Annotated in this window: 98 protein-coding genes, 9 tRNA genes, 3 rRNA genes and 1 pseudogene (1 of these 111 running past the window's edge); 87 read left to right on the forward strand and 24 right to left on the reverse strand. The window is 47.5% G+C overall.

Translation table 11 applies throughout. The annotated features are described in order from the left end of the window. From dnaA to gyrA, 6 genes are all read left to right on the forward strand, one after another. On the forward strand, positions 1–1,389 hold the full coding sequence (gene dnaA / locus LAJLEIBI_RS00005; RefSeq protein WP_006443781.1) for a chromosomal replication initiator protein DnaA: 1,389 nt from the start codon (positions 1–3) through the stop codon (positions 1,387–1,389). 247 nt (positions 1,390–1,636) lie between these two features. After that, entirely contained in the window at positions 1,637–2,743 is a 1,107-nt protein-coding gene (dnaN, locus tag LAJLEIBI_RS00010) for a DNA polymerase III subunit beta (protein WP_040435161.1), read from the forward strand. Positions 2,744–2,778: 35 nt separating this feature from the next. Then, a complete protein-coding gene (locus LAJLEIBI_RS00015) occupies positions 2,779–2,988 on the forward strand; it encodes an RNA-binding S4 domain-containing protein (protein ID WP_006443783.1) in 210 nt (69 codons plus the stop codon). Continuing rightward, positions 2,978–4,063, forward strand: a complete 1,086-nt coding sequence (gene recF, locus LAJLEIBI_RS00020) for a DNA replication/repair protein RecF (RefSeq protein ID WP_006443784.1) — start codon at positions 2,978–2,980, stop codon at positions 4,061–4,063. The genes LAJLEIBI_RS00015 and recF overlap by 11 nt, the downstream gene beginning before the upstream one ends. Positions 4,064–4,073: 10 nt before the next feature. Then, a complete protein-coding gene (gyrB, locus tag LAJLEIBI_RS00025; RefSeq protein ID WP_006443785.1) occupies positions 4,074–6,008 on the forward strand; it encodes a DNA topoisomerase (ATP-hydrolyzing) subunit B in 1,935 nt (644 codons plus the stop codon). A 10-nt stretch (positions 6,009–6,018) separates the two neighbouring features. Next, entirely contained in the window at positions 6,019–8,520 is a 2,502-nt protein-coding gene (gene gyrA, locus LAJLEIBI_RS00030; protein ID WP_006443786.1) for a DNA gyrase subunit A, read from the forward strand. Between the two features lie 98 nt (positions 8,521–8,618). On the opposite strand, the gene LAJLEIBI_RS00035 is transcribed toward gyrA, so the two are convergent. Genes LAJLEIBI_RS00035 through LAJLEIBI_RS00045 form a run of 3 tightly spaced genes read right to left on the reverse strand, consistent with a single transcriptional unit; the run spans position 8,619 to position 10,582 of the window. After that, complete coding sequence (locus tag LAJLEIBI_RS00035) at positions 8,619–9,356, reverse strand: hypothetical protein (protein WP_006443787.1); 738 nt, start codon at positions 9,354–9,356, stop codon at positions 8,619–8,621. A gap of 12 nt (positions 9,357–9,368) precedes the next feature. Continuing rightward, positions 9,369–10,217, reverse strand: coding sequence for an ATP-binding cassette domain-containing protein (locus LAJLEIBI_RS00040; RefSeq protein WP_006443788.1), 849 nt, complete (start codon positions 10,215–10,217; stop codon positions 9,369–9,371). Further along, a complete protein-coding gene (locus tag LAJLEIBI_RS00045; RefSeq protein ID WP_006443789.1) occupies positions 10,214–10,582 on the reverse strand; it encodes a GntR family transcriptional regulator in 369 nt (122 codons plus the stop codon). The genes LAJLEIBI_RS00040 and LAJLEIBI_RS00045 overlap by 4 nt, the downstream gene beginning before the upstream one ends. 221 nt (positions 10,583–10,803) lie before the next feature. Here LAJLEIBI_RS00045 and LAJLEIBI_RS00050 point away from each other — a divergent pair, with 221 nt between their 5' ends. From LAJLEIBI_RS00050 to LAJLEIBI_RS00115, 14 genes are all read left to right on the forward strand, one after another. Next, complete coding sequence (locus LAJLEIBI_RS00050; protein WP_006443790.1) at positions 10,804–12,387, forward strand: response regulator; 1,584 nt, start codon at positions 10,804–10,806, stop codon at positions 12,385–12,387. A 27-nt stretch (positions 12,388–12,414) separates the two neighbouring features. Continuing rightward, positions 12,415–13,365, forward strand: a complete 951-nt coding sequence (locus LAJLEIBI_RS00055; protein WP_006443791.1) for a sensor histidine kinase — start codon at positions 12,415–12,417, stop codon at positions 13,363–13,365. Positions 13,366–13,378: 13 nt separating this feature from the next. Beyond that, complete coding sequence (locus LAJLEIBI_RS00060) at positions 13,379–14,722, forward strand: sugar ABC transporter ATP-binding protein (protein WP_006443792.1); 1,344 nt, start codon at positions 13,379–13,381, stop codon at positions 14,720–14,722. A gap of 223 nt (positions 14,723–14,945) precedes the next feature. Then, positions 14,946–15,920 (forward strand): sugar ABC transporter substrate-binding protein, encoded by a 975-nt coding sequence (locus tag LAJLEIBI_RS00065; RefSeq protein WP_006443793.1) that lies wholly within the window; start codon positions 14,946–14,948, stop codon positions 15,918–15,920. Positions 15,921–15,980: 60 nt separating this feature from the next. After that, positions 15,981–17,468, forward strand: a complete 1,488-nt coding sequence (locus LAJLEIBI_RS00070; protein WP_040435662.1) for a sugar ABC transporter ATP-binding protein — start codon at positions 15,981–15,983, stop codon at positions 17,466–17,468. An 11-nt stretch (positions 17,469–17,479) separates the two neighbouring features. Beyond that, positions 17,480–18,430: an ABC transporter permease gene (locus LAJLEIBI_RS00075; protein ID WP_006443795.1), complete on the forward strand. Its 951-nt coding sequence runs from the start codon at positions 17,480–17,482 to the stop codon at positions 18,428–18,430. A gap of 55 nt (positions 18,431–18,485) precedes the next feature. After that, complete coding sequence (locus LAJLEIBI_RS00080; protein ID WP_006443796.1) at positions 18,486–19,163, forward strand: cyclase family protein; 678 nt, start codon at positions 18,486–18,488, stop codon at positions 19,161–19,163. Positions 19,164–19,189: 26 nt separating this feature from the next. Further along, entirely contained in the window at positions 19,190–20,473 is a 1,284-nt protein-coding gene (gene otnK, locus LAJLEIBI_RS00085; RefSeq protein ID WP_006443797.1) for a 3-oxo-tetronate kinase, read from the forward strand. Between the two features lie 40 nt (positions 20,474–20,513). Beyond that, positions 20,514–21,107, forward strand: coding sequence for a class II aldolase/adducin family protein (locus tag LAJLEIBI_RS00090; protein ID WP_040435664.1), 594 nt, complete (start codon positions 20,514–20,516; stop codon positions 21,105–21,107). A gap of 4 nt (positions 21,108–21,111) precedes the next feature. After that, positions 21,112–22,092, forward strand: a complete 981-nt coding sequence (locus tag LAJLEIBI_RS00095) for a 2-hydroxyacid dehydrogenase family protein (RefSeq protein ID WP_006443799.1) — start codon at positions 21,112–21,114, stop codon at positions 22,090–22,092. 71 nt (positions 22,093–22,163) lie between these two features. Next, a complete protein-coding gene (locus LAJLEIBI_RS00100; RefSeq protein WP_050765520.1) occupies positions 22,164–22,988 on the forward strand; it encodes a sugar phosphate isomerase/epimerase family protein in 825 nt (274 codons plus the stop codon). Positions 22,989–23,027: 39 nt separating this feature from the next. Then, a complete protein-coding gene (locus LAJLEIBI_RS00105) occupies positions 23,028–23,777 on the forward strand; it encodes an RraA family protein (protein ID WP_040435162.1) in 750 nt (249 codons plus the stop codon). 34 nt (positions 23,778–23,811) lie between these two features. After that, positions 23,812–24,819, forward strand: coding sequence for a dihydroxyacetone kinase subunit DhaK (locus tag LAJLEIBI_RS00110; protein ID WP_040435163.1), 1,008 nt, complete (start codon positions 23,812–23,814; stop codon positions 24,817–24,819). Between the two features lie 15 nt (positions 24,820–24,834). Further along, entirely contained in the window at positions 24,835–25,464 is a 630-nt protein-coding gene (locus tag LAJLEIBI_RS00115) for a dihydroxyacetone kinase subunit L (RefSeq protein WP_006443803.1), read from the forward strand. 72 nt (positions 25,465–25,536) lie between these two features. On the opposite strand, the gene LAJLEIBI_RS00120 is transcribed toward LAJLEIBI_RS00115, so the two are convergent. From LAJLEIBI_RS00120 to LAJLEIBI_RS00130, 3 genes are all read right to left on the reverse strand, one after another. After that, complete coding sequence (locus tag LAJLEIBI_RS00120) at positions 25,537–27,801, reverse strand: leucine-rich repeat domain-containing protein (protein ID WP_167534359.1); 2,265 nt, start codon at positions 27,799–27,801, stop codon at positions 25,537–25,539. A 224-nt stretch (positions 27,802–28,025) separates the two neighbouring features. Next, positions 28,026–29,198: a GGDEF domain-containing protein gene (locus LAJLEIBI_RS00125; protein WP_006443805.1), complete on the reverse strand. Its 1,173-nt coding sequence runs from the start codon at positions 29,196–29,198 to the stop codon at positions 28,026–28,028. A gap of 37 nt (positions 29,199–29,235) precedes the next feature. Further along, positions 29,236–29,676 carry a C-GCAxxG-C-C family protein gene (locus LAJLEIBI_RS00130; RefSeq protein ID WP_006443806.1) on the reverse strand — a complete coding sequence of 147 codons (441 nt, stop codon included), beginning with the start codon at positions 29,674–29,676 and terminating at the stop codon, positions 29,236–29,238. A 234-nt stretch (positions 29,677–29,910) separates the two neighbouring features. On the opposite strand from LAJLEIBI_RS00130, the gene LAJLEIBI_RS00135 reads away from it, so the two are divergent. Genes LAJLEIBI_RS00135 through LAJLEIBI_RS00145 form a run of 3 tightly spaced genes read left to right on the forward strand, consistent with a single transcriptional unit; the run spans position 29,911 to position 32,053 of the window. Further along, positions 29,911–30,753, forward strand: coding sequence for a fumarate hydratase (locus tag LAJLEIBI_RS00135; RefSeq protein WP_006443807.1), 843 nt, complete (start codon positions 29,911–29,913; stop codon positions 30,751–30,753). Next, the gene (locus LAJLEIBI_RS00140; RefSeq protein WP_083790620.1) at positions 30,714–31,337 is read left to right on the forward strand and encodes a Fe-S-containing hydro-lyase; all 624 of its coding nucleotides are present in this window, start codon (positions 30,714–30,716) and stop codon (positions 31,335–31,337) included. The genes LAJLEIBI_RS00135 and LAJLEIBI_RS00140 overlap by 40 nt, the downstream gene beginning before the upstream one ends. After that, on the forward strand, positions 31,337–32,053 hold the full coding sequence (locus LAJLEIBI_RS00145) for a lysophospholipid acyltransferase family protein (RefSeq protein ID WP_006443809.1): 717 nt from the start codon (positions 31,337–31,339) through the stop codon (positions 32,051–32,053). The genes LAJLEIBI_RS00140 and LAJLEIBI_RS00145 overlap by 1 nt, the downstream gene beginning before the upstream one ends. On the opposite strand, the gene LAJLEIBI_RS00150 is transcribed toward LAJLEIBI_RS00145, so the two are convergent. Next, the gene (locus tag LAJLEIBI_RS00150) at positions 32,045–33,091 is read right to left on the reverse strand and encodes an aldose epimerase family protein (RefSeq protein ID WP_167534360.1); all 1,047 of its coding nucleotides are present in this window, start codon (positions 33,089–33,091) and stop codon (positions 32,045–32,047) included. The two genes, LAJLEIBI_RS00145 and LAJLEIBI_RS00150, sit on opposite strands and share 9 nt — an antisense overlap. 322 nt (positions 33,092–33,413) lie before the next feature. Here LAJLEIBI_RS00150 and LAJLEIBI_RS00155 point away from each other — a divergent pair, with 322 nt between their 5' ends. From LAJLEIBI_RS00155 to LAJLEIBI_RS00185, 7 genes are read left to right on the forward strand one after another with little or no spacing between them, the layout of a single operon-like run. Continuing rightward, positions 33,414–34,472, forward strand: coding sequence for a LacI family DNA-binding transcriptional regulator (locus tag LAJLEIBI_RS00155; protein WP_040435166.1), 1,059 nt, complete (start codon positions 33,414–33,416; stop codon positions 34,470–34,472). Between the two features lie 49 nt (positions 34,473–34,521). Then, positions 34,522–35,925 (forward strand): M24 family metallopeptidase, encoded by a 1,404-nt coding sequence (locus tag LAJLEIBI_RS00160; protein WP_006443812.1) that lies wholly within the window; start codon positions 34,522–34,524, stop codon positions 35,923–35,925. Between the two features lie 32 nt (positions 35,926–35,957). Further along, the gene (locus LAJLEIBI_RS00165; RefSeq protein ID WP_006443813.1) at positions 35,958–37,439 is read left to right on the forward strand and encodes a sugar ABC transporter ATP-binding protein; all 1,482 of its coding nucleotides are present in this window, start codon (positions 35,958–35,960) and stop codon (positions 37,437–37,439) included. 20 nt (positions 37,440–37,459) lie between these two features. Then, positions 37,460–38,452 (forward strand): ABC transporter permease, encoded by a 993-nt coding sequence (locus tag LAJLEIBI_RS00170; protein ID WP_006443814.1) that lies wholly within the window; start codon positions 37,460–37,462, stop codon positions 38,450–38,452. 11 nt (positions 38,453–38,463) lie between these two features. After that, the gene (locus tag LAJLEIBI_RS00175; protein WP_006443815.1) at positions 38,464–39,435 is read left to right on the forward strand and encodes an ABC transporter permease; all 972 of its coding nucleotides are present in this window, start codon (positions 38,464–38,466) and stop codon (positions 39,433–39,435) included. Positions 39,436–39,463: 28 nt separating this feature from the next. Further along, entirely contained in the window at positions 39,464–40,507 is a 1,044-nt protein-coding gene (locus LAJLEIBI_RS00180; protein WP_006443816.1) for an autoinducer 2 ABC transporter substrate-binding protein, read from the forward strand. A gap of 35 nt (positions 40,508–40,542) precedes the next feature. After that, a complete protein-coding gene (locus tag LAJLEIBI_RS00185; protein ID WP_006443817.1) occupies positions 40,543–41,445 on the forward strand; it encodes an amidohydrolase family protein in 903 nt (300 codons plus the stop codon). 654 nt (positions 41,446–42,099) lie between these two features. Here LAJLEIBI_RS00185 and LAJLEIBI_RS00190 read toward each other — a convergent pair. From LAJLEIBI_RS00190 to LAJLEIBI_RS00205, 4 genes are read right to left on the reverse strand one after another with little or no spacing between them, the layout of a single operon-like run. Continuing rightward, positions 42,100–43,086 (reverse strand): transketolase family protein, encoded by a 987-nt coding sequence (locus LAJLEIBI_RS00190; RefSeq protein ID WP_006443819.1) that lies wholly within the window; start codon positions 43,084–43,086, stop codon positions 42,100–42,102. Continuing rightward, positions 43,086–43,925, reverse strand: coding sequence for a transketolase (locus LAJLEIBI_RS00195; RefSeq protein WP_006443820.1), 840 nt, complete (start codon positions 43,923–43,925; stop codon positions 43,086–43,088). Before LAJLEIBI_RS00195 ends, LAJLEIBI_RS00190 begins: the two co-directional genes overlap by 1 nt. 13 nt (positions 43,926–43,938) lie before the next feature. After that, entirely contained in the window at positions 43,939–44,610 is a 672-nt protein-coding gene (gene deoC / locus LAJLEIBI_RS00200) for a deoxyribose-phosphate aldolase (protein WP_006443821.1), read from the reverse strand. Positions 44,611–44,635: 25 nt separating this feature from the next. Further along, entirely contained in the window at positions 44,636–45,670 is a 1,035-nt protein-coding gene (locus tag LAJLEIBI_RS00205; protein ID WP_083790621.1) for a zinc-dependent alcohol dehydrogenase, read from the reverse strand. Between the two features lie 245 nt (positions 45,671–45,915). Between LAJLEIBI_RS00205 and LAJLEIBI_RS00210 the strand changes: the two genes are divergently transcribed. The 8 genes from LAJLEIBI_RS00210 to LAJLEIBI_RS00245 all read left to right on the forward strand — a co-directional run bounded on the left by LAJLEIBI_RS00210 (position 45,916) and on the right by LAJLEIBI_RS00245 (position 54,735). Beyond that, positions 45,916–47,034: a sugar ABC transporter substrate-binding protein gene (locus tag LAJLEIBI_RS00210; protein WP_006443823.1), complete on the forward strand. Its 1,119-nt coding sequence runs from the start codon at positions 45,916–45,918 to the stop codon at positions 47,032–47,034. A gap of 94 nt (positions 47,035–47,128) precedes the next feature. Next, complete coding sequence (locus LAJLEIBI_RS00215; RefSeq protein WP_006443824.1) at positions 47,129–48,649, forward strand: sugar ABC transporter ATP-binding protein; 1,521 nt, start codon at positions 47,129–47,131, stop codon at positions 48,647–48,649. Next, positions 48,639–49,604: an ABC transporter permease gene (locus LAJLEIBI_RS00220; protein WP_006443825.1), complete on the forward strand. Its 966-nt coding sequence runs from the start codon at positions 48,639–48,641 to the stop codon at positions 49,602–49,604. Before LAJLEIBI_RS00215 ends, LAJLEIBI_RS00220 begins: the two co-directional genes overlap by 11 nt. A gap of 15 nt (positions 49,605–49,619) precedes the next feature. Continuing rightward, on the forward strand, positions 49,620–50,498 hold the full coding sequence (locus tag LAJLEIBI_RS00225; protein ID WP_006443826.1) for a D-psicose 3-epimerase: 879 nt from the start codon (positions 49,620–49,622) through the stop codon (positions 50,496–50,498). Between the two features lie 17 nt (positions 50,499–50,515). Then, the gene (gene xylB, locus LAJLEIBI_RS00230) at positions 50,516–51,997 is read left to right on the forward strand and encodes a xylulokinase (RefSeq protein ID WP_006443827.1); all 1,482 of its coding nucleotides are present in this window, start codon (positions 50,516–50,518) and stop codon (positions 51,995–51,997) included. Positions 51,998–52,013: 16 nt separating this feature from the next. Then, complete coding sequence (locus tag LAJLEIBI_RS00235; protein ID WP_040435168.1) at positions 52,014–53,093, forward strand: Gfo/Idh/MocA family protein; 1,080 nt, start codon at positions 52,014–52,016, stop codon at positions 53,091–53,093. Then, positions 53,093–53,920 (forward strand): sugar phosphate isomerase/epimerase family protein, encoded by an 828-nt coding sequence (locus tag LAJLEIBI_RS00240; RefSeq protein WP_006443829.1) that lies wholly within the window; start codon positions 53,093–53,095, stop codon positions 53,918–53,920. Before LAJLEIBI_RS00235 ends, LAJLEIBI_RS00240 begins: the two co-directional genes overlap by 1 nt. Positions 53,921–53,931: 11 nt before the next feature. Beyond that, complete coding sequence (locus LAJLEIBI_RS00245; RefSeq protein ID WP_006443830.1) at positions 53,932–54,735, forward strand: alpha/beta fold hydrolase; 804 nt, start codon at positions 53,932–53,934, stop codon at positions 54,733–54,735. A 54-nt stretch (positions 54,736–54,789) separates the two neighbouring features. Here LAJLEIBI_RS00245 and LAJLEIBI_RS00250 read toward each other — a convergent pair whose 3' ends face one another. Beyond that, on the reverse strand, positions 54,790–55,563 hold the full coding sequence (locus tag LAJLEIBI_RS00250; RefSeq protein WP_083790623.1) for a DeoR/GlpR family DNA-binding transcription regulator: 774 nt from the start codon (positions 55,561–55,563) through the stop codon (positions 54,790–54,792). Between the two features lie 344 nt (positions 55,564–55,907). On the opposite strand from LAJLEIBI_RS00250, the gene LAJLEIBI_RS00255 reads away from it, so the two are divergent. From LAJLEIBI_RS00255 to lpdD, 10 genes are all read left to right on the forward strand, one after another. Next, positions 55,908–56,525 (forward strand): recombinase family protein, encoded by a 618-nt coding sequence (locus tag LAJLEIBI_RS00255; RefSeq protein WP_006443833.1) that lies wholly within the window; start codon positions 55,908–55,910, stop codon positions 56,523–56,525. 171 nt (positions 56,526–56,696) lie between these two features. Next, positions 56,697–56,960, forward strand: coding sequence for a hypothetical protein (locus LAJLEIBI_RS00260; protein WP_006443834.1), 264 nt, complete (start codon positions 56,697–56,699; stop codon positions 56,958–56,960). Positions 56,961–56,995: 35 nt separating this feature from the next. Then, positions 56,996–57,083 (forward strand) — tRNA-Ser (locus LAJLEIBI_RS00265). 401 nt (positions 57,084–57,484) lie between these two features. After that, a 16S ribosomal RNA gene (locus LAJLEIBI_RS00270) occupies positions 57,485–59,027 on the forward strand. A gap of 241 nt (positions 59,028–59,268) precedes the next feature. Next, positions 59,269–59,386: ribosomal RNA gene (rrf, locus tag LAJLEIBI_RS00275) — 5S ribosomal RNA — on the forward strand. A 404-nt stretch (positions 59,387–59,790) separates the two neighbouring features. Further along, positions 59,791–62,681: ribosomal RNA gene (locus tag LAJLEIBI_RS00280) — 23S ribosomal RNA — on the forward strand. Together the 16S, 23S and 5S rRNA genes with 2 tRNA genes alongside form the textbook arrangement of a ribosomal RNA operon. A 267-nt stretch (positions 62,682–62,948) precedes the next feature. Then, positions 62,949–63,020: transfer RNA gene (locus LAJLEIBI_RS00285), tRNA-Asn, on the forward strand. A gap of 272 nt (positions 63,021–63,292) precedes the next feature. Further along, a complete protein-coding gene (locus tag LAJLEIBI_RS00290) occupies positions 63,293–64,762 on the forward strand; it encodes a UbiD family decarboxylase (protein WP_006444571.1) in 1,470 nt (489 codons plus the stop codon). Between the two features lie 19 nt (positions 64,763–64,781). Then, the gene (locus tag LAJLEIBI_RS00295; RefSeq protein ID WP_040435843.1) at positions 64,782–65,357 is read left to right on the forward strand and encodes a UbiX family flavin prenyltransferase; all 576 of its coding nucleotides are present in this window, start codon (positions 64,782–64,784) and stop codon (positions 65,355–65,357) included. Continuing rightward, positions 65,351–65,716 carry a prenylated flavin chaperone LpdD gene (gene lpdD, locus LAJLEIBI_RS00300; protein ID WP_006444569.1) on the forward strand — a complete coding sequence of 122 codons (366 nt, stop codon included), beginning with the start codon at positions 65,351–65,353 and terminating at the stop codon, positions 65,714–65,716. The genes LAJLEIBI_RS00295 and lpdD overlap by 7 nt, the downstream gene beginning before the upstream one ends. A 53-nt stretch (positions 65,717–65,769) precedes the next feature. Here lpdD and LAJLEIBI_RS00305 read toward each other — a convergent pair whose 3' ends face one another. Continuing rightward, the gene (locus LAJLEIBI_RS00305; RefSeq protein WP_006444568.1) at positions 65,770–66,576 is read right to left on the reverse strand and encodes a creatininase family protein; all 807 of its coding nucleotides are present in this window, start codon (positions 66,574–66,576) and stop codon (positions 65,770–65,772) included. Positions 66,577–66,698: 122 nt separating this feature from the next. Here LAJLEIBI_RS00305 and LAJLEIBI_RS00310 point away from each other — a divergent pair, with 122 nt between their 5' ends. Continuing rightward, positions 66,699–67,451 (forward strand): helix-turn-helix domain containing protein, encoded by a 753-nt coding sequence (locus tag LAJLEIBI_RS00310; protein ID WP_147570545.1) that lies wholly within the window; start codon positions 66,699–66,701, stop codon positions 67,449–67,451. Here LAJLEIBI_RS00310 and LAJLEIBI_RS00315 read toward each other — a convergent pair. Continuing rightward, positions 67,444–68,325: a LysR family transcriptional regulator gene (locus LAJLEIBI_RS00315; protein ID WP_006444565.1), complete on the reverse strand. Its 882-nt coding sequence runs from the start codon at positions 68,323–68,325 to the stop codon at positions 67,444–67,446. The two genes, LAJLEIBI_RS00310 and LAJLEIBI_RS00315, sit on opposite strands and share 8 nt — an antisense overlap. A 149-nt stretch (positions 68,326–68,474) precedes the next feature. Here LAJLEIBI_RS00315 and LAJLEIBI_RS00320 point away from each other — a divergent pair, with 149 nt between their 5' ends. The 11 genes from LAJLEIBI_RS00320 (at position 68,475) to LAJLEIBI_RS00370 (ending at position 71,701) form a co-directional block, all read left to right on the forward strand. Further along, a complete protein-coding gene (locus tag LAJLEIBI_RS00320) occupies positions 68,475–69,014 on the forward strand; it encodes a prolyl-tRNA synthetase associated domain-containing protein (protein WP_006444564.1) in 540 nt (179 codons plus the stop codon). Between the two features lie 18 nt (positions 69,015–69,032). Continuing rightward, a complete protein-coding gene (locus LAJLEIBI_RS00325) occupies positions 69,033–69,605 on the forward strand; it encodes an NAD(P)H-dependent oxidoreductase (protein WP_006444563.1) in 573 nt (190 codons plus the stop codon). Between the two features lie 145 nt (positions 69,606–69,750). Continuing rightward, positions 69,751–70,257, forward strand: a complete 507-nt coding sequence (locus LAJLEIBI_RS00330) for a GNAT family N-acetyltransferase (protein WP_040435840.1) — start codon at positions 69,751–69,753, stop codon at positions 70,255–70,257. A 125-nt stretch (positions 70,258–70,382) separates the two neighbouring features. After that, positions 70,383–70,754 (forward strand): hypothetical protein, encoded by a 372-nt coding sequence (locus LAJLEIBI_RS00335; protein WP_006444561.1) that lies wholly within the window; start codon positions 70,383–70,385, stop codon positions 70,752–70,754. Continuing rightward, the gene (locus LAJLEIBI_RS00340) at positions 70,754–70,945 is read left to right on the forward strand and encodes a helix-turn-helix transcriptional regulator (protein WP_006444560.1); all 192 of its coding nucleotides are present in this window, start codon (positions 70,754–70,756) and stop codon (positions 70,943–70,945) included. Before LAJLEIBI_RS00335 ends, LAJLEIBI_RS00340 begins: the two co-directional genes overlap by 1 nt. A gap of 159 nt (positions 70,946–71,104) precedes the next feature. Continuing rightward, positions 71,105–71,176 (forward strand) — tRNA-Glu (locus tag LAJLEIBI_RS00345). Between the two features lie 10 nt (positions 71,177–71,186). Beyond that, positions 71,187–71,259: transfer RNA gene (locus tag LAJLEIBI_RS00350), tRNA-Thr, on the forward strand. A 29-nt stretch (positions 71,260–71,288) separates the two neighbouring features. Next, positions 71,289–71,362 (forward strand) — tRNA-Ile (locus LAJLEIBI_RS00355). A 96-nt stretch (positions 71,363–71,458) separates the two neighbouring features. Next, a tRNA-Asp gene (locus LAJLEIBI_RS00360) sits at positions 71,459–71,532 on the forward strand. 6 nt (positions 71,533–71,538) lie between these two features. Further along, a tRNA-Val gene (locus LAJLEIBI_RS00365) sits at positions 71,539–71,611 on the forward strand. A gap of 3 nt (positions 71,612–71,614) precedes the next feature. Further along, a tRNA-Leu gene (locus tag LAJLEIBI_RS00370) sits at positions 71,615–71,701 on the forward strand. Between the two features lie 824 nt (positions 71,702–72,525). Here the strand turns inward: LAJLEIBI_RS00370 and LAJLEIBI_RS00375 are convergent. After that, complete coding sequence (locus LAJLEIBI_RS00375) at positions 72,526–73,314, reverse strand: hypothetical protein (protein ID WP_006444558.1); 789 nt, start codon at positions 73,312–73,314, stop codon at positions 72,526–72,528. Positions 73,315–73,608: 294 nt separating this feature from the next. Here LAJLEIBI_RS00375 and LAJLEIBI_RS00380 point away from each other — a divergent pair, with 294 nt between their 5' ends. Further along, complete coding sequence (locus tag LAJLEIBI_RS00380) at positions 73,609–73,821, forward strand: helix-turn-helix domain-containing protein (protein ID WP_006444557.1); 213 nt, start codon at positions 73,609–73,611, stop codon at positions 73,819–73,821. Between the two features lie 53 nt (positions 73,822–73,874). On the opposite strand, the gene LAJLEIBI_RS19740 is transcribed toward LAJLEIBI_RS00380, so the two are convergent. After that, entirely contained in the window at positions 73,875–74,210 is a 336-nt protein-coding gene (locus tag LAJLEIBI_RS19740; RefSeq protein ID WP_006444556.1) for a transposase, read from the reverse strand. A 244-nt stretch (positions 74,211–74,454) separates the two neighbouring features. Between LAJLEIBI_RS19740 and LAJLEIBI_RS18265 the strand changes: the two genes are divergently transcribed. From LAJLEIBI_RS18265 to LAJLEIBI_RS00420, 7 genes and pseudogenes are all read left to right on the forward strand, one after another. Continuing rightward, positions 74,455–74,634, forward strand: a complete 180-nt coding sequence (locus tag LAJLEIBI_RS18265; protein ID WP_006444554.1) for a hypothetical protein — start codon at positions 74,455–74,457, stop codon at positions 74,632–74,634. A 41-nt stretch (positions 74,635–74,675) separates the two neighbouring features. Continuing rightward, positions 74,676–74,902 (forward strand): annotated as a pseudogene (locus LAJLEIBI_RS19435) (phage holin family protein). Positions 74,903–75,023: 121 nt separating this feature from the next. Continuing rightward, positions 75,024–75,854 (forward strand): collagen-like domain-containing protein, encoded by an 831-nt coding sequence (locus tag LAJLEIBI_RS18275; RefSeq protein ID WP_050765556.1) that lies wholly within the window; start codon positions 75,024–75,026, stop codon positions 75,852–75,854. Positions 75,855–75,910: 56 nt separating this feature from the next. Beyond that, positions 75,911–76,699 carry a peptidoglycan recognition protein family protein gene (locus LAJLEIBI_RS00405; RefSeq protein ID WP_006444552.1) on the forward strand — a complete coding sequence of 263 codons (789 nt, stop codon included), beginning with the start codon at positions 75,911–75,913 and terminating at the stop codon, positions 76,697–76,699. A 198-nt stretch (positions 76,700–76,897) separates the two neighbouring features. Continuing rightward, entirely contained in the window at positions 76,898–77,359 is a 462-nt protein-coding gene (locus LAJLEIBI_RS00410; protein ID WP_040435837.1) for a helix-turn-helix domain-containing protein, read from the forward strand. Between the two features lie 322 nt (positions 77,360–77,681). Next, on the forward strand, positions 77,682–78,524 hold the full coding sequence (locus LAJLEIBI_RS18640; RefSeq protein WP_006444550.1) for a collagen-like domain-containing protein: 843 nt from the start codon (positions 77,682–77,684) through the stop codon (positions 78,522–78,524). A 687-nt stretch (positions 78,525–79,211) separates the two neighbouring features. Continuing rightward, on the forward strand, positions 79,212–83,051 hold the full coding sequence (locus LAJLEIBI_RS00420; protein WP_205689578.1) for a bifunctional diguanylate cyclase/phosphodiesterase: 3,840 nt from the start codon (positions 79,212–79,214) through the stop codon (positions 83,049–83,051). Between the two features lie 9 nt (positions 83,052–83,060). Here the strand turns inward: LAJLEIBI_RS00420 and LAJLEIBI_RS00425 are convergent, their stop codons facing one another. From LAJLEIBI_RS00425 to LAJLEIBI_RS00440, 4 genes are all read right to left on the reverse strand, one after another. Then, positions 83,061–84,560, reverse strand: a complete 1,500-nt coding sequence (locus LAJLEIBI_RS00425) for a V-type ATP synthase subunit E family protein (protein ID WP_040435836.1) — start codon at positions 84,558–84,560, stop codon at positions 83,061–83,063. A 132-nt stretch (positions 84,561–84,692) separates the two neighbouring features. Beyond that, on the reverse strand, positions 84,693–85,343 hold the full coding sequence (locus LAJLEIBI_RS00430; protein WP_006444544.1) for a VanZ family protein: 651 nt from the start codon (positions 85,341–85,343) through the stop codon (positions 84,693–84,695). 124 nt (positions 85,344–85,467) lie between these two features. Next, positions 85,468–86,064, reverse strand: a complete 597-nt coding sequence (locus LAJLEIBI_RS00435) for a TIGR04100 family radical SAM protein (RefSeq protein WP_006444543.1) — start codon at positions 86,062–86,064, stop codon at positions 85,468–85,470. A 29-nt stretch (positions 86,065–86,093) separates the two neighbouring features. After that, positions 86,094–86,630 carry a TIGR04002 family protein gene (locus LAJLEIBI_RS00440; protein ID WP_083790658.1) on the reverse strand — a complete coding sequence of 179 codons (537 nt, stop codon included), beginning with the start codon at positions 86,628–86,630 and terminating at the stop codon, positions 86,094–86,096. Between the two features lie 272 nt (positions 86,631–86,902). On the opposite strand from LAJLEIBI_RS00440, the gene LAJLEIBI_RS00445 reads away from it, so the two are divergent. Next, on the forward strand, positions 86,903–87,112 hold the full coding sequence (locus LAJLEIBI_RS00445; protein WP_040435834.1) for a cold-shock protein: 210 nt from the start codon (positions 86,903–86,905) through the stop codon (positions 87,110–87,112). Positions 87,113–87,274: 162 nt separating this feature from the next. On the opposite strand, the gene LAJLEIBI_RS00450 is transcribed toward LAJLEIBI_RS00445, so the two are convergent. Next, positions 87,275–88,132 (reverse strand): pyridoxamine kinase, encoded by an 858-nt coding sequence (locus tag LAJLEIBI_RS00450; RefSeq protein ID WP_006444540.1) that lies wholly within the window; start codon positions 88,130–88,132, stop codon positions 87,275–87,277. Positions 88,133–88,248: 116 nt separating this feature from the next. Continuing rightward, positions 88,249–89,760, reverse strand: a complete 1,512-nt coding sequence (locus LAJLEIBI_RS00455) for a hypothetical protein (protein ID WP_006444539.1) — start codon at positions 89,758–89,760, stop codon at positions 88,249–88,251. 258 nt (positions 89,761–90,018) lie between these two features. Here LAJLEIBI_RS00455 and LAJLEIBI_RS00460 point away from each other — a divergent pair, with 258 nt between their 5' ends. The 10 genes from LAJLEIBI_RS00460 (at position 90,019) to LAJLEIBI_RS00505 (ending at position 105,574) form a co-directional block, all read left to right on the forward strand. Further along, the gene (locus tag LAJLEIBI_RS00460; protein WP_006444538.1) at positions 90,019–90,756 is read left to right on the forward strand and encodes an isochorismatase family protein; all 738 of its coding nucleotides are present in this window, start codon (positions 90,019–90,021) and stop codon (positions 90,754–90,756) included. A gap of 59 nt (positions 90,757–90,815) precedes the next feature. Continuing rightward, on the forward strand, positions 90,816–92,207 hold the full coding sequence (hydA, locus tag LAJLEIBI_RS00465) for a dihydropyrimidinase (protein WP_040435832.1): 1,392 nt from the start codon (positions 90,816–90,818) through the stop codon (positions 92,205–92,207). A gap of 145 nt (positions 92,208–92,352) precedes the next feature. Next, positions 92,353–93,639: a sarcosine reductase complex component B subunit alpha gene (gene grdG, locus LAJLEIBI_RS00470; protein WP_006444536.1), complete on the forward strand. Its 1,287-nt coding sequence runs from the start codon at positions 92,353–92,355 to the stop codon at positions 93,637–93,639. A gap of 17 nt (positions 93,640–93,656) precedes the next feature. Further along, on the forward strand, positions 93,657–94,967 hold the full coding sequence (gene grdF, locus LAJLEIBI_RS00475) for a sarcosine reductase complex component B subunit beta (RefSeq protein ID WP_083790652.1): 1,311 nt from the start codon (positions 93,657–93,659) through the stop codon (positions 94,965–94,967). A 94-nt stretch (positions 94,968–95,061) separates the two neighbouring features. Beyond that, positions 95,062–95,135, forward strand: a tRNA-Arg gene (locus LAJLEIBI_RS00480). Positions 95,136–95,266: 131 nt separating this feature from the next. Next, positions 95,267–96,820, forward strand: coding sequence for a sensor domain-containing diguanylate cyclase (locus tag LAJLEIBI_RS00485; protein ID WP_006444533.1), 1,554 nt, complete (start codon positions 95,267–95,269; stop codon positions 96,818–96,820). An 8-nt stretch (positions 96,821–96,828) separates the two neighbouring features. Beyond that, a complete protein-coding gene (locus LAJLEIBI_RS00490) occupies positions 96,829–99,543 on the forward strand; it encodes a bifunctional diguanylate cyclase/phosphodiesterase (RefSeq protein ID WP_006444532.1) in 2,715 nt (904 codons plus the stop codon). 62 nt (positions 99,544–99,605) lie between these two features. Beyond that, positions 99,606–100,859, forward strand: a complete 1,254-nt coding sequence (locus tag LAJLEIBI_RS00495; protein WP_040435830.1) for an HD-GYP domain-containing protein — start codon at positions 99,606–99,608, stop codon at positions 100,857–100,859. Positions 100,860–100,943: 84 nt separating this feature from the next. Beyond that, positions 100,944–102,221, forward strand: a complete 1,278-nt coding sequence (locus tag LAJLEIBI_RS00500; protein ID WP_006444530.1) for an ABC transporter substrate-binding protein — start codon at positions 100,944–100,946, stop codon at positions 102,219–102,221. Further along, a complete protein-coding gene (locus LAJLEIBI_RS00505) occupies positions 102,221–105,574 on the forward strand; it encodes a response regulator (RefSeq protein ID WP_006444528.1) in 3,354 nt (1,117 codons plus the stop codon). Before LAJLEIBI_RS00500 ends, LAJLEIBI_RS00505 begins: the two co-directional genes overlap by 1 nt. Before the next feature lie 23 nt (positions 105,575–105,597). Here LAJLEIBI_RS00505 and LAJLEIBI_RS00510 read toward each other — a convergent pair whose 3' ends face one another. Then, complete coding sequence (locus tag LAJLEIBI_RS00510) at positions 105,598–107,364, reverse strand: ABC transporter ATP-binding protein (protein WP_416390454.1); 1,767 nt, start codon at positions 107,362–107,364, stop codon at positions 105,598–105,600. Further along, entirely contained in the window at positions 107,357–109,135 is a 1,779-nt protein-coding gene (locus LAJLEIBI_RS00515; RefSeq protein ID WP_006444524.1) for an ABC transporter ATP-binding protein, read from the reverse strand. Before LAJLEIBI_RS00515 ends, LAJLEIBI_RS00510 begins: the two co-directional genes overlap by 8 nt. A 167-nt stretch (positions 109,136–109,302) precedes the next feature. On the opposite strand from LAJLEIBI_RS00515, the gene LAJLEIBI_RS00520 reads away from it, so the two are divergent. The 8 genes from LAJLEIBI_RS00520 to LAJLEIBI_RS00555 form a co-directional block, all read left to right on the forward strand. Further along, positions 109,303–109,563, forward strand: coding sequence for a DUF3795 domain-containing protein (locus LAJLEIBI_RS00520; protein ID WP_006444523.1), 261 nt, complete (start codon positions 109,303–109,305; stop codon positions 109,561–109,563). Positions 109,564–109,674: 111 nt separating this feature from the next. Continuing rightward, the gene (locus LAJLEIBI_RS00525) at positions 109,675–110,031 is read left to right on the forward strand and encodes a YccF domain-containing protein (RefSeq protein WP_040435828.1); all 357 of its coding nucleotides are present in this window, start codon (positions 109,675–109,677) and stop codon (positions 110,029–110,031) included. A 68-nt stretch (positions 110,032–110,099) separates the two neighbouring features. Next, positions 110,100–110,804, forward strand: a complete 705-nt coding sequence (locus LAJLEIBI_RS00530; RefSeq protein ID WP_040435827.1) for an ATP-binding cassette domain-containing protein — start codon at positions 110,100–110,102, stop codon at positions 110,802–110,804. Next, positions 110,797–112,377, forward strand: a complete 1,581-nt coding sequence (locus LAJLEIBI_RS00535) for a hypothetical protein (protein WP_006444520.1) — start codon at positions 110,797–110,799, stop codon at positions 112,375–112,377. The genes LAJLEIBI_RS00530 and LAJLEIBI_RS00535 overlap by 8 nt, the downstream gene beginning before the upstream one ends. A gap of 61 nt (positions 112,378–112,438) precedes the next feature. Beyond that, positions 112,439–113,287 (forward strand): RNA polymerase sigma factor, encoded by an 849-nt coding sequence (locus LAJLEIBI_RS00540; RefSeq protein WP_006444519.1) that lies wholly within the window; start codon positions 112,439–112,441, stop codon positions 113,285–113,287. Positions 113,288–113,299: 12 nt separating this feature from the next. Further along, complete coding sequence (locus LAJLEIBI_RS00545; protein ID WP_006444518.1) at positions 113,300–113,983, forward strand: DUF2461 domain-containing protein; 684 nt, start codon at positions 113,300–113,302, stop codon at positions 113,981–113,983. A gap of 179 nt (positions 113,984–114,162) precedes the next feature. Continuing rightward, the gene (locus tag LAJLEIBI_RS00550) at positions 114,163–114,840 is read left to right on the forward strand and encodes an HD domain-containing protein (RefSeq protein ID WP_040435914.1); all 678 of its coding nucleotides are present in this window, start codon (positions 114,163–114,165) and stop codon (positions 114,838–114,840) included. An 86-nt stretch (positions 114,841–114,926) separates the two neighbouring features. Beyond that, on the forward strand, positions 114,927–115,343 hold the 5' portion of the coding sequence (locus tag LAJLEIBI_RS00555) for a helix-turn-helix domain-containing protein (RefSeq protein ID WP_040435826.1). 954 nt of this gene lie beyond the right edge of the window; the window shows 417 of its 1,371 coding nt (coding positions 1–417); its start codon is at positions 114,927–114,929; its stop codon lies off the right edge, out of view.

Raw genomic sequence — 115,343 nt, forward strand, 5'->3', positions numbered from 1 at the left:
ATGAACATTGTTAAGGAAAAATGGCAGGAGATTATTGAGCATCTGAGAATTGAGCATGAGTTATCCAATGTATCTTTCTCTACATGGATCCAGCCTTTAAAGGTATATGACGTCATTGACAGCACTGTATTTATACTTGTCAATATGAATGCAAGCGTCGAATATATTGAGAAAAAGTATCTTCTTCCGCTCAAGGTCTGTATCGCAGAGATCACGGGCACGGAATATGAGATTGTGTTTTTATCGGAAGATGATGACAGGATCGACGAAATACAGAATATGGCGATCGAGGCGAGCCAGAAGAAGAAAACGAAATCCGCTGCCGAAAAAGCCGGTCTTAATCCAAAGTATACGTTTGATACGTTCGTTGTAGGAGGAAATAATAACTTTGCTCATGCAGCGTCGCTGGCGGTGGCCGAATCTCCGGGTGAAGTGTATAATCCGTTGTTTCTTTACGGAGGTGTCGGACTTGGCAAGACCCACCTTATGCATTCTATTGCGCATTTTATATTGGAGAAAAGTCCGAAGAAAAAAGTCTTATACGTAACGAGTGAAACTTTTACAAATGAATTGATCGATGCATTGAAGAACGGTAAAACGGCCGGAAATGAATCTGCCATGTCCAAATTCCGGGACAAGTATAGAAATAATGATGTTCTGCTTATCGACGACATACAATTTATAATAGGAAAAGAAAGTACACAGGAAGAATTCTTCCATACATTCAATCATCTCCATACATCCGGAAAGCAGATCATCATATCAAGTGATAAACCGCCCAAGGATATTGAAACATTGGAGGCGCGGCTGCGCACACGGTTTGAATGGGGGCTCATCGCGGATATATCAGCTCCGAATTATGAGACAAGAATGGCGATCCTCCAGAAAAAGATCGAACTGGACAAACTGGAAAAATATAATATTCCCCAGGATGTGATCGAATATATCGCTACAAATATCAAGACTAACATCCGGGAACTTGAAGGTTCACTCAACAAGCTGATCGCTCTGTACAAGCTGAACAACAACGCCACACAGATCGATATCACACTTGCTTCTGAAGCGCTGAAAGATATCATATCTTCCAAGAATAACAGAGAAGTGACACCTGAGCTTATACTGGATATCGTTTCTGAACATTTCGGCGTATCGATCGCTGATCTGAAAAGCAATAAGAGAAATGCAGATATTTCCAATCCGAGACAGATCGCAATGTATCTCATCCGTTCCATGACAGATACACCGCTTAAATCAATCGGCATCTTTCTCGGCGGGAAAGACCATTCTACAGTAAAGCACGGAGTTGACAAGATAACAAAAGAAGTCACAACAGATGAAACATTATCCAACACAGTAAGTATCATAAAGAAGAAAATTAATCCGGCATAATGTTAATAAAATTGTGGACAACCTATGGATATCTCCTATTACAGAAATAAAATAGTGAATTACGAAAAAGTTATCCAAACCACATCCACATATAAACCTGTCACATTCCACACAGTTTTAAAATGCCGGAACATTGACAGCCAGAGGGCTTAAAGGGGTTTTCCTCTTTTCCACAGCCCCTAATAAGAAGAAGACGGAAATCTTTTATATATTTATATATTTGCGCCGCAGGAAAGGAGTTATACACATGAAGATCATATGCAGTAAATCAAATCTTGTAAAAGGAGTCAGCATCGTTTCAAAAGCTGTCCCTTCTAAAACAACAATGCCCATACTGGAATGTATTCTTATTGATGCCACTGCCGATATTATAAAGCTGACAGCGAACGATATGGAACTTGGCATACAGACAGAGATAGAGGGAGAGATCACAGAACGGGGAATGATAGCCATTGACGCAAGAATCTTTTCTGAGATCGTAAGAAAGCTTCCTGACAGTGACATTGTGATCGAAACAGATGCAAATCTTCAGACAGTGATCACGTGTGAAAAAGCAAAGTTCGATCTGTCAGGAAAGCCTGGCGAAGAATTTTCATATCTGCCGATCATAGAGAAAGAAGAGTCCATAGAAATATCACAGTTTACTTTGAAAGAAGTTATCAGACAGACTATCTTTTCTATTGCTGATACGGAAAGCAATAAATTAATGACAGGTGAACTCTTTGAGATCAAAGACAACATACTGAGAGTCGTTTCACTTGACGGACACAGAATATCAATACGTAAGATCGAACTGAAAAATGAAGTTGCCGACAAGAAGCTGGTCGTTCCCGGAAAGACACTCACAGAAGTGAGTAAGATACTGTCCGGCGAGGCGGAGAGCATGGTAAATATCTCCTATACGAACAATCACATTGTATTTGAATTTGACAATACGATCGTCGTATCAAGACTCATAGAAGGCGAGTATTTCAAAATAGACCAGATGTTGTCAAGTGATTACGAGACCAAGGTTAGAATCAACAAAAAAGAGCTGCTCAACTGTATAGACAGAGCGACTCTTCTCGTAAAAGAAGGAGACAAAAAGCCTATCATCATCAACATAGGTGATGAAATAATGGAACTTAAGATAAAATCACAGATTGGTTCCATGAATGAAGAGATCATGATCGAAAAAGAGGGAAAGGATCTTCTGATCGGCTTTAACCCGAAGTTTCTCATAGACGCGCTCCGTGTCATTGACGACGAAGAGGCGACACTTTACCTGATGAATGCAAAGGCTCCATGCTTCATAAAAGATGACGCGGAGAGTTATATCTATCTCATTCTTCCGGTAAACTTTAATGCAGCATAATAAAAATACACATATGAGCAAGTAAGGAAAATAAAATGCAGAATATAAAATTAAGAGAAGAATTCATCAAGCTCGGCCAGGCGCTGAAGGCCGCCGGTTTGGTGGATTCCGGCGTAGAGGCCAAAGAAGTCATTCAGGACGGCCTCGTCAAGGTGAATGGAGAGACAGATACCCGCCGCGGAAGAAAGCTTCATGCAGGAGATGTGGTATCTTTTGGTGGGGAAGAAATAAAAATTGAAGATTAAATCTTTGAAATTAAAGAGTTTTAGAAATTATGATTTTTTAAAACTGGAGTTTGATAACGCCACAAATATCTTTTATGGGGATAACGCACAGGGAAAAACAAATATCCTGGAATCTGTATATCTTTCCGGCACAACAAAATCCCACAGGGGAACAAAGGACAGAGATCTCGTTCAGTTTGGGAAAGAAGAGTCACATATAGAGACTGTTGTGGAAAAAAACGGCATCACTTATCAGATAGACATGCATCTTAAGAAAAACAGTCCGAAGGGGATAGCCATAAACAAGATACCCATACGCAAAGCAAGTGAACTGTTTGGAATAATCAATATTGTATTTTTTTCTCCTGAAGATCTGAATATCATAAAAAACGGACCGTCGGAGAGAAGAAGATTTATAGATCTTGAATTATCACAGCTAGATAAGGTATATCTTAATAATTTATCTAATTATAATCGTATCGTAAATCAGAGAAATCATTTATTAAAAGATATCACCCAGCAGAGAAATCTAATGGAGACACTGGATGTATGGGAAATCCAATTGATCCAGTACGGTAATAAAATTATTGAGAGAAGAAAACAGTTTGTGAAAGAGATAAACAAAATAATTTCTAATATACACAAAAAATTAACTGGTGAAAAAGAAGAAATTAATTTGATCTATGAACCAAGCGTCGGAAATCTTACGTTTGAGCAGGCTCTGGCCAAAAACAGAGAACGGGATATGAGAATCAAAAGCACTTCAGTGGGTCCCCACAGAGACGATATATGCTTTATGGTCGGGGACCTTGATATACGCAGATTCGGATCCCAGGGACAGCAGAGGACTGCCGCGCTGTCTCTCAAACTTTCAGAGATAGAACTGGTCAAGCAGTCAATTCACGATACACCGGTCCTGTTACTTGACGATGTATTGTCTGAACTTGACAAACACAGGCAAAACTATTTATTAGATAGTATTCATGATATACAGACCTTGATCACCTGTACAGGCGTGGATGAGTTTGTGAATCATCGTTTTTCTATAAACAAAGTATTTCATGTCCAGGACGGACAAGTAGCGAAAGAGAACTAGGAGGATTAGAATGAGTACAGAAAAGGTGCAGCACGAATATGGCGCGGACGAGATTCAGATATTAGAAGGTCTGGAAGCTGTCAGAAAACGGCCGGGTATGTATATCGGAAGTACATCGGCACGCGGTCTTCACCATCTCGTTTACGAGATCGTGGACAATGCGGTCGATGAAGCTCTGGCAGGATTCTGCGACACTATATACGTGACGATAAATCAAGATAATTCTGTAACGGTTGTGGATAACGGCCGCGGTATCCCTGTGGGAATTAACAGTAAGGCCGGACTCCCCGCTGTTGAAGTAGTTTTTACGATACTGCACGCAGGCGGTAAATTTGGCGGCGGAGGATACAAAGTATCCGGCGGTCTCCACGGCGTAGGCGCTTCAGTCGTAAATGCTCTGTCTAACTGGCTGGAAGTTGAGATCTACAGTGAAGGAAAAGTTTATATGCAGCGTTATGAACGCGGCAAAGTGGCAAAAAAGCTGGCGGTGATCGGGGAATGCGGCTCAGACAAGACCGGTACGAAGGTAACATTTCTTCCAGACGACACGATCTTTGAGGAGACTGTCTTTGAGTATGACGTGCTGAAGCAGCGTTTCAGGGAAATGGCCTTCCTCACAAAAGGCCTTAAAATTGTCCTGCGGGACGACAGGCCGGAAGACGAGCCGGTAGAGAAGACATTTCATTACGAAGGCGGTATCAAACAGTTTGTAGAATATCTGAACCGCAGCAAAACGCCTCTTTATGAGAGCATTATCTACTGTGAAGGGCTCGTAAATAACGTGGCTGTTGAAGTGGCGATGCAGCACAATGATTCCTACAGCGACAACACATATGGCTTTGTCAATAATATCACGACTCCGGAAGGCGGCACGCATATCGTCGGTTTCCGTAATGCGCTGACAAAGACATTTAACGACTATGCCAGAAAGAATAAACTGCTCAAAGACAGTGAACCGAATCTATCCGGCGAGGATATAAGAGAAGGGCTCACTGCCATCATCAGTGTAAAAATAGAAGATCCTCAGTTTGAGGGGCAGACGAAACAGAAGCTTGGAAACAGCGAAGCGCGCGGGGCTGTAGACAGCGTAGTGAGCAGCCAGCTGGAGATATTCCTGGAGCAGAATCCGTCTGTGGCAAAGATGACGGTTGAAAAATCAGTCATGGCGCAGCGGGCAAGGGAAGCCGCGAGAAAAGCAAGAGACCTTACAAGAAGAAAATCCGCCCTGGACAGCATGTCACTACCAGGAAAGCTTGCAGACTGTTCTGATAAAGACCCGAAAAACTGCGAGATCTATATCGTAGAGGGTGATTCAGCCGGCGGTTCTGCCAAGACTGCCCGTGACAGAGGCACACAGGCCATACTTCCTCTGCGCGGCAAGATACTGAACGTAGAGAAGGCAAGGCTTGATAAGATTTATGCAAACGCAGAGATCAAAGCGATGATCACGGCGTTTGGGACAGGTATACACGATGATTTTGATATATCAAAATTACGTTATCATAAAATCATCATTATGACAGATGCCGACGTCGACGGCGCGCATATCAGTACGTTATTGTTAACATTCCTGTACCGTTTTATGCCTGACCTGATCAAAGAAGGCTATGTTTATCTTGCACAGCCGCCGCTCTACAAGCTGGAGAAGAATAAAAAAGTCTGGTATGCTTACAGCGATGAAGAGCTGGATACGATACTGCGGGAAGTAGGCCGTGACGGAAGCAACAAGATACAGCGCTATAAAGGTCTTGGAGAGATGGATGCCGGGCAGCTCTGGGAGACGACCATGGATCCGGAACACCGCATACTGCTTCGTGTGACGATGGATGACGAGACTACGTCCGAACTCGACCTTACATTTACGACACTTATGGGTGACAAGGTAGAACCGAGACGTGAGTTCATAGAAGAAAATGCAAAATACGTACAGAATCTGGATGTGTAGGAGGTAAACAATGGAAGATAATATTTTTGACAAGGTCCATGAAGTGGATCTGAAAAAGACAATGGAGACCTCCTATATCGACTATGCCATGAGCGTTATCGCTTCACGCGCGCTGCCCGATGTAAGAGACGGACTGAAGCCGGTACAGAGAAGAATACTGTATTCCATGATCGAATTGAATAACGGACCGGACAAACCACACAGAAAATGCGCCCGTATCGTCGGTGATACGATGGGTAAATATCATCCGCACGGCGACAGTTCCATCTACGGAGCGCTTGTCAATATGGCACAGGAATGGTCTACACGATATCCGCTCGTGGACGGACACGGCAACTTCGGTTCCGTGGACGGCGACGGCGCGGCCGCCATGCGTTACACAGAGGCACGGCTCAGCAAGATATCTATGGAACTGACGGCGGACATCAACAAAGATACGGTTGATTTCATACCGAACTTTGACGAGACAGAAAAAGAACCAGTCGTACTGCCGGCAAGATTTCCGAATCTGCTCGTAAACGGTACATCCGGCATCGCGGTCGGAATGGCGACAAATATACCGCCCCACAACCTGGCTGAAGTCATCAACGCGGTCGTAAAGATCATCGATGACCAGATCGAAGAAAATGAAGAGACGACGATCGAAGATATACTGAAGATCATAAAAGGGCCTGACTTCCCTACCGGCGGAATGATACTCGGCACAAGAGGCATTGAGGAAGCATACCGCACCGGCCGGGGAAAAGTCCGCGTCCGCGCGGTGACAGACATAGAGACGATGCCGAACGGGAAGAGCCGCATCATCGTGTCAGAGCTTCCGTACATGGTCAATAAAGCCCGTCTGATCGAAAAGATAGCAGAGCTTGTGCGTGACAAGAAGATCGACGGCATCACAGATCTGAGCGATCAGTCAAACAGAGAAGGAATGCGTGTCTGTATAGAACTCAGGCGGGATGCCAACGCCAACGTAATATTAAATCAGCTGTATAAGCATACACAGCTGCAGGATACGTTCGGCGTCATCATGCTCTCTCTCATCAACAATGAGCCAAGAGTCATGAATCTTCTCGATATGCTGAACTATTACCTGGAACACCAGGAAGAAGTCGTGACGCGGCGCACGAAGTATGAGCTTAACAAGGCAGAAGAGCGGGCCCACATTTTAGAGGGGTTACTCATAGCGCTCGACAATATCGACGAGGTGATCCGCATCATCAGAGGTTCGGATAATGTGCAGGCCGCAAAGGCTGAATTGATGGAGCGCTTCGGCTTGTCGGACGTACAGTCGCAGGCTATCGTAGACATGCGTCTGCGCGCGCTTACCGGACTGGAGCGGGAGAAGCTTGAAAATGAATATAAAGAGCTCATGGAAAAGATCGGAGAATTGAAGGCGATCCTAGCCGACAGAAAACTGCTTCTCGGCGTGATAAAAGAAGAGATCATCATTATCAGAGATAAATACGGTGATGAGAGAAGGACGTCCATCGGATTTGATGAGTTTGACATCTCAATGGAAGATTTGATCCCGAGACAGGATGTAGTTATTACAATGACAAAGCTCGGTTATATCAAGCGCATGTCAAACGATACGTTCAAAGCACAGCACCGGGGCGGCAAAGGCATCAAAGGAATGCAGACGCTGGAAGAGGACTATGTAGAAGAACTCTTTATGACAAACACTCATCACTACATTATGTTCTTTACAAATACAGGCCGCGTATACCGCCTGAAAGCATATGAGATCCCAGAGGCAAGCAGGACGTCGAGAGGGACCGCCATCATCAATCTGCTGCAGCTGATGCCTGAAGAGAAGATAACGGCAGTCATTCCGATCGAAGAGTATAAAGAAGGCGAATATCTCTTTATGTCCACAAAGAAGGGACTTGTGAAGAAGACTCCGATCACGGACTACGCCAATGTGCGAAAGACCGGTCTTGCGGCGATCACACTCCGGGAAGAGGATGAACTGATAGAAGTCAAGTATACGAACAATGAACGGGACATTATCCTTATCACCAAATACGGCCAGTGTATCCGGTTTAATGAAAGAGACGTACGTTCCACAGGAAGGACATCCATGGGAGTGCGCGGGATGAACCTGGCAGACCGTGATGAAGTCATCGGCATGCAGCTCGATTCTCAGGGAACACATCTGCTCATCGTGTCGGAAAAAGGTATGGGGAAACGTACCGGGATGGATGAGTTCACAAGCCAGAACAGAGGCGGCAAAGGTGTAAAATGTTATAAGATCACAGAAAAGACAGGAAATGTCGTCGGAGTAAAGGCCGTTGATCTCGATGATGAGATCATGATCATCAATACAGGCGGCATTATCATCCGTATGAAATGTGATAATATATCTTCTCTTGGCCGTGTGACGTCCGGCGTTAAGCTGATCAATCTTCCGGACGGAGAGACAGTTGCCAGTATCGCAAAAGTGAGAAAAGGCGACGATGAGGATGAAGAAGAAGATACAGAAGAAGTACAGGCAGAAAATACTTCAGAAGAATAAAGACAAACATTGAACAGTAAAAAGGTGAGACCCGTACAGTGGATCTCACCTTTTTTTATTTCAATATTATTTGAATACTTTTGAATGAATTTATGGAGTTAATTTACCTCAGCCCGTTTTACAGTAATATAACTTGCAGCCGATAAAAGTCCGAATAAGACTGCAAAAAACAGAAAAATAAGCAGCATGTTCTGAGAACTTATTCCCATCACAGTTAAGAGAAACCGTACAAATGTGTTCCCTATGGATGGAAATATGCTGATGAGAACAGGAAGTATAACAAAGAGGAAGACCGGCAGACAGATCGCAAAAGGTGTCTTAAGCTGTTTTGGAAGCCGGTAGAATATACCTGCCAGCAGATAACCGACCATAAACAGGCATGCTGTCATAACTGCCGTGAGCATAATATTTAAGATGAATCCCATTCCTCCGTCCAGCTTTTCATGAAGGGAAGGAAAAATCATCTTTATCGAAGTCTTCACAATAATATTTCTGTGCGATAAAAACGTAAGTTCAATAAGCTTTGACATTAATCCTTCTGCTATTGCAAAGACGATACTTAAGATACTTATCGTACACAGACTGCTCTTAAAATAGATCTTTCTGGTGAAGCCGTTCTGAATAAGCATCCAGAAATGTTCCTGAAACATGACCATTCCTGTTATAAGGCAGACAAAAGCGCCGCTCAGCCCTATAGATACAGATCCGCTGCTGAAATTAACTTTTACGGTATTAAGTCCTATGGAACCTATGGCATAAAGGAAGACCAGGATGGCAAAATAGACGATAAATACAATTCTTAGATCTGATAACTGATATTTCAATGCTTTTTTCATTTTGATTTCCTCCTATTCTCCAGTAAGCTGAATAAATAATTTCTGCAGATCCATAGCCGAAAGTTCCAGCCCGTCCGGAAGCATATCATCCGGCTTTCCGAGAAGATAAGCAGTTTTAAGGCCGCCGATAACATCTTCCCCTATTATTTCCCGGCCTGATACATAAGAATCTACCAGAGATGCACGGCCTGAGATACAGTATCCGTTGTTAAGAATAGCATCTCTTGATTCATTTCTGATAATTTTTCCATTCTTGATAATGATGACCTGCTCCACAATATTGGTGACTTCTTCAATAAGATGTGTGGAGATAACGGCAGTAAAAGGATGTTCTGCATATTTTTCGATCAGAAGTCTGTAAAACAAATCTCTGTGATAAGCGTCCAGTCCAAGTACAGGCTCATCTAAAAATACATAAGGCACATTGACAGAAAGAGCCATGACATTTTTAAAGATCGACTGATATCCTGTGGATAAGTTTTTTATTTTCTTCTTTAAAGAAAGTTCAAATACAGCGCACAGTTTCCGGGCATAATCCATATCAAAGTCCGGATAAAATTTCTGGGCCCAGAAGAAAGCTTCTTTTACTTTCATTCCTTCCGGATAGAGATTATTTTCATTTACAAGAAAGAATTGAGAGAGTATCTCCTCGTTTTCCTCCATACGGTCTCCATTCAGTACAACAGTACCTTTGTCCGCAAATATCCGGTTATTGATAATATTGAGCAGCGTGGACTTTCCCGCGCCGTTTCTGCCGAGAAGACCGTAGATCTTCCCTTCTTCCAGACAGAGATCCACATCTGTCAAAGCTTTTGTATCCTTGAAACTTTTGGAAATATCTTTTATCTCGATCCCGTTCATTTTACATATCCCCTTTCTATCATGGCAATAATGTCGTCACTTGTGATGCCAAGTCTCCTGGCTTCCTCTATCATCTTACAGATATAGCTGTCATAAAACTGACTCTGCCTTTTGTCTTTTAATTTCTGTACGGCTCCTTTTGATACAAACATTCCTACACCCCGCTTTTTAAATAAGATCGATTCGTCTACTAATAAGTTGATTCCCTTCAGCGCCGTCGCCGGATTAATTTTATAATTAACGGAAAATTCTGTTATAGAAGGAATCTGCTCTTCTTCCCGAAAAGCGCCTGTCAGTATACCATCTTCAATAGTTTCCGAGATCTGGATAAAAATAGGCTTTTCCTGGTCCAGTTCTTGTTTCATAGTGTACCTCCTAACTTATTTAGTTAGTTACTTGACTAATTAACTATATATGTATTAAATCATAGATCAAATATATTGTCAATTATTATTTTCTTTATTGAAATATCTTTTTGAAGAATTGTGTTTAAAGAGTAATATAATAATGATATAATTTATCATATCAATAATTACGTAAGATAAAAAATATAAGAAAATTATGATAAGAAAAGGATGCATATAAAATGTATAAAGTCATAATTGCGGATGATGAAGAAAAAATCTGTGTTTTATTAAACAGCAGTATTCTGTGGGAGGAGCTTGAACTGGAACTTTGCTGTATCTGCCACGATGGTCTTGAATTAAAAGAGGCAGTGGAACGAAAGAAGCCGGATATACTTATAACAGATATCTGTATGCCCGGAATGAATGCCATTGAACTCATAAAAGATATGAGGGAAAAAGACAACGATGCTAAGATTCTCATAGTAAGCGGATACCGGCAGTTTGAGTACGCGAGAGAAGCATTAAAATATGGTGTGGACAATTATCTGCTGAAGCCGATAGATGAAGAAGAACTTAATGACGCGCTGAAAAAGATCTGTCTGGAGATCAGTGTAGAAAAAAATGAAATATTGTCAGATGATGCCGAAAAAATTAAAGATACTCTTCAGAGCTTTTTTCTTCAGGATATAAGAAATAACAGTGAGATCGGCAGACATATGAATCTTTCCGATATCAACCAGAAGTATTACGCAGACTTTAAAGAAGGATATTTCCGCGTCATATACGTGAAGATCGATGTAGACGGGAAAGCAGATGAAAAATTCAATCTTCAGATCATACAGAAAAAAATACGTGAAAAATGTATGAGCTCTATCAGCAGAATACACAATGACACGATCGTTTCTTTTGTGCAGGGAGGATGCATATTTACAGTAAATTATGATCCGGAAGCGGATGCATCCATCCGTCAGCTTGCCAAAAACATACTGGAGGATGCCAGACAGGCAGTCTCCCTGTTCAGCGGATTAAATGCGACCGTCGGTGTGGGAAACGCCTGCGGCAGCGTACAAAACGTGCGGCAGTCCTGTGAATCAGCTGTTGACGCGGTGATATACAGAATAATCTCCGGTACAAATAAGGTGTATTTTTCGGAAGATATGGAGCTTCAATACAGAGACAGCTATCTCGGAGAAGATGACAAGAGAAGTCTGATCCGTATCTTTGAACTGTCCAACAGGGAACTGTTCAGACAGAAGCTTGAGGATATTGTGAGAGCTGAGAGAAAAAATGTACTGGTTCTTTACAAGATTCTTGAGGAATGTGTACAGCTTTTTTATGATACGCTGAATAGAAACAGGCAGGAAGGCTCCGACAATATTATTGTCGGCAAAGAGATCTTATATGAGATGGATAATACGCTGACTGTGATGGATCTCGTCTCTGTTGTGGAAGAAAATATCTGCGGCCTGATGAAGCGGATGCTGGATGAAAGAAAGCAGAAAGGATATAAGCCGATCCGTGAGGCCAAAGAATATGTAAAGAAAAATTACGCCTCAAAGATAAAACTGGAAGATGTAGCCGGCGAGGTATCTCTGAGTCCTGCTTACTTTTCTTCTGTGTTCAGCAAGGAGGAAGGGATGACTTTCGTAGACTGGGTCAACGAATACCGGATCGAAATGGCAAAAGAACTTCTGAGAAAAGGAGATCACACAGTCGCGGAGACTTGTGAAATGGTCGGCATCAGTAACCAGAGATACTTCAGTAAACTCTTTAAAAGCAAGGTCGGCGTTAAACCGATGGAATACAGAAAACTTTACAATTAGGGAGACGTTATTTCCGGGAGCAGAGATTTGAAGATAATTAAAGAGATGAACAATTTAAAAATTCTCCACATTGCAGGTATATTGAGCGCCGGCATACTGTTTCTGGAAGCTGCGTTCAAAGAAAATGCGGATAAATGGCTCTGTATCATACTCGTCTGCGTGATCATGGCGGTTCTGGTACTGACCGTTTTTCAGTCAAAAAAGGTCAGGGGCACGCTTATTAAGCTGTATGATGAAAAGGGAGCCGGACAAGATATAAAAGAAGAGGTGCTCAATAACTATGAAATGGAGCTGCTGCAGAACCAGACAACTGTCATAATGCTCCAGTCTCAGATCAATCCGCATTTTCTTTATAATACGCTCGACTGTATAAGAGGGGAGGCGGTACAGATAGGCGCTGCTGAGCTGGCAAGCATGACAAAAGCGCTGTCCAATTTTTTCAGCTACAGCATAAGCAGGAGCGGGCTTCTCGTTACGATAAGTGAAGAACTGGAAAGTGTACACAATTATTTTCTGATCCAGCAGTTCAGATTTAACAGACGGTTTCATCTTACGGTCAACTGTGATAAAGAGGATACGGCTATTATGGAAAATGTCATACCAAGGCTTGCGCTGCAGCCGATAATAGAAAATTCCATATCGCACGGATTCAAAAGTGCAGTCTCGGACTGTGAGCTGAGCATTACAATATTCCGCACAGAGGACGCTGTGCTTATCAAGTGTTCGGATAATGGATGCGGAATGTCTGAACAGGAACTGGAAGACATAACGGTCAATCTGGAAAACTGTGTGGATTATATCAACGATAAGATCAAAGAAAAGAGTACACACGGGCTTGGGATCGTAAATATCAACCGGAGAATAAAGCTGCTTTTCGGCAGTGAATATGGACTGTATATATCAAGCATGGAAAATGCAGGAACTGACGTACATATCCGCCTTCCTCTTCAGAATACAGGAATGGAAAAGGGAGTGTGACAAGAGGTATCATATGGAAAAGAAGGAAATGCTGCGCTTCAGCGGGAAAAGCGCGGACTACCAGGGATTCTGTGCTGTAAAGCATCTATATATGGAGTTGTATGAAAGTGAGACGGCCGGCATTCTCCAGCGCAGCGATATAGAAAAAAATGCGGTCATCGGGCTGATCTTAAATGAGACAAAGGCTTATTATATCGGAGAGCAGCCTTCCCTTATAAAAGAAATGACAGTGGCAGATAATCTGTACACAGTCAGAAAAGGAAGAGGGGCAAAAATCTACCATAAAAACGCCGTATATAAAGAGGCGGACAGGATTCTGCGGGAATTTAACATTGACGTGGATGCTGGCAGTCTGGTGGAAGAGCTTCCAAAGACAGATATAAGAAAGATAGAACTTATCAAGGCATATGTACAGGGATATCCTCTTATTGTCATCCGTGATCTGCTCATGGACTACAGCAAAGAAGACCAGAAAGAGTTTCTCAGAATACTCACACTGCTCAAGGAAAGAAAACAGACCTTTGTCATTACAGATTATAACATCGGCGTGCTGATGAATGTCTGTGACCGCATCATGATCTTTGAAAACGGCCGTATCGGGAAAACGTATCTGAAAGAAGAATTTCCGCTGTGCCGCCTGCATTTTAAAACTTCAGAGACGGTATCCGCCGCGCCGCCGCAGAAAAGTACCGGGGAAGAAAGGAAAGAAATCTTTTCAGTGAGAGGACTTACCGGACAGTTTCTGAGGAATTTGTCATTTTGTATATACGAAGGCGAGATCGTCAGCTTATCTGACCTGAATAAAAATGAAAGGACGGAATTGGTCTATTATCTCATTGGGCGGAAAAAAATAAAAAACGGCGCCGTACGGTATAAAGGCAGCATATACCGTCCCAAATCTATTTTACATATGAAAAAGCAGGGAATTAATGTACTCAGGATGCAGATTCTGGCGGACAGTTATGTGTTTCATAATCTTACGGTTCTGGAAAATGTTTATATTGGTTCCATAAAAAAGATGAGCAGAGCAGGGGTGATAAGCAAAAATTTCTGCAACTTTGTAAAGTGTGAATTTAAGTCAGGATTTTTCAGCAGAAAAGAAAACTGGGATAAAACAGGCGGAGAACTGGATGAGACAACAAAGTGGCACGTATATCTGAAACGGCTGGAGATGCAGAATCCTGCATTTCTCATCTGTGAAGAGATATTTGCCATTAACGATGAATTGGTCGATAAAGCTATCATTGAATTTCTGGAGCATATGAAGAAGAATGGGACTTCTGTGCTTATATTGTCGTCAAATAACAGAAATCTAAGTAAAGTAAGCGACAGAGAACTGTCCCGCTTCGGACAGTAAGCTGATGTGAGTGAACAAAACGGGAAGGGAGACCTTCCCGTTTTGTTATGTGCACAGAAATAAAGAAATTGTTGAATATGTATATTATCTTTTGCTGAAATTCGTAAAATAGTGCACATATTACAAAGATTGCCGCATTAAAACAAAAAAAGATAGTTGTTATACTGTATTTAACAAAAAAAGACGGGCCTGTCTGAAAATTAAAATGTGATGGAGGAAAAAGATGAAGAAGAAATTATCATTATTAATGGCTGCGGCATTAGCAGCATGTTTGGTTATGAGCGGATGTTCAAAAGGAGGAGGAGAAAGCGAAACAAAGAAAAAAGGTTCTGATGAAGAGATATCCATCGGTGTGACTGTAATGACACTGGCCAATACGATATGGGCGGAGACGTGCACGGCGATAGAAGATAACTGCAAGGAAAACGGCTGGAAATGTACGGTCGTAGACTGCAGTTCCACCGCGCAGACACAGATCACACAGGTAGAGAACTTCATACAGAAAGGTGTGGACGCTATCGTCATCAATCCGACGGACCAGGCGGCTCTTGAGACGGTCATGAAGGAAGCAATGGATGCAGGGATCAAAGTGATCTCCTGGGATATAGACTCTGACGCCGCAGACTGCTGCCTGCTCGTTGACAATTACAATGTAGGGTATGAGATCGGTAAACAGGCGGCGGACTGGATCGAAGATAATCTGGATGGAAAAGCAGAAGTCTGTATTCTGGACTATCCGGAAGCCGGAGCAGAGGTTATCAAAAGAGCCGACGGCATCAACGATGCCATTACAGAACTGTCACCAAACTCAAAGGTCGTAGCACAGGTCTCTCATCAAGGTTCCACGGACGGAGGGATGCAGGCAATGGAGAACGTGCTCCAGTCCAATCCGGACTGCCGTGTTGTCTGTTCTGTAGGTGACGGAGGAGCTATGGGAGCCAACGAAGCTTTAAAGGCCGCGGGGATCAAAGGTGAGGAAGCAGGTATATTCAGCGCTGACGGAACGACTGAATTTTTATCCAAAATAGCCGCGGGCGAACCGTGTAAGATGTCCATTCTCCTGGACGATCCGCTCTCCAAGGCGGCATCCATAACAGATACTCTGGATAAACTTCTGAAAGATGAAAAAGTAGAAAAAGACCTCTATACAAATGTACAGGTGATCGATGAGAGTAATCTGAGTGAATATTACAAATAAGAACATATGCGGCCGGGAAGCGCTCTCCTGCTCTTCCCGGCCGCGGGAACAGGTGATTATATGGCTGATAAGATATTGGAATTTAGAAATATAGAGAAAGCCTTCGGTGGTATCAAAGCCTTGTCAGATGTCTCTATAGACATTGTAAGAGGAGAAGTACATGCAATCGTAGGGGAGAACGGAGCCGGAAAATCAACGCTGATCAAGACATGCGCGGGCGCATATGTACCGGATGCCGGAAAGATCGTCATCAATGGAGAGGAATTTGAAAGGCTGTCGCCCTCATTATCACAGGAAAAAGGAATCGGGGTCATTTATCAGGAATTTAATCTCGTAAATGAGATGACGGTAGCTGAGAATGTTTTTCTCGGGCACGCCGTGCGCAGGGGGATCATTATTGACAGGCAGGAAATGAACAAAAGGGCTGCGGAAATATTTGAACAGCTCAATATAGATATTGATCCGGAAGAGCTTGTAAAAAACTTAAGCGTCGGATATCAGCAGATCACAGAGATCGCAAAGGCAATTTCCATGAACGCAAAGCTGCTTATTATGGACGAGCCCTCGGCTCCTCTTACAAATGCAGAGGTAGAAAGAATGTTCCAGCTCGTTGAGACACTGAGAGACCAGGGTGTGACGATCATATATATATCACACAGACTGGAGGAGATATTCAGGCTGTCGGACAGAGTGACGGTCCTGCGGGACGGACAGAAAGTAGAGACACGGTGGACAAAAGAGACAGATACAGAGCAGCTGATCCGGCTGATGGTCGGAAGAGAGCTGAAAAATACATTTCCGGAACGAAAACCAATGTTCACGGAAGAAAAGATACTGGAACTTCAGGACGTGACAGGGAACGGGCTTAAAGATGTGTCCTTTTCTGTCAGAAAGGGTGAGATACTTGGTCTTGCCGGCCTTGTAGGAGCAGGCAGGACAGAACTGTCCCACCTCATCTTTGGGCTCGTGCCGCTCAAAGAAGGAAAGATGTATCTGGACGGGAAAGAGTACAGTCCCGGGAATGCAAGAGAAGCAATCAGCAAAGGGATCGCCCTCGTTCCCGAAGACCGGAAGCAGCACGGCGTACACGTACATCTGTCCATACGTGAAAATATATCAATGGCTAATCTGAGAGCGCTCTCGAAAGCATCTGTCCTTGAAAAAGCAAAGGAAAACAAGATCGTAAAAGAGTACGGGAAGACACTGAACATAAAATGTGCTTCGTACGAACAGCAGGTCAGACTGCTGAGCGGCGGGAATCAGCAGAAAGTCGTTCTGGCCAAGTGGCTGGCCACAGAACCGGAGCTGATCATACTGGATGAACCGACAAGAGGGATCGACGTGGGCGCAAAATATGAAATATATAAGATCATGTGCAGACTCATAGAGATGGGAAAGACGATCATCATGATCTCGTCGGAAATGGAAGAACTGCTCGGTATGGCGGACAGAATCATCGTGCTGGCAGAAAAGAGGATCGCCGGTGAAGTAGAAAGAAGAGATTTTACTCAGGAAAAAATTATGAAATATGCTTCCAAGGAAGTCTAGGAGTGAGAGATATGAAAGTAGCTAAATTTCAAAAATACATAAGGTTATATGCAATGTTCATCGTTCTTCTTATATTGGTGATCGTATTCTCGGTAATGACGCCGGCATTTCTTAAAAGCTCCAATATAAGTTCAGTTCTGCGTCAGATATCGATGCTCGGAATCACAGCGGTCGGCATGATGCTTCCGATTCTGCTTGGAGGTATCGACTTATCGGTCGGCGCCATCATCACATTCGTAAATATAATCTGTGCGTATATGATGGTGAACAAGGGATGGAACGCAGTGGCGGCGGTTGCTGTGACATTAATAATTTCTATTCTCATCGGTATGATAGACGGCATTATCATTGCAAAAGTAAATATTCCCCCATTGATCATGACATTTGCCATGCAGATGATACTGGAAGGCGCATCATATGTCCTGTCGGACGGTCTTCCAATCTACGGATTTCCGGAAAAGTTTGCAGTCATCGGACAAGGTTACATAGCATTTGCGCCGATTCCTGTCATCATTATGATCCTCTGTTTCGCGTTTGGAGCCTTTGTACTGAACAAGACATACTTCGGCAGGTTTTTCTATGCGGTCGGAGGAAATGAAGAGGCGTCAAAGCTGTCGGGCATCAATGTATTCAGCGTAAAGACACTCGCCTATACTCTGTCCGGCCTGTTTGCCGGCATCGCCGGCATCGTCATGCTCTCCAGGACAAATTCAGGGACACCAAACGCGGGCAAGGGGTTTGAGATGGATGTGCTGACTGCGATCGTGCTTGGAGGCGTCAGCATCAACGGCGGGCGAGGCAGGATCCATAATGTCATCGCGGGCGTGCTCATTATCGGTGTCCTCCAGAACGGGCTTATACTGATGAACGTCGGCACATACGTGCAGTACATCGTCAAGGGTATCGTACTTGCGGCGGCAGTAGGATACGACTGTCTGCAGAATTTAAAGAAGGCAAATTAAAAAAGCAAATCAGGAAAGTCACAAAAAGATGATCAGATAAAAGGCGGTGGATAATATGAGTTATAAATTTTTATCTTATAAAATAACAAAAACGTCAGCAGTATGTCCCGGGGCTGTCCGGCCCGTATTTGAACAGACGCGGCATGTCACGGAAGGATGGGCGCAGAACGAGTGGAGTATAACCGTGCCAAACCATCTCGGAACACATATGGATGCGCCAAATCATCATTACGATGGGGGGATCAAGATCGCAGATCTGCCCATGGACCGGTATGTATATGAGAAACCTTATATCATAGATATACCGAAAGGATTCAATGAGCTTATAACAGCGGAAGAATTAAAACCATATGCAGAGCAGATAAAGCAGTGTGATCTGCTCATGCTGCGGACCGGCCACTCAAGATATCACGATACAGATGAAGAGATATACGGGGCAAAGGGACCGGGAGTAGGTTCTGACGCGGCAGAATACCTGAATAAAAACTTCCCGAATATGAGAGGGATCATAATGGATTTTATTTCTTTAGCAACTTATACAGATCCTGACGATGGAAACAAGGCGCATAAATGGCTTCTCGGAGAGTGGAGCGGCCACTACAGTACGATCATAGAAGACGCTACATTGGAAGGACTTGACAATGATACACTTGTCAGAGTATTTTCGCTTCCCATCCGTTATGGGGAAGTGGACAGCTGCCAGGTAAGCGTGCTTGCGGAGATCAGAGACTGACGTGAACTTTAAAATGAGGTGGTAGTATGGAAACAAATAAATTGCTTTTAGGCTGCATAGCAGATGATTTTACCGGCGCTGGCGACATCGCTTCCTTTCTGACCAGGGGAGGACTGCGTACGATACTGATCAGCGGCATACCCGCAGCCGGCGATATACCTAAGGATGCAGATGCAGTCGTCATTTCTCTAAAAAGCAGGACGGCCCCGGTCCGTGAAGCGGTCCGCGATACACTGGAAAGTATCAGATCTCTGGAGACATTAGGATGTGAGAGGTTTTATATAAAATATTGTTCTACCTTTGATTCCACGCCTCACGGTAATATCGGTCCGGTGCTGGATGCAGTGCTGGAATACTTGAATGAAACCTGTACCGTACTCTGTCCGTCGCTCCCTGTAAACGGGAGAACGGTGAAAGACGGCATCTTATATGTAGATAAGATACCATTGTCCAAAAGCAGTATGAAGGATCACCCGCTGACACCGATGTGGGATTCCAGGATCGCGGTACTGATGAGCGGACAGAGCAGGTATCCATGTCTGGAGCTGGGCAGAAAGTATTACAGCTGTACGAGTGAAGAAGCATACGACTATATAAAGAGCGCGGCAAAAGGACATTCCCACTATTATATAATTCCCGATTATGAAAATGAGGAGGATGCCGCACATATCATACGGCTGTTTTCAGATATGAGAGTAATGTCAGGCGGTTCGGGACTTGCGGCTGTTCTTGCCGGCGGCTTAAGTGCGCAGAGAAAAGATGTACACGTCCGTCAGATGGATATCAGGGCAGAAGGGGCGTCACTGATCGTTGCCGGAAGTATTTCAAAAGCTACGACAGGGCAGATCCACTTCTATAAAGAACAAGGCCTTCCGTATTACAAGATCTCCCCGGAACAATTATGGAAAAGGACAGAGACAGCATCATCGATATGGAATGAAATAAAACAGAGACTGACCGGTGAACATGACTCTGTGCTCGTCTACTGTTCGGACAGCCGGGAAGATGTAAAAAAGGGGCAGGAACTGGGAGGACAAAAATTTGCAGGCCTGCTGGAGGATACGCTTGCTAAGCTGGCTGCAAAAGCGGCGGAGGAAGGGATATACAAAATCATAGCGGCCGGCGGGGAGACATCCGGCGCAGTGACAAAAAAGCTCGGATATAAGGCCTTTTACACAGCACAAAGTGTGGCTCCCGGCGTCCCGGTACTTATACCGGCAGACAGCACGGACAGAAGGCTTATCTTAAAGTCCGGGAATTTCGGACAGGAGGACTTTTTCATCCGCGCGCTGGAGGTGACCCGCGCATGATAAGAAAGATATGGCCCGCGCCGGACGGGAAAGGAGAGTTATGGAACAAAGTTTAGAGACATGTTTTGAAGAGGCAGTGCGCGCGGCAGGGCTTTTGTTTGACAGAAATAAAGTGACTGGTTCGACGGGAAATATAAGCTTCAGATACGGGGGAAATATGTATATATCCGGAAACGGAACATGCTTTGGGTGGCTTGGACGATCGGACTTTGCAGTGATCGACAGCAGCGGAAGACAGCTGTCGGATATAAAACCGAGTAAGGAATATCCGCTGCACAAGATCATATATGATGCAAAGCCGGAAATACATGCAGTCATACATACTCACAGCTTTTATTCAACGCTTGTCTCCTGCATGGCAGATGAACAGAGCCGGGATGTTTTTTCAGACATCACACCTTATCTCAGGATGAAGGTGGGGACGATAGGAATGATACCAAGGGCAGTACCCGGGTCGGCAGAGTTATTTGACGCACTGGCGCAGCGGGTGCATGACAGCGGCGGATATCTGCTGGCTGACCATGGCCCCCTTATCGGAGGAACGGATATCCGGAGTGCATTTTATGGAATAGAGGAAATAGAAGAGACTTCAAAGATACATTATTATTTACAGGCGATTGAAAGGAGAGAATAAAACGATGGCAAAATTATTAGTGACCGGATGGATACCGGAAGATATCATCGGAAAATACAGGGAGCAGTTTGAGGAGATCGTGCTGCCGGACGAGAAAAAGACAAATTATACGGTCGGGGAAGTCAGCGGCATGATCGGACGGTTTGACGTCCTCTTTACGATATCAGCGTTTCCGTTCAGAGACGATCTGATAGAAAAGGCTGTGAATCTGAAAGCAGTGTGTAATCTCGGGGTAGGATATGACAATATTGATGTACAGGCCTGTACTGAAAGAAATATATGCGTCATCAATACACCGGTATCTGTGTGTGAACCGACAGCGGAATTTACCATCGCGTTGATGATGTCGATCACCCGGGGAACGCTTATGTATGACCGGGAGGTAAGGGAGACGAAAAGAACGGCATCGGTATGCTTTTTTGACCGGGATATCATGCTGTACGGGAAGACACTTGGCATTCTGGGATTCGGCAGGATCGGTCAGGCGGCCGCAAGGAAGGCAAAGGGACTTGGCATGAACATCATCTACTATGACCCATACCGGAAAGAGGATGCAGAAAAAGAGATGGACGCGGTCTACTGCACCTTTGACGAGGTGTTGGAAAAGGCAGATGTAGTAAGCTGCCATATGCCGTATACAGAAGAAAATCATCACGTTATCGGCGCAGAAGCATTCCGGAAGATGAAGAAGACCGCTTATTTTATAAATGTTGCCAGAGGTCCGATCATGGATGAGCCGGCGCTTGTATATGCAGTAAAAAATAAAGTGATCCGGGGCGCCGCGACGGATGTATACGAAAATGAGCCGCATATAAGTGAAGAGATCACAAAGCTTAACAATATCGTACTGTCCCCGCATATTGGAAGTAATGTATATGAGGCGAGGAGGAACATGGCGTGGGAGGCGCTGGACGGTTCTCTGTCTGTACTTGCACATGCCAGACCTCACAATCTTGTCAATACTTCTCTCATGGGTCAGATATGATGAAGAGTATGAAGGTGGGGACTGTATTAGAGGCTGCATTTCCCGGATGTCAGAGGAGACCAGACTATTACATGAAGTGTCTGAGACGGATCGCAGACGACCCTTTCTATGAAGCAGTTGAGCTTACATATATTTCAGATCCCGGGCTGAGAGAAGAAGCGGGAAAGATGCTGAAAGACAGTAAGATGACAACAGCTTACTGCGCTCAGCCTGTAATTCTGCAGAATGGCCTGAATCTGAATTCCCCGGTAAGGGAAGAACGGAAAAGAGCCCTTCTTCGGATGAAAGAATGCATCGATGAGGCATGCGGGCTTGGCGCCGGGTCGCTTTCGTTTCTGGCCGGTACTTTTGCAGAGGATGCTGTTGAGGAAGCGATGGAGTACCTGGAAGAATCTGCAGGGGAAATGTGCAGTTATGCGAAGGGAAGGCTGCAGATCGAGATTGAATTATTTGACTATGATGTGGAGAAGCGTTCCCTTATAGGGCCGTCCGAACGTGCGGTAAGACTTGCCGAAGCGGTAAGAAAAGAGCACGATAATTTCTGGCTTCTCCCGGACTTAAGTCATATTCCGCAGCAGCACGAGATGATAGAAGAGGCGCTCCATAATCTGCTTCCCTATATGAGAAGGACTCATATCGGCAACTGTGTGATGGAAAAAGGTTCTCCGCTGTACGGAGACTGTCATCCACCCTTTTCATATTCCGGCAGTTGTATCGGTAAGGAAGAGCTGTCCGAATATTTGGGGATACTGGCCCATACCGGATTTCTGAACGAATCAGACCGGCCGGTCGTTTCATTTGAGATCAAGCCGTTGTCTGATGCGGATATTGAGGATGTCCTGGCAGAAAATAAAAAGCTCCTCCTGCAGGCAATGGAAATGTTGAAAAAGGAATAAGATAAAAACAAGGTATAGACAGAAAGGAAGGTTAAAGAAATGGGAAAATTGTCGCACGCAGATTTACTGGAACTCAGGAGATGGAATACACCTACTATATACAACGGATGGGAATCAGTGGCAGAAAGAGACCGTCTTTCCTGCTGCATGAGCAGAGAAGAAGTGCAGGACTATGCGCCCCAGATGGGAGCGATGACAGGATACGCGGTGACAGTGGAATATGTATGTTCGGATGCGAAGACAAAGGAAGAGAATCCGGACTGCTATCTGAAGTTTTACGAGTATCTGGCCGGCATACCGGGACCGAAAGTAATTGTGGCAAAAGACCTGGACGCGCCGGACATGACAGGTTCTATCTTTGGCGAGGTCACAGGGAACGCTTATAAAGCGTTGGGGTGTGTCGGCTGTATAGATGACGGATTTGTCCGTGATGTGGATGAGGCCGCATACGGCGGGTTTAAGATGATGGCCAGGCGGCTGGGAGTATCCCACACGTATTCCTGCCCCTTAAGGTTTGGGAACGAAATAGAAGTATTTGGGGCAAAGGTAAAGCCCGGCATGCTGATCCATGCGGATAAATATGGATTTATAGCTATACCGGAGGAGGAGACGGAGCACTTGCTCGAGGGAGTCCGTTTTATGGACAGCAACGAATGTCAGACGACGATCCCGTCGGCCAGGGATACGTTCGGCCTTACGCAGGAGGAAGTGCTGGCGCAGCTTAAGGAAGCGCAGATAAAGTTCAGCAGTAATGCGGCTGTATTTAGAGATCGCATACTAAATGAATAAATAAGAATAAAAAAGATTGGAAAGGATGGAGCAGATGAAAAAGATAATGAACAGCCCGGAGACTTTTGAGGATGATACTCTGCAGGGCATTATCGCGGCTTACGGGGATAAATTGGGATTATTGGAGGAGAACAAAAGAGTGCTGTATTCCAAATATCCAGCGGACGCACATAAGGTCGGGATCGTGACCGGCGGCGGAAGCGGACATCTTCCGGTGTTCCTTGGCTATGTCGGGCAGGGGCTTCTGGATGCATGCGCAGTGGGCAATGTATTTGCAAGCCCTTCCGCCCGGACGATGGCGGACGCGATCACAAAGGCAGACCGGGGAAGCGGCGTACTGTGCCTCTATGGGAATTACGGCGGAGACAGGCTTAACTTTGACATGGCCTGTGAAATGGCCGATATGGATGGTATCAAGACAGAGACGGTCATCGTAAGTGATGATGTGGCGAGCAGTCCGGCAGAAAAGGCGGATAAACGAAGAGGCGTAGCAGGTATGGTATACGCGTTTAAAATTGCCGGGGCCGCTGCGGATCAGGGAATGTCTCTGCACGAAACAGCGGAAGTGACAAAAAGAGCGCTGTCTTCTGTTAGAACGATAGGCGTCGCGCTTTCTCCGTGCATAGTTCCGAGAGTTGGAACCCCCGGATTTTCCATTGCAGATGATGAGATGGAAGTTGGAATGGGCATCCACGGGGAGAAGGGAATCTCTGTAGAGAAGATGATGACCGCGGATGAGACCGCCGGGAAAATGTTTAGTGCGCTCACTGAGGATATGCCTCTTAAAAGAGGAGATGAGATATCCATTATGATAAACGGACTCGGAGGTACGCCGCTGGAAGAGCAGTTCATCGTTTACCGCGCAGTCTGCAGACTGGCAGAACAAAAGGGAGTGGTGGTCATCATGCCTCATATCGGCGAATTTGCCACTTCCATGGAGATGGCAGGGCTGTCCGTCACAATGATAAAACTGGACAAAGAATTGAAAGAACTGCTGCTTCGGCCGGCAAAGTCACCTTTCTACACTAACTGCAACAAATAAAAGGAGTTGATATATATGCAGAAGGAAAGCTTAAACAAGGCTGTGGACTTTATCAGCCGGAAGATGGATGAAAAGTGTCTTTATCTCGTTGAACTTGACCAGCAAAACGGAGACGGAGACCTGGGCATTTCCATGAAGGAAGGTTTCGCAGCGGCGCGGCACTTTTTATCAAATACAGATGAAAAGGATCTTGGCCGCCTTATGATGGGTATGTCAGGTACGTTCAATGAGGCCGCTCCATCCAGTCTCGGCACTATATTGTCTATCGGCATGATGGGTATGGCGAAAGCGCTGAAAGGAAAAGAAGAGGTGTCGGTAAAAGAGACGGCAGATGCTTTCCGGTCAGGCCTTGAAAAAATAATGGAGAAGGCCGGATCCATGCCAGGTGAAAAAACAATTCTGGACGCACTGTATCCGGCGTCAGAAGCATTGAAGGAACACGCGTCAGAAGAGCCGGCAAAAGCATATGAAAGTGCGGCAGAGGCGGCAAAAAAGGGGGCTGAATCGACAAGGATGATGCTGTCCAGACACGGACGGGCAGCCTACTATGGAGAAAAAAGTCTGGGCATCCTGGATGGAGGAGCAGCAGCCGGACAGCTTATATTTGAAGCGATCAAAGAGTCCGTATGTTCTAATTCATACTAATATATATGCAAAACAGGTCACCGGCTCAGCCGGTGACCTTGACCAGACATATATATCTGTCAGATGTTTGCTTTAATGCTTTCTGCATTTGCGCTTTCTGTACCATACGCCAGAAAGCATTCCGATTCCCGAGGCAGCCAGTATGATCCACAAAGACAGGTTTGTCTCATCCCCCGTTTTGACGCCCTTGCCTTGATTTTCTATTTTTGTCTGCCCGTTCTTGCTTCCGTTTTTCTGTCCTTGAGGCACGTTTTTCTCTTTCACCGTCAGTGAGGCGGCATTGCTGGCCAGCGTCTGCACATCATTATAAACGATGCAGCGAAATTGGCTTCCATTAGCGGCCAGAGGTACATTTGTGAGGGACAGCGTATCCGTGGCAGCGCCGGAATAGACGCCGGTATCGGGCAGATCCTCCCATCTGCGTCCGCTGTCTGTGGAGATCTGCCACTGGTAGCTTAGAGCCGGAGAGCCGGCGGCGGCCACGGAATAGCTTGCGTCCTGTTTGTCAAAAATATTCTGTACGGACGGATGTACGTCGATCTGTATGTCCGAGTATTCTTTGCGGGACCACTGATTCAGATACGGCGCCGCAAACACGCCGCTTTCATATCCGCCTGACCCGGCAGGGTAGTACAGCGTGCAGCTATTGTCATTGGGAACGCCAATGAAAGATCCGGAGTCAACGGTTGGAGTGATTTTATTACCGACAAAGGCAAGCGTTTTCAGATAACTGCAATTTGCAAACATTTTAGATGGTATAGCTATATCCACAGGAAGCCGGACTTTTTTGACATTGCTTTCTTCGAATGCGTTGCTCCCGATCGAGGCTGCACCGGACAAGTCGATGACGCCATCGGTAAAGGGTCCAGCGCCGCACACCATCGTACTCAGAAAATTACAGAACCTAAACACCATGGATGGAATTACTGCATCAGCCGGAAGCCGGACTTTTTTGACATTGCTGCTTTCGAATGCACTGCTCCCGATCGAGGCTGCACCGGACAAGTCAATGACGCCATCGGTAAAGGGTCCGGTGCCGCACACCATCGTACTCAGAAAATCACAGGACATAAACATCATGGATGGAATTACTGCATCAGCCGGAAGCCGGACTTTTACTACGCCGGACAAATAAAAGACGCTATTTCCTATGGAGGCCGCACCGGTCAGATCAATGATGCCATCCTGGATGGAGACCGACTCCGCCGGACCGCATACGAGTGATTTCAGGTTCTTACAGCTGCGAAATATAGAATCGGGAATTACCGCGTTTGCTGGCAGGCGGACATTTTTGATACTGCTGGATGCAAATGCGCCTCCCTTGATGGAGGCTGCGCCGGACAAGTCAATGACGTCATCAGTAAGACGACCGCTGCCGCACTTTAATGTTTTCAGATTCCAGCAGAGATTGAACATAAAATATGACACGTTTGCATTTGCTGGCAGACGCACCTTTTCTATGCCGCTGTCGGAAAATGTATACTCTTCATCAGAAAGGACCGCGCCTGTCAGGTCAATGACGCCATCCTCGAACGAGACCGAAGTCTCGGGGCCGCAAACAAGCGTCCTGAGACCGGAACAGTCCTGAAACATATAGTTTGAAGGCTTTGAATCAGCGGGCAGCCGAATTTTTGATAATTGAGTGTTTGCGGAAAAAGCATACTTGGAAAATGTACCCTTATAGTTACTAAAATCCAGTTCAGCTGCATGTGGGAAATTCTCCCTGAGATATCTCCCATCGGCTTGTGTCCAAATACCGCCGTCGGTTTTTCCCGTTATGATGAGTTTATTAACACTATCAGGTGAGGAAATTCCTGCTCCTGCGGCTGCCTCTTCAAAAGTGCTAGATCCGTTCAGAGATACCGTTTTAGTGTTAGGGGCCTGATTGGCGGCGCGCGGCTCCCCTTGGTCTGATACATTGGGGGAAGTTGGAATCTGTGACTGGGTGATCGGAGTCTGCACTGTTATTGTTACAGTAATGCCCTGCTGCTGTGACTCCGGAGGAATATACCCTTCGGGCAGCACGGCAGTAAATAGATATTCTCCGGGCTGATCGGAATGATATGTGCCGCAGTTCCATGTAACGTTCTCCAGTGCAGTCTTTCCTCCGTCTGCTGTCAACTCCGGAAATGGGATGGCATCCTGTTTTGTACCAAAGGGAACACTGACAGCGTCCGCCCCGTCCGGCAGTTCGTCCACAGTCACGCCGCCGGAATTTTCCGGTGTTGGTCCGTCCTGCGCCAACACGACAGTGGAAAACGATGTTAGAATAAAAGCCCCTGACATCAGTATGCAAATGGATCGTTTTAATGTTCTCATCTTACTCTGTATTTTCATTACAATACATCCTCCTCTGCCATATATCTGTTTCGGCTGCAGAAGCATATGATCCCCGCCGTTATACAGGCTGTGTATATAAACAGACATCTAATATGTAAGGAGTATACTTATTTTTGCGTGACAAGTAAATCATACGGTATTAGGTTTTTGAGAAAAAGTTTAAATTTAAAGCCGACGCCTAAAGGCGCCGGCTCGTAATAAAGATGAGCAGATGGATATTTTTAAAGCTCATCATTTTCATGGAATTCTTTTTTATGTCTGTACATGTCTTCATCCGCACGTTTGAACAGTTCTTTCAGATTCTTATCTTCTGCGGGGTCATATAATTCCCATCCGATTGAAAGTGACAAGGGTATATTCGGTTCAATTTCCTCTGACATTTCCTCCAGGCTTTGACTGACATTTTCCTTAAAGCTTCGTATTTCCTCCTCATCCGTATCCCAGGATAGGATGACAAATTCATCACCGCCAAGCCGGTAGGCGGCGCTGTTCTTCGGCAGGACGGACTGTATTGCCCTGGCGGCGGTCAGTATGCATATGTCCCCGCTGCTGTGGCCGAACTGGTCATTGACAAGTTTTAAATTGTTAAGGTCGGCAATGATAATGCCAAAATTGTCTTTTTTTGTCCTGGCATCCAGATTATTCAGATCTGTCTCAAATGAATTACGGTTTTTAAGCTGTGTCAGCTGGTCCGTGTTCGCCATATCTTTGTAGGCCGGATTGGAGACTCTGCGGAAAACGAGGACAGCTATTACAGTTCCGATAATACACGTCACAAGGATGATGACCGGAAGAAAAAGCTTCATCATGTGGTATGTGTCATACTGGTGGGCTGCCTCAAACTCAATACCGAGCACGCCTACGACTTCATCTTTATCATGTATGGGAAAATAAGTAATAAATATATTTCCCCAGTCTGTCTTTTTTATCTCTTCCGGCAGTACGGTCTCCCCGTTCAGGGCGAGCTCCATATCTTTATATATTTCCTGCTCTATCGTATCTCCGGGATAGCGGAAGTCCTTCGCCTCGTAATCCAGACCGTCGATCACATAGACGAAATTTCCGCTGCTGTCCTTTTTGGCAGTGTACAGGTAGCGGACGTTGGTCGACATCTTTACATCTTCCAGGACTTTTTTCATGGAGATGTAAGAGAGCTTGTTCATATCTTCCTTTGTGTTGATATCCCGGAAGGTGCTTTTGTCAAGGCTGTCTTCAAGATAATCGTGGATAGCGGTGACTCTGTCTTCCAGATTCATTATCATGTCGTTGTATGTCAGCGTGTAGCCGATGAAGAACACGACAGAAGAACAGAATATAGTTGTGACAATGATCAGGATAGAGACCTGGACATCTACCCTCCGTATCTTTTTTCGTAAGTTTTTTCGAGTTTCCACAACCTGTTCCTTTCTTTGACGGTTTTGCTGCGCGCGGCTACAGCTCTCTTATGATGATCTCAGCTGTCTTTTTGACCGTATCAGCGACAAACTTTGTACACTGTGCTTTTCTCTCAGGTGAATTCCGCTCCATTCCCCTTGTAAGAACACGGCAGCACGTACCGCCGCAAGTTTCTTTAAAGTGATCATGAAGCTCATTGGTAAGCTCAAAACACTTATTGATCTTCTCATCTCCCGGCGTTGTCCTGCCGAAGAAATACCCGATGCACATCGTGCCCCCGGCAAGCGCGCCGCAGATACATCCGCCGCCCCCAAGCCCCCACGGAAAGCCGGAACTCATCGCGATGGCGTCATCAGACATGTCCAGCTCAAAGTTTTTTTTGATGGCATAGATGATAGATTCAGAACAGGCAAAACCGGAGTGAAAAATATCTACGGCGTCCTTTTGCAGCTGTTCCATATTTATATCTGTTGTCATGATAGAAACCTCCCATTTCTTATATGTAGAATTATCAAAAAACTCCTGGTCATATTATAGCCTTACTTGTGGAAAAGTTCAATCGGGGACAGGGGAAAATCGGGTTGGGGACGGGGGAAATTTAAATTTCCCCCGTCCCCAACCCTCCCCAACCTGATTTTGACATACAGCGTCAAAACCTTTATACTATAAAATGAGTGAAAACTATCCTAATTTGAATCCGGGAGGAAAATTATGCGCACAGTTGACGTAAGTGTTATTACAGATAATATTAAAGAAATGTGTATAGAAGCGAACCATTATTTATCGAAAGATATGGACAAGGCGATGAAGGATGCCGCCGGAGCGGAAGAGTCTCCGCTTGGCAGACAGATTCTGGAGCAGCTGCAGGAGAATCTTAAGATCGCTGCCGGCGATATGATCCCGATCTGTCAGGATACAGGCATGGCGGTCGTCTTTATCGAGGCGGGGCAGGACGTCCATTTTGTGGGCGGAAGTCTTGAGGACGCTGTGAATGAAGGCGTGCGTAAGGGATATACGGAAGGGTTCCTGCGCAAATCCGTGGTGGGAGACCCTGTTATAAGAGAGAACACAAAAGAGAATACCCCGGCCGTTATCCATTACCGTATCGTTCCAGGGGAGAACGTGACCGTCAAGGTTGCCCCGAAGGGATTCGGCAGTGAGAATATGAGCCGGGTATTTATGCTGAAGCCGGCAGACGGACTGGACGGGGTGAAACATGCTGTCCTGACCGCAGTCAAAGACGCGGGACCCAACGCATGCCCGCCCATGGTGGTGGGTGTCGGTATCGGCGGCACATTTGAAAAATGTGCGCTTTTGTCGAAGGAGGCGCTCACGAGAGAAGCCGGTTCCCACTCGGAGATCCCGTGGGTGCATGAGCTGGAGGAAGAACTGCTTAAGCGGATAAACGGTCTTGGCATCGGCCCCGGCGGACTTGGAGGCACAACGACGGCGCTGGCGGTGAATGTTAACACTTACCCGACCCATATTGCCGGGCTTCCCGTGGCAGTCAATATATGCTGCCATGTAAACAGACACGTGATAAGAGAAATATAAAGCAGTTAAAAATACAGGAAAGGAAAGACAAAATGATGGAAAAGCATATTGCGGCGCCGATCACAAAGGAAGTCGCCCGGACACTGCGCGCGGGGGATTATATCTATCTGACCGGGACGATCTATACAGCAAGGGACGCTGCCCACAAACGAATGGATGAGACACTCTCCAGAAAGGAAGCGCTGCCGGTGGACCTGAACGGCCAGGTGATCTATTATATGGGGCCGTCGCCGGCAAGAGAAGGCCGCCCTATCGGTTCGGCAGGCCCTACGACAGCCAGCCGCATGGATAAATACACACCGAGACTGCTCGACATGGGACTCGGGGCCATGATCGGAAAAGGAAAGAGAAGCAAAGAGGTGCTGGATGCGGTCGTCAGAAATGAAAGCGTATACATGGCGGCGGTAGGAGGAGCAGGAGCGCTTCTGTCCAAATGTATCAAAGAATCAGAAGTCGTTGCGTACGATGACCTCGGCACGGAAGCGATACGTAAACTGACCGTGGAGGATTTTCCGGTTATCGTTGTGGCGGACAGCGCCGGCAATGATCTATACGAAACTGCGATTAAGGAGTACGAGAAATAATGAAAAGAATATTACTTATGGTATTCAGGAATATTATCCTGGTTCCGTTTATGTGGGTAAAGCTATGCTATTATGCTTCCCATGTGGACAAGTATTCGGAAGAAAAGCGGTTTGAAATGCTTAAGTTTATCACGACCCGAGCGAACAAAGGCGGAAATGTTACGATCGAGGTCCACGGCAGGGAGAACATACCTGAAAAAGATGGATTCATGTTCTTTCCAAACCACCAGGGCCTGTATGATGTACTGGCGGTCGTACAGGCGTGTCCCAGGCCGTTCTCTGTAGTGGCTAAAAAGGAAGTGGCGCACATACAGTTCCTGAAACAAGTATTTGCATGTATGAAGGCGTATATGATAGACCGCGACAATGTCCGCCAGGCAATGCAGGTGATCATCGACGTAGCGGATGAAGTAAAGAACGGCAGAAATTATCTCATATTTGCAGAAGGGACCCGCTCGAGAAACGGCAACGAGGTGCAGCCGTTCAAAGGGGGAAGCTTCAAGGCTGCCACAAAGGCGAGATGCCCCATCGTCCCGGTTGCTCTTGTCAATTCATTCGTGCCGTTTGACTCAAGTACGATAAAGCCTGTAACAGTCCAGGTACATTTTCTGAAACCGCTGTACTATGACGAGTATAAAGACATGAAAACAACAGAGATCGCCGGGCAGGTGAAAGACGTCATCCAGCAGACGATAATGCAATATGACTCAAAGTAATGAAAACCGGTAGACCGTCGTATGGTCGTACTGCCGGCCCGCCTTAAGGAACGGCTGCGCCCACCCGGGATGGCTGACGCTGTCCGGCGCGTACTGCGTCTCTGTAAAAAAGGCGCACTGACTGTTATAAGGCGTCCCGTACTTTCCCGTCTCACTGCCGGTGAGGGAATTGGACGTATATACGTGGACACATGGCATGGTCGTCAGACATTCCATGACCCGTCCGCTGCCCGGATGGGAAAGCGTAAGACAGCGGCGCATAGGCGATTTGTCCTCCAGAAACCAGTTGTGGTCCAGACCGCCGAACGGTTCCGTATGCCTGGACGGAAGCAGAAGCTGCGCTCCGAGAAGCCGTTCTTCCCTAAAGTCCAGATTCGTATGTTCCACCGGGAGCACTTCCCCTGTCGGTATGCCGTCCGGGGAAGCAGGAGAAAAAGTACGTCCGTATATCGTAAGCCGGTGGTCAAGGCACGTTGTCCCGCGGCATGTATTCAGGTTGACTGCCATATGATTTGAAAGATTACATACCGTATCCCTGTCACTGACAGCGAGGAATCGGATGGAAAGCTCATTGCGCCTGCTCAGCGAGAAGCGGACACAGACGGACAGATTTCCGGGAAACCCTTCCTCACCGTCCGGGCTTAACCGCTCCAGCTGGAGATATTCCGTGCCGCTGCCGCACATATGAACAGAAGGATTCCACATATATCGGTGGAATCCTTTTTTTCCGCCGTGCAGATGGTGTATTCCGTCGTTTTGTGTCACCTGTATGTCTCTGCCGTCCAGCGAAAACCTTCCGTTCCTGATCCGGTTCGCATACCTTCCGACAATGCCGCACGGTGCGAAGGTACAAGCCTCATAGTCATCCAGACAGTCAAAACCAAGAGCGACATCGCCGGGTGTTCTGCCGCAGTCCGGAACAAAAAGCGAAGTGATATACCCTCCATAAGAGCAGATCGTCACCGACATCGTTTCATTTGAAAGTGTGAACAGCGGCGCTTTTCTTTTTTTATCTCTGCTTTCTAAATATCCATTCATAAAGATTCCCATATCGTTTTCCTCCGTAACATCCCACTATGTGTATATCAGCTTATATTATAGAGCGTATTGCCGCATGTCAACATTCCGGCAGGGAATGAAACCGTTCCGCCGTAAATACTGTGATAAGTGATAAAAATGAAAAATCAAATTATGTGCTTTCGTCAATAGCAAATGAACATGTCCAACATTAGAATTAAAGTTGTAAATGAACCGGTTCATACTTACAGCGCTTACAACCATTTATTACCAATATTATTTTAACAGTCCGTATAGGATAATTAAATTGTACTGGTTCAAGTTAAAGCAGCAGGGGTGGCATATGGGAAAAAAGAATCCAACGTTGCGGGACGTGGCGAAATTAGCCGGGGTAGCTGTCGGCACGATCTCGAATTATCTGAATAACCCTGACGGAGTGAAAGAAAAGAACAGAGAGCGCATAGAAAATGCGATCAAAGTGCTTCATTTTACCCCGAACACAATGGCTCAGAGACTGGCGAGCGGCAGGACAAATACCATACTTCTGTACATATTGTCCGAGCAGGAGATCGGAGATTCCACCTGGCTTCACCAGCTTCCGCTTATCCAGGCCATCAATGACCGTCTGCACAAGACAAGATATAATCTGCAGATCAAGATCGGACAGATAGGGGAAGAAGAGTATTCTCTCGGCTATATGGAAGACTGTATTCAGGGCCGGATCATTGACGGCGCGGCGATACTGTCGGCGTGGGAAGTGCCGAAAGAAATGCTGAAGCTGTTTCTCAGAGAAGATTTTCCATATGTACTGCTGGAGAACAAAAGCGATTTTACAAACCATGCCTGTATACAGTTTGACAATGAACAGATGACTGTCAGCATGGTAGATTATCTGGCGGAACTCGGCCATGAAAAGATCGCGTTCGTGGATGTAAAAAGTGACCAGCAGCATATCCGGCTGCGGTACAGAGGCTATATCAAAGCAATCACAAAATATGAGTTTAAGCTGAACAAAGAATATGTAAGAGACGGGGATTTTACGATAGAAAGCGGACGGCGCTGTGCGAAAGAACTGCTGATGCTGCCCAAGCCGCCCACAGCCGTTATATGCGGCAATGACAATATGGCGGTAGGCATGATAGAAGAGATCCAGGGCAGCGGATACCGTGTGCCGGAAGACATTTCCGTCATGGGGGTCGACAACAGCATCGTTTCAAAGGCGGTCGTGCCAAATCTGACGACGATGGAGATGCCGCTTAAGAAAATGGGTGAGGTGGCAATAGAAGAACTGTTGGCAAAAATCAGCGATCCGGAGCATCAGATAGAAAGCACTATGTTTCAATGCAGAAGGATAGACAGAAAATCGACAGGAAAGGTATGCGATTCTGTTTTCCGCCGCTGACAAAAGGCAGAAGACAGTCATTACCGATAAAGATCAGGAGGAGAACAATATGAGCAAAGTAATAAAGATAACGAGCCCGGAAGGGATTCTGAATGAGGAGCAGGCAGCTCCGGTGCGCCTTAAGGACAGCGTATACCGGAAAAGAAAAGAGCTTCTTACAAAAAGGATACAGGAGAAGCATCTCGACTTTGCGGTGCTCTATGGAGACAGGGAGCATTTCGCAAATATTGAATATTTTACACGGTACGACTGCCGGTTTGAGGAGACGCTTCTGATCGTCAGAAAGGACGGAAAGACGTGGATCGTGGCCGGAAATGAGGGAATGGCCTATAGCTACATAATACCATACGAAGCGGAGCGGCTGTATTACGGCAACTTCAGCCTTCAGGGACAGCCAAGAAACAACGCCGCTTCACTGTCACAGATGATGGAGTCTGTCGGCATCCGCAAAGGCAGCAGGATCGGACTTGCAGGATTTAAATATTATGAGACGGCAGTGGAGGAGGAAGAGGCCTATACATTCGACGTTCCTTATTATATCGTCCGCTCGCTTCAGAAGGCGGCGGGAGAAGACCAGGTGACAGACTTTACGAGAGAGATCACCGGCCTGCCGGACGGGCTGCGTATGACGGTAAGAGATGCAAACGAGATCGCATTTATCGAATATCAGTCAGTGACTGCTGCCAACTGCGTAAGAAGAATGCTGAAAAATGCCAAGGCCGGCATGACTGAGATGGAAATATCCCGGAAAGCAGGCGCGGATCTAAGAGAGTGCATGGCATATCCGAACATTTTGGCAGGTGAGCGCTCCGTGAGCCTCGGGCTTAAGAGCCCGGACGACTTTTCCGTGCTCGAAGACGGCAGTCCGATGACGATCTCATACTCCACGCGCGGCTCCATGTGTGCCAGGTCCGGAATGGCTGCCACAGGTTATGACAGGCTCGGGGAAGAACAGAAGAAAGAATTTGACGCGTTTTATGAAAATTACTGGCACGCGATCGCCTCGTGGTACGCGGCAGTGACCGTGGGTGTGACAGGGAAAGAGATCTTTGAAATCGTACACCGGTACGTTGGAGACAAAAAATACGGAGTTGCGCTGAATCCGGGACACTGTATCGGCATGGATGAGTGGAGCAATTCTCCGGTCAGCGGACAGTCAGAGATGAAGCTTTACAGCGGCCTGCACTTTCAGTGTGACATTGTAGCCTGTATGACAGAGCCGGTCATGGCTGCTATCTGTGAAGATACGATCGTCATTGCGGATGAGCATTTAAGAGAAGCGTTAAGAAGTGAATATCCCGAAGTATACGATAGAGTTGTGAGACGGCAGGAGTTTATGCGTAAGAAGCTTGGTATCCCGGTACATGAGGATGTGCTGCCCATGAGCGGCAATAACGGGGTGATGTTCCCGTTCCTCCTTGACAGGAGCGAGATATTTGCACTTGAAAAATAGAAAGGTCTGCATAGAGGAAGGGGTGTGAAGCAGTGTCAGATAAAATTGCAGTTTGCCTGGAGCATATCAGTAAGACGTTTCCCGGGGTGAAGGCATTAAATGATGTAAATCTTGAGCTGAGAGAGGGAGAGGTACATGCGCTTGTGGGCGAGAATGGGGCGGGGAAGTCTACGCTGATCAAAGTTCTGGCAGGCGTCTACCGCCCGGACGAGGGTGGTAGGATCCGTCTTGGCTGGACAGAAGAGACTGTCACGGATCCATATTCTGCCATCAAACAGGGCATCTCCATCATATACCAGGACATCAGTCTGTACCCGAACCTGTCCATTGCGGAAAATATCTGCATGGGCAGGGACAAGAAAAGACTCATCAGCCATTCCCGCCAGGAGAAGGTGGCCAAAGAAGCGCTGAAACTTCTGGATATTGAGATCGATACGAGAAAACGGCTGGAGGACGTGAGCATCGGGGTACAGCAGCTTGTAGCTATCGCAAGGGCAGTGTACTTTGAGTCAAGAGTGATCGTAATGGATGAGCCGACTGCTTCTCTGTCAAGCGGGGAAGTGGAAAAGCTGTATCGCATAATAGACATGCTCCGGAAAAAGAACATATCTATTCTGTATATCAGTCATAAGTTCGAGGAGATCTTCCGTGTGTCAGACCGCATCAGTATCCTGCGGGACGGAAATTACATCGGAACGTTTCAGACGGAGGAAATGTCAGAAGATCAGCTGGTCGTCCATATGGTAGGAAGAAAAATTGATGAGATGGAGAAGAAGAAACCGGTGGAACGCCGGGAAAAACTTCTGGAACTCAAGGGATATTCAAAAAACGGCAGCTTTGAGGATGTAGATTTTACGCTTTACAGAGGCGAGGTCGTAGGGCTTACCGGACTTGTGGGCGCCGGGAGAAGCGAGCTGTTCCAGAGCGTATTTGGAATAACAAGGCCGGATGCGGGCGAATTATATCTGGACGGTGAAAGGGCCGTCATAGGAAGTCCTCAAAGCGCGATCAGAAAAGGACTTGCCTACCTGCCGGAGAACCGCATGACGCAGGGCATCATTGTGAAGCAGAGCGTGCGCGCCAATCTGTCTGCGGCGGTGCTCGAAAAGATAAGCGGTAAGCTGGGGCTTTTGGACCGAAAGAAGGAAGAGGCGCTCGTGGCGGAGAATATGGAGAAACTGGATATCCGTCCGCGCCTTCCGGAGATGGATATAGAGAACCTCTCAGGCGGAAACGCCCAGAAAGTAGTAGTTGGAAAATGGCTTTCCACAGACCCGAAGATCTTCATAGTAGATGAACCGACAGCGGGAGTGGATATCGGCGCGAAAGCAGAGATCCACCGGCTGCTGCGGGATCTGGCCAGAAAGGGGATGGGTGTGATCGTCATCTCCTCCGAACTGCCGGAGATCTTGAAGGTCTCCGACCGGATCGTCATTATGAAAAAGGGGAAGATCGTCGGAGAGATGGAGTCAGGTGAGGCAACACAGGAAAAGATTCTGGAGAAAGCGCTCTGATATCCGGAAAGGAGTATGAAATGAAGAAAATATTTGCGAAGCGGGAAACGACCCTTCTGCTGGCGATCCTCATAGTGGCGGTGATCACGACTGTGATAAACCCGCAGTTTCTGACGCCGTTTAATATCATCAACATAATATCCACCAACGCCGCCAACGCCATCATGGCAGTGGGCATGACGGCAGTGCTCATCGTAGGTGGCATTGATATCTCTGTGTCCGCGCAGCTTGTAACAGTCGGGGTACTGGCGGGAAAGCTCATGCAGATGCAGGCGCTTAATATCGTTACGATGTTCCTTGCATTTTTTGTGATCGGCAGCCTTCTCGGGGCGGTAAATGGTACGCTCGTGGCCAGGACGAACCTGCCGCCGATCATTGTCTCTCTTGCCATGATGAACATCTTCCGCGGATTCATACTGGACTGGACGAGAGGAAGCTGGCTCATGGGGCTGCCGAAGTATTTTCTGTCGCTTGGCACCGGCAAATGGCTCGGCCTTCCCATAAGCATATATATACTCGCCGCCGCGGCCGCCGCAATGCACTTCATACTGCGGTATACGGCTATCGGCCGCCAGATATATGCAGTGGGCGGCAATAAGACGGCTGCGGTGCGGATGGGAGTCAGCCTGAGCAAGGTGTACATCTTTGTATTTGCCTCCCTCGGAGCGTTGACCGGAATCGCGGCGATCGTTTACTTTTCGCCGAGCGGCGCGATTCTTCCGACGGCCGCAAACGGTCTGGAGATGACGATCGTTGCGAGCGTTGTGCTGGGAGGGACGAGCATCAACGGAGGAAAGGGGAATGTCCTGTCCACGCTGCTCGGCGTCCTGCTGCTCGGCCTCATACAGAATGCGCTCGTACTTGCCCATGTGCAGGCATACTGGCAGAATATTCTGAACGGCATCTGTATCGTGATACCGGTCATTATAGACGCGGTCAACACAAAGAGGGAACAGGGGGAATACAGACTCCCGCATATATTTGACCGGATGCAGCCGGCCAAGGCAGACTAGGGGGAAGACAGATGAAGAAAAAAACGAAAACTTTAGAAGGAAATGACAGGCTGCTTCTCATCGTGTTTCTGGGACTCACCGTTTTTCTTGCCGCGACGACACGTGAATTTCTGACATTCGGCAATCTGATGAGAATTCTGCAGCAGATGAGTGAGCTTGGCATCGTGTCCCTTGGGATCATGCTTGTTATACTGACCGGAGGATTTGACATGTCGAGCTCTGCAATGATCGGCATGACGTCGGTGACGGTGGGAGTCCTCTTTAAAAGCGGTATGAATATATGGGCGGCGGTCCTTCTCGGACTTGCGGCGGCGCTGGCGGCCGGGCTCTTTAACGGATGGCTCGTCGGGGAATTAAATATTGCCCCCATGCTTGCCACACTTGGAACAATGACGCTCTATCAGGGGATCGGACTGGCGTTGTCAAAAGGAGATGCGATCTCCGGTTTCCCGGAAGACTTTCTCATGCTCGGGCAGGGCTATCTGGCGGGAATACCGCTCCAGCTCTTTCTGCTGGCCGCGCTTGTCATACTGATGACGGTCGTGATGAACAAAGGCAGATTCGGACGGAAGGTATATCTGATCGGCTCCGGACAGACCGGTTCAAAATTTGCGGGGATCAACGTCAAAAAGACGATCATCCTCTGCTACGGGGCGGCTGCGCTTATGGCCGGACTTTCCGGCGTGGTGGTGACGTCCAGGCTGGCGACGGCCAGAGCCGACGCGGGCGCCAGCTATATGTTTGAAGGTGTTGCGGCTGTTATGCTCGGAGGGACGGACCTGGCGGGCGGCAGCGGAAAAGTATCGGGGACGATCATCGGAGTGTTGATCTTCGCCATATTAGGAAACGGGCTTAACCTGAACAAAATATCATCGCTGAAACGGCAGATGCTCATAGGGATTGTTCTGCTTGCCGTCCTGTTGATCCGGCAGTTTTCCGGAAAGCTGAAGGAGAGACGGATGATAAGCGGTCAAAATAAATAATAACTTATTCAATGTAAGGAGGAAAACTATGAAAAAAGGAAAACAGTTGACAGCGGTCATTCTGGCATTCGTCCTTGTATTTGGACTTGCCGGATGTACAAGAGGCGGGGCGGAGAAAAAAGAGGATAAAACTTCGTCTTCCGAATCAAAGAAAAACGGAGAGGACCTGAAAGTAGTAATGATGCCGAAGGTCATGGGGATGCCAATCTTTGAGTCCTATTATAACTCAGCCAAAGAGCAGGCAGACGAACTTGGCATTACACTGGACTACATAGGACCTTCGGAGCTTGACGCTTCAAAACAGGTGAACCTTGTGCAGGACTTGATCAGCGGAGGAGACACCGACGCGCTGCTCATATGCCCGGCAGACGGGGAAGCGCTCGTCCCGGTGCTGAAAGAGGCTATGGATGCAGGCATTCACGTATACACATGGGATGATGATGTGGTGGATGAATCCGCCCGGGAATATTTTATCAATATGTGCAGCGATAAGATATACGGAGAGCAGATGGGCAAGACAGTCGGTGAAATGCTGAAGGGGAAAGGAAAGATCGGCGTTGTCAACGGAAATATGACCGCTACATCCCTGACTTTGAAGGAAGAGGCGCTTCAGGACGTACTGAAGAACGAATATCCCGACATAAAAGTGATGCCGACCGTTTATCACGGCGGAGACCAGCAGAAGGCTTATGCGCTCTGTCAGGATCTGCTGACGGCCAACCCGGATCTGGACCTGATCGCAGTCATCGCGACACCGGGGCTTCTCGGCGCAGCGCAGGCGGTAGACGCATCCGGAAGAAATGAAGTCATTGTATACGGCGCAGAGCAGCCGAACAATATCAAGGAATATATGAAGAAAGACGGACTGGAAGTAGTGGGCTGCCTGTGGGATGTTATGACGCTCGGAAAAGAAGCAGTCAACATCGTATACAGCTGTCTGGCGGACGGAAAAGAATACAAAGAGGGAGATACTGTTGAAGGCTATCCGGAATCTTCTGTAGAAGGAACTAATATTACATTCAACGCAGTGCTGGAATTCGATAAAGACACTGTGGACGACTACAATTTTTAACGAGTGATACAGGCAGAATAAAGGAGGCGCGCGGGATGATCATTGATGCGCATATGCATTTAATCAGAAAAGAGAACTTTGACAAAGAAAGATACCAGTGGCTGGATAACTGGAGAATTCCAGAGAACATGAATCTGGATGAGCTGGTAAAGATGTGGAAGGGAATGGGGATCGAGAAGATCGTTGCCATGGGACAGGCCATGTACCGTATCTGGAATACCGACATGGCGGAAAACTACATACAGGAAGCTTACGAGAAATATCCGGATTTTATCATTCCGTTTGCAAGTGTGGAACCGATCGACAAAATAAACAGATTTAACCAGGCTTCTTTTGACAAGTTTGAGGAAGATGTCCTGAACAACAGAATACGGGGAGTGCTTTTCACCCCTCCGTGCGGTCATTACAATGCCAACGACAAAACAGTCTATCCGTTCTACCAGCTGGCGCAGAAGCACGGAATTGTCGTACAGTACCATCACTCTGCCATGAGCGAATGCCCGCCCTATTTTGCGCCGATGAAATATTACAGGCCGGAGCATCTGAACGATGTGATGATGGACTTCCCGAAAATGAAGATCGTAGTTGAACATATGGGCTATCCTCACACAGAAGAACTGTTCATACTGATGGCCAATTCAGACAGAATGTACACGGACCTGTCCATGGCGTATGACCGGGAGATGACGATCGCCTGGAACCTTGTGCAGGCAAGGGAATACGGGGTACTTAATAAGATCATGTTTGCCACAGACTTTGTGGCGCCGGACAATTACCCATTCTCCGCAGACCCTTCCGTGGAGATCCGGGGACATATCGACAAAGTACGCAGCGGATTCAATGAGATAAACAGACGATGCGGATGGCCGCTGCTCACAGAAGAAGAGATTGAAGGCATCATGTACCACAATGCGGCCAGGCTCTATGATATGGAGTAGGATATGGTTGTAGAAGTTGGGGGGATTGGGGGTGTACGGTGAGGAGTCCGGGTGTGCAGGGGTGTAAAAAGGACGCTCCGGCAGGCGGGAAGGTGTAACTGCAGTAAGCGCCGGAATCAGACAACCGAGCCTATTCGGGATGAAATCCTGAAGGGATTTCTTCCCTCAGAGGCTCTCGGGGATGTTATTTGTGATAACATCCCCGTGTCTGTTTCCGGCGCTTTCTGCAGCAACGCCTTCCACACCTGCCTCCGAACGCCCTTTTTGCACCTCTGCACACCCGGACTCCTCACCTGTTCCTCCTAAGCTGCTGAACTTTTACACCCGGGAGGGCTCCCTGGGCTGTCGCAACGGATAAGTTTAAGATGTAAATCCATTGTATCAGTTCCGATAATCCTGCGCGAGAAAGAAATTTGAGCTTTATGGTATACCAGGCGAAGGGAAGGGAGAGGGTAACTCAGGGCCGTTGGAGGGAGCTTTGCGAGCCGTTAGTGCAAAAAACACGGGCGGAACAGACCAGGAACTGCGCTTCAAGTGCAGTTCCTGAGACAGCTGAGACAGAAAATCATCCAGATTTTCTGACGAATCTGTCGGTGTCTGTTCCGCCCGTATTTTTTACACTTACAGATCGCAAGCGCACTGACCGGCTCTGAGTTACCCCCTTCCTTCCCTTCGCCGTACACCATCAACTCCCTCAAATATCATTCTCCTGACACACTGCCTGGTAAGCCCATACGTTTCTTTCAGGTATGATACGCTTCCCACTTGCCCGAACTGGTCGTTCACCCCGATCTTTCTGAGGGGGATGCCTGCGCCGGCCTCTGAGAGTACGTCGGACACGGCGGAACCGAGTCCGTTGATCACGCTGTGGTTTTCAAAGGTGACGATGAGCTGTTTGCCTTTTGCCTCCTGCAGGATCAATGCGCTGTCCAGAGGCTTAACGGTAAACATATCGACGACCTCCGTGGAGATGCCGTCCTGTTCCAGTTCATTTGCGGCTCTTAAGGCGTCGCCGAGCACTTCTCCCATGGAGATGAGAAGGACGTCACTGCCTTCTTTTATGATGTTTCCCTTTCCGATCTCAAAGGTAGAGCCCCGCTCGTATATCCGGTCCGCCGCTTTCCGGCTGGCGCGGATATAGTGTATTCCCTTGAGGGGAGCCAGCGTGCGCACAAGCCATTCAAGCTGGACATCGTCCGCCGGGTCAAAGACGAGAGCTTCCGGCAGCGCCCGCATAAAGGCGAGATCCTCGAAGGAAGTATGGGTGCCTCCGTTTGTCGCCGCGCACACACCGGGGTCAGAAGCATAGATATTTATCGTATTTTTTGCATATGCGCCGGAGAGAAAGAGCTGGTCCTCCACCCTCCGGGACGCAAACGGGCAAAAGGTATGAACGTACGGAATATACCCGAGCATGGACAGCCCCGCCGCCACCCCGATCATGTTTGCCTCAGCGATCCCAACGTCCAGAAACTGGTCCGGGTGTGATTTTTTTATGTCCAGGAAACCGGAGGCGCCTCCAAGATCTGCTTCCAGGGCGATAACAGCTTTATCTGCAGACATCATGTCCTGCAGTGTCTCCGTGAAAACCTGTTTTAACTCTTTGCTTTTTTCTTCTGTCTCACTGCATAATCTCCACATTATTGTTCCTCCAGTCTGTAAGCATCGGCCAGTTCCTCAAGTATTTTATCTACTTCCCGGCAGTCCTGCTCATTAAACTTTACCGAATGGTTGGATTCCATTTTCTCAAAATACGCGGCTCCCTGCCCTTTGACAGTGTCCAGGATGATGCAGACCGCTGAGTCCTCAACCGCTTTCGCCCGGCGCACAGCGTCCGAGATCTGTCGTTCATCGGCGCCGTTAACCGTCTCTGTGTGAAAACCAAATGCCTTCATTTTATCTTCGAGGGAGAACGGATTGAGGATGTCGGCTGTGTAGCCGTCGAGCTGCCGTTTGTTATCGTCGATCAGTACGATGACATTGTGAAGCTTATGATGTGCGATAAACTGGAAAGCCTCCCAGCACTGTCCCTCATTCAGTTCGCCGTCCCCTGCGATGAGGTACACAAAACGGCCGGAATTTTTCAGTTTCAATCCATATCCAAGTCCTGCCGCCACAGACGTACCCTGACCGAGGGAGCCGGTTGTGGCGTCCACGCCCGGCGTCTTTGTGCGGTCCGGGTGGGAAGGGAAACGGGTGCCGCCTTCATTTAATGTGTACAGTTCCTCTTCAGGAAAGTATCCCGCCGTGCACAGGGCAGCATAGAGCCCCGGCCCCGCGTGTCCTTTTGACAGGACGAGCAGATCCCGCTCTTCCCAGTCCGGATCGCGCGGGTCATACTTCATCTGCTCTCCGTATAGTACAGAGAGGACTTCCACGATGGACATGGAGCCGCCCAGATGCCCGCCTTTCTTGGCTTTCAAAAGCTTCAGAAGGACCGTGCGGATTCTGGCAGAATACTGTTTCAGATTTTGTTCCATAGATGTCGCCTCCTTAAACGAGTGAACGGATGATCTCTTTTCCCGCGCTGGCGCCGAGACGGTCCGCGCCTGCGGCCAGCATTTTTTCAGCATCTTCCAGTGTGCGGACGCCACCGGAGGCTTTGACTCCCACGCCGCTGCCTACGGTTTTGCGCATGAGCGCCACATCGTGCGCTGTCGCCCCGCCCTTTGAAAAACCGGTTGAAGTTTTCACAAAATCAGCGCCGGCTTCTTTGGCGATCTCACATACCTTCACTTTTTCCTCATCTGTGAGAAGGCACGTCTCAATGATCACTTTCACAAGAGCATCCTTTTTAACGGCCGTTACCGCCCGGATATCTTTATTAACGAGCTCCCAGTCGCCGGATTTTACCGCGCCGATGTTGACGACCATGTCTACTTCCTGCGCGCCCTGTCCGATGACATAGGCGGCCTCCATTGCTTTCATCTCAGGAGTCTCGCTGCCGAGCGGGAAGCTGATAACGCAGCACGCTTTTACGCCGGTCTCCTTTAGCTGTTCTGATACGAGTGAGATCCACGCCGGATTGACGCATACAGATGCAAAGTGGTATTGTTCTGCCTCCCGGCAGATCTGCAGGATATTTTCTTTGGCTGCGTCGGCTTTCAGAAGTGTGTGATCTATATAAGAAGCCATCTCCCGGCGGGTGTAAGTTTTTGTGTCCATGTCTGTTCCTCCTTTTTTGTGCGTCTTAGATCTCAATGACGACTTTCTGGGCAGCAGCCCGGTTATTTTCTACATATTGATAAGCTTCTGCATACTGGTCGAATGTAAATGTCTTCGTTATGAGGCTCTTTAGATCAGCCTTCTGCTCTCCGGCAAGGCGTACTGCGTCCATATAATCTTCGTGGGTGTACATCAGTGTTCCAAGAAGTGCGTATTCCCGGTCCTGCACGGCCGCCATATCGACCTTCGGCATATCTTCAAATACACCTACGATGACGATACTGATACCTTTTGGGGCAATGTCGATGGCGTCGTTTAATACAGATTCTACGGCAGAGCACTCGAGGATCAGATCGAGCTGTTCTTCGCCAAGTGTTTCACGGACCGCGTCCCGGAGGCTTTTGTCCTTAACGTTGACTGTATTGGAAATGCCGCATTTTCTGGCCAGCTTAAGTTTGTAATCCGAGATATCGGTGATGATCACGTTTGCCGCGCCAAGGCCTAAGGCTGCCTGGGCCGCCACATTGCCGATCGTGCCGGCGCCGCAGACGAGTATGTTTTTCCCGGCCGGGTTCCCGGCCCGCTTGACCGCGTGCACGCCGACGGCCAACGGTTCCAGAACAGTGCCTTCCGCATAGGAAAGGGTGTCCGGTATCTTATAAAGAATAGAAGTTTCCACGGCAAAATATTCAGAGGAACCGCCGGTGCTCAGGCAGCCGAGCACATTTAATTCTTCGCATATATTGTAGCGTCCTTCCCTGCACGGACGGCATTTTCCGCACGTGCGCTGCGGACGGATGACGACACGGTCCCCTTCTGTAAGGCCGTCATGCGCTCCGGGTCCGAAAGATACGATCTCGCCGCTGGCCTCATGCCCTAATACAATAGGAGTATGTACGAAGGGATGCTTTCCAAAATAAGTGTGGATATCAGAACCACAGATACCGACCGCCTTCATTTTCAGCAGCGCCTGTCCTTCTCCTGGTACGGGAATTTCTACATTCCGGCATGCAAATGATTTTGGCTCATCTAAAATGACTTGTTTCATCATAGGACTCATAATTATTGACCTCCTTTAAATGTATGAGAAATTTTGAGCTTATTTTATCATGTTATGATTGCTAAGTCAACAAAATGAATAAATAACAATCAAAAAAGAGAAAAATAATTGACAATAAGTCAAAAGTATGATAATTTAAATTAAAATAAATGATTGAAAAAGATTGGAAATGATTACCAGTTAATTTCCGCTCACAAGTATTCAATCAAAAACAAACTATCTTATTTAAAGAAGGAGGAACAGATATGAAGAAGAGATTATTAAGTGTGCTTCTCTGTGTAGCGATGACAGCGTCCATGGTGATCGGATGCGGCGCGAAAGAGGAGAAGAAAGACGATTCTGCCAAGACGGAGAGCAGTGACAACAAGGATGGGAAGATTTATCTTCTGCACAAAGGGCTTGACTACTATGCATGGGCGGCCATGCAGGAGGCGTTTGACAAGTACGCGGGTGATCTGGACTGTAATTATGAGATCCTGAATGCAGAAAACGATGTTTCCAAACAGGTGGAACAGTTCAAGACTGTACTTACCCAGGATCCGAAGGCGATCATTGTTACAGCGATCGACTCGGAAAGTCTGATCGACTGTGTAAAAGAAGCAAATGACGCCGGCATTCCGGTCGGCGTATACGACACTCCGATCACAGGCGGAGACATCGATATCACGGTAGACTGCGATAACCTCATGGCGGGGCAGCAGGCGGCGGAGATCATCGTAGACAAACTGAAAGAAAAGAACGGGGAAGAAAAGGGAAAAGTGCTGAATGTATTCGGCGATCTGGCAAGCCAGGTAATGCAGGAGAGAAAACAGGGATTTGACAATGTAATGGAGAAATATCCGAACATTGAAGTCATCGAAGCAAGCGGCAAGGGCGACCGTCTGCTGTCTCAGGACGCGGCATCCAATGCCCTGGCGGCAAATGAAGACATTGACGCGGTACATGCTCCGTGTGACAACGCGTTCTATGGCGTATACGAGGCAGTTGAATCAGCGGGCAAGCTGAAAAAAGTCGGCGAAGAGGGACATATCATCATGGTTTCCCTGGACGGTGAGCCGGCGGCACTCGACCGTATTTCTGAAGGCTATATGGACGGAACGGTCAATCTTGACTGGCATGCAGTTGCGGCGATCTGCCTGGAAATGATGGACAAGTATATCTTTGAAGGCAAAGACCTGCCGGATACATATGAAGCAAAAGATTCTTACTTTAAATTCGCATGGGACAGCACGGAAATCAAGGACGCCACAGAGTGGAAAGGCCCATGGATCAGCCTTCCGACTCATAAGATCGACAAAGACAACGCACAGGATCCGAACAATTCCGGACGTTATTCAGCGGATGTTCTCGGTATCGAGTATTAATTCCGACGGGTCATGCTGGAAGCCAAATAAGTAATTAACACGGTTTGGGTGAGCATGTGGCAGATTGTCATATGCTCATTCCATTCATAAGGAGATGAAGACATTGTTGCTGGAAGCGAAAAATATATGTAAGAGTTTTCATACGAAGCAAGTCCTTAACGGCATTGATTTCCAGGTAGAGGAAGGGGAGATCCACGGACTTGTCGGAAAAAACGGGGCGGGAAAAAGCACATTTGTAAATATAATCACCGGACTCATATCAGATTATGAGGGAGAAGTTTTCTTTGAGGGAAGGAATATCGACAGAGAGTCTGTACTGCACAGACAGAAGTCGGGGCTCTTTCTTGTACCGCAGCATTCTTCCATCGTCACGGAATTTTCAGTGGCGGAGAATATTTTTATCGGTGTGTGGCCAAAGAAAAAAAACGGTACGGTAGACCGCAGGAAGATGGAAAGCATGGCGGAGGAAGTCCTGAAAGTGTACGGTCTGCGCGTCTCTGCGCAGACAAAGGCAGGGAAGCTGAGCCTCGTGGAGCAGAGAAAATTAAATATCATAAGGGCTCTCTTCAGCGAAGCAAAGCTTATCATACTTGACGAGCCGACGACATCGCTCACAAAAGAAGAAAGAAATAATCTGTTTCAATTTATAGAAGAATTAAGCAAAAAAGGGGTCAGCTTTATATTCATATCCCACTATCTCGATGAAGTCTTAAAAATCTGCAGCAACATCACCGTATTCAAGGACGGGTATGCCGGTTCCCTCCGCCTGAAGGAGGAGAGGACGGAGCTGGAGCTGTCTAAAATGATCGTCGGCGAAAGCGTGGATCTGTTCAGCAGGAAAAAGAATGTGAAGCCGCCGCAAGGACCTTGTACGCTGGAGTGCCGCGATCTTCAGGCAGAATGCGTAGACCATGTGTCCATGAAGATGTATCCGGGCAAGGTGGTCGGGTTTGTCGGATTCCCGGAGTCGGGTGCGCGGGAGATGCTCCGGGTGCTGGGCGGCCTTAACCGGCTTGCGTCCGGTAAACTTATGGACGGAAGCGGCGGGGAGATACGCGTCAGAGATACGAGAAGCGCCATCCGCCAGGGCATCATGTATGTGCCCTTTGACAGGCACGAGGAAGGTCTCGTACAGGATATGTCTATTCTGCACAATATCAGCATATGTGTGATGAAGGATAAGCTGAGCACGATGGGATATATCAAAAACAGGCTGGAACTGAAAAATACGATGCAATACTATAACCGGCTGGAGATCAAGGCACAGAATGCCAAAGAACCGACCCGGACACTGAGCGGGGGCAACCAGCAGAAGGTAGTTCTCGCAAAAGCCCTCTGTACGGAACCGAAGCTGCTGCTTCTGGACGAGCCCACGATCGGCATTGATATCGGGAGCAGGGAAGAGATCCTGAGTCTCGTAGACGAGCTGGCGGGAGAGGGTATATCCATCGTTTATCATACAAGTGATTATTCAGAAATGCTGAGAATCTGCGATGAGATTTGTTTTTTCCATGAGGGCAGGTTCGTCAGACAGATCGTAAATGAGAATCTTACTGTAGAAGAGATCACAGACATACGGGATTCTTTGAAAGGAGCCGAGACAGATGAAAAGTAAAAATTACAGAGGAAATATGGTAGAACTGCTGAGCAATAATATTGTATGGTTTCTTCTCGTCATATCGCTCATAGTGATGGGAATTTACCAGCCCGCGTTCTTTACCGTCACGATCATTAAAAATATTCTGATCCAGGCGTCGGCCCTTGGCATCATGACCGTGGGACTGGCGCATGTGCTCCTGCTCGGAGAGATAGACTTGTCTATTGTAGGGAGTATGGCGTTCTCAGCCGGGCTCGGCACATATTTGATGAAAAATAATGTCCTGCCGTGGTGGCTTGCCATTATCTTTATCATAATCTTCGGCTGTCTCATCGGACTGGTCAACGGTCTGATCATCACAAAGCTGAAAGCCGCGTCTCTCATCGAGACGATCGCCATGAACCTGATCCTTATGGGAGGGCTTCTGGCATTGACGGCGGGACGCACATTCACCAATTTTCCGCAGGAATACAATTATGTCGGAAAAGGAAGCATAGCGGGGATACCACTTATGTCGATACTGCTCGTGCTTGTATTTCTCTGCATCGGATTTCTCTGGAACAAGACGACATTCGGGCGAAGCCTCTTTGCCGTGGGCGGAAATATCAGCTGCGCCAAGGCAAGCGGCATCAATGTAGACTGGGTCAAGATCATGGCGTTCGTCATTTCCTCCGGGCTGTGTGCCCTGGCAGGATGGATGTATTCTGCGTATATGGGAGCTGTTCCCGCGTCCTTTGGCGATAACATGCAGATGTACGCGCTTGCGTCGGCCGTCATCGGAGGGGTCAGTCTGACAGGCGGCGTCGGCAAAGTAAACGGTGTGCTGGGAGGCGTTCTGCTGATCACCTTATTCCAGGTAGGGCTGAATATACTCGGCATCAATCCGTACTTGATCAACACAGCCGGCGGCTCAATGATCATGGTGGCGGTTATCATCGACGCGCTGAAGAATAAATACAAAGCAAATCACTAAGGAGGTGACGTACATATGAAATATAAATATGGAGTTCATTACGCCGCATGGGGCAGCGAGTGGGATGTGGACATAAAAGAAAGGATCCGTCTGGCGGCGGAGGCCGGATTTGAAGATCTGGAAGTCACTCCGCCTGATTATGTCCCTGCCATGGACATTGATAAAATGAATGAGCTGAAAAAGTGTGCCGAAGATCACGGCATCGAAATGAGCTGGTGTATCGGCTTTCCGAAGGAATATGATATGGCCAGCGAAGATCCGTCCGTCAGAAGAAGAGGGATCGAGTATACCAAGCATATGCTGGAGGCGATCCATATGCTGGACGGTAAGATTTTAAGCGGTATCCTGTATTCCAGCTGGCCGTATGATTTCAGGAATCTGCCGGACAAAGAGCGCACATGGGAGCTGGCGCTTTCTTCTGTGAAAGAGTGCGTAAAGACCGCGCAGGACTATGGGATCATATATGCGATCGAAATGGTGAACCGTTTTGAACAGTTTGTGCTGAACAGTGTAGAGGAAGGGCTTACGTTCATCGGACAGGTCGGTTCTCCGTGCTGCCGCCTTCTGCTCGACATGTTCCATATGGGAATTGAGGAGACGAGCACGCCGGACGCGATCCGCAGGGCGGGGAAAAGCCTCGCGCATCTGCACGTCTGCCAGAATAACCGGCAGATACCCGCGCCGTGTGACAATGTACCGTGGGATGCGGTCGGGCAGGCGGTAAACGATATCGGCTATGAAGGCCGCATCGTCATGGAGCCGTTTGTCATAAAAGGCGGACCCGTCGGCAGAGACGTGAATATATGGAGAAATCTCATGGACGATGTGTCACAGGAACACATCAGTGAAGAATTGACAAAAGGACTTCATTATATCCAGGGTATCTTCGGGTAAAAAACAGGAGGAATCATATGGCTTGTATTTTGGGAATCGACCTTGGAACTTCCAGCGTCAAATCTATGCTTCTGGACGAGACGGAGGGTGTGGTAAAGACAGCTTCCCGCTCCTATACTGTCAGCATCCCAAAGTCCGGCTTTGCGGAGCAGGACCCGGAGACGTGGTGGGAGGCTGTAAAGCAGACGATCCGGGAACTGAAGACTGACTGCCCGGACCAGTTTTGCGCCATCCGTGCAGTCGGCTTTTCCGGGCAGATGCACGGGCTTGTTCTGACGGGGAAGAAAGGGGAGGTATTAAGACCTGCCATCCTGTGGCTCGATCAGAGGTCGGACCGTATGGCAGAACAGATGCACAGGGAACTTGGAATGGAACGGATGGGAGAGATCTTTCACAACAGGGCTTTTTCCGGATTCGCCTTTCCATCGCTTCTGTGGGTGAAGGAAGAGGAGCCGGAAGTATTTAAAAAGATCCATAAGATACTTCTGCCAAAAGACTATATCCGTCTGCGCATGACCGGAGAATGGGGGACAGACGCGTCGGATGCCTCCTCCGCCTGCATACTGCGCACAGGAGAGCGGGACTGGGCGTACGATATCATAGGCCGGTACGGCATACCGGAGGACATATTTCCGGATGTGCATGAGTCGGAAGAGACCGCAGGCTGTATCACCCCCGCCTGTGCGCAAGAGACCGGGCTGCCCGCAGGCATACGGGTCGTGTACGGAAGCGGGGACCAGCCGGCCCAGAGCATTGGCAACGGCGCGGTGCGGGAAGGCCTGATCATCAGCAACATCGGCACGGGCGGGCAGATTTCCACATATTCAGGTACGGATACATACGACCGCAGGCTGAGGCTCCACACGTTTTGTCATGCGCTGAACAGGGCGTATACTATTTTCGGGGCCACTCTTTGCAGCGGCATGTCGATGAACTGGCTGAAGGACAAGATCCTTGGGGCCGGCAGCTTCCAGGAACTAAGTGAAGCGGCGCAGGAGACCGAACCTGGCAGCGGCGGTCTCATCTATCTGCCTTATCTGACGGGAGAGCGGACGCCGCATATGGATGCCGGCGCCAGCGGCATGTTCTTTGGCATGAAGCTGGCACACGACCGGAGAGATCTTATCCGGGCTGTGATGGAAGGGGTTGTATTTTCCCTGAAGGATTCGCTGCAGATATTCGGGGAGATGGGACTTCGGGCCGAGCGTATCATCGCGTCCGGCGGAGGGGCGGCAAGTCCGGTATGGCTGCAGATCCAGGCGGACATTCTTGAGAAGGAGATCTGCGTGTGCAGTGTAAAGGAGCAGGCGTGCCTTGGAGCGTGCATCGTGGCCGGAGCAGGTACCGGTATGCTGGAAAGTGTGTCAGAAGGTGTGAGTCGTTACGTAAGCTTCCGTGAGGATACATATGAGCCGAGAGAAAAACTGCAGGAGATGTACCGGGAAATGCACAGGAAATATCAGAAGCTGTACGAACATACGAGAGACCTGATGAGATAGAGGAGGGGTAAGAACGTTGCACAGAAAAGAAGAACGTTGTCTGAGGCTCGGTGTTCTGGGCTGCGGCATGATCTGTCAGGCGGCGCATTTTGAGGCGGCTTTGAAAGCGGGAAATGTGGAATTGTATGCGATCTGTGATGTGGCAGAGGATCTGCTTGGCCAGATGGCGGATATGTATCACTGCAGGAAGAGATATACCTCCTATGAGGAAATGCTCAAAGATCATGAGATAGAGGCGGTGCTCATCGGCATCGGGGACCAGTTCCATGCAGAGTGTACAAAGCAGGCGCTGCGGGCGGGAAAGCACGTACTCGTAGAGAAACCAATGGGTGTAACGGTGGAAGAATGCCGGGAAATAGAAGAACTTGTCAAAGAGACAGGACTTGTACTGCAGGTTGGGTACATGAAGCGGTTTGATGAAGGCATACAGTTTTCCCGGAAGTTTATCCGCGAAGAAATGGGAGATGTTCTCTCCATCAAGGCGTGGTATTGCGACGGAACGTCCAGATATACCCTGACCGATAACGTGCAGCCATATATCTTTACGAGCGGGCAGTCGAGAAAGCCGTCCGGATGTCCGAAGGAAAACAGGGAACATTATTATCTGCTCGGGCATTCCGGCCATTTATTTGACACGGTGCGCTACCTTATGGGAGACATTGTCAGTGTGGAGGCAAAGCTCATACAGAAGGGGGATATGTATTCCTGGCTCATTTGTGCAGATCTTGAGAACGGCACGGCAGGCATGCTGGATCTTACGGTGGCAGTGCGCCGGGACTGGTATGAGGGGTTTGAAGTATTCGGGACAGAGGGGACTGTCATCGGGAAGACCTTTAACCCATGGCTGTTCCAGTCGACGGAGGCGGAGGCATATTCCCTCCGGCGGAATGAATATTTCCGCCCCATGGCAGCGGACGGACATTTTTACCGGCGGCAGCTGGAAGGGTTTGCAGATGTGATCCTCACCGGCGCACCTCAGAACGGAGCGGACGCCTCCGACGGAACTGCGGCCATGCGCGCCATGAAGGCTGTCTATGATTCCGTCCATGAAGGCGGAAGAAAAATCTTTCTTAAAGATGTAAGAGGTGGACTCTGATGAAAATAGGTATCTTTGCAAAGACATGGGCGGGCCGCGGGGATCTGGCCGCGGTGTTTCGCGCCGCCGGCGCGTATGGCATCGAAAGCTTCCAGTTTAATATGTGTCTGGCCGGGGGAAAAACACTGCCGGACAGGTATGATTCGAGGCTCGTGAGTGAAATTGGAAGTCTGGCCGAACAATACAAAATAGAACTGGCAGCCATGTCGGGGACGTTTAACCTGCTGGATAAAAACCGGCTGGGCGAATATACAGAAAAGACAGAGATTCTTATGGAGACGTGTGCTGACCTTTCTATTCCGGTTCTGTCTATCTGCACGGGGACGAACAGCACAGAGAGTATGTGGACGCGCCACCCGGATAATGACTCGGAGGAAAGCTGGGGGCTGATGAAGGAGCACCTCGGGCGCCTTCTCGTCCTTGCCGAAAAATATCCGCTCACTATCGGCGTGGAGCCGGAGACATCAAATGTAGTCTCTTCTGCCCGGAAGGCCCGGCGTCTCATGGATGAGTGCCGTCATTCCAGACTGAAGATCATACTGGATGCGGCCAACCTGTTCCGGCCCGGTGAAAAACAGTTTATGAGAGAAAGGATCGGGGAGGCGGTCACTCTTTTGAAAGAAGATATCGTCCTCGTACATGCGAAAGACTGTAAGTTAAACGGACATCTAGTATATAAGGCGGCCGGAAAAGGAGACATTGACTATACATATTATATTGCCTGTCTGAGGGAAGCAGGATATGACGGCAGCATGATCCTGCATGGCCTTTCGGAGGAGGAAGTGGCAGACAGCATTCGTTTTCTGAAGAGTCAGCTTCAGGCATAAAGGAGTTTATCATGGGGTATTTTGAACACGGAGGAATCAGATTCTATTACCGTACGGCCGGAAAAGGCGTTCCCTTCATTCTTCTGCACGGGATGGGAGGAGATACAAAGCAGTGCGGGAGAGTATTTCATCCTCCCCAGGGCATTCAGATGATATATATGGATCAGCGGGGCAACGGCTATACAGAGATAGGTCCTGCAGAAGAACTGCGGTTTGAAGCGATGGCCGGGGATGTTGAAGCGCTTGCGGATCATCTGAAACTTGACCGCTTTCTTCTCGGCGGCATTTCCATGGGAGCCGCGGTCGCTGTCAGATACGCCATTGAGCATAGAGACAGGGTTACGGGGCTTGTGCTCATCCGGCCTGCATGGACGCACGTTCCGATGGAGGTTGAAGTGCGGGAGCTGTATCATCGGGTGGCATACCTGATCGAGACGTCCGGGAGCCCGGAGGAAGCGGCAGATGCACTTTTAAAATGGGAAAAATACCGGATATTAAGAGCAGAGGAGCCCGCCGCGGCAAGATCACTGCTTAAGCATTTTTCAGAAGATAGTATTGAGAAAAATTATGAGAAGTTCCGCATACTGCCGGAGCAGTCCCCGTTTCATAATCCGGGACAACTGAAACAGATCACATGTGAGACGTTAGTTCTGGCGTCAAAAAAGGATTTTATCCACAAGTTCCAGTATGGTCTTTATTACAGGGATTATATAGAAAATGCACAATTAGCCGAGATCGTCCCAAAGAGTAAAAGCGTGAGAATGTATAACCGAAGCGTGCAGGAGGAAATAGATAGGTTTCTTCAGAAAATATGACAGATATCAGCCTGACGGCAGACGTACAGCGTCTGCCGTCTGTTTTTTTGCTGGCTAAACCGTAAAAACTCCGATTTCATGTTCCTTATAATAGGAAATGTATTTCTGGTCCGTAGACGCGTTTGTGATAATATTCGGTATCTCATCCAGATCACATAGATGCGTAAAAGTACGTTTGTCAAATTTTCCTTCGTCAGCCAGGAGATATATCAATTTGGAATTCGAGATCAAATGATTATACAGAGGGAGCTGCGCCCGGCTGATGATGGAATAGCCATTGTTGAGTTCTATGCCGTCTACCGTAAAAAACACTTTGTCAAAATAAAGCTTGTCCAGCGCCTGCACCGTGTACTCGTCCAGAGTCTCGATATGATTTGTGCCGATATGGACATTTCCTCCGAGAAGCAGAATAGAGATGTTCGGGTTCGGCACAAGTTCCATGACTGCGGTCAGGTTAGTTGTGACGACTGTGATGTTCTCTTTGTCGTTAATATATTTGCTGAGCAGATTGCACGTCATGCCGGCGCCGATAAATATAATATCTCCTGCGGAAATAAATTCGGACGCCTTCCTGGCGATCTGTTCTTTTGACTTTAAAAACGGGTCGTAATCCAGCGACGGCCCGGGGTATCCGTGGTAGGACCTGGATGAGATACACTGGGCGCCTCCGTGGGTTTTTTTCAATAACCCGCGCTTGTCCAGCTGATTCAGATCCCTTCGGATCGTTGCAATAGAAGCGCCTGTCAGTTCGCAGAGGAACTTTGTTGTAGCTATTTCGTTCGTATTCAGGTACTCCAGTATCATTCTTTCTCGTTCTGATGCTAACATTCAAATTCTCCAAACTAATAGTATTTTCCTAATTATAATATAAAAAATGAAACAGGGTCAATAGATAATCTCAAAAAAGAGCAGAAAAGAACAAAAAGAAGCAGAAAACGCATAAAAAGTATAAATGTATTGTAATTTTTTAATAACAATGTATTATAATAATGGCGGTATATATCATAAACTTATCGCAGATCATATAAAAGCAGGAACGCAGCAGCCGATTTATGAAAATGAAATAAAAAGGTAATGATAAGGTTATGGAAAAGGAGAGGATGGTCGTCCTCTCTTTTTCATACGGCCAGCGTATCACTATTAAGTAATTTCAAAATCAGTGGGGTGAAGAAATGAGCAAGACATATGGATATGTACGAGTATCAACGAGAGAACAAAATGAAGAAAGACAGATGATAGCACTGCACAATTTTCCCGTTCTGCCGGAAAACATATATATGGATAAACAGAGCGGAAAAGACTTCAACCGTCCCAAATACCAGAAGCTGCTGAAAAAACTGAAAAAAAAGGATATCTTAGTGGTCAAATCCATAGACCGGCTCGGAAGAAATTACAAAGAGATACTGGACCAGTGGAGATATCTCACAAAAACGAAAGAAGTATATATCGTAGTTCTGGATATGCCGCTGCTCGATACAAGAAAAAGCAATGATCTGATCGGGACTCTTATCGCCGATATCGTGCTGCAGCTTCTGTCTTATGTAGCGGAGACGGAGAGGGAGAACATAAAACAGAGGCAGGCGGAAGGGATCGCTGCCGCCAAGGCAAGAGGCGTAAAATTCGGCAGGCCGAACAAAAAGGTGCCGGTCAACTTCTATAAAGTATATAAACGCTGGCACTATAAGAAGATAAGCGGCAGAGAAGCGGCCAGACAGCTTGGCGTCTCTTACTCCACGTTCATGAAATGGGCCGGCTGTGCGGACAGAACTTCTGACAGAATAAAAAAGTAGACTTTATCAGGCGCTTCATATATAATAAAATTATCGGTAAAAAAGAGAGAATTTTGTAGATAAACGGAAGAATCGTGAATACATATGCAATAAAATGAATTAACGTCGTTTGTTCAATAAAGTCTACTTTTATAAACAGTATTCATTCACCTATATAAAGGAGGGACAGGTGTGGAAAAGAAAAGTTTTCTTGAATATCTAGCCCAGGAAGCAGGATGCGACTGTCTGTCAGATCTGCGGCTCAGACAGGAACAATGGTCATCCCGCATTATAGAAATATTGGAAAATGTAGATACAGAAGAATATGTATTCAGCGACTGGAAAGAGGCGACTTCCTATCTCACAGATACGGATCTAAGTATATTAGATGGAATAAAAACTAAAAAAGAAGCAAAAGAATATATTATTGATTGGATGAATTCAAAAAAGCATTGACAAGGGAGATTTCCTTTAGTATAATAATGCGTGCTGGAGAAATACTCAAGAGGCTGAAGAGGCGCCCCTGCTAAGGGTGTAGGTCGGGTAACCGGCGCGAGGGTTCAAATCCCTCTTTCTCCGTTAGTCATGAACGACTGTCTGGGACTGAAGTTTCAGACAGTTTTTTATGGCCGCTGGGCAGACCGGAATATTTGCCGGCCAGGGGCTGGCACTTCAACTATTATATATAGTAGAAAGTGGTCTGTGTGGTACAAGTTATAGTGTCTGTTAAGAGCTTGTTTAAAAAAAGTAAAAAAAAGATAAAAAAGCACTTGACATTTACAGCCAAAAAATGATACTATATCTGAGCTGACCCAAACGGGAACGCAAAGAACCTTGATAATTAAACAATAGACAACAACCCTGAAAATTTCTTAAATAGAGAAAAATTCAGAACGGACATCAAAAAAGATGTCAACCTAAAAAACAGTAATAACGGGATAGGATTAGCTAGTAGTTAATCCTGACCGCGATTAAACACTTTTAACGAGAGTTTGATCCTGGCTCAGGATGAACGCTGGCGGCGTGCTTAACACATGCAAGTCGAACGAAGCAGTACTGTGTGAAGAGATTAGCTTGCTAAGATCAGAACTTTGTATTGACTGAGTGGCGGACGGGTGAGTAACGCGTGGGCAACCTGCCTTACACAGGGGGATAACAGCTAGAAATGGCTGCTAATACCGCATAAGACCTCAGTACCGCATGGTAGAGGGGTAAAAACTCCGGTGGTGTAAGATGGGCCCGCGTCTGATTAGGTAGTTGGTAGGGTAACGGCCTACCAAGCCGACGATCAGTAGCCGACCTGAGAGGGTGACCGGCCACATTGGGACTGAGACACGGCCCAAACTCCTACGGGAGGCAGCAGTGGGGAATATTGCACAATGGGGGAAACCCTGATGCAGCGACGCCGCGTGAAGGATGAAGTATTTCGGTATGTAAACTTCTATCAGCAGGGAAGAAGATGACGGTACCTGACTAAGAAGCCCCGGCTAACTACGTGCCAGCAGCCGCGGTAATACGTAGGGGGCAAGCGTTATCCGGATTTACTGGGTGTAAAGGGAGCGTAGACGGCATGGCAAGTCTGAAGTGAAAGCCCGGGGCTCAACCCCGGGACTGCTTTGGAAACTGTCAGGCTAGAGTGTCGGAGAGGCAAGTGGAATTCCTAGTGTAGCGGTGAAATGCGTAGATATTAGGAGGAACACCAGTGGCGAAGGCGGCTTGCTGGACGATGACTGACGTTGAGGCTCGAAAGCGTGGGGAGCAAACAGGATTAGATACCCTGGTAGTCCACGCCGTAAACGATGATTACTAGGTGTCGGGAAGCAAAGCTTTTCGGTGCCGCAGCCAACGCAATAAGTAATCCACCTGGGGAGTACGTTCGCAAGAATGAAACTCAAAGGAATTGACGGGGACCCGCACAAGCGGTGGAGCATGTGGTTTAATTCGAAGCAACGCGAAGAACCTTACCTGATCTTGACATCCCGGTGACAAAGTATGTAACGTACTCTTTCTTCGGAACACCGGTGACAGGTGGTGCATGGTTGTCGTCAGCTCGTGTCGTGAGATGTTGGGTTAAGTCCCGCAACGAGCGCAACCCTTATCTTTAGTAGCCAGCATTTGAGGTGGGCACTCTAGAGAGACTGCCAGGGATAACCTGGAGGAAGGTGGGGATGACGTCAAATCATCATGCCCCTTATGACCAGGGCTACACACGTGCTACAATGGCGTAAACAAAGGGAAGCGACCCTGTGAAGGCAAGCAAATCCCAAAAATAACGTCTCAGTTCGGATTGTAGTCTGCAACTCGACTACATGAAGCTGGAATCGCTAGTAATCGCGAATCAGAATGTCGCGGTGAATACGTTCCCGGGTCTTGTACACACCGCCCGTCACACCATGGGAGTCAGTAACGCCCGAAGCCGGTGACCTAACCGAAAGGAAGGAGCCGTCGAAGGTGGGACCGATAACTGGGGTGAAGTCGTAACAAGGTAGCCGTATCGGAAGGTGCGGCTGGATCACCTCCTTTCTAAGGAAAAGAAGAAGTAGGGGTTGTTGTTTATTGTTTAGTTATCAAGGAGTGAGTGCGCAGACTGGAAGCCAGTCCTGTGACGCAAGCGGGCTTGCAGGAGCAGGAATGGAAGACAGGATGCATAAGAAGGCTTGAGTCTACCGAGAAGGAACGAAGTGGATTCGAGGTAGAGGAAAGACTGCACTCACGGAGAACAACTAAACGAGCTTTTTAAGCCTTCAAAAGTTTAAAAAGGACTGCTGGTGGCGATGCGCCTGGGGGAAACACCCGTACCCATCCCGAACACGATGGTTAAGGCTCAGGCGGCCGATGGTACTGCGCTGGAGACGGTGTGGGAGAGCAGGTGGCTGCCAGCACTAAAAAAAAGAGCAGATGCAGAACCGCTGCAAATGTTCGGGATTTAGATAAATACAGGCAAAGATGAGCAACAACTTATCACCGCCAACCCAGTCAGCAGGGCAGTGCTGTTCAGATAACTGGTTTTACCAGTGATTAGATAAGAAAAGCCATTTTCTTATGTAATGACTGATAAAGATTCAGTCTCTATGTACCTTGAAAATTGCATACAAAGAAATAAAGATTAAATATCTTATTTAATCAAGACATCCGAGGTAATGAAAGACTTGCTGGACGTTACGTCCGGTGAGAAAACATTATTTATATTCGAGACAACGAATCAAAAAAACAAACCTAAGAAACCAACGCATATCACGCTAGATATGTGTAGCAAGGGAGACACACCCGTATCTCCTGAGCAGTTGGTCATGCTAAAAAGAGCATATGGTGGATGCCTTGGCACTAAGAGCCGATGAAAGACGTGATAAGCTGCGAAAAGCTTCGGGGAGGAGCAAATATCCTTTGATCCGGAGATATCTGAATGGGGAAACCCAGCTGAGGAAACCTCAGCTATCCTTACGCCAATCCATAACGTAAGGAAGGGAACCCGGTGAACTGAAACATCTAAGTAGCCGGAGGAAGAGAAAACAACATGTGATTCCGCAAGTAGCGGCGAGCGAAAACGGAAGAGCCCAAACCAGGGTGCGTGCACCCTGGGGTTCGGACCGCACAATTGATTCAGGAAGAGTAGCAGAACGGTTTTGGGAAAGCCGGCCAGAGAGGGTGAAAGCCCCGTAAGCGAAAGTCTGACTGACATGGCGGTATCCAGAGTACCACGAGACACGAGAAACCTTGTGGGAACATGCGGGGACCACCCCGTAAGGCTAAATACTCCTTAGTGACCGATAGCGCATAGTACTGTGAAGGAAAGGTGAAAAGGACCCCGGGAGGGGAGTGAAAGAGAACCTGAAACCATATGTTTACAAGCTGTGGAACACCCTTATGCGGTGAACCGCGTACTTTTTGTAGAACGGTCCGGCGAGTTACGCTGGCTGGCAAGGTTAAAGACTGAAGGTCTGGAGCCGAAGGGAAACCAAGTCTTAATAGGGCGAATGAGTCAGTCAGAGTAGACCCGAAACCGGGTGATCTATCCATGTCCAGGTTGAAGTTGCCGTAAAAGGCAATGGAGGACCGAACCCACATCCGTTGAAAAGGGTGGGGATGAGGTGTGGATAGGGGAGAAATTCCAATCGAACCCGGAGATAGCTGGTTCTCCTCGAAATAGCTTTAGGGCTAGCCTCATACAAGTCTTGCGGAGGTAGAGCACTGAATTTCCTAGGGGGCGTCAAAGCTTACCGAAGAATATCAAACTCCGAATGCCGCGTAGATGATGTATGGGAGTCAGACTGCACGAGATAAGTTGGGTAGTCGAAAGGGAAAGAGCCCAGACCTGCAGCTAAGGTCCCAAAATGTGTGTTAAGTGGAAAAGGATGTGGGATTTCAAAGACAACTAGGATGTTGGCTCAGAAGCAGCCATACATTCAAAGAGTGCGTAATAGCTCACTAGTCGAGAGGTCCTGCGCCGAAAATGTCCGGGGCTGAAACACACTACCGAAGCTCAGGGATGTACGAAGTACATCGGTAGAGGAGCATTGGATGCGGGAAGAAGCAGTACCGTAAGGAGCTGTGGACTGCATCGAAGAGAGAATGCCGGAATGAGTAGCGAGAGGAAGGTGGGAATCCTTCCGGCCGAATATCTAAGGTTTCCAGAGTAAAGCTGATCTGCTCTGGGTAAGTCGGGGCCTAAGGCGAGGTCGAAAGACGTAGCCGATGGACAACAGGTTGAGATTCCTGTACCACGATATAACAGAACTGTGGGGACACGTGTGGAAAGCATAAGCCGGGAATGGAAAGACCGGCGCAAGCGGGGTAGGCGTACATCAGGCAAATCCGGTGTGCAAACCAAATCCGTGACGCGTACCGAACTTAAAGTAGGGAAGTATGTGAGCCATGCGTCAAGAAAAGCCGCTATCGTTTATATCGTGCCCGTACCGTAAACCGACACAGGTGGATGAGGAGAGAATCCTAAGGCCGACGGGAGAAGCATTGTTAAGGAACTCGGCAAAATGACTCCGTAACTTCGGGAGAAGGAGTGCCAGAGAGATCTGGCCGCAGAGAATTGGCCCAAGCAACTGTTTAGCAAAAACACAGGTCTATGCAAAACCGAAAGGTGAAGTATATGGGCTGACGCCTGCCCGGTGCTGGAAGGTTAAGGGGAGAGGTTAGCGCAAGCGAAGCTTTGAACTTAAGCCCCAGTAAACGGCGGCCGTAACTATAACGGTCCTAAGGTAGCGAAATTCCTTGTCGGGTAAGTTCCGACCCGCACGAAAGGCGTAATGATTTGGGCACTGTCTCAACAATGCACCCGGTGAAATTGAAATACCAGTGAAGATGCTGGTTACCTGCGCCAGGACGGAAAGACCCCATGGAGCTTTACTCCAGCTTGATACTGGGATTCGGTATTGCATGTACAGGATAGGTGGGAGGCGAAGAAGTGATGACGCCAGTCGTCACAGAGCCGCTGTTGGGATACCACCCTTGCAGTATTGGATTTCTAACCATCAGCCGTGAACCGGCTGGGGGACAATGTCAGGTGGGGAGTTTGACTGGGGCGGTCGCCTCCGAAAGGGTATCGGAGGCGCTCAAAGGTCCTCTCAGAATGGTCGGAAACCATTCGCAGAGTGCAAAGGCAAAAGAGGGCTTGACTGCGACACCGACGGGTGGAGCAGGTACGAAAGTAGGACTTAGTGATCCGGTGGTATAAAGTGGGATTGCCATCGCTCAACGGATAAAAGCTACCCTGGGGATAACAGGCTTATCACTCCCAAGAGTTCACATCGACGGAGTGGTTTGGCACCTCGATGTCGGCTCATCGCATCCTGGGGCTGAAGTAGGTCCCAAGGGTTGGGCTGTTCGCCCATTAAAGCGGTACGCGAGCTGGGTTCAGAACGTCGTGAGACAGTTCGGTCCCTATCCGGCGTGGGCGTAGGATATTTGAGAGGAGCTGTCCTTAGTACGAGAGGACCGGGATGGACTGGCCGCTGGTGTATCTGTTGTTCTACCAAGAGCATGGCAGAGTAGCCAAGCCGGGACGGGATAAACGCTGAAGGCATCTAAGCGTGAAGCCCCCCTCAAGATGAGATATCCCTGCGCAAGCAGTAAGACCCCTTGAAGACGACGAGGTAGATAGGGCAGAGGTGGAAGTGCAGCAATGTATGGAGCTGACTGCTACTAATCGGTCGAGGGCATGACCAAGAGCGTAGAGAGCGCGGAGTACAGGAATGATATGTGGAAAGAGGAATGCTTGCATTCCGAAGGGAACATAGCAGGCCTGGACAGAGCATTCGCGGAGCGAAGGCACTGAGAAAACGAAGTTTTCGAAGTGAGCGCTCGGAATAACGCATCTCGAAGCGAGAAGGTGGATAGGTAATGGATGAATTATTTCTTGTATGCAGTTTTCAGGGTACATAAATAAAACCTCTTGCATAAGTTGGATGTAAGGGGATATAATAATATAGGTGATCCTCGATAGCTCAGTGGTAGAGCATTCGGCTGTTAACCGAAGGGTCGTTGGTTCAAGCCCAACTCGGGGAGTTGTGAAGATCCTGTAAGCATTTATGCTTGCAGGATTTTTTTGTTTACTTAACTATTAAACGGAAGTGAAATGTAATGTATGGGATGCATAAAACATATTCAAAAAAGATGATATGTATATCGACAAATGCCTTCGGGTGGTAAGACAGAAAACCGAATATTGATGTTACAGAATATTGCAGACAGAGAGGTATTCATTTCTATAGATTTATGGTATGGTTAATTATAGATATTGTCAGTATTAATAACAATGATGGCAGGGAGGTAAAGAAATGCAGCCAATTAAAAGTTTCCGGGAATATGTAGAAAAACTGAAGGAAGAAAATGAAATAGTAACGGTGACACAGGAGGTGGACTGGAATCTGGAGATGAGTGCGATCACGAGACATGCGTACGATCTGCCGGCTCCGGCCCCGATTTTTAAGAATATTAAAGATTGTACGCCTGGCTTTGAGGTGCTGGGGGCGCCGGTAGGGCTGAGCCCTGATAAAGAACATCCATTTAAGCGGGTGGCGCTTTCTCTTGGGCTGCCTGTGGATATGTCTGGCCCCGCGCTTGTGGAGGCCTGGTCTCATCTTCCGGACGTGGAGCCGATTCCGCCTCGTCTTGTAGAGACAGGAGCATGTAAGGAAAATAAAGTATTTGGCGAAGACATAGACCTGACAAAGCTTCCTGTGCCATTTATTCATTATGGGGACGGAGGACGTTATATCAATACATACGGGATCTTCATTGCACGTACGCCTGACGGTTCGTGGGTGAACTGGGCTATCACGCGCGCAATGCTGGACGGTCCCCGGACGATTGCCGGCGTCGTGATCCCCACACAGGATTTCGGTAAAATATATGCGCAGTGGAAGGAGATCGGGGAGGAGATGCCATTTGCATTGTGCCTCGGGGTGGACCCGGCCATTGCGATGATCGCCGGATACCCGCTCCCGTCCGGTGTCAATGAAGGGGAAGTGATCGGCGGCTGGTACAAAGAACCTGTGGATGTTGTCAAGTGTGAGACGCACGATCTTCTTGTTCCTGCATCGAGCGAGATCGTAATTGAAGGGTTTGCTTCTTTGGAGGAAATGGTTCCGGAAGGGCCGATGGGTGAGTATGGAGGATATGTCTGGGCCGGGCGCAGTAAGCCGGTACCGTGCTTTCATGTGACAGCGATGACACATCGGGATAATCCTGTCATGCCTGTCTGTGTGGCCGGAGTTCCGACAGAAGAAAACCATACGAACTGGGGCATGAGTATAGCTGCCAGCATACAGAATGTACTGCGCAGGCAGGGATTTCCGATCAGGGAATGCTTTATTCCGATGGAATCAGCGGCCCACTGGTTTGTTGTGTCGGTTGACCGTGAACGGAAGCAGGAGGACGACGAACAACTGGCTGTTGATATCGGAAAGGCAGTTTTTGCGTCAAAGGGCGGCTCTTATATTCCGAAAGTGTTAGTCGTGGACGACGATGTTGATCCAGGCGATATCAAACAGCTTGTATGGGCGCTGGCGACCCGGCATCATCCGGACAGAAGGGTGGTCATGGAAGACCAGTATATCTTTCCGCTTGTGGCATACTTAAGCGCAGAGGAGAAGAGTGAGGCTATATCCACAAGGGTGATTTATAATTGTCTCACACCGTTCCACAGATGGCCGCAGGAGCAGCGCCCTGTGGAGGCGTCTTTCAGGGGATACCCGGAAGAGCTGCAGAAGCATGTGCTTGATAATTGGGAGAAATATGGATTCTGACAGGAACAGGAGAGAAGAAATGAGGATCATTGCAGGGGTGACAGGCGCTACCGGGGTGATAATGAGTTATTATCTTCTGAAAGCGCTCAAAAGCATAGAAGGCTGTGAAGTATATCTGATCTTAAGTGACGGTGCAAAACTTACATGGGAACTGGAAAGCAGTATTCCGCTGGAGGAGATGGTGGAACTTGCAGATCATGTATATGATGAACGAGATTTGGCGGCTCCGGTATCCAGCGGTTCGTTCGTGACGGACGGCATGATCGTTTTGCCATGCAGTATGAAGACACTTGCCGGGATCGCGTCCGGATATGCGGAAAATCTGATCGTCCGGGCTGCGGATGTCTGTATGAAAGAGGGACGGAAAGTTGTTCTCGTTCCGAGAGAGATGCCGTTTGGAAAAATCCATATCCGGAACATGAAAGAGGCATCTGAGCTGGGCTGCGTCATTGTGCCTCCGGTTTTGACATTTTACAACAGCCCCGGAACGATAGAGGATATGATCAACCATATTGTGGGCAAGATATTGCTGCAGTTTGGGATCTCATACGATAAATTTATACCATGGACGGGGGAGCCGGAAAAGAAATGCTGAAAGAAGAGTTATTCAACGGTTATTATATATACTGTGATGTGATCCGTATGGGGAAGGACTGTACAATGGCTGTGTATGGAGGAGATTCCCCTCATGTAGGCTGCGCTGTAATGTCTGCAGCGAGGCCCAGTCTTACCGGAGAAGGAATTGGTGTTACTACTTCGGTATTATCCGCTATGGGGCATAAGGATGACGTGATAGCGCGGATGTTTGCGGAGGCTGCGGCAGAGAGGTGGAACTGCACTGTAGTGTGTACCTGCGGGATTCATGTGGAAGATCTTACACCGGAACAGCTTGATATTGTCCGGGAGAAATGCGCCGGACTTTTGCAGAGAATGCTGGAGCAGACAGATGAATGACGCAGGGAACACCCGGACGTACATGTCCGGGTGTTCCTGTATGGCTCTGCTGTTTACTTTTGGTATTCAAATTGAAACTCCACGAACTCGTCTATGAAGCGTAACATATAATCAACGACAGCCTCACAGACTTCTCTGCCAAGTTCCGCGGAAGCATCCGCCGCACTGCGGCTGTAGTCAACACCTGAGGAATGTCCGTGCTCGATCAGGTCACCGGTCTTTGATACATCCCTCGTACGCAAGTTCAGATAGACGCCGGCGCCCTCGAATTCACCCCGGTGAAGATCCAGAAGTTTGATATTGCCTATTTTCTGATTCTCTGGAATATGGGCGCGTTCCACCTTGACGGTATCCGGAGCTATGTGCATCATTACAGACGTTTCTGTAATATCGCCGTGTCCGATAAGTCCCCACTTGCTGTCAAGGTCACCGGCAACTTCAAACCACTGGATATTGGCAGCCGGAATGTTCTGAAGCCGCAGCTGCTGGCCCACGTCATACAGCGCATTGTTGTTGCCTCCGTGTCCGTTGATGAACAGGAAATGGGTGAAGCCGTAAGAGATGAGCTGCTGACAGACTTCAGACACATAAGCGGTAAGTGTTGTCTGGGATACTGCCATTGTTCCGGGAAAGTCAGCATGATACAGTGCGTGGCCGAAGGGGATAACCGGGGTCACCAGGCCCTTGTCGGTCCTTTTTCCGACCATCTCTGCCAGATACTGTGCGATGATCCAGTCCGTTCCTACCGGAAGGGCAGGTCCGTGCTGTTCAGTGCTTCCCACAGGTATAATGGCAAGCTTTTTTGTCCTGATCGCCTCTTCATTTTCTTCCCATGTGTTTTCAAAAATAAAGTTTGTCATAGAATGCCTCCTTTTTGCCGCCGTAACGATCTGTTATGGAGCTGGTTTATACGATATGTCCTATACACAGCATACGTGAAAAGGAGAAGGTTTGCAAGAATAAGAGAAAGGTGTGTGTATGGATGGACGCTGCAGAAAGAAAAATTTATTCGGTCATTTGCAGTTATGAGGGGATAAAGGCAAAGGAAATAGGAAGATATACAGGAGAGACACGCCAGACAATTAATCGTTATCTGTACGGCTCACCATACATAAAAGAGCTCTGTTACCAGGATAAAGAATACCGGTGGCACGGCCTGATACGCCAGAATGTGCCCCATTATGGAATAGAAGATTTCTGCGGGTACTACAGCTTGGCCGGCGAGTTTTTAGACATTGATTTTGATGAGTTCATCGGCAGACTAAAACAGGGATGCCGGCATATCGGACGGAATCTGAACGATACGAGGGGATTATTCCATTCCTTTGAAGACACTTATAATACGATGCAGAATCTGTTCGGTGATTTTATTGCAGACGGTCTGCCAAATACCATATGGAGAGAGTGGGAGATCATTTTTGAGCTCCGTATTAAGCGTGCGAAGACCATACGCATATACGCGGATGTCATACTTGTGACAGATGAGAAGGTCTTTTCTCTGGAGTTTAAGATGAAGAATGAAAAGACGGACGAGGACATTGAACAGGCGGCAAAATACAGTGAATATCTGGAAGTGCTGTTTGGGCCGCGGTATGACGTCATACCGGCGCTCGTACTGACGGCGGGAGAAAATATTTTGGAAGATGTTGAGTTGAGGCATACAACTGCAGTGGTGCCGGTGTGCTCGGGAGACAGACTCTGCGAACTGATAAAGTATTACTGTTCATTTAGATAAAACTGTCCTGCCGGTACTTCAAGTATTCAGAGAATCTTTTCACTGCGAGTGAGGCGGTCTTTTTATTTCTCACCGCAAAGCAGATATCACGATATATCGGAGGATCCAGTTCCTTGACAATAATGTTGTAAGGCGTCCGCTTCAAAATAAGCTGATGGAGCATACTGATTCCGAGACCTTTTTCAACCATGGACATAACTGCATAGTCATCCCATGTGATAAGGCGGGTCTGTGGCTTCAGAGAAAACCGACTGAATATATCCGCAATCTCTGTATTATTTTCCCGTTCAAGCATTATGAAAGGTTCTCTGCAGAATGAAGAGATGGGGAATCTGTCACAATCTGCCATCGGATGTGAGACCGGGAGGACCGCGAGCAGCGCGTCCTGCTCCAACGGAAGCGTATCGAGGTCTGAGCGGACAGGAAGCCGCAGGAAGCCACAGTCTACACTTCCCTCCAGCAGCCATTCCTCAATCTCACTGTAGTTTCCAAGACGCAGTTCATATTCAATATGAGGGTATGATTTCTGAAATTCATGTATGATATTCGGAAGCCAGTGTGTTGCAACACTTGAAAATGTACCTATGCGGATAAAGCCAGACTGAAGGCCATTTAATTCGTCCACCTGCATCTGCAGCATTTCGTATTTCCGACACACTTCTTTAGCAAATGGAAGCAGTTTCATTCCGTCACTGGTCAGTTTAACACCGGTTTTTCTGCGTTCCAGAAGGATAACCTTCCATTCTTTTTCCAGGTCGTTTATCATCCGGCTGATGCCGGATTGGGAATAATTTAAAATCTCAGCAGCCTTTGTGAAGCTGCCATATTCTACTGTTTTTATAAATGCCATATATTTTTGAATATTCATGTCCATAGTGTCTGCCTCCTGATATATCTGAAAATATCATGACTAACATGAAAAACATTCGTTATTGTAATTCTTAATGGTATGATACAATAATAGCTGAAGATACCCTGAGTTGGCAAGTAAAATCACAATATACCAAAGGAAGTGGATATATAATGTTTTATGTAAGCGAGATCAGAACAACGGAGCCGGGCAGCTTTAAAAGCCCGCTGCAGAAAAAGGTATATCAGGTTCTTGGTGAATTAAAAGTACCTTATAAGAGGGTGGATACGGACGAAGCCATTACAATGGAGGACTGTGTGCTGATCAACAGAAGGCTGGATATGGATATGGTTAAGACATTGTTTTTATGCAATAAGAAGAAAACACTGTTTTATTTGTTCATTACAACAGATAATAAACCGTTTGACACAAAGAAATTCTGTGAACAGCTCAACATACCGAGGGTATCCTTTGCGCCGAAGGAATTATTTGAAGAGATACTTGAAACGAAGATCGGCGCAGCGACTGTTTACAGTGTATTGCACGACTGGGACAAGACAATACAGGTAATATTTGATAAGGATGTTGCAGACACGGAGTATTATGGCTGCAGCGATGGAACTACGACCGGATATATGAAAGTAAAAACAGAGGACATATTGAATAAGATATTGCCGTATTCAAAACATAAGTATAAAATTATTGACATTTAGAAAAGGAGGAGATTCATTATGAAAACAACGATAGTATATGCGCATCCGTGGGACGGCTCTTTTAACAGGGCTGTTTTGGAGGAAGCCGAGAAAGCAGCGGGGGATTGTTATCTGATTGATTTGTACAAAGACAGATTTGACCCTGTTATGTCTGAGGAAGATTTAAAACTGTACGGTGAAGGGAGAACATCGGATCTGCTCGTAAAGCGATATAATGAAATATTGGATGATACAGACAGAATTATATTTATTTTTCCTGTCTGGTGGTATGATATGCCCGCTGTTATGCGCGGATTTTTAGATAAGGTCATGTTGAAAGATTCGGCATATTACAGTGATGATACAGGTCTTCATGCGTTGCGCAGCATAGAGGATACCTATATATTTACAACATCTTCTACTTCAACTGACAATTTGATACATAAATTTGGTGATGCCATAAATGGCACCTTAATAGGAGCTACGTTTGAGGCCGTCGGTTTCCACAATGCCGTGTGGAAGAATCTGGGCGGGATCGACAGCCTTACTGAGCAGGAAAGAAAAGAGTACCTCGGTCAGATATCTGAATATTTATCAGGTTCTGACGCGTAGCTGCCAGGCCAGCCTGCCAAATAACTTATAGAAGTCCCTTTAATACAACGTATCCAGATGATGGAGTGCAGACGGATTTTATTAAACAAAAAAGAAATTAATATATACTTGTGGTATAATTTTCAAAAGAGAATGGAGGAATGTTATGGAATGTGCTATTCGATGCTGGAGAATGGAAGACGCGGCAGATGTTTCCAGGATGCTGAATAATAAGAAGGTCCAGGATAATTTAAGAGACGGTATGCCGTATCCTTACACGGAGAAAGATGGTAAGGAATTCATAGCGTCCATGCTGGCTGCGGACCCGGAGGAAACGATTGCATTTGCCATTACGGCGGATGACAGGGCGGTGGGAAGTATCGGGGTCTTCCGGTGCGGTAACATTCACTTCCGCACTGCCGAGATGGGATATTATATCGGTGAGCCTTTCTGGGGAAAAGGGTTAGGAACGAGCGCCGTACGAAAGACGTGCGATTATGTATTTGAACATACAAATATTATAAGAATATTTGCGGAGCCTTTTTCTTACAATACTGCCTCATGCCGCGTCCTTGAAAAAGCAGGATTTCAGTTTGAGGGACTTTTGCGCAAAAATGCGGTCAAGAATGGGAAGATCGTGGATATGAAAATGTATTCGCGTATTAATGATTGACATATCAGGAGCTTCTTTTAGCAGAAAGAACGGCTGTTATCCTAGGAATGTAAAGAGTTCTTGACATTTAAAACTTACATGTTATGATTGAAATGTAAAGAACTTTTTACATCAGGAGGTGTACTATGAAAAAGTTGTTCAGACGCGCAGAGCTTCGGAGAATGGACGAGATGGAGAGAAGTATAATCCTGAAAGGACAGCGCAATGCGCTGGTATATGTCACTGTGGTGCTTGGTGTCTGGTCCTTTTATGAAATATATAAGTTATATGTACAGAAGACATCAGCCAGCTTTATGCCTTTAATTTTACTGTGTACTACTTTCACGGTCGAAACTTGTTCGCAGCTTTATTACCAAAAAGAAGCGGTCAAGGGAGAGGAGGAGTACCACGAACTTTCATTTTCCAGAACACTCTTAACTATTATTTTTATGGGGATTGTGACGGCGGCCGTTTTAACCGGTATTATTATAGCTGTATATGTAAGGTGGGAGCATTAGTGAAAAATAACATTAAGCAGCTGAGAAAGAGCAGGGGACTGCGTCAGGAAGATCTGGCCGCCCGTTCCGGGGTGTCGAGGCAGACGATCATTGCAATTGAAAATGATAAGTACAATCCGACACTTGAGCTGGCTATGAAGCTTGCAAGACTGCTGGATACTACGGTGGAGGAACTGTTTATATTACAGTGACAAAAGCTGGAAATGAATAAATTTTTACGCAATGGTAAAGAATGACAGAAGGGACAAATTCTTTAAAAAATGAGCAAAAAGTATTGCATTTACGGCAGGTTTATGATATTATAATTTTCGGTCACTCCATGAGACAGGCCGTTTAAATATAAGTATTTTGGCTCCGTGGTCAAGCGGTTAAGACATCGCCCTTTCACGGCGGTAACACGGGTTCGATTCCCGTCGGAGTCATTTTTGATTTGCCGTTGTGGCTCAATTGGCAGAGCAGCTGATTTGTAATCAGCAGGTTACCGGTTCAAGTCCGGTCAACGGCTTAGTTCCTATAAGGGACTTATAAGTTTTTGGACCCTTAGCTCAGCTGGTTAGAGCAATCGGCTCATAACCGATCGGTCCTGGGTTCGAGTCCCCGAGGGTCCACTGCAGCGTCTCAGCACTAAGTCCGTATTTCAGGATAAGTGCTGCGGCATGCGTTGTTTTAAACAATTCATCAAATTTTCAAAGTAGTAATAGTTAGGCCCAGTGGCTCAGTTGGTTAGAGCGCCGCCCTGTCACGGCGGAGGTCGAGAGTTCGAGTCTCTTCTGGGTCGTTATATGGGATCTTAGCTCAGCTGGGAGAGCATCTGCCTTACAAGCAGAGGGTCATAGGTTCGAGCCCTATAGGTCCCATATGCCGCAGTGGCGGAACTGGCAGACGCACAGGACTTAAAATCCTGCGGGACTTATACTCCCGTACCGGTTCGATTCCGGTCTGCGGCATTAGTGAGAGATGCTTCAAACCCTTATAAATAGAGGGATTGAGGCATTTTTTGTTTTAAGTAAAAAGTTGTGTATCCCGTAAATACGCGGTTTATGTCAATATTTTTGCCATTTTAGAGGCATCTCTCTCAGACACTCGCTGTCCTATGTAATGCTCTGTCATGGTAAGTGTAGAGTGTACTAAAAAGGCTGGATATCAACGGCTTTATTCCCGCATTATAAAGCATAGAAGCACCTGTAAACCGAAGCTTCATCATATGTTTTGGTTTTATTTCCATAATTTGCTTTGAAGATATTTCAGAATTGTCTATGAAACGATGCCATATTCCGATATCTTCATTAATCGTCTTGCCGGATACAATCTTTGTCTCGAAACGGTGCTGTTCTCAATTTTTATAGACATCTTCCAGTATGTTGTCAAAATAGTGTTCTTACAGCCTGTTTACATCAAAGATTTATTATTATGGAATTGATGGGGAAATCTGTAAACCTAAGATAACAGAATTGAGTTACTCTCAAAGAGCAAAATGCTATAAACAGGAGGAAGAATCTGATAAACTCATAATAGATGCATTTTTGAAAGAAGTGGAAAAAGAAGCGTTATATTTCGCAAAAGAAGATCAATAACAGACAAGAGGGCTTGCAAGGTTTATCACCTTTCAAGTCCTCGTTAGTATCATGGTATTGTTGGCTTCGTCCGTTCTGTAAAGAATTGCCCTGCGCCGTATCGGCTTCGCCTTGTTCCTTACTAGAAAATATTTTATGAATCAACAGTCCTATATTCAGATTCTTTGTGATTTATAATAAAATGGAACATCTTGTTTTTATTGTAATGCACTTGTTTTTACAAAACCGGCTTTTGACCCATTTGATACTTTAACATATTTTCGGCCTTTTAAAGGATTGTCTTTGTCAAATGTTGTTATGTTGTTTTCATAGATACCTTTCCACGAATCGATATCTACATAAACTGTTTCACCTTCTTGAAATGAATCGCAAGAATATTTTATTGGCGATAAAAGAGGAAAACAATAGATAGTATTTTTACCTTCTCGATATCCAGTATAATATATTTTTGCCTCTTTTTTTAGTGTATATTGTACTAATGTATCTTTTGAATTCATATCTTGGACTATGTATTCAGAATTGCTTCTAGTACAATTGATTGCACTGTATGAAAAAGCAACAATTAAAATAATTACGGGTATCAAAATAATTATTGTTTGTATAAATTGATGTTTACATAAACGCACACTATATAATGCAATTAAGAACATTAAAAAAGATATAAAAAGAGTAATGCCTATTTTCCATGCTTCTCCATTTTTGATAGTACCAAATATGTCTGGCTTCTTCAAATTTTGTAATTCATATAAACTTAATGGTACTATAAGTGAAGCTATGGTATATAATACAAAGCCTCCCCAAATAAAGCCATAATTTACTTTTTCATAGGACTTTTTGGCGAGTTTATAAAAGGATAATATTATTAGCGCAAATCCTATTATAGTCATTACACCTAATAGCAAAGTTACTTTGTGGTCTATCAACATCTTTATGATAGCCAATGGTAATAACATAATAAATAATATACCTATCATAAACATACTCATAATTCATCCTCCTATTTTCAATATTCATACTAGAGTCTATATTATTGCCTTAAAAAAAGTGACTATAATCTTATACATCGATTTAATTCTAATTTTAAATTTGTCTAGAGTATGTTTTGCATCGTAGGTATAGCTAAAATTAGAAACTCAGTTGCATTTAATTACAAAGCTTTTCATAATCTTCTGTCAAAGACTTCTTGGGGTTTTGTAGGCGAGCATTGTTATTACATTTATAGTACGATAATAATAAGTACATAGCAATATAATTATTAGAGAAAGTGAAGAAATTGCAGAATGATAAAGTACGATAAGTTGTGGGAGACAATGAAATCTAAAGAGATTACTCAATATGATTTATATACAAAGCACCACATGAATCGCTCTCAACTGAACCGATTGAGACATAATAGAAATGTTGAAGTGAATACCATAGATAAGTTATGCAATATTTTGAATTGCAAGGTTGAGGATATTATGACGCACTATCCTGATGATAATGTCTTTTGATGGATAAAGGCAAGGCTTTAATATGTACAAAAAATTGTACATATTTTGTGCAACTAACAATAGAGATGGCGCAATCCCCCTTTCTGTGCGGTTTCAGACTGAAAAAGATTATCTCGAGAAATCAGCTCCAAATGGAGAGCTTTCCATCCCCACATTGCCAGCTTTTTCAGATTCATGGCAGCATATTTAAGCCGGACCCACATACTGCCCCGTTTCAGTCCGCGGTATGCCGTGTATCTCATTTTATATTTTTCTTTTGCATCCGCAAATACCTGCTCAATCGTCTGGAGCGTATCCCGTAGCTTTCTTGCCCTTTTGGCGAATGGCGGATATCTTTTGACTGATCTATATAATCTTCCCAGATATGTCTTGTGACTGTCTTCTGGCAACGCTTGCTTTCGGTACAGATATCTCTTGTATTACATTTTTTGCATTGATAGCTTATACTTTTATATTCCCGGTATCCATTTCATTGGTTGTACTGTAAGACATTTAGAGGAATAAGAAAGGCAGGAAAAGGGGAGTGCAAATTATACAGACCATATTAAGCGTCTGCGGTGGGATAAGTATTATAGGCGGGACCGGTGCAATTGTATGGAAGTGCTGCGGCCGGCGTTCAAAACTTCCAAGTGAGTGAAACAGCTGGAAGAATACAATGAATTGAATTATAAACGCCTGAAAGCTTTGGGAGAGATGCAGAAACAGCAATTAAAATGTCTGTCAGCAATGCTGAACCACCAGATTACTAGAAATGTGATAGATAACATAAAACGGATTCATGATGATTGGCTTGAATCAATCTTCGACAAGTAGAAAAGGTGAGAAATATGGAACAGATTATGAATTATGTATAACTGGAACTAATTATCGTGACGATCGTATTATACTTTTTGGGTATGTGGTTTACACAGGTCCCATTTTTGAAGGACAAGTATATTCCGTTGGTACTTGGCCCATAGGTATCTTCGTGTGTAGAATTTGGGTAATGACCACGGCCAGTTATGCTACAGGGCAGGACGTAGCCCTTGAAGTCTTTACAGCAGTTGTCTATGGGATTCTGGTAGCAGGAGTGAGTACATAAATAAACCAGCTTATAAAGCAGGCGGGAAAAGCTGAATAGTAAATAATTTGTGCAGGTGTCCCTCTTTGTCCTGGTAGTTGTTGATAAGATACAGCTATCAAATTACAAGGAGGAACACAAAATGGAAGAAAACGCAAGTTTCATACCGGAAATTTATATCGGTGAAAATGGAAACTGGTTTATTAACAATTATGACACAGGGGTAAAAGCAAGAGGTGACGATGGCATCACGCCGCATATCAGCGCCAACGGCAATTGGTATATTGGTGACATCGACACAGGAGTGTCGGCAACTGGTCCGAAGGGCGATAAGGGTGACGCCGGTCCGATAGGACTGCAGGGACCAACAGGCGCCACAGGACCACAGGGGTTGACTGGTCCTCAAGGACTGACGGGACCTCAAGGTCCAACTGGTGCTACCGGTCCACAGGGGGCTACAGGGCCCAAGGGAGATACCGGTGCAGTTGGTCCGCAAGGTCCGCAGGGAATCCAGGGCCCAAAGGGTGATAAAGGAGATCAGGGGCCGGCCGGTCCAGTGAATATTGCGAACAACCTTGAGACCACGGAAGAAGGCTACGCGTTAGATGCCAGACAGGGGAAGATTCTAAGTGACAATTTAGGCATTGGTGGCATTACAGAATCCGGCGATGGATATGTACGATATAAGGACGGTACGCAACTATGTTGGATATCCAAGAGCGCAATATATAATTACAGCGTGGCATATGGATCCGTGTACCACACCGGAACTCAATATTTTAAGTTCGCGAAGGCGTTCGTTGGCAAACCTTCAATAACCGCTTCTGCCGGTTCCGCCGGCTTAACATACGTTGCAAGCATACGTTCATCAGGTGACTTACAAACGGTTGGTTTGAAATTCTGCAATCCTGTAAGTACGTCAGAATTGTTAACTGATATCAGCATTATAGCAGTCGGCCGCTGGAAATTATAGTAAAATGCGGAGAGATTGGAGACAGGCTCTCTTTTCAATAAAAGGAGAAAGAGGATATGAATATCAAGGAAACGAACTTATCCTTCGGATCAATGAGCCGCAGGAGTGCTACGAAACTTATTATCCTGCACCACGCGGAGGCATCGAACTGTACCGTACAGGACATCCACCGCTGGCACAAAAATAATGGATGGGCGGGCATCGGATACCATTTCCTGGTGCGTAAAGATGGCTCTATATACCGCGGACGGCCGGAATGGGCGGTTGGCGCTCATGCATCCGGCAGCAACTCTGACAGTATCGGCATATGTTTTGAGGGGGCATACATGACGGAGACCATGCCGGCAGCACAGAAAGCGGCCGGAAAGGAACTTGTCGCAGAACTCAAAAAGAAATATGGCATAAGTAAGGTACAGGCGCATCGTGATGTATGTGCGACATCTTGCCCTGGAACTAAATTTCCGTTTTCGGATATTGCAGGCGCCGCCGGCAGCGCGGCAACTACGACACCGACGCCAGCAAAGCCAACAGAGAAAGGTGACGCATGGGTGTCTCGCCTACAGGCGGAATGTAACGCTCAGGGATTCAGTTATCAGACCGTTGACGGGCTTACCGGTCCTAATACACTGGCCGGATGCCCGCAGCTTGGGCGGACGAGCCGGGGCAATATAACGGCATTGCTTCAGGAGCGGCTAAACGCTCTCGGGTATAATTGCGGAGTTGTCGATGGCATCAACGGAACTAAGACACAGGCAGCAATCAAGGCATACCAGAGAGCGCATGGACTCGTGGCAGACGGTATCGTTGGTGTCAAGACATGGAGCAATCTGCTTGGATTATCTTAATAATTGATACAACATAACCCCAGAGCGTAAAAACTTTGGGGTTCATTCGTGATGCATAAACACATATTTTTAAACGCAAACAGAAAGTATGTTGTCACTTTTCTACCATGAGTTGCGTAAATATATACTCCGCTGTATAGATTGCAACCGAGGTTTTTGGTACTATTCTTTTATCAGGAAAAAATGGAGGGACCCTTTATGGAGTTTGCAGAAAAAATTTTGACATTGCGTAAAAGCAATGACTTAACACAGGAAGAACTAGCGGAGAAGTTAAATGTTTCAAGACAGTCTGTTTCAAAATGGGAAAGCGGTCAGGCAGTACCTGAACTGGAAAAGATAGTGGCGTTAAGTTCTGTGTTCAATGTTACAACCGACTATCTTTTGAAACCGGCTGAGATTGATGAGTTATCAGTTAAAACGAACATTTTGGAGAAACAACAACAGCAGATATTATTGAGGGAGAAACAGCGTAATAAAATTGTCCGTTGTGTCATGTATGCAGTTGGTGTATATCTTCTGTTTTTTGCAGTCGCTTTTATTGGACATTATATAGCTTTTGATTTTGGATTTGGCAATCCATCAATCATTTTTTCGGAATTTCTCATAGCAACAGCAATAGTCATTTTTATCTGCGTGAGGAGTATTAGGAAAGAAGATTAGTATTTTCTCGTTTAAGAGGCTGTGATGAAGTCTTTAAAGCCCTTTTTATCAGTATTTTGGTTATTTAAAACTGTCAGATTCCGGTCAGAGGGATTGCAAAACCGACGTGTTTACGTCGGTTTTTTGATAGTTGTGTTGTATAAGAGACATAAAATAGTTGCCTGCTTTTATATCCGTCCATTCTTCCATCTTTCATTTATAGGCGGCTGGAATCGTTATTCAGAAGAGGGAGCGGTACCCTGAAAAAGTTAATATGTGTCCCTCTTTGTCCTGATAATTACTGGTAGGATACACTTATTATATAATTTAGGAGGGACACAAAATGGAAGAAAATGCAAACTTTATACCGGAGATCTATATCGGTGACAACGGAAACTGGTTTATTAATGGCTATGACACGGGAGTCAAAGCAAGAGGTGACGACGGCATCACGCCGCATATCGGGACCAACGGCAATTGGTACATAGGTGATATGGATACGCAGGTGCCGGCAACCGGCCCGAAAGGCGATAAGGGTGACAAAGGAGAGACTGGTCCGATGGGGCCCCAGGGTTTGACCGGCGCGACAGGTCCGCAGGGATTGACGGGTCCCCAGGGACTGACAGGACCTCAAGGTCCGACAGGAGCGACAGGTCCGCAGGGTGCCACAGGTCCAAAAGGTGATACCGGTGCGGCCGGGGCACAGGGCCCGCAGGGAATCCAGGGACCAAAGGGTGACAAAGGAGAGCAGGGACCGGTCGGACCTGTGAATATTGCGAACAACCTCGAGACTACGGAAGAAGGGTATGCGCTGGATGCACGGCAGGGGATGATCTTATACCACAATTCTATTGTGGAAGCTGGAAGTAATGACAATGGAAGTTATCGCAAATATGCGGATGGGACGCTAGAAATGTGGGGAGTAAAGGAGGCAGATTACCTGTCTAAGACAGCGGCGGGCACTTGCTACATATCCGAAGAGATCCCGGTTACATTTCCTGTTCCATCCATAACGAGAGCGGTTATTGTTGCTCAAAAAGTCACGGCAAGGCAAGAGTCATCATGGGTAGGAATTAATGCAGATAAAGCAATGACTGGATTTAACGTATTTGTAATAACTTCCTTTTCACTTACATCTGTACGACGTGCATATATCCATTGGCACGCGGAGGGTACTTGGAAATAAATAATAAAACTATAGTAAAATGCGGAGAGCTTGGAAACAGGCTCTCTTTTCAATATTAAACATTAACTCACAAGCAGCCTGCCTATGCAGATGAATCATTCTATTCTCATAATCAGTATCTTCACACGTCATAGCAGCTTGGGTAAAGTGAAAGCCAGCGTCTTGAAGCATTGGCCGGTAACCGGGGCCTATAGCCTCAGAGTTAACCATCCGCATGACGGGTGGCCGTGATGGAAAAGCTGCGCTGGAGAGACAGAAAGTTATGAAAAAAAGTGGGACATTTTGTGAGGAGATCATCTTGAAAGAACAGAAACGCTATCAAGCACGTTTTATCCTTTCAAAACAAGGAATTCTGTTGTAAAATAATAGCAGTATAGAAAATGTTTGCTTCTTCATTGAAGAAGTGCCGACAAGATAATGCTGCTTGAGCGGATCTGTTTTATGCGTAGGCTTGCCGAATGATAAGACCAATCATACTTTACGTTTATGAACCTCTCCTTTCAGGTCATTGTCTATTTTCACAGGTAAGCATTCCTTGTTTTAAAACTATCCGGACAATTCTCTATACACTTAGTAACGTCTTGCTTTATTTTATAAAAGTATTTGAGATGAGAACCATGGCGTATATATTGAAGGATTAAAAGCTGCTGATTGCAGATTATGGAGATAAGACAAGGAGAGATTGTTATGAATGAATATGATACGATTTTATCGGATGAATATATAGAACAGCTAAAAGATATGGTGGAATATTTCCCCCTGGCCTGTTACTTTTTAAAAAGGGATACTGAGCTCACGATATTGTACGGTAATGCCGCTTTTTATTCGATGCTGCAGCAGAGCAGGGATGATGTCAGATATAAATATAAAAACAGTCTTTCATCCTTACTTTCTACAGAAAAGTTTTTCGAGGGATACCAGGAGGATATAAAAAGCAGGGAATTTCTTCATGATGCGGAAGTACATAATAGAAAGCACCGTTTTTATACCCGGATGAAACTGAGCGAAGCAGATGGAATTTACTGCTGCATGTCATTGGATGTAAGTGATTTTGTACTTGATAAAACAAAAAATGAGGATATGCTTCAGCTGCTGCACATTTTATTTACACAGATCCGGCAGGAAGCTTTTGTCGTAGACGTTAAAAACCAGATCGTCTATATGGCCAGCCAGAAAAAAATCCTTTCAGGTTTTCCTAAGGTGCTTACTTTTTCTGCATACTCTTCTGAGTATGCAGAAAAGGTCCTGCCATTGAGCAAGGCGGACGATGACAAACTGCAGCATGCATTTCATAAAACGCTGAAGCAGCACGTCCGTACTATAAACGAAGTGAGGCTGACGAGTGGGGAATGGGTCCGTTTTCAGTTCAGTTCCTATGAAAAAATAGAGGACAAGGGGCCTGTCATCCTGGGGTTTATCGAAGACATATCCAGGGAAAAGCAGGAGTATTTAACATATCTGAAGGAAACGCAGTTTTATCATATGCTGTTATCGGAGAAGAAGGCATATGGACATATTAATATAACTCAGGACCAGTTTTATGGAATGGGCGGCATCTGGAACCTTTATAATGAACTGACTGAAGAGATGACCTATACACAGCTTTATACACGTTTCATTCATAAGGTCGTACATCCGGAGGACCGCGGGGGTTACATGGAGCTGATGGACCGGGATAACCTCAGGCAGTCTTATCAAAACGGCCTTACCAGATTGAAATATGAATTCCGCAGGATCATAGAACAAAATAAAATGATGTGGATGGAGATAGAAATCCTGCTGTTTAAGGAGCCGCTTCAGAATGAACTAATGGCGCTGATGTATCTGACGGATATTGATGAACGGAAGAAAAGCAGCTTCCAGCTGCGCTATGAATCGGAATTCGATCAGCTGACGGATGTGTATAATAAAAAAAGCGCAGAATCAAAAATCATTCAATGTCTCCGCGAACCGGCAGAACTGCGGGCCTTTCTGATTCTGGATCTTGATAATTTTAAAGATATCAATGACAGCTACGGACATAAAGCCGGCGATGATACCCTGATACTGTTTGCAGACCATCTGAAGGCAGTCTTTCACGAGCACTGTGTCGTAGGACGTTTCGGCGGTGATGAATTCCTTGTTCTTATGGAACAGATCACGTCTGATAAAGAGGTCGATGATGCATTGATGGATCTGTATCAGAAGCTGCAGGAGGATAAGAGGTATGATATTAAATTCAGCGCAGGCATTACCCTGATAAAAGGCAGCAGTGATTATGAGACTGTGTTTGAACAGGCGGATAAGACGCTGTATGAGGTGAAAAATTCACAGAAAGGTTTATATCAGTATTACAACAGGGAAGTAAAGCCCAAGCTGGATATAAAAGAACTTCAGTCAATGACGGCGGCGGAAGGTGCAGAGGCAGGCTATGAAAATCTGGAGCTGTTGGAAAAAAAGGATTTTGATACCTATCTGGGAGAGTTTGGCGATATCTCCTATCTTGTTGATCCGGACAGCTATGCTCTGCTCTTGGGAAACCAGGCGTTTTATGACCGTGTCGGGCTTACGAAAAGCCAGTGCCGTGATAAAAAGTGCTATGAGATCATGCATAGGAGGAAGACGCCGTGTCCGTTTTGCGCAAAGGCAAACTGGTCCAAAGATAAATTCTATTTATGGAAGGACATGAATACCGCGCTGGAACAGGAATTTCTCATCAAAAATAAACTGATCACATGGAAGCAGCAGGTTGTTTTACTGGCGATCGCCGTTGACATATCCAATGATAAGAGTATTGTGGATTCCATGGAAAGTAACGCCACAGAGAGCCATTTTCTGCTCAGCGGTATTCAGCATATGCAGGAGCGAGTAAGTTTTGATGAGGCGATGCAGAGTATTCTGGAGACGATCTGTCATTTTTTCAAGGCATATCATGCGGGGATCTGGATGATGGATGAACAGAGCGGTCTTTATGCACTGAACAGCGAATGGTTTGTCGGGGACTCAGGGGACCAATGGACACTGAGCGAAGAGGAGGTGGCAGTGCTCAGCGCATGGCTCAGTGCGCAGAAGTGGAACGAACCGGTGAAGCTGGAGAATCCGCAGGCAATGATCGGAGAGTCTTTCGACATGTACCAGCTGATGCAGAGCCATCATGTGGAAAATCAGCACTGGATCCATCTGGAGGAGCATGGGGAGGAGTACGGCTGTCTGGTCATAGATAATACCAATGCCAATTTTCAGAATGTTTCATTTCTGGAATCCCTGTCCGGTTTTATAGTCAATGAGATCAAACGCCACCGTCTGTTCCAGGCTGCGCTTCATGCCAATCACTATGATCTTCTGACAGATGTACTGAACAGAAACAGTTATGAGAATAATCTGCCGCGTTATCAGACAGAGGAGGTAAGTTCACTCGGTGTGATCGTCGCCAATATAGATAATCTGAAGAAGATCAATGAGGATTATGGTACTGTTACCGGAGATCAATATATCCGCCATCTGGCAAATCTGATGAAAATGATCTTTGCGCAGACGGATATTTACCGTTTTAATGGGGATGAATTCCTGATCATTGCCGTGAATAGTGAAAAAGCCGTGCTGGAGGACAAGGTTCAAAAGCTGCGGGAGAAAATCGAGAAAAATGAAAATTTCAGTGTATCTCTGGGATTTTCATGGGACAGTGTAGAACATGATCTGGCGGCATTGATCCATGCCGCAGATGATGTGATGAAGTTGAATAAGAAGCGTCATTATGATGAAATGCATGGGAGTGATGATGCGCAGCACCGCCAGCTGCTTAGAAATCTGATCAAGCAGATCCAAAGAGGGGAGTATGTCGTTTATCTGCAGCCCAAATACCATCTGGAAAACCACAAATGGATCGGTGCGGAGGCTCTGATCCGCCAGCAGCACCCGGAATTCGGCATCCTGCCGCCTTCTGAGTTTATACCTGTTTTAGAGTCAAACGGGATCATCCGCTATATTGACCTTTTCGTTTTGGAAGAGGTATGCAGACTGCTGGAGAAGTGGAATCGGAATGATTTGATCATTTCCCTGAACTTTTCAAGAGTCACACTGATGGAGGATGATATTATCAACAGTATGAAGAAAGTTCTGGATAAATATGATTTTTCAAGGAGATGTCTTGAGATTGAGATGACAGAGAGCACGGTGGAACACTGTTCAGCCATGCTCTATAAGACGGTACAGGAGATCAGTGATCTTGGCCTGCGTATATCTCTGGATGATTTCGGTATCCGCTACAGTAATCTGTCTGTACTGAATGATATTCATTTTGATACACTGAAGCTGGACAAGAGCTTGATCCAAACGCTGGTCAGCCACCAGCGGAGCCGTATTATCCTGCGCAATGTCATACAGATGTGCAGGGAGCTGGATATAGAAATGATCGCAGAAGGTGTGGAAACAAGCCGCCAGGAGGATATTCTGAAATCACTTGACTGCCCGAATGGACAGGGGTACCTGTTTGCGCGTCCGGTTCCTGTAAAAGATTTTGAAGAGGATTATATTCTGGACAGAGCTTAATGGGAGCATTTACGTAAACAGACAGAACACGATCACGACCGCGGCGGTGACCAGACCGCCGATGATGGCAGGATGAGCCGCCTCCGGGTTGTACAGCGGGTTGAGCGGGGAGACATAATCACCCCATGGACTCATAAAAGAGGCTTCCAGTTCCCGTTTTCTGCGCATGGAAACCGGCAGTCCGTCCACAAACTGCCGCCAGTCCTTTTTCAACAGCAGGAACCCCTTTTTACAGTCGCTTTTTGACGGGTCCGGGTGTGCGAAAAAGAAACCTTCCTTTCTGTCTTGGTTTTCGTACTGACTGTAAGCATACTTCAATATGGAGGTAAGCGCTTTTCCGGCATTTGGTTCCTTTTGACAGAGCATCCTGAGCCGGCAGTATATATCAAATACTGCCGGCTCACGGTTTTCTTTATCCGAGGCTGAGTCATGGGATATATATGACGATGCGGCGGTACATTTTTGTGCTGCCGCACTGTTGATATAAAACAGCATCATCCGGTCGATCGCCCGTGAAATGCTGCCTGCCAGTGTTTTCTGAATCCCTGATGCCTGAAGATAGACAATGGATTTCAACCAGGTATCTGCAGCCAGAAATCCCCTGAGCTGAGGATTCCAGGCAGTTATCTGCGTATTACTGAGCAAATTCCCTTCCCCGAGAAAATGGGTCAGAAATGTTTCAGCGGCCTGTAGGTCCTGCACCTGGAAGAATATATTTTGCCTTGGGCTGCTATGTGTAACCAGCTTATTTGCATCCGTAACTTTTCCATATTCCGGGAATGTGCCGCTCAGGTAATCGGCTTCCACCAATTTTCTGCCGCTGAAAGCTTTGCTGTACGGAACAGCTTTTTCAGATAAATGTCTGGAATACAAAATACCCTCGTGTACGTTCTTTGTATGTATTATCTCTTTATAGTTCTCTTTGCCGTTCCAGGCAGAGTTCGCTTCATCCAGCAGCCGGCCGACTGTTTCCGGCGGGAGACTCCTGCCGGTGGCGGATCTAAAAAGACTGTTGAACAGACTGGTCCGGTTCCAATGTTCTCCATACTGGTGAAGGAAACCGTCCAGCGTGCTGAAATGCTTTTCCACGAGTTTTGCCAGATTCCCGAATGTGTAAGAATCCAACAGGCTGAGCAGCCTTTTTTGTTCGTCGTGTTCTGTCAGACTTACGATCTGTTTCAAAATAGTCATATAGAGTTCTTTTAACCGTTCCAGTTCTTTTTCAGAATCAGAACTTAAAAGCGGCTGCCATATCCGGAGTTTTGCCAGGAGCTGTTCGATCCTTCTGACCGCTTCTGCCTCTTTTGATGTATCAGCTTTACTCTCGTCTGATATTTCAGAGGTGTCGTTTCTTTCCGCCGTTTTATGGTATGATGCTTCCGCGTTTTCCACAAACTCCATTTCAGCCTCAGGCTTCCATGTGCTGATATGTGACGCAATGTCAGCTAAAGAAGCCGTTTTATCGTCTGCCGGTTCCTTGCCGGGAAAAGGAATACTTTGTATTTCCATGCACTGCATCTCCTCTCATTTGTGGTTTCTTATTATCATTATCGTCACAAACATACTTCACATAAGCGTCCATGCCCAGAGAAGCAGAGGATGGGAGTGTGCCGCTAATGCAGCGGACAAAAAAGAATGAAGCTAGGTTATAAATACTATGATAAAGGCCAGTAGTGTGACCAGAGGAGGCAGAAACAGTGCAGAATCATTTGCTGCGGAGGCGGTATACGCCTTGCCCGTTATTGCGTTCCTCAGCTTTACAACAAGTCTGAAGCACAGGTAACCGGCGGCCGTGCCGAGAACATTTGTGATCAGATCATTGATATCTGTAGCTCTGTACAGTGTAAACATCTGGCTGACTTCGATCAGGAGTGAAAGTAAGAAGCCGAGGAAGATCACTTTTTTTAGTTGTTTATATGTGCCGCTGATGAGCGGACAGAGAAAGCCGAACGGAATAAAACAAAGGATATTCAGTATGAAATCAAAGCTTATCCCATCGGCAAACGGAATCCAGTTAACAATAGGATTAAAGATAGATTCCCCGAGACTGTCCAGCCGGATAAATTCTTTGATCGTCGGTATACCGACAACGTTGCGAAAGACGATGCCCAGATAATAATATAATAAAAGTGAACCAAATGCTGTCCTGAACCGGGGCAGTCCTTTATCCTTTCGGAAAAAGAAAAACAGCAAAATTCCAATTAATATAAGACTCGCCGCATACAGCGGCCCAGGCATCAACAAGTCTAGTATTGCTTCAAAAAAACTTAATTGAATCGTCGTTTGTGTCATATGCTTCTTCTCAGCCTCCCTCTTTTTCTTATTATCATACAGACAACTTATTAAGAAAAAGGGAAGACGAGAGTAATTCTTTTTGAATATTGATCTGCCGTGGAGTGTAAGGAGAAGGCCTGGGTCACGCGTATTTACGTATCCTTAATGTGATGCCGAGAGAGTCTGCCAGCGCCTGGCTTGCTTCTATTTTATCCTGGGGAAGCACATCTACGATGGTAAGCCTTACATCGGGAATATAATCTTTACATTCGGACGCAAACTGCAGCAGCGCATCGAACGCGCCGGTAAACCGGGGGCGTGTCACTTTATCGTATTCTTCGCTTGTCGGGGCATTCAGGCTGATAGATACGGAATCTACGATCCCGGCGAGCGCGGGGATAATGTCCCGGCCGTAGTACAGGTTTGCGAGTCCGTTCGTGTTGACGCGGATGCGTACACCGTACTTTTCTTTTGCGTATTTTGCGGATGCGGTCAGAGTTTCCAGAGCGCAGGTCGGCTCTCCGTAACCACAATAGACGAGTTCGTCATAGCCTGTAAAGTCAAATGCGTCCATGGCGGCTATGACTTCTTCCAGGGAGGGATCTGTCTTGTGCCAGAGCGTCTTGGCATCCCCCACGGAATCTTCGTGGCTTCGTATACAGAAGGTGCAGCGGCAGTCGCATTTGTTTGTGATATTGGCATAGACCTGATTTTTGTAAGTATATAGGATATCAGCCATTTTATTATCTCCTTTCAGATATTACTTCATTATTGCAGGAACAGCAGCTGATCTGCGCGGTTCTTCATGTGGATTCTGTCGAGCGCCGCGGCGGCGGCCAGAAAGATAACGGCGCTTCCGCCGGACTGCACGGCGCTGCCGGTCAGTGAGGCAATAGGAGACAGGAAGGAGCCAAAGAGGATCCCTTCTGCCAGATAGTAGCCGGCGGCTGATATGAGCGCGGCGATAAACGGCGCCGCCACATTCCTCGGGCTGAGCATCCGGCCGTTGTGACTTGTAAATGGGAGGGTGATCAGCATCTTTATGATGATGGTGGCCGGCGCCCACATAGGCGCGGTGAGCATATCCGCAAGACCGCCTCCGATCGCTGCCGCTGCCAGAGCATAAGGTCTGGGGAGCAGGACGGCCGCAATGTATATGAAAGTATCTCCAAAATGTATATATCCGCCGTTTGTCCCATAAGGTATGTGGAAGATATAGGCTGTCATAAGTGTGATCATCGCAGCAAAGAGCCCGGCAGCGGTGAGCAGCGGGATCGCTTTTCCCTGTTGCATGTTCTGTTTCATAATCATCAGTCCTTTCATTGTTTGGTGATAATCATAACATTAAAGTGGATGTATTAAAAAGTCCAGATATTTAATATTTGAGCAGTCCAGTTTAAAAAAATAAAATAATATAAAATAATCCTTTACTTTTTGTAATATACATGTTAAGCTAAGCAAGTAATCAAAGAGATTTGAATCGTACCTATGTTTGTAAGTCGTTTCAGGATGATTTACAAGTAAAGGTACTTTTTTTTATCTCAGATACAAATATTATTAAAATGGAGGTACTGACAATGAACAGCGGTACAGTAAAGTGGTTTAACTCACAAAAAGGATTTGGATTTATTACAGATGACCAGGGCGGAGATGTATTCGTACATTTTTCAGCGATCGTTTCTAACGGATTTAAGACTCTGGAAGAAGGACAGAAAGTGACTTTCGACACAGAGACAGATCCGAAAGACAGCAGCAAGCTGAAAGCAGTTAATGTTTGCGCAGCATAGTCTGTAAGAAGATTCCAAGATAAGAATTATTAAGAAATATGTTTCAGAGCAGAAGAGTTTTACTTTCATTTGAATATTTGTATTTTTGATAATTTAACGGACAACGGCCTGCACTTCGCAAGAAGGGCAGGCTGTTTTTGTCGTCCGGTTTTCTGAGAGGGGTCAGGCCCCTTTCAGAAGCATGGGAAGGAATTTCTCATAATTCACACCGTCATTGCGGGGGACCTGTTCTTTCACGGAATCGGCAAGGGCAAGCTCCAGAAATGCTCCTGCAGTCTCCATGATATCCGGTATGGAATCGCCGCGGGCAATACCTGCCGCGAGACACGAGGCGAATAGATCGCCGGTCCCGGAGTAACTTCCGCCGATGTAAGGGAAAGAAGACAATTTGCAGAATTCTTTCGTGATATACAGGTTGCCCATCATGTCAGTCCCATTTTCACTTTTGTGGCGGATGCCGGTGACGATGATCTCACCGGGACCTTCTTTACACAGTTCTTTGCCGGCCCGGTCAATGGTTTCAGTCAGATGCCCGGTATCCTTTATATCCGCAAGGGTATGGTAGTCTGTGCCTGTAAGGAGGCACAGTTCGGTAAGGTTTGGGGTGATGATGTCGGCCCGCAAGGCCAGTTCCCGCATCTGGCACCGGAGTTGTTCGGTGAACATGGCGTAAGTATTCCCGTTGTCTCCCATGACAGGGTCTACGAGAAGAAAAGTATCTTCGCCGCAGAATGTATCGATAAACCTGTGTATATGCCGGATCTGCATTTCACTGGCGACAAACCCGGTGTATATGCCGTCGAACCGTACATTCATTTTCTTCCATTCGGAACGGAAGGCTTCCATTTTGTCTGTATAGTCGTCGCAGAAGTAGCTGGGATATCCTGTCTGTGCACTGAGAATTGCCGTAGGCAGCGGACACGGCTGTACGCCCATGGCGGCGGTGACGGAGATGGCGGCGGTGAGCGAACAGCGGCCAAATCCGGATAAATCGTTGATTATTGCTATTTTTTTTGTCATATCATCCAATCCTTTTTGTCATCTCGTTATCGCGAAGGCGCAGCTATGGTGAGGCGCCATGAGGATATTCTACCACTAACCGCCCGTATTTGAAAAGGTCTGTCTCACTTTTATGGTCAGACGCCGCTGCGCTCCAGTGTATCTGCAAGCTGCAGAAGATATGCGGTGACCGAAGATTTTTCTTTCCGCTTAGGCGGTATCCTTCGGATGCAGCGTTCAAATGTAACAGATGCGGCATTGACGATACTTGCCTCGTCGCTCAGGCGGAAGCCTTTCTGATCCATCTGCACCATCCATGTATTCTGTTTGCACCAGCAGTTCATCTCCGGGATTGCAGGAAGGGGAGCATTATCTCCCTCCGATAAAAAGACGATCTCAAGGTTCTCATGTTTGTCAAGAGCGTCTGCCAGGCTGCGCAGGCAGCGCGCATACTGAGGTTTTGTCACATTTACCTGCCGGCCCCCCAGCAGAGTGAGACTGCAGCTGATGAACGGGGTCCGAAACGCCCGCCGCTCCATTTCTTCCAGCTGAAGTATCTGTACGATCCGTTCCGGCGCGTCTTCAAGTCCCCTGAACTGTGTGTGTACGATATCCCGCATTCTCTGGTTTACAATGAGACACTGGTCTGTGGTGGCCGGATCGATATGATTGCCTGTAAGGATCTCACTGAGAAGTTCCGACTGGGCGGAGACAAATGCCGGCGCCGGAAGATAGGCGTAGAGCGTCCCTCTCTTGCGTATGACTCGTATGTATTCCACCACATCCGCGCATTTTTCCACCGGAAAATTGACAAACAGCTTTTCGCAGCGGCTGATGACCGATTCTGCCATCGTCCAGTGCCGGATGATAGAAGGGGTGTCTGTGAATACCATGGTCGTGGAGTTGTCCTGCCCGGCAGAGATACCTAAAAGCGAGATGGCTTTGTCGAGTATAAACTGGGAGAACTGGAATACATTTTCATCGTAGTATTCATAGTAAAACCATTCCACATTACGGTGGAACAGCAGGAGGTTGCACATCTCAAAGAACCGGACAAACCGCTGGCGGTATGAAGAAAAATGAATTACAAAACGGGCAGAAAACCCACGTCCCAGCAGCACATTCATCTTTTCCGCAAAGTGCCTGACAAACGCTTCATCTTCTAATAGCCATCCGTATTCTTCCGAGTCTATAAAGATGATCCTTCCGGGTACGGGGAGCGTTTCCGCATAATCCAGAAGCTTTAGGACAGCGTGCCTGCGGCCGCTGTTCTGTTCACAGGAGCCGATCTGTATTTTGGGCTGTATCCCCGGCGCGGTAAATTCTTTCAGGTTGGGCAGCGTAAGTTTTTCGCTGAAAAGCAGCTTCCGCACAAAAGGCTCAGGGGATGAAGAGCCTTCAAGTCCTTCCAGAGGATATATTTCCGATAGAGCCTTTGAAAGAAGCTGATGGTCTGATTTTTCACTCACTTTCATTATGAATCTGATGATATCTTCAAAATACATGGAATTGCTGTTCAGACTCCGGTCGCCGCTCTTCCATTTGCTCACAAGGCTGGCGTCCACATGGAGTTCTCTTGACAGCGACACGGTCTGGATATTCAGGCATTCCATCAGGAAGCCGAGGGGGGAGAGTCTCTTTGTACGCATATCTTCCTCCTGTCTCTGGTTTACTGTTCATACAAAATAATTCGATTAAAATACTGATAATAAATTAAAATAAATAAAAGTGTCAATAAAGTGTCAGTGTATGGATGCTGACATATAGACAAATAGGGTTGTAGAAAAGGATTTGATTGATTATTATAATAGCATAGAAAATAAAAGAAATAAACAACAGCGGAATATTTCTTTTATGCGGCGCCGCGAAAGCAACTGAATAACATTTTTGATCAGGAGGATCGTGATATGGCAGAAAATAAAGAGTATAAGTTTGTGGATCATTATGAGTTTGATGAGGAACTGCTTAAGCGGGCGTTTGCAGAAGCAAGAAAAATATATAAAGAACGCGGTTTTATGAGAAAGATGGGCTTTGGAAAGGCGCCTGCCATAACGACGGTGGATATGGCAAAAGCGTGGATGAGCGAAGGGCACGTATTTACGTGTGACCATTCAGAAGAGGTGTGCGCGGAAGCGCTTAAGGTTCTGGAAGCCGGAAGAAGATCAGGAGTGCCGATCTTCCACACGACGACCGGGTACATAGGGGAGAAGCAGTGGGATCTTCCGAGATGGGACGAAAAGATCCCGATGAGCGCGCTTGACATAAATGACGACTGGCTGCAGATAGACCCGAAGCTCAAGCCGCAGCCGGAGGAACCGGTCATCCATAAAAAATATGCATCTAACTTTTTCGGGACACATCTTGCACAGACGTTGAATTTCCTGGGTGTTGATACGCTGATCGTTATGGGAGCCACCTCATGTGCCTGCGTGCGCCATACGGTCATGGATTCTACCGGATACGGCTTTAAGACTATCGTGCCGGAAGGAACAGTAGGCGACCGCGTGCCGGGAGTTATCGAGTGGAACTTATTTGACATGGAGGCAAAATTCTGTGACGTGGTGCCTGTAGATGAAGTTGTACAGTATCTGGAAGGCATCGACGCGTCTGTCTACCGGAAGCATGAAAGACTGTATGATAAATAGTGACTGAATCAAAAGGGGACATTGTGCGGAATGTCCCCTTTTTAGAAAAGGAGGGTACTATGAGAACATTGATCAGAAATGGAACGGTTGTGACCTCTGTAAATGAGTATGAGGCGGATATCTATATTGAGGACGGTATTATAAAGGAGATCGGGAAAAACATAAGCCGGGACGCAGAAGAAATCATCCATGCAGAAGGGAAACTGATCTTCCCGGGCGGGGTGGATGAACATGTGCACTATGGATCATTCGGCGGCCGCCTCTTTGAGACGACAGATGCCGCAGCGGCCGGCGGCACGACGACGATCGTCGACTTTGCGCCGCAGGAAAAAGGAGTGCCGCTCATTGACGCGATCAAAAAGCAGGCGGCGAAGGCGCAGGGAACCGCCTGTGTCGACTTTGCCTTTCACGGGATCATCATGGACCCGAAAGAATCTGTGTTTGAGGAGATCGCGCAGCTTCCGGAAGTCGGCGTGTCAACACTTAAGCTTTTTATGGCATACAAGGGCACTGATTTTTATTCCGACGATGAATCTATATTGAAGGCCATGATGAAGGCCAGGGAATGCGGCGTCACAATGATGGTGCATGCAGAAAATGCGGACATCATCAATGTGCTGCAGAAAAAGTATCTTGCGGAGGGACATACGGAGCCGGTGTACCACTATTATTCCAGGCCGCCGGTGGCGGAAGAAGAGGCGACAAAGCGGGCCATCGCTCTGGCCAGGACGGCAGACTGCCCGCTCTATGTCGTCCACGTCAGTGTGAAAGAAGCGATGGAGGCCATCAGGGAGGCTTATACGCAGGGGTATCCTGTATTTGGGGAGACATGTACCCATTACCTCACTCTGACGACCGAGTATCTGGCAAAGCCGGACTTTGAAGGGGCAAAATATGTGTGCGCCCCGCCGCTTCGGCCGCAGAAACATGTGGACGCGCTTTGGGAGGCAGTACAGAAAGGATGGCTTCAGGCGGTCGGTTCCGACCACTGCGCGCTGGAGGGCGGTTTTGAGACAAAGAAAAGAGGACTCGGCGACTTTACAAAGATACCAAACGGATGTCCGGGCGTACAGGACCGTCTTGCGATGCTCTGGACGGAAGGGGTATGCAAGGGGCGGATCACCCGTCAGAAGTTTATAGAGCTTTTTGCCACCATGCCGGCGAAAGTGGTGGGACTTTACCCGCAGAAAGGGGAGATCGCCGCAGGTTCAGACGCAGATCTGGTAATATTTGATCCGGACTATGAGGGCGTTATCCGGAATGAAGACAGCCTGCACGGAATAGACTACAGTCCATTTGAAGGATTTCCGGTAAAAGGACGTCCGGAACAAGTATACCTCCGGGGAAAAAAGATTGCCGAAAACGGCAGATTTATCGGGCCGAAAGGTGAAGGAAAATGGCAGAAGTGCAGGCCGTACGCCATGTGTTATGATTATTTCTCCTTGAACTGATATCGGAAAAATGTCCAATATACCGGAAAAGAGTTGCAAAAAATGAATTATTAGACTATTATTAAATTATAAAGAAATCGGCAGTTAATTTATGACTTGAGGGGGCATTATTCTTAATGTCCCCTTTTGAAAAGGAGGGAAAGAAGTGAAACTGGAACTGGGAAAAATATTTATTCATGATGTTCAGTTTGCAGAGCGGACTTATGTGGAGAACGGCACACTCTACGTATGCAGGCAGGAGATCATCAGCCTTGTGCTGGAGGACGACCGGCTCGTGTCGGCGGACGTGGATCTGGCGAAGCCGGGAGAGTCTGTGCGGATCGCGCCGGTGAAGGATGTCATTGAGCCCCGGGTAAAAGTGGAGGGAGACGGAGGGCTTTTTCCGGGAATCATTAACAAGGTCAGACAGGTCGGAGCGGGAAGGACGCATGCGCTCGTGGGGGCAGCGGTCGTCACGTCGGGAAGGATCGTAGGGTTTCAGGAAGGTATCATCGACATGTCCGGGGAGGCGGCAAAGTATACGCCGTTTTCCAGGACAAATAATGTGTGTGTCATTTTCCGGGCAAAAGAAGGCATTGACGCCCATGAACACGAGACGGCAGGCCGTCTGGCAGGACTTAAGGTGGCCGCGTATATCGGAGAGGCGGCGAGGGAGCTGACGCCGGACGAGATCGTCACCTATGAAACAAAGCCTTATCTGGAGCAGATCGCGGAGTATCCGGATCTCCCGAAGGTTGGGTATATCCATATGCTCCAGTCACAGGGACTGCTTCATGACACGTACTATTACGGAGTTGACGCGAAGAAATTTATTCCGACGTTTATGTATCCTACAGAGATCATGGACGGGGCGATCGTAAGCGGCAATTGTGTGGCGCCGTGCGACAAGGTGACAACGTTCCATCATCTGAACAACCCGGTCATTGAGGACCTGTACAAACAGCACGGGAAGGATCTGAACTTTATCGGTGTCATACTGACGAATGAAAATGTATTTCTGGCCGATAAGGAGCGGTGCTCTGATATGGTGGGCAAGCTCGTTGAATTCCTTGGGCTTGACGGCGTGATCATCACGGAGGAAGGATATGGCAATCCGGATACGGATCTGATGATGAACTGCAGGAAAGCAACCGCGGCGGGGGCGAAAGTAGTCCTCATAACCGATGAATTCCCCGGGCGCGACGGGAAGTCCCAGTCGCTTGCGGACGCGGTTCCTGAGGCTGACACCGTAGTATCATGCGGGCAGGGGAATCTTATCATTCATTTCCCGCCGATGGATAAAGTGATAGGCACGCTGGAATTTGTAGAGACGATGATCGGCGGTTACGAGGGAAGCCTGAAACCGGACGGAAGCATTGATGCGGAACTTCAGATCATCATAGCCTCCACGATAGCGAACGGCTATAATCACCTGGCTGCGCGCACTTACTAGGAAGGGAGGAGCTTTGAATGTCAAAAATAAAGATCGTTCATTATATTAACAACTTTTTCGCCGGAGCCGGCGGGGAAGAGGCGGCAGGCATGGCCCCGGAACTCCGGGAAGGCGCGGTGGGACCCGGGCTTGCGCTCATGCAGGCGTTCGGCGAGGAGTATGAGATCGCTGCGACCGTTGTATGCGGCGACAATTATTTCGGCGAACATCTCGAGGAGGCGAAAGAAGAGATCCTCCGTATGATAGAGCCTTACGGACCTGACCTCTTTATCGCGGGACCTGCGTTTAACGCAGGCAGGTACGGAGTAGCCTGCGGCACGATGGCGCTGGCCGCGGAGGAAAGATTCGGTATCCCTGTATTGACAGGGATGTATGAGGAGAATCCGGGGGCCGATATGTTCCGGAAAGATCTGATCATCGTGAGGACGAAGAATTCCGCGGCGGGCATGCGCCAGGCTGTCCCGGTGATGAAAGCCATCGCAGAGAAGCTGGTAAAGGGAGAAGAACTGCTCGGACCGTCGGAGGAAGGGTATCTGGAACGGGGGATACGTGTCAATTATTTTCATGAAAAGCGGGGTTCCGAGAGAGCGGTCGATCTGCTTGTGAAGAAGATGAACGGGGAAGATTGTCCGACGGAATATCCGATGCCGGTGTTTGACCGTGTGCCGCCCCTGCCGCCGGTGGAGGATGTGAGCAAGATCAAGATCGCGGTCGTGACATCCGGGGGTATCGTGCCGCAGGGCAATCCGGATCATATCGAATCCTCCAGCGCCACAAAATACGGCATATACAGTATCAAGGGGATGGACCATATGGATAAGGCGGATTTTATGACGATCCACGGAGGGTATGACAGAGCGTTTGTCACGGAAGATCCGGATCTGGTAGTACCACTTGACGTGCTGCGCGAGATGGAGAAAGAGGGGGGTATCGGCGAACTGGCGGATTATTTTATCACGACGACGGGGACCGGGACATCGACAGGAAATGCAAAGGGATTCGGCAAAGACTTTGTGAAGAAGCTTCTGGATGACAATATCGGGGCTGTCATTCTGACTTCCACGTGAGGCACCTGCACACGTTGCGGCGCAACGATGGTAAAAGAGATCGAACGCGCGGGGATCCCTGTCGTACATATCGCTACCGTTGTTCCGATCTCACTGACGATCGGGGCAAACAGGATCGTACCTGCAGTCGGGATCCCATATCCGCTCGGAGACCCGAACCTTGGAGAAGAAAAGAGCAGAAAGATAAGGCGTGAACTCGTTGAACGGGCGCTCGGGGCGCTCATGACACCGGTGGAAGAACAGACGGTATTCGAGAAATAGCATCGAAAGCAAAAAAAGTAAGACAGGTGTATTGACAAAACAAGCTGGATACGTTAATATTATATACGTTGCAAATAAGCAATGTATATAATATGTGGGCGTAGCTCAGCTGGATAGAGCGTTTGGCTACGGACCAAAAGGTCGGGGGTTCGAATCCTCTCGCCCACGCTGAAAAGCCTTTGTATGACAAAAGTCTGCAAAGGCTTTTTTTTATTTCTATTGCGAAAGAGGAAGTGTTGCCTTATAATTATATGGATAAGGTTCCAAGAAACAGCCTGAAAGGAGAACCGGTAATTAATATGAGACGGAAAGATAAAAAGAAAAAAGGAGATCAGTGGGGGATATCGTTCTCTCCCATCATACGTTACAGCCTGGTGTTCTGTATACTGGTCGTGGCGATCATCTTCCTCGGAGGGGGCGTGCTGTCGGTCAGCCGGATGAAGTCAGATGCGGAAGCTTCGCTTCACAGCAGCCAGGCACAAATATCACAGCGGGTCAACGAAGCGATCCAGCTGCTGGAGTCTCTGGCTGGATTTCCGGATTATTACGATCCCGGACTCCCTGCCATAGATAAGGTAAAAAGGCTGGATCAGATGAGTCCATATTTTGGCTTTATGATGCTCTGCTATGTAGATGAAAATATCATAGTCTATTCTGACGGGGATGAACCGGCCAGCCTCGCCAGCAGGGATTACATGCAGCGGCTGTTTTCAACCGGGCAGCGGCAGGTTACAGACAGCTTTGCGGCAGGCGCTGACGGTACGACGCTCAATTACACAGTGGCTGTTCCTCTGATCGACCGGCAGGGAAGTATTACAGGAGCTCTGTTCAGCGCGATCTACTTTGATGAAGCTGTGCAGATCCTGGAGGAATCAGCAGGGAATCTGGACGCTGACGCAACTTTGATCGGCACCCGGGGACAGATCATGTCATCTACGGCAGGGCTGCCTTACGGCGACTCCGTGATGGATGTTCTGCGGGACGATATACTTTTCGGCACGACATCAGACGAACTGGAAGAACTGCTTCTTGCCGCGCATCCGGGTGATTACTGGAGTATTCAAAATGGAAGTCTCTGCTATACGACATATCAGCGTGTGGATAACACGAACTGGGATATTCTCTGTACGGTCAGCTTTGGAAGCGCGTTTTCGCAGATACTCCCATCTCTGGCGATGGTTGCGCTCCTTACTGCATTTGCATGCGTTGTACTGATGATGTTCGTGCGGAATTACATAGCAAAACAGATGCTCGTTGTAGATATGCTCGTACATTCGATGGAAGAACTGGAAAAAAGAATCTATCAGAATGAATCGCCTGAAAATGTTGATTTTAAAGAAATCCTGCGTCTGACCGGGGAAGGCCTCTCTGACAGTCTGACCGGCGTAGTCACGCGTTCCGTGTTTCTCAATAAGGCGGAGGCACAACTGAAGAATGCAGATCGGAATATGGTCCAGGCGCTGTTCTTTGTCGATATGGATAACCTTAAATATATAAATGACACATGCGGTCATGAAGGCGGAGATATCGCGCTGAAAAGTATAGGATATATTCTGCGGGAGTATGAAAAGAAATATGACGGAGTTGTAGGGCGGTACGGCGGAGACGAGTTCCTGATGCTGCTGACGGGCCTGGATGACAGGAAGGAACTCAACGATGTATTAGATGGTCTCGTCCTGCGCTTCCAGTCTAAAATACAGTCGGGAGACCGGAATATTCCGGTACAGTGCAGCATAGGTGTGTCCATATACGAACCTGGTATGGATCTGGAACGGATGGTCCTTGATGCGGACGAGGCGCTTTACCATGTGAAGCAGAACGGAAAAGGATACTATCATATTCATCAGAATTGAGGATTATAATGAAGAAGCATAGCAGACGGAGCATTCTCTTTTTTGCCGGTGCGGTACTGTTGATTCTTGCTGCAACTGCAGTATTAGGTTTTTTTCTGCGCGGCGAGATGATAAAGATACGGCAGAGAGAGGCTGAAAATATATTATATTATTATAATGAAAAAATTGTGCTGCAGCTGCAGGGGACTATGAATGAAGCCGATGCCCTGGCGAAGACAGCTCTTGTGGAAGGCACAGGGGAGACGGAATGGTTTGAGCGTGCGTCTGATACGCTTTTGTCACGGGAGGAAGTCCGCTTTGTCTGTCTTTTTGACGGGGACACCGTAGTCAGCGCTCAGCCTGAGGAGAAGTACGCTGAGCTTGCGGGACGTGATCTGCAGGATTTTTCCTATGCGTATACACTGGCTAAAGTAGTCAAGGAGCTGGTCGTGGAGGGGCCGGTGGCGCTTGATATTGACCAGGAACAACAAAAGGTGTTTTTGTTCCTGCAGCCGGTTGTGGGTGGAGAGTCTTATCTGGGAGAGGTCGCAGTGGCTCTTGACCGGGAGTATGTATTGGAACAGCTGAAACTGGATGACCTGCCGGACCGCGGGTATGATTATGAGCTCTGGCGGGTAGAGCCGCAGAATGGCGCCAAAGAAGTCATTGCAAAGAACAAGGATGATATTGATTTTTCATACGCGGAAAAAACCACCTTTTATCTGCCGAGCCAATGGAATCTCAGCATCCAGCCGTCATCCGGCTGGCTGAGCCCTTCGCAGCAGATATGGATCATCATCGCCAGTGTGGTGGCGGCGTGCGTTCTGCTGGCGCTTGCCTGGCTTGGATACCTTCACTATTACCGCAGACACGCCATAAAGCAGCTCAGGACAATGGATGGAGCCACCGGACTCTATAACCAAAAGGGATTTACGGCCGCGCTGGACTGCTGGCTTTCAGATGAAAGCAGCCCGGTTATGCTGTTTTACTTCTCCATGGAAGGATACAGCCAGGCGGCGCGGCTGATCGGGACGAAACAAGAAGCGGTTTTTTTACGGAGTATACCGGGGCGTCTCAAGGAGTACATCCGCAGTCCTTTTTTAGCTGCGTACCTCGGTTCGGGCAACTTCCTTATCGCCCTTCGCGAGGGGATGAACAAGCTCCAGCAGGAGGAGTTTGCAAAAGGACTGTCGCTGGAATTACTGTTGAAGGTACGTGTCAGGGATGAAAAGAATTTTGTCATGGCACGCTATAAGTATACGCGCTGTAAAAATGGTACTGGCCGGGCAGCAGAAGAGATGGAATCTCTGATCCATGCGTATTATGCCGAGGTAATGCAGGAATCCCCCGTGCGGATGATGACTGAGAAATGCAGACAGCTCATTGAGGGAAACAATGACGTGATATTTGATGAGTATACTGATTTCGAGATGACAGAGCTCTCCAAAACTTTTAACCGTTACCGTAAGAAGGTGGAACAGCTGGCTTATTTTGATCCGGTGTTTAATGTCGGAAACCGTCCTAAATATTTCCGGGATACAGAAATGCTGATCTCCTATTCGCCCAAAAGACCGTTTAGTCTTTTTTGTGTGGACATTTGCAGTTTTAGCCAGTATAATGAATTATTCAGTGCTGATGTGGGAGATGAGATCCTTCATGAGATGATAAGGCGTCTGTCGAGGCCTTTTGGTTCTTATCTGTACCGTATCAACGGCGATGTGTTTCTGGGCATTTCGCTGACAAAGGAAAAGACAGATGTTTTTGCGGCTCGGCTGCAGCAGATGCTGACGGCCCCTGTCATGGCCGGAAATCTGTCTATTCCCCTTCAGATCCGTCTTGTGGCCTGCCGGTATCCGGCACATGGCAGCACGCCCGGTATTCTGCTTGAGCGGCTCCAGTCAGCCATGAGCTTTTCAAAGACGACGGCAAGAAGTACGGTCATCTATAATGATGCGCTGGACGAGATGCTGCGCACAGAAGCCCATATTTTACATCGGCTGAGCGACGCGATTCAACAGAAGACTTTGGAAATTTGGTATCAGCCTCTGATGCATCTGGAATCAGGACAGTACAAAGCAGTAGAAGCCCTCGTCCGTCTTCCGGACGGAGAAGGCGGCTATTTTCCGGCCGGCCAGGTCATATCTCTGGCCGAGCGGAACGCAATGGTGGAAGCACTCGGTGATTATGTGCTCGCTAATGCCTGTTCCTTTATGCGGGAATGGGGAGAGGAGCTGGGCGTGCAGCGTATGGGGATCAATCTTTCTGTGCAGCAGCTTTTGGTCGGAAACAGCGCAGAGCATCTGCTGCAGCTTATCAGCGCTGCCAATGTTGAGCCTGGCCGTATTACGCTGGAGATAACCGAGAGCATCCTGATCCAGTCTATTGACCACGCGGCTGAAACGCTGGAGAAGCTGAGGAAGGCGGGCATTCATATAGCGCTGGATGATTTTGGGGTAGGGTACAGCAGCCTGAATTATCTGTCCAATCTTCCTGTGGACATCATCAAGATAGACCGTTCGCTGACGCAGCAGATATTGACGAATGAGAAGCAATATGCACTGCTGAGATCGATCGTAGACATGTCGGTGATCAATGATCTCAGTGTCGTCGCCGAAGGTGTTGAGAGCGGAGCGGAACAAAAGATGATCGCTTCTGCAGGTGTGCAGTATATTCAGGGATATTATTACGCCCGGCCTATGCCGGGGGAGGAACTGATCGTCAGTCTGAAGGGACGGCAGGGATAAAGTTTCCCGGTACAGTTTGTAAAATTATAAGAAAGGTGTCTGCTTTCGAGGCAGCCAAATACATGTTTCAATACAATACCAGCTTTATAGACAACAGGGCGATGATCGGACTTTTACGCCGTGCTTATAATCATGTGGATATACGTCTGATGGACCACGGTATCCGTGTGGCCTATATCGTATCCCGTCTGCTGCGGCAGAGGACGGAGGCAAATTCTGCCAGAGTGCGCAATATTTGTTTTTTGTCCGCCCTGCATGATGTGGGTGCTTATAAAACAGAAGAGATTGACCGCATAGTGCAGTTTGAGACAGAAGATATCCGGAGACATTCTGTGTATGGATACTTGTTTGTGAAGAATTTTACGCCGCTGTCAGAACTGGCCCATGCGGTCCTCCACCATCACACGCCCTGGAATGTGCTTAAGGAACTGGATGATATAAGTGAAGAAAATAAAAGTATCGCCCAGCTGATCTACATTGCAGACCGTCTCGATATATGGCTGAATATGGAGGGACGGCCATACTCTGAATTTCTTTCCGTTATATCTGCCGGGCGCGGCAGCCGATATAAACCGGAGCTGGCGGACCTCATGATGAGGGAGCGGTTTTCTGCATTTTCGGCGGAGGAAGCAGAGTGCGATCCTGTGTTCAACCGGATGCAGTCCGAAATCACCTTTACCCATGAAGAGGTCCGCAGCTATCTCGGAATGGTGATATTTTCTATTGATTTCCGCAGCCGGCATACGGTGACCCATACGATGACTACCGCGAGTATCTCAAACGAGCTCGCACAGTATCTGGGGGTTGGCCCGGAAGAGCGGAATCAGATCATTGTGGGCGCGATGCTGCATGATATCGGCAAAATAGGCATTCCGGCTGAGATCCTGGAGTATCCGGGCAGACTTGCGCCCCGGGATATGGAGATCATGCGCAGTCATGTAGATATTACAGAGGAGATCCTGGGCAGAGATATTCCAAAGCCTATCAGGAGGATCGCCCTGAGACACCACGAAAAACTGGACGGTTCAGGTTATCCGCACGGTCTGACAGCAGAAGATCTTACGACAGGAGAGCGTATTGTAGCTCTAGCCGATATTGTCAGCGCACTGGCCGGAACCCGCAGTTATAAAGGGGCCTACAGCAAGGAGCAGATAATCACTATCATTTCCCGTATGCGGGATAACGGACTGATCGACGCCGGTCTGGTCAACTGTATGATCACACATTATGATACTATTATGAGCAGGACGCTGGCACAGTGTCAGCCGGTAATGGATATTTATGAGAATTTGCAGGCTGAATACAGTTTACTATAAAAACCTGGATCAGAAGTCAAATGAATGGATTAAACATTATTATTATGTTATAATTTTTTTGATCAGTAAGCGGGGGTTAAAAAGATGAAACAAAGAATAATGATGGGCATGTGCGCGGTGCTTCTTGTATGCAGCCTTATTTTAAGCGGATGTAATGAGAAGAATAAGGTGGTCAACTATAAAAAGGCGGACGAAAATACGGTTGATATCACTTTTTTTGGTAATAAATATGAGCCAGATAATGTCACAGTGATCGAGGAAATTATTTCTGGTTTTATGGAGGAACATCCGGACATCCGGGTGTCGTATGAAAGCCTGAAAGGAGAGGATTATTATACTGCTCTTGAAAAGCGGATGGCTGCAGGAAAAGGCGACGATGTTTTTATGGTGAACCATGACGCGGCGCTGGAATTGTCTGAGGCGGGCAAGCTTGCGGATCTGTCGGGCATGAAGACGATATCGGGATATACGGACAAAATGATCAGCCAGATGGATGAGGATGGAAAGATATATTGGGTGCCTACGACAGTATCAGTATTCGGCCTTTACTGCAATATGGACCTTCTGGAGGAGCATGGGCAGAAGGCGCCGGAGAATCTGAAAGAGTGGAGGGAAGTTCTCGATTATTACAGGGACCGCGGGCTGACTCCTGTCATTGCGAATAATGATATATCACTAAAAACGCTGGCCATCGGAAAGGGATTTTACAGTGTGTATCAGGAAGGACGGCAGGGGGATGTATTTTCAAGTCTGAATGAAGGCGGCGGGAAAATAAGCACTTACCTGTCAGATGGCTTTTCACTCGTAGAGGAGTTCATACAGAAGGGATATGTAGACGCGGAGATTGCCCTTGGCACGGAGAAAACTTCTGATGATCTGGAACAGTTTATAAAAGGGGAAGCCCCTTTTATGCTTACCGGCGCCTGGGCTGCGGGAAGAGTAGATAAGATGGAGCCGGATTTTGAATTTCAGGTTGTCCCGTATCCGGTTCTCGAGGACAGTTCCCTTGTTGTGATCAATCCTGATACCCGCCTGAGTGTGAACGCGGACAGCGGGCATAAGGATGCAGCCTTAAAGTTTGTGGAATATTTTACCGGGGCTGACAATATTCAGAAGTTTTCGGACCAGCAGGCGTCTTTCAGTCCGCTCAGAGAGGGCAGTCCATCATCTGTGGAAGAGATTCAGCCGCTTGTTTCATGCTATCGGTCTGACCGGACTGTCATAGGGGCAGACGGGATGCTCAAGCTGCCGATCTGGAAACTGACAGCTCAGGCTTCTGTAAAGCTGCTGTCGGGAGAAACACTTGATTCTGTCATGGACTGGCTGGATATGCAGGCTGATGAGGAAGGAAGTACGCAGTAATGAAAACAGAAGGAAGCAGAGGTACAAAGAGAAAGATTGCTCTGGCGGCGGTTTGCGTCGGGGCTGTTCTTTGTGTCCTGACGTTTCTGTTTATTGAGGCTGTAAAACAGCAGTTGTGGGAGCAGTCCGTTGAGACGATCATGGAAAGCACCCAGCAGGGATGCACAACGCTTCGGGTTCAGCTTCAAGATGACATAGATTCTATCCGCAATATAGCAGATTATGTGAGCGGCTATACGATGGAGCAAAAAGAAGATATCCGGCATACTGTACAGAGTTACGCGGGCATCGAAGGCGGCGTCAGTCTATATCTGGAAGAAGGCGGTGATATCCAATCAGATGTACCGGCGGACAGCACTGCGGCAGAAGCGCTGCGGGAGTCAGATAAGGAGGAAGGTGTTATCAATCCTCATATCAGCAGTGTTACAGGCGTAAATGTATTCGACGTCTTTGTAAAAGTGACGCTCAAGGACGGCACGGAAGGATATTTTCTGAAGGAATATGAAGTAGAGAGTATTGTGGACAGCTTCAGTCTGTCCTTTTACAACAATGCAGGATTCTCCTACGTGATCAACGCGGAGGGAGAGGTGCTCATACGTTCGCCTCACCACAACAGTAATAAGACAATGAAGAATCTGTTCGATATGCTGTCAGGTCCGGACAATAATGCAGACAGCCTGAAGGAATTCGCGGGGGCGCTGGAAGGATCGAATACGGGCTGGGCCTTGTTTGACTATATGGGGGAGGAGACTGTATTCTGTTACAGCCCGTTAAAGCTCGAATCAGACTGGTTCCTCGTTTCTATCATCCCGGAAAAAGTAGTAAACAGCCAGACGAATGATATTATTCTGCGTTCTATGATCCTCATTGCCAGCATCATAATCGGGATATTGGCGCTCGTTATTTTTTATCTGAGATATGCAAACAAAACGAACAGAAGGCTGAGAAATCAGGCGGAATACATAGGCCATCTGTATAATGCCATACCGGAGGGGATCGCCCTCATATCTGCAGATGCCCCATACCGGCTGCTGCAGCTCAATGAGGAAGGCCTGAATATCCTTTCGTATCCGCACGACGCAATGTCAGGCGTACTGGAGAATGTTCAGTTTGAAGAGTTGTTTCACCCGGAAGAGAGTAAAATGCTCCGGCAGATGTTTGCGGACGTGACGGGGAATGATGAAAAACATACATTTGAAAGTCAGATGAAGAAATCGGACGGCAGCTTTATATGGACGGCCGGAATCATTGAAAGGACGCTGGATGAGGAGGGAATTCCCGTTCTTATTGCCGCATTCCATGACATTACCGCCGAGAAACAGAAGGAAGTGGAAGCAGAGCGTGTGCAGCTGCAGGAGAGAGTGACGCTTGTCGGGGCGATTTCCAATGCATATCCCGTGATCGTCAGCGTTAACCTGACCAGGGATCTGCTCAGCTTTATATATGTGAAACAAGGACTGCTGCTCCACCTCGGGGAGGAGACTACGTACAGCGAACTCTTTTCAGATATAACAGCAAGTGTTCATCCGGATCATGTAGATGAATACAGGCGCCGGTTTGCGCCGGACAGGATCAAAGAAATATTGGGCAGTACGAAACAGGAGGTATTCCTTGAGATGAGACAGAAGCTCTCAGACGGGAATTATCACTGGACTTCCACGCAGATCATATACGTAGATAATCCGTATTCTGAAGACAAACTTGCCATTCTCATATCGCGCCGTGTTGATGAACAGCGCTATGAGGAGGAGCAGCAGCGCCAGGCACTTCAGACTGCCCTTGACAATGCCAGAGCTGCCAATGAGGCAAAGAGTAAGTTTCTGTCCAATATGAGCCACGATATCCGTACTCCTATGAATGCGATCGTCGGTATGACGGAGGTCGCAAAGGCACATCTGGGCGAACAGGACCGGGTGCGGGAGTGCCTCGATAAGATCAGCCGTTCCGGCAGCCATCTGCTCGGCCTTATCAACGATGTACTGGATATGTCCAGGATCGAGAGCGGGAAGATGTCGCTCAGTGCAGAACCGTTTAATCTTGCGGAGATGGTGACAGAGGCGGCAGAGCTTGTGCGCCCGCAGGCAGAGAATAAGCAGATTCATATTGACATTCATCTCTACGGGCTGAAAAATGAAAAGGTTATTGGGGATGAGCTGCGCCTCCGGCAGGTCGGCGTCAACATTCTGAGCAATGCTGTTAAATATACGCCGGAAGGCGGAAGTGTGGAAGTTGAGGTCAGGCAGGCAAAGAGCAGCCGTAAAGGATACCAGAGCTTTATATTCCGGTGTGCCGATACCGGTATTGGCATGACGCAAGAGTTTCTTGAAAAATTGTTTCTTCCCTTTGAACGGGCGAAGGATTCTACGGACAGCAAGGTAGTCGGAACAGGACTGGGCATGGCTATCACTAAAAATATAATCGATCTCATGAACGGGGATATTCAGGTGGAGAGTGAGCCGGGAGCCGGTTCCGTGTTCACTGTGACGGTTCCGCTTAAGCTGCAGGAGGAAGTGCAGGGAGAAGGTCCAAAAGAATGGAAGGATGCGCGCTGCCTCATTCTTGATGATGATAGACACAGCTGCAGAAATGCGGCAAACATATTGAGTGAACTGGGACTGGACGTACAGTATGTCTGTGAGGCAGAGTACACGTTTGAACGTGTAAGAGAACTCTGTTCTGAAAATGTCCGGCTTATCTTTTTCGGATGGGATGCTCCGTCCGAGAGCAGATGTGACATCGTGCGGAGGCTGCGGCCGGAACTGGCAGAAGATGTCCCGATAGCTGCGCTCGGCGGCCGGCGTTCCAAAGAGATGGAGGCGGACGCTGTTTCAGCAGGAGTTTCCATTTTTCTGTACCGCCCGTGCTATCGATCCAAGATGGCCGGTCTGCTGGAGCGTCTGAGCGGTGAGGAGAAAAGAGAAGAACAGAGCGAGATACTTCCGGACTATTCTGGCAAACGTCTCCTTCTTGTGGAAGACAATGCGATCAACAGAGAAATTGCCAGGGAACTTATTGGTGAGACTGGTGTTCAGATTGAAGAAGCATGCGACGGAAAAGAAGCGGTGCGGAAAGTGGCGGAATCGGAAGAGGGGTATTATGATCTCATATTGATGGATATTCAAATGCCGGAGATGGACGGCTATGAGGCGACGAGGGCAATACGCGCCCTCGTGCGCAAAGACGTCTGTGACATGCCGATCATTGCAATGACAGCCAATGCGTTTGACGAGGATGTCCGCATGGCGCTTCGGGCCGGCATGAACGCACATTTTTCAAAGCCGATAGATATCCGGACGCTCCGGCATATGTTATATGAATATTTATCGCGCAGACGGAAGGACGGACCGGAATAAAACAGGTATCTGAGAACTCAGAGTCATACAGCTGAGAACTGGCTGTTGTACAGGCGGGCGTAAAACCCGCCTTTTTTCAGCAGCTCCTCGTGGACGCCCTGTTCGATGATATGGCCTTTATCCATCACGAGTATCATATCCGCGCTTTTTATGGTGGACAGGCGGTGCGCGACCACAAAGCTTGTGCGGCCTTCCATCATCTTTTCAAAGGCCTTCTGGATACGGATCTCTGTCATCGTGTCTATGGAGGAGGTCGCTTCATCGAGTATGAGCATGGGCGGAAGGCAGAGCATGACGCGGGCGATGCACAGGAGCTGCTTCTGTCCCTGTGACAGATTGCTGCCGCCTTCGGCGATGACGGTGTCATAACCGTCGGGCATACGCATGATAAAGCTGTGGGCATGCGCCTCTTTTGCCGCCCGGATAATATCGTCTTCTGAGGCGTTTGGTCTTCCGTAGGCGATATTGTCGCGGATGGAAGCCGCTTTCAGCCATGTCTCCTGCAGCACCATGCCGTAGGCCGCCCGCAGGGAATGCCTCGTTATATCTGTTATATTCTGTCCGTCAACCGTGATGATTCCGGAGTTGACATCGTAAAAGCGCATGAGAAGATTGATGAGCGTTGTCTTGCCGCAGCCGGTCGGCCCTACAATGGCAATGCGCTGTCCGCAGCCTGCCTCCAGATTCAGATTCTCTATAAGCGGTACTTCAGGCACATACGAAAAGCTGACATGTTCCATTGTTACGTGGCCTTCAGGGTTCTGAAGCCGCACTGCGCCTGCCTTGTCTTCTGCTATGGATGGCTGGTCGATCAGTTCAAATACCCGGGCAGCGGAAGCGAGCGAGTTCTGGAACTCGGTTATGACACCTGTGATGTCGTTAAACGGCTTTGTGTACTGACTCGTGTAGCTGAGGAAGCTGGAGAGCTGCCCGACGGTGAGCATTCCCCGTACCACGGCAAAGCACCCGGCAATCGCGACGCCGGCATATATGACAGAATACATAAACCGTGTGGCAGGGTTTGTGATGGAGGAAAAGAAGGTTGCGCGCATGGAATAACCAGACAGTCTTCTGTTGATCTCCTCGAATTGTTCCTGTGCTTCATCCTGGTGGCCGAATGCCTGCACGACTTTGATGCCGCCCAGCATCTCGTTCGTGAATCCGGTCAGTTCCCCTCTCGCCTCCGACTGCTTTTTGAACATGGCGAATGTCCGTTTGGAGATGAAATTTGCGATCAGAAAGGAAAGAGGGCTTAAAACGACCACGACGAGTGTGATATAAGGGTTAATGCTCAGCATAAAAAGTATCGTGCCCACAATAGTGATGACACCGGTAAACAGCTGAGTAAAGCCGAGCAGCAGGCCGTCGGAGAACTGGTCGATATCCGTGATGACACGGCTGATCAGGTCCCCGGAGGAATGACTGTCCACATAGGAGAGCGGCAATACCTGCAGCCGGTTGAAGGCGCAGATGCGAAGATCCTTTACTACCCGGTATGTTATTTTATTGTTGATATGGTTCATAAACCACTGGCAGACAGATGTGACTGCGATACATGCCAGTATCGTGATAATGACCGCGGACAGTTCCTTAAAATCCACATTTTCTTTTCCGATGATCTGATCTACGCCATGGCCCGTCAGAATAGGAATATAAAGCGTCAGTACGACCGTGATGACAGAGAGCAGGAGCGATAAGACGACGAGCGCGGTGTGGGGCCTTATACAGGTCAGGATGCGTATCATAACGGTACGGCTGTGCTTTTCATTTTTCGGTCTGTTTTTATGCATTTGCATATTGTGTCTCCTCCTGTCCTGATGTCTGTGATTCACAGATCTCTTTATATACCGGGCTCGATCTAAGCAGTTCTCCGTGCGTGCCATATCCGGCCATCTCACCGTCGTCGAGAACGATGATCATATCCGCGTTACGGATGGCGGATACACGCTGGGACACGATAAAAACAGTCATCTGCCCGGTGGTTTCCCTGATCGCCTGGCGGAGTCTGGCATCGGTGGCGAAGTCAAGGGCGGAGGCGCTGTCATCCAGAATGAGGATTTCAGGTCTGCGCACGAGGGCGCGGGCGATGGTAAGCCGCTGCTTCTGGCCGCCGGAAAGATTGCCCCCTTCCTGCTCTATCATCAGTTCCAGTCCCTTTTCCCTTGCATCCACGAATTCTCTTGCCTGTGCGGTGTCGAGCGCCTGATAGATGTCTTCATCGCTGGCATCCGGTTTTCCCCACCGTATATTTTCTCTGAGTGTTCCCTTAAAAAGCTGCGCTCTCTGGGGAACAAGTCCGACGCGGCTTCGCAGAGAGACCGGGTTCAGCGTCCTTACATCCTGGCCGTTGACCAGTACGGCTCCTTTTGATACGTCATAGAAGCGGGGGATGAGGCTTATGAGACTCGTCTTGCCGGACCCGGTGCCTCCGATGACGCCTATCGTCTGTCCCGGCATAGCGGAAAAGCTCACGCCGCTCAGCGTTTCTTTTCCGGAATCTGTGTAGCAGAACGATACATTGTCAAATTGTACGGCAGGTATTACAGACTTTAATTCCACGGTATTTCCTGAAAATGCGTTCTTTTTTTGTGACAGCGGCAGCCCTGTGCTGTCGATGGAAGGCTGCATATCGAATACCTGATTTACGCGGTTTAAGCTTGCCATAGATTTGGACAGCAGAATGATAAGGTTGGCAAGCTTGATAAGTTCTGCCAGTATCTGTGACATATAGTTGATCAGGGCGATCACCTGTCCCTGAGTGAGTGTGCCGAGGGAGACCTGTCTGCCGCCGGTCCAGAGAATGGCGATGACGCCCAGATTGATAATGACGTAGGTTAGCGGATTCAAGAGCGCGGATATCTTTCCCACATGAATCTGTCTGTGAAAGAGAGCAGTGCTCTGTTCGCGGAAATGTTTCATTTCACTGTCCTGATGGTTAAAAGCTCTCACGACTCTGATCCCGAGAAGATTTTCCCGTGTGCTAAGAAGCACTTTGTCCACCTGTTTCTGTACTTTACGGTACAGCGGCATGCTGACAAGAAGGATGGCAAAGACGACGAGAAGCAGCAGCGGTATTGCCACCGCGAAAGGGAGCGCCGCTTTCACGTCCACGGTAAATGCCATGATCATGGCCCCGAACACGACGAATGGGGACCGCAGAAACAGACGCAGAAACATATTGATTCCATTCTGCACCTGGTTGACATCATTTGTCATGCGGTTGATCAAAGTAGAGGCGCCGACCGCATCTATCTCTTTGTACGACAGTGTATTAATGTGTGCGAACAGGTCATTTCGCATCGCCATACCGGCAGATACCGCAGACTTGGCCGCAAAATACTGGGCGGTGACAGAAAAGCCGAATCCGACAACGCCGAGCAGGACAAGGACTCCGCCCATCTGCCAGAGATAGCCGGTCATCTGCTGTCTGATACCCGTATCGATCATTCTGGCAACTACAAGAGGAACGAAAAGTTCAAAGCTGGCCTCAAGCATTTTAAAAAGCGGCGCCAGAACCGTTGCCAGAGGATGCTCTTTCAGATATTTCAATAATCGTCTCATAACGCTAGTCTCTCCTTTACAGAGAATAGTATAAGCGGTGGCGGAGGAAAAAGCAATTTCAGGATAGAGCCATTTGGAAAAATGTCATTGTTTTTCATAAGCTTTCACCCTATAATGTATTTAATACGTTGGACTGAACGGCGGATCGTACGAAGGAGGAAAGAAAGATGTATGAATCGAGATGCGGCATATGCTGCAGTGACTGTGAACGTAAGGAAGAGGTAAGCTGTTCCGGATGTACGAATATGGAAAAGCCTTTCTGGGGCGGCGACTGCAAAGTTAAGAGCTGCTGCGAAGGAAAAGGAATAAATCATTGTGGGGAATGTGAACAATTTCCATGTGAGATGGAGGCAAATATGGGGAAGGATGCGGGATTTGACCCGGCTCCCAGGCTTGAGAGCTGCCGCAGATGGAGAGGGGAAGCGTAGACTCCGGAATGTATGCCCAATGGCGGGACTTTTATTGTGGCAGATGCTTCTGTCATGATAGAGGTCTTTTTTCGTTTATATAATGCTGTCTTTATAAAGGAGGTGAAACGTATGGGTTGTCTTGGAAATGTGCTCTGGTTTGTGTTTGGAGGAGCAGTCAGCGGACTGAGCTGGTGTCTGGCAGGTCTTCTCTGGTGTGTCACTATTGTCGGCATACCGGTGGGAATGCAGTGCTTTAAATTTGCGTCGCTGAGCTTCTTTCCATTCGGAAAGGAAGTCAGGTACGGCGGAGGTGCAGGCTCTCTTCTGCTGAATATCATCTGGCTGATCATATCCGGAGTTCCGCTTGCACTGGAGCACGCTTTGTTTGGACTGCTGCTCTGTGTCACTGTTATCGGGATCCCGTTCGGCATGCAGCACTTTAAACTGGCCAAGCTGGCGCTTATGCCGTTTGGCGCTGAAGTTTAGTGACAGTGATGATTTTAGAAATGTTGTATAAAGCAGGCACAGTCTGCGCGAATCATAAGGAGAACAGAATGGAATTTATTATCGAACATTTGACAAAAAGCTTTGGGACCAAGGAAGTTTTAAAGGATATATCATTTACATTTGAAAGCGGCAAGATATACGGGCTGCTCGGGAGGAACGGGGCCGGAAAGACGACGCTGTTCAACTGTGTCAACAAGGATATAAAGGCGGAGGACGGAAGCTTTTATCTGAACGACGGAAACAAAGCGCAGATCAGACCGGAAGATATCGGCTATGTGCTGTCTGCGCCCACGGTCCCGGCATTTCTCACGGGCCGCGAGTTTATCAAGTTTTTCATAGAGATCAATGAGAGTTCCATTCCCGACTTACGGCCCATCGATGAATATTTTGACATGATGAACATAGAACCCGGGGACAGAAACCGCCTGCTCAAAGATTATTCTCACGGCATGAAAAATAAAATGCAGATGCTGGTGAATATTATTGCAAGGCCGCCGCTTCTGCTTCTGGATGAACCGCTGACCTCGCTGGATGTTGTGGTGGCGGAGGAGATGAAAGAGCTCCTTCGTTCATTGAAGAAGGACCGTATCATAATTTTTTCCACTCATATCATGGAGCTTGCGCTGGATCTGTGCGATGAGATCGTCATATTGAATCACGGCGAGCTGGAGGTCGTGGATAAGTATGATCTGGACAACAGCGGCTTTAAGGATAAGATCATCCGGGCGCTCAAGGAGGAAGAAGATGATTAAAGCATTCCGAATTTCCTGCGATCTGAAGAATACGTACCGGGTAAACGGGATCATTTATTCTATTCAGCAGATCCCTGTCATAAAAAGACTGTTTACAGACGAGCTTTACGCGAGCAGAGGGCTTAAGATTTTTGCCGGTATTCTCTCTGCTGCCTGGGAGATCGTCTCTGCGTTCCTCGGAAAGTATTTGTACCTCCTGCTGCTTGTTGCGCTTCCGGCAGGTTTGTACAAAGGTGGGGGCGCAGGGAGCGTCAGCATGCATATTCTGCTGTTTCTGACGATTATCGGTACGTTCATGAATACATATATGTTTGACCCGTCTAACGATAAATACTACGCCATGATACTTATGCGTATGGATGCCAGAGCGTACACACTGTCCAATTATCTGTATACATCCGTAAAGACAGTAGTGGGATTTCTGCCGTTTACGATATATTTCGGTATGAAATGGGGGGCGGCTCCGGCGCTTTATATTTTACTGCCGTTTTTTATCATGGGGGCGAAGATGACTGCGGCATGGCTGCTCCTGAGCCGCTACGAAAGAAAGGGCATATGCATGAACGAGAATCTGCCGCCCAAATTTGCATGGCCGCTGACCGGTATTCTCCTTGTGCTGGCATACGGGCTTCCCTATATAGGCATCACGGTGCCGGCAGCTGTGATATCAGCGGCTGCGGCGCTGTCTTTGGCGGCCGGTCTGTATTGCCTGACAAAGATCATGAAATTTGGCCGCTACCGTGAGATGTACCAGCTTATCCTGGCAGATAAAAGAAATGCGGTAGAGGTGGGCGAGATCATACATAAGACGACGGAAGAGCAGAGCAGGAAGATGATCAGCCAGGATACGGCCATTACGAGCCAGAAGAAAGGGTTTGAATACTTTAATGAACTGTTTATACGCAGGCATAAAAGAGCGCTGTGGCGCCCCGCCGGAAGGACAGCCTGTATTGCGGCGTTTATCATTGCGGCGCTTCTTGTTGTGATGCAGGTAAATATGGAGGTCAAACTTGCGGTAAACAGGCTTCTTCTCGTCTTTCTTCCATACTTTGTTTTCATCATGTATGCGATCAACCGGGGGACTTCCTTTACCCAGGTGTTGTTTATGAACTGTGACCACAGTATGCTCACGTTTGCCTTTTATAAGAAGCCGGAATTTATCCTCAGACTGTTCTGTATCAGACTCCGGGAGATCATTAAGGTCAACCTGCTCCCGGCAGCAGTGATCGGGACAGGCTTTGCTTTGATGCTCTATGTTTCCGGCGGGACAGATAATGCGCTGAACTATATTGTTCTGTTCGTCTCAATACTGGCGCTGAGCGTATTTTTCTCGGTGCACTATCTGACGTGTTATTATCTGCTTCAGCCGTACAATGTGAACACAGAACTGAAAAGCGCTACATACAGGATCGTCATGTCGGGCACATACATCGTCTGCTTTTTATTTATGAAGCTGCGTATGGATACATTTGTGTTCGGTATTGTGACAACGGTATTCTGTATCCTTTACAGCATCATTGCGTCGCTGCTCGTATACCGTTTCGCGCCCAGAACGTTCCGGCTGAGAAATTAAATAATATTTTATGTCACAGCGCGGCCAAAACGGAGTCTAATATATCAGGAGGTATAATTATATGGATGATACATTACAAAACGAGATGGCCTGTCTTGTCGGCCGGGCCGTGGCAGGGGACAAAAGTGCGGTAGAAAAAATACTCACAGAGATCCAGGACCTTGTATTTAACTTTTCTCTGCGGATGCTTGGAACGATAGCGGACGCGGAGGACGCTTCCCAGGAAATACTGATCAAAGTGATGACGAACCTTTCTTCTTTCCGCAGAGAAAGCCGGTTCACGACGTGGGTATTCAGGATAGCTGCCAATTATCTGAGCGATTATAAGAAGAACATGTTTTCAAAATATCCGCTCAGCTTTGAGTTCTATGGAGAGGACATCGCCGGAGGAAGGGAAAAGGACATACCTGACCTGACCCAGGGAGTAGAACAGGCCATTTTAGAAGAAGAGCTTAAAATGTCCTGCACCAATGTGATGCTCCAGTGTCTGGACAAAGAGAGCCGCTGCATCTTTATACTCGGTACGATGTTCAAAGTGGACAGCACGATCGCGGGGGATATTCTCGGGATCTCACCTGAGGCCTACCGGAAGCGTCTCTCCCGTGTGCGCGCAAAGATGGCCGGGTTTATGAGAGAATACTGCGGACTGGAGGGCGGTATGTGCAGCTGCAGGAAGCGGATCAATTACGCCATCGCAAGTCACAGGCTTCGGCCGGATGATCTGGAGTATTCCGCTCTGGAGAAGGGGAAGGATGAGATCCTGAACGGATTTAAAAATGCGATGGAGCGTGTAGATGATCTGTCCTTTGTCTTTTCCGGCATGCCTTTCTATCACGGAGGCAGAGAGGTAAAAGAATGGCTGCAGAGATTTTTTGATTCAGATGAATACCGTACGATCACAGAGGCATAAGGAGGGAAGCGTATGAACCTGCAGATGATTTTGGAGTATTTAAACCGCCTGAAAGAAAACAACAACAGGGAGTGGTACCATGAGCATAAGCCGGAATACGAGGCGGCGGCAGGAGAATTCCTGAAGCTTGTGGAGGCTCTTATGATGGAGCTTGGGAAAGAGGAGCCGGGTATCTTGAGGCACGAACCAAAGAAGCTTACGTACAAGCTTGTCAGGGATACCCGTTTCAGTAAGGACAAGTCTCCGTATAACCCCGCGTTCAGGGTGCATTTGTCCGAGGGCGGCAAGCAGCCGGTCCCGGCCGGATATTACCTGATGCTCACGCCGGGGGGCTCATTCCTCGGGGGAGGTCTGTTTGCAGATATTTTTAAAGAAGAGACAGGGATGATGCGGGATTATATAGCCGCACACGGCGAAGAGTGGGAGGCGGTTATCCGTGACGAAAGCTTCAGCAGTCTCTTTGAAGTAAAGGGTACTGCCCTGAAAAATGTACCTGCCGGATACGACAGGGAACACCCGCAGGCACAATATCTGAAAAACAAGAGCTGGTACGTAGAATACCCGCTGGCAGATGAAGCGCTGGCCGACGCAGACAGATTTATCAGTGAGACAGTGGAAGTGTGCAGGATCATAAAACCGTTCAATGAGTTTATCAATAAAGCGCTGGCGGGGTCACCGTTTTTAAGGCAATCGTAAAAAAGCAGCGTTTTACGTGAATTTTACAAAAGCTTTTCTGTTACAGGATTTCAGTTCTTTCATTTATGCGTTACACTCAGCGTATGTGCCCTGGCAGACCGGCACTGCCCTCGTCATAAATAATCCGGATAAAAGAGGGCATTCTATGAGAAAGAACATAATAGAGGATGAAGGATATCATGAAAGAAAAGCAAAAGGGAATATCATACAAAGAGATAAGAGAAAATGAAGAATTACAACTGCTGATCGAAAATGGAAATTCTGTGCTGAAGGTGCTTGGATTCACGGAGCATTCCAGAAGACATGCGGCAAAAGTGGCTGACCGGGCGGGCAGGATACTGAAAGAACTCGGCTACGGGAAACATGAGATAGAGCTGGCTAAAATTGCCGGGTACATGCATGACATCGGAAACAGCGTAAACCGCCATGACCACGCCCATACAGGCGCAGTGCTCGCGTACGGAATATTAAAAGATCTGGGAATGCCGTTCAAAGATGTGCTCACGGTGACGACGGCGATCGGCAACCATGATGAGGCGACGGGAACAGCGGTGGATGTCGTGTCCGCGGCGCTTATCCTTGCCGACAAGACGGATGTCCGCCGCAACCGTGTGCAGAATCTGGTGATCGCCAATTTTGATATCCATGACAGGGTGAATTATGCCGCGCTGTCTTCCGTGCTGGATGTGGATAAGGAGAAGAAAAATATCCGCATGACGCTGGAGCTGGATGATTCTATGTGTTCCGTGATGGATTATTTTGAAATATTTATGAACCGCATGATAATGTGCCGCAGAGCGGCAGAAGTGTTCGACTGTCAGTTTAAGCTTGTGGCAAACGGCAACAAACTGTGTTAGTGAGCGGTTAACGGCAATATTTTCGCGCGATCTGCTTGTCACCCGGGAATGAATCATATACAATGATTAGAGAAAAGAGGTGTGACATGAATAACCAGTTTGGAAAATCACTTCGTTCTCAGATGGAGAAAGCCGGGGTAAAAGAAAGCGAGCTGGCGGATGCGCTCAGCTATGATGCCACATATATCAGCAAATGGATGAATGGAAGTAAACTGCCGTCGGAGCGGAATGCAGAACGGATCATCGGGCAGATGGCGGATTTCTTTACGGCGCGTACCGATGCGGCGGATGAGGCGGAGAGGGAAGCCGGGAGGCAGAAATGTCTGGCGGACTTGAAAATGTCCTACGCCGGCGACCGGAATTACCACATATTCCAGGATTATAACAATAACGAGATGTCCTTCGCGGATAACCTGCAGATGCTGATACAGCTGACGAGAGCCGCTTTTGTACAGGCCTTGAACATGTACGGCGGATGTATCAGCATTACGGCTACTTTTGAC

The sequence above is a fragment of the [Clostridium] hylemonae DSM 15053 genome (genome assembly GCF_008281175.1).
GTDB lineage: Bacteria > Bacillota > Clostridia > Lachnospirales > Lachnospiraceae > Extibacter > Extibacter hylemonae.

Excerpts from the sequence above, each read along its gene's own strand:
- dnaA (WP_006443781.1), top strand. The coding sequence starts at position 1 with ATGAACATTGTTAAGGAAAAATGGCAGGAGATTATTGAGCATCTGAGA.
- dnaN (WP_040435161.1), top strand. The coding sequence starts at position 1,637 with ATGAAGATCATATGCAGTAAATCAAATCTTGTAAAAGGAGTCAGCATC.
- LAJLEIBI_RS00015 (WP_006443783.1), top strand. The coding sequence starts at position 2,779 with ATGCAGAATATAAAATTAAGAGAAGAATTCATCAAGCTCGGCCAGGCG.
- gyrB (WP_006443785.1), top strand. The coding sequence starts at position 4,074 with ATGAGTACAGAAAAGGTGCAGCACGAATATGGCGCGGACGAGATTCAG.
- gyrA (WP_006443786.1), top strand. The coding sequence starts at position 6,019 with ATGGAAGATAATATTTTTGACAAGGTCCATGAAGTGGATCTGAAAAAG.
- LAJLEIBI_RS00035 (WP_006443787.1), bottom strand. The coding sequence starts at position 9,356 with ATGAAAAAAGCATTGAAATATCAGTTATCAGATCTAAGAATTGTATTT.
- LAJLEIBI_RS00040 (WP_006443788.1), bottom strand. The coding sequence starts at position 10,217 with ATGAACGGGATCGAGATAAAAGATATTTCCAAAAGTTTCAAGGATACA.
- LAJLEIBI_RS00045 (WP_006443789.1), bottom strand. The coding sequence starts at position 10,582 with ATGAAACAAGAACTGGACCAGGAAAAGCCTATTTTTATCCAGATCTCG.
- LAJLEIBI_RS00050 (WP_006443790.1), top strand. The coding sequence starts at position 10,804 with ATGTATAAAGTCATAATTGCGGATGATGAAGAAAAAATCTGTGTTTTA.
- LAJLEIBI_RS00060 (WP_006443792.1), top strand. The coding sequence starts at position 13,379 with ATGGAAAAGAAGGAAATGCTGCGCTTCAGCGGGAAAAGCGCGGACTAC.
- LAJLEIBI_RS00065 (WP_006443793.1), top strand. The coding sequence starts at position 14,946 with ATGAAGAAGAAATTATCATTATTAATGGCTGCGGCATTAGCAGCATGT.
- LAJLEIBI_RS00070 (WP_040435662.1), top strand. The coding sequence starts at position 15,981 with ATGGCTGATAAGATATTGGAATTTAGAAATATAGAGAAAGCCTTCGGT.
- LAJLEIBI_RS00075 (WP_006443795.1), top strand. The coding sequence starts at position 17,480 with ATGAAAGTAGCTAAATTTCAAAAATACATAAGGTTATATGCAATGTTC.
- LAJLEIBI_RS00080 (WP_006443796.1), top strand. The coding sequence starts at position 18,486 with ATGAGTTATAAATTTTTATCTTATAAAATAACAAAAACGTCAGCAGTA.
- otnK (WP_006443797.1), top strand. The coding sequence starts at position 19,190 with ATGGAAACAAATAAATTGCTTTTAGGCTGCATAGCAGATGATTTTACC.
- LAJLEIBI_RS00090 (WP_040435664.1), top strand. The coding sequence starts at position 20,514 with ATGGAACAAAGTTTAGAGACATGTTTTGAAGAGGCAGTGCGCGCGGCA.
- LAJLEIBI_RS00095 (WP_006443799.1), top strand. The coding sequence starts at position 21,112 with ATGGCAAAATTATTAGTGACCGGATGGATACCGGAAGATATCATCGGA.
- LAJLEIBI_RS00100 (WP_050765520.1), top strand. The coding sequence starts at position 22,164 with ATGAAGTGTCTGAGACGGATCGCAGACGACCCTTTCTATGAAGCAGTT.
- LAJLEIBI_RS00105 (WP_040435162.1), top strand. The coding sequence starts at position 23,028 with ATGGGAAAATTGTCGCACGCAGATTTACTGGAACTCAGGAGATGGAAT.
- LAJLEIBI_RS00110 (WP_040435163.1), top strand. The coding sequence starts at position 23,812 with ATGAAAAAGATAATGAACAGCCCGGAGACTTTTGAGGATGATACTCTG.
- LAJLEIBI_RS00115 (WP_006443803.1), top strand. The coding sequence starts at position 24,835 with ATGCAGAAGGAAAGCTTAAACAAGGCTGTGGACTTTATCAGCCGGAAG.
- LAJLEIBI_RS00120 (WP_167534359.1), bottom strand. The coding sequence starts at position 27,801 with ATGAAAATACAGAGTAAGATGAGAACATTAAAACGATCCATTTGCATA.
- LAJLEIBI_RS00130 (WP_006443806.1), bottom strand. The coding sequence starts at position 29,676 with ATGACAACAGATATAAATATGGAACAGCTGCAAAAGGACGCCGTAGAT.
- LAJLEIBI_RS00135 (WP_006443807.1), top strand. The coding sequence starts at position 29,911 with ATGCGCACAGTTGACGTAAGTGTTATTACAGATAATATTAAAGAAATG.
- LAJLEIBI_RS00140 (WP_083790620.1), top strand. The coding sequence starts at position 30,714 with ATGCTGCCATGTAAACAGACACGTGATAAGAGAAATATAAAGCAGTTA.
- LAJLEIBI_RS00145 (WP_006443809.1), top strand. The coding sequence starts at position 31,337 with ATGAAAAGAATATTACTTATGGTATTCAGGAATATTATCCTGGTTCCG.
- LAJLEIBI_RS00150 (WP_167534360.1), bottom strand. The coding sequence starts at position 33,091 with ATGAATGGATATTTAGAAAGCAGAGATAAAAAAAGAAAAGCGCCGCTG.
- LAJLEIBI_RS00155 (WP_040435166.1), top strand. The coding sequence starts at position 33,414 with ATGGGAAAAAAGAATCCAACGTTGCGGGACGTGGCGAAATTAGCCGGG.
- LAJLEIBI_RS00160 (WP_006443812.1), top strand. The coding sequence starts at position 34,522 with ATGAGCAAAGTAATAAAGATAACGAGCCCGGAAGGGATTCTGAATGAG.
- LAJLEIBI_RS00170 (WP_006443814.1), top strand. The coding sequence starts at position 37,460 with ATGAAGAAAATATTTGCGAAGCGGGAAACGACCCTTCTGCTGGCGATC.
- LAJLEIBI_RS00175 (WP_006443815.1), top strand. The coding sequence starts at position 38,464 with ATGAAGAAAAAAACGAAAACTTTAGAAGGAAATGACAGGCTGCTTCTC.
- LAJLEIBI_RS00180 (WP_006443816.1), top strand. The coding sequence starts at position 39,464 with ATGAAAAAAGGAAAACAGTTGACAGCGGTCATTCTGGCATTCGTCCTT.
- LAJLEIBI_RS00185 (WP_006443817.1), top strand. The coding sequence starts at position 40,543 with ATGATCATTGATGCGCATATGCATTTAATCAGAAAAGAGAACTTTGAC.
- LAJLEIBI_RS00190 (WP_006443819.1), bottom strand. The coding sequence starts at position 43,086 with ATGTGGAGATTATGCAGTGAGACAGAAGAAAAAAGCAAAGAGTTAAAA.
- LAJLEIBI_RS00195 (WP_006443820.1), bottom strand. The coding sequence starts at position 43,925 with ATGGAACAAAATCTGAAACAGTATTCTGCCAGAATCCGCACGGTCCTT.
- deoC (WP_006443821.1), bottom strand. The coding sequence starts at position 44,610 with ATGGACACAAAAACTTACACCCGCCGGGAGATGGCTTCTTATATAGAT.
- LAJLEIBI_RS00205 (WP_083790621.1), bottom strand. The coding sequence starts at position 45,670 with ATGAGTCCTATGATGAAACAAGTCATTTTAGATGAGCCAAAATCATTT.
- LAJLEIBI_RS00210 (WP_006443823.1), top strand. The coding sequence starts at position 45,916 with ATGAAGAAGAGATTATTAAGTGTGCTTCTCTGTGTAGCGATGACAGCG.
- LAJLEIBI_RS00215 (WP_006443824.1), top strand. The coding sequence starts at position 47,129 with ATGAAGACATTGTTGCTGGAAGCGAAAAATATATGTAAGAGTTTTCAT.
- LAJLEIBI_RS00220 (WP_006443825.1), top strand. The coding sequence starts at position 48,639 with ATGAAAAGTAAAAATTACAGAGGAAATATGGTAGAACTGCTGAGCAAT.
- LAJLEIBI_RS00225 (WP_006443826.1), top strand. The coding sequence starts at position 49,620 with ATGAAATATAAATATGGAGTTCATTACGCCGCATGGGGCAGCGAGTGG.
- xylB (WP_006443827.1), top strand. The coding sequence starts at position 50,516 with ATGGCTTGTATTTTGGGAATCGACCTTGGAACTTCCAGCGTCAAATCT.
- LAJLEIBI_RS00240 (WP_006443829.1), top strand. The coding sequence starts at position 53,093 with ATGAAAATAGGTATCTTTGCAAAGACATGGGCGGGCCGCGGGGATCTG.
- LAJLEIBI_RS00245 (WP_006443830.1), top strand. The coding sequence starts at position 53,932 with ATGGGGTATTTTGAACACGGAGGAATCAGATTCTATTACCGTACGGCC.
- LAJLEIBI_RS00250 (WP_083790623.1), bottom strand. The coding sequence starts at position 55,563 with ATGTTAGCATCAGAACGAGAAAGAATGATACTGGAGTACCTGAATACG.
- LAJLEIBI_RS00255 (WP_006443833.1), top strand. The coding sequence starts at position 55,908 with ATGAGCAAGACATATGGATATGTACGAGTATCAACGAGAGAACAAAAT.
- LAJLEIBI_RS00290 (WP_006444571.1), top strand. The coding sequence starts at position 63,293 with ATGCAGCCAATTAAAAGTTTCCGGGAATATGTAGAAAAACTGAAGGAA.
- LAJLEIBI_RS00295 (WP_040435843.1), top strand. The coding sequence starts at position 64,782 with ATGAGGATCATTGCAGGGGTGACAGGCGCTACCGGGGTGATAATGAGT.
- lpdD (WP_006444569.1), top strand. The coding sequence starts at position 65,351 with ATGCTGAAAGAAGAGTTATTCAACGGTTATTATATATACTGTGATGTG.
- LAJLEIBI_RS00305 (WP_006444568.1), bottom strand. The coding sequence starts at position 66,576 with ATGACAAACTTTATTTTTGAAAACACATGGGAAGAAAATGAAGAGGCG.
- LAJLEIBI_RS00310 (WP_147570545.1), top strand. The coding sequence starts at position 66,699 with ATGGACGCTGCAGAAAGAAAAATTTATTCGGTCATTTGCAGTTATGAG.
- LAJLEIBI_RS00315 (WP_006444565.1), bottom strand. The coding sequence starts at position 68,325 with ATGGACATGAATATTCAAAAATATATGGCATTTATAAAAACAGTAGAA.
- LAJLEIBI_RS00320 (WP_006444564.1), top strand. The coding sequence starts at position 68,475 with ATGTTTTATGTAAGCGAGATCAGAACAACGGAGCCGGGCAGCTTTAAA.
- LAJLEIBI_RS00325 (WP_006444563.1), top strand. The coding sequence starts at position 69,033 with ATGAAAACAACGATAGTATATGCGCATCCGTGGGACGGCTCTTTTAAC.
- LAJLEIBI_RS00330 (WP_040435840.1), top strand. The coding sequence starts at position 69,751 with ATGGAATGTGCTATTCGATGCTGGAGAATGGAAGACGCGGCAGATGTT.
- LAJLEIBI_RS00335 (WP_006444561.1), top strand. The coding sequence starts at position 70,383 with ATGAAAAAGTTGTTCAGACGCGCAGAGCTTCGGAGAATGGACGAGATG.
- LAJLEIBI_RS00375 (WP_006444558.1), bottom strand. The coding sequence starts at position 73,314 with ATGAGTATGTTTATGATAGGTATATTATTTATTATGTTATTACCATTG.
- LAJLEIBI_RS00380 (WP_006444557.1), top strand. The coding sequence starts at position 73,609 with ATGATAAAGTACGATAAGTTGTGGGAGACAATGAAATCTAAAGAGATT.
- LAJLEIBI_RS18275 (WP_050765556.1), top strand. The coding sequence starts at position 75,024 with ATGGAAGAAAACGCAAGTTTCATACCGGAAATTTATATCGGTGAAAAT.
- LAJLEIBI_RS00405 (WP_006444552.1), top strand. The coding sequence starts at position 75,911 with ATGAATATCAAGGAAACGAACTTATCCTTCGGATCAATGAGCCGCAGG.
- LAJLEIBI_RS00410 (WP_040435837.1), top strand. The coding sequence starts at position 76,898 with ATGGAGTTTGCAGAAAAAATTTTGACATTGCGTAAAAGCAATGACTTA.
- LAJLEIBI_RS18640 (WP_006444550.1), top strand. The coding sequence starts at position 77,682 with ATGGAAGAAAATGCAAACTTTATACCGGAGATCTATATCGGTGACAAC.
- LAJLEIBI_RS00420 (WP_205689578.1), top strand. The coding sequence starts at position 79,212 with ATGAATGAATATGATACGATTTTATCGGATGAATATATAGAACAGCTA.
- LAJLEIBI_RS00425 (WP_040435836.1), bottom strand. The coding sequence starts at position 84,560 with ATGGAAATACAAAGTATTCCTTTTCCCGGCAAGGAACCGGCAGACGAT.
- LAJLEIBI_RS00430 (WP_006444544.1), bottom strand. The coding sequence starts at position 85,343 with ATGACACAAACGACGATTCAATTAAGTTTTTTTGAAGCAATACTAGAC.
- LAJLEIBI_RS00435 (WP_006444543.1), bottom strand. The coding sequence starts at position 86,064 with ATGGCTGATATCCTATATACTTACAAAAATCAGGTCTATGCCAATATC.
- LAJLEIBI_RS00440 (WP_083790658.1), bottom strand. The coding sequence starts at position 86,630 with ATGAAACAGAACATGCAACAGGGAAAAGCGATCCCGCTGCTCACCGCT.
- LAJLEIBI_RS00445 (WP_040435834.1), top strand. The coding sequence starts at position 86,903 with ATGAACAGCGGTACAGTAAAGTGGTTTAACTCACAAAAAGGATTTGGA.
- LAJLEIBI_RS00450 (WP_006444540.1), bottom strand. The coding sequence starts at position 88,132 with ATGACAAAAAAAATAGCAATAATCAACGATTTATCCGGATTTGGCCGC.
- LAJLEIBI_RS00455 (WP_006444539.1), bottom strand. The coding sequence starts at position 89,760 with ATGCGTACAAAGAGACTCTCCCCCCTCGGCTTCCTGATGGAATGCCTG.
- LAJLEIBI_RS00460 (WP_006444538.1), top strand. The coding sequence starts at position 90,019 with ATGGCAGAAAATAAAGAGTATAAGTTTGTGGATCATTATGAGTTTGAT.
- hydA (WP_040435832.1), top strand. The coding sequence starts at position 90,816 with ATGAGAACATTGATCAGAAATGGAACGGTTGTGACCTCTGTAAATGAG.
- LAJLEIBI_RS00485 (WP_006444533.1), top strand. The coding sequence starts at position 95,267 with ATGAGACGGAAAGATAAAAAGAAAAAAGGAGATCAGTGGGGGATATCG.
- LAJLEIBI_RS00490 (WP_006444532.1), top strand. The coding sequence starts at position 96,829 with ATGAAGAAGCATAGCAGACGGAGCATTCTCTTTTTTGCCGGTGCGGTA.
- LAJLEIBI_RS00495 (WP_040435830.1), top strand. The coding sequence starts at position 99,606 with ATGTTTCAATACAATACCAGCTTTATAGACAACAGGGCGATGATCGGA.
- LAJLEIBI_RS00500 (WP_006444530.1), top strand. The coding sequence starts at position 100,944 with ATGAAACAAAGAATAATGATGGGCATGTGCGCGGTGCTTCTTGTATGC.
- LAJLEIBI_RS00505 (WP_006444528.1), top strand. The coding sequence starts at position 102,221 with ATGAAAACAGAAGGAAGCAGAGGTACAAAGAGAAAGATTGCTCTGGCG.
- LAJLEIBI_RS00510 (WP_416390454.1), bottom strand. The coding sequence starts at position 107,364 with ATGCATAAAAACAGACCGAAAAATGAAAAGCACAGCCGTACCGTTATG.
- LAJLEIBI_RS00515 (WP_006444524.1), bottom strand. The coding sequence starts at position 109,135 with ATGAGACGATTATTGAAATATCTGAAAGAGCATCCTCTGGCAACGGTT.
- LAJLEIBI_RS00520 (WP_006444523.1), top strand. The coding sequence starts at position 109,303 with ATGTATGAATCGAGATGCGGCATATGCTGCAGTGACTGTGAACGTAAG.
- LAJLEIBI_RS00525 (WP_040435828.1), top strand. The coding sequence starts at position 109,675 with ATGGGTTGTCTTGGAAATGTGCTCTGGTTTGTGTTTGGAGGAGCAGTC.
- LAJLEIBI_RS00530 (WP_040435827.1), top strand. The coding sequence starts at position 110,100 with ATGGAATTTATTATCGAACATTTGACAAAAAGCTTTGGGACCAAGGAA.
- LAJLEIBI_RS00535 (WP_006444520.1), top strand. The coding sequence starts at position 110,797 with ATGATTAAAGCATTCCGAATTTCCTGCGATCTGAAGAATACGTACCGG.
- LAJLEIBI_RS00540 (WP_006444519.1), top strand. The coding sequence starts at position 112,439 with ATGGATGATACATTACAAAACGAGATGGCCTGTCTTGTCGGCCGGGCC.
- LAJLEIBI_RS00545 (WP_006444518.1), top strand. The coding sequence starts at position 113,300 with ATGAACCTGCAGATGATTTTGGAGTATTTAAACCGCCTGAAAGAAAAC.
- LAJLEIBI_RS00550 (WP_040435914.1), top strand. The coding sequence starts at position 114,163 with ATGAAAGAAAAGCAAAAGGGAATATCATACAAAGAGATAAGAGAAAAT.